Below are 115,343 nucleotides of genomic sequence, written 5' to 3'. Positions count from 1 at the left end.
TCGGAACAGGATTGGTCGTTCCGCTGCGTGCGGGGCTTGCGGTCTTCGCGCTCCTGCCCCTGCTGGTCGTGTCCATCAAGATGCCCCGGCTCGCGGTACCGATGGTTGCCTTGCTCATCTTCGCCCTCGGAGTCTATGTCTCGTCGTCGATCGATTTGGCGACCGGTGTGAAGGATGACCGCCGGATCGTCATCGATGAAGTGGCGGCCTTCCTGATCGGTGCCTCGCTGATCCGTCAGGCGGGCTGGCGGATGCTGGTGCCGTTTGCGGCTCTCTTCCTGTTCTTCGACAGATTGAAACCCTGGCCGATGGCCTATGTCGAGCAGGTCCCATCCGGCTGGGGCGTCATGCTGGATGACCTGGTCCCGGCGGTCGCGGTCGGCCTTGTCCTGGCGGTTGCCCAGCATTTCTGGAACCGCCAATCGCGTTGAAACCGACCACCGACCGACTTGCTGGCACAGGGCCGACGCGCGTGCGCATCACCCCTCACGGCGCCAGATAGATCGTCACGCGCTTTTCGGAACTCAAGCGACTGTCTCCGTCGGCAAGGTCCGCACCGATGACATCACTCGCGGCGACACCCTCGCTTCGCATCGCCGTGTAGAACAATGCGCTGCTCTCTACGGCGGCCTGCAGGCGCGAGACGTCGGATTGCCTTTTTTCGAGCTCCGGTGCCACGACGTCCATGCTGTCCTGCTTCAGCGCCACGAACCGGAACTGCGTGGCGCCGAAGACCATTTTGACCTCCTCAGCCGTGTCTCTCGCGCGCTGGACGGCACGCAACGCGTTTTCGGCCACGCGCTCACTGTCCGTTTCGCTGACCTCAATCTCGTAGCCGAAGAGTTCGGCAGGGTCATCGTTCCCAGGGTATGGTGCGGATTGTCCCAATGCCGGCGAGGCCGCGGCCCCGCAGGTGAGCATCGCCATCATCGCGAGCGTGCGTTTTAGTGTCATCTGTCACTCCTTTGATTTCATCACCTCTTTCGTCTTCGTACGCGGAGACGTGCGTTCGGCCCCTGGCATACTGTCTCCTGAAGCTGGCAGCGTCAGGCCTCAGAAAATCAGCATCAGGAGCAGAACGACGACCGCCAATCCGATGAGAAATATGACCCCGATGGTGCTACCTATAAACTTGAGCATGTGTATTCTCCTTAGCGATGTTCGTGAGTGAACGCGGTCGGGGCTTTTGCCCCGAATTCCACTTTAGGAAATCGTCTTGGTAGGCCGATGGTTCCCCTCCGTTCGAATACGCGGCCGTGCAGACTTTGACGAAATGCGTCCTCGGGGTCGTGAAGCTTCAAGAGTATTCGCGCGTTCGGAATTCCGAATTCCGATAGCTCGCATTCGGAATTCCGAACACACTTCGAGAAAGCTGACATCTAAAGCCCTGATTTTCAGGTGTTTTCAGACTGGCATGCCTCTTGCTGTCCGATAATGGACAACAAGAGGAACTCGCACCGTGAACTTTGAGTGGACCATACTGATCGCACTGGCCGGGGCCATCATTGCCAAACCGGCCTCGTCGCTGCTCGGGCGATACACCGGCTGGGTGGTAAGCCTCATACCTCTGTTCATCTTCGCCTCGCTTCTCACGCATCTCCCTCCAGTGGCGAACGGAGAGGCGTTGATCGCGCAGCTGGCCTGGGTGCCCTCGCTCGGCGTCGAACTCGCGTTCCGCCTGGACGGTTTCGCACTGCTGTTCGGCCTGCTGATCAGCGGCATCGGAACGCTGGTGGTGATCTATGCGGGGGCCTATTTCGCCGAAAAGCCGAGCGCCGAGATCGGTCGTTTCCTCAGCCTCATCATGCTGTTCATGACCGCCATGCTGGGAACCGTCCTGTCGGACAATCTCATTGTCATGTTCGTCTTCTGGGAACTGACAAGCCTCGCCTCCTTCCTGCTGATCGGCTTCGACGGTCACAAGGAAGCGGCACGCAAGTCGGCGCTGCAGTCCCTGATCGTCACTGGCGGCGGCGGTCTCGCGCTGTTTGCCGGCATCCTTCTCATCGGCATGACGCTCGGCACCTTCTCGTTCACGGAAGTCCTCGCACGCTCGAACGAACTGGTCGCAAGCAGCTGGGCTATCCCGATCGCAGTCCTGATCATGATCGGCGCCTTCACCAAGAGCGCGCAGTTCCCGTTCCACTTCTGGCTGCCCAATGCCATGGCCGCGCCGACACCCGCCTCCGCCTACCTGCATTCGGCGACCATGGTGAAGCTCGGCGTCTTCCTGCTCGCCCGCTTCGACGGTGTGTTTGCCGGCATGCCGGGCTTCGGACATACGCTGGTGGTCTTCGGCTCCTTGACCATGATCGTTGCTGCCTTGCAAGCACTTCGCGCCGAAGGCTTCAAGGCGGTCCTCGCCCAGTCCACCGTCGCCTCGCTTGGCATTCTGGTGATGCTGATCGGCCTGACAGGCGAAGTCGCAGCTGTCGCCACGGTCGGCTTTATCCTCAGCCATGCGCTCTACAAGGCGGCCCTGTTCTTCTGCGCGGGCACCGCCATCCATGCAACCGGCGAAACCCGATTGGACAAGCTTGCCGGCCTCGCGCGCTTCCTGCCGGTCACCGCCGTTGCTGCCGTCCTTGCCAGCCTGTCGATGGCGGGACTGCCCCCCTTTGTCGGCTTCATCTCGAAGGAATATCTGTTCGAAGCGCAGCTTGCCAATGACTGGAACATCCTGCCGATCGCGGCTGCGGTTCTCGTCAATGCCGTCATGGTCGGCGTGGCCGGCGTCGTATCGATCCGTCCGTTCTACTTCAAGTCCGAGGCTGAACGTGAGATCCATCATGGCGAGACATCAGGCCTTCTGGCAGGCCCCTTACTGCTCGCAGCCGGCGGCATTCTGATCGGCCTTATCCCCGCGCCGGCTGGACAGTGGCTCATTGGTCCGGCTGCCTCGGCACTCCTCGGTCAGCCGGTCGACGTTTCGTTCAAGCTCTGGCACGGCCTGACGCCCATGCTGGTCCTGTCAATGCTCGTCGTCGCCATCGGCGCTGTCATCGTCATCCAGTGGACCCGGATCCACAACGCGCTCCGTCGTTACGACACGCTGTATGCCTTCCTCGGCGATCGCTTCTACCACAAGGCCCTGAACGGCGTACTGGCGACGGCACGCCTGTCAACGAGAGTGCTCCAGAACGGCGACCAGCATCGCTACACCACACTTGTCGTCCTGGCGGTCACCCTGGGTCTGGCCATCGCCTTCCTGGCGGCCCCGTCGGCCGACTTCCTCGCCTCTGAGGGCAGCATCCGCGTCTCGGTTGCACTTGTCCTGATGCTGACCGTCGTCGGTGCCTTGGCGACGATCATCGTCCGCTCGCTGATTGCCGGGCTCGTCTCTGTCGGCATCGTCGGCTTCGGTTCGGCTGTGATCTTCATGTTGAACGGCGCTCCGGACCTCGCTCTGACACAGATGGCCGTTGAAACGCTGATCGTGATCCTGATGACGGCCGTACTCATCAAACTGCCGTCGCGACGCCGGCACTCGCGCACGCTTTCCGAGCGCCGGCGCGACGGCGTGATCGCTTCAGGCTTTGCCGTGATGATGTTCATCGCGCTCGCCTCCATCGGCGTCACGCCGATCGACCTGCGTCTTTCCGACTACTTCGGCGAAACGAGCTACCTCGAAGCCTATGGCCGCAATGTCGTGAACGTCATTCTCGTCGATTACCGCGCCATCGATACGCTTGGCGAGATCGTCGTCGTCGCGATTGCCACCATTGCCGCCTGGGGACTGCTGCGCGGCTCCCTCAAACCCGCCCGCAACAAGGAGTGACCGACCATGTCCGTCATCTTTTCCACCATGTCCCGCCTGTTCTTCGTGCTTCTGCTGGGCGCGGCTGTCTTCATGCTGTTTCGCGGCCATAACGAGCCAGGCGGCGGCTTCATCGGCGGGCTGTTCGCAGCTCTCGCCTTTGCCCTGCTTGCTCTCTCCGACAGCGTGGCGAAGGCCCGCAAGGCGCTGATCGTCCACCCGGTCGTGCTGATCGGCATGGGTCTCGTGCTGGCCTTCGCCAGCGGCATACCCGGCCTGATCTCGGATGGATCGTTCCTGACCCATTGGTGGTTCAAGCTCGGCTCCACGCATCTCGGCACCGCAACCGCCTTCGATATCGGCGTCTTCATGGTCGTTATCGGCGGCGTGCTTTCCCTGGTTTTCCGTTTTTATGAAGGAGTAGAACAGTGAGCCTGATCTACGCGTTTGCCGTTGCCGCCCAGATGGGTGCCGGCATCTACCTCCTCCTGTCGCGCCATGTGATGCGCATCCTGTTCGGGGTTGTGCTGCTGTCCACCGCAGCGAACCTTCTGATCTTCATTGCAGGCGGCCTGCAGTTCACAGCGCCCCCCGTCATCGAACCGGGATCACAGACGCTGGGCGAAGGGGCTGCAAATCCCCTGCCCCAGGCGCTCATCCTGACCGCGATCGTCATTGGCTTTGCACTCGTCTCGTTCGCCGCAGCCCTCGTGCTCAAGGCCTACTACACGCTCGGCTCGGTCTTTACCGACGAGCATAACGATGCCGAAGCTCTTGGCTCGCCTTTCGAAAAGGAGGCCATCCGCAATGGCTGACACGCTTCTCCTGTGGCCCGTCGTCCTACCGCTCATCGGGGCGGCGCTGGCTGCCGCCTTTCACTCGCGGCCGGAGGTGCAGCGCATCATCGCGCTCACCGTGATGATCCTGACATTCGGCGCTTCCCTCGTGCTCGCCAATGCAGTGATTGCAGGCGGCATCCTGACCAAGACCTTCGGAAGCTGGATGCCACCCTTCGGCGTCGTGTTCGTTGCGGACCGCTTCAGCGTCGCGATGGTGGTGATCTCCAGCCTTCTGGCGCTCTGCGCCCTGATCTTCTCCGTCGCTGACCTTCGCCAGCGCCAGGTTCGTTCCGGCTTCTACCCCCTGTTTCTGGGTTTGATGATCGGGGTCAATGGTGCCTTTCTGACTGGCGACATTTTCAATCTGTATGTCTGGTTCGAAGTGATGCTGATCGCAACACTCGGCCTGATCACGCTGGACCGGACCCGCGCCCAGATCGACGGGGCGATCAAATATGCCGTTCTCAACCTCCTTTCGACCATCCTCTTCCTGATGGCGATCGGGTTGCTCTACGGCGCGACCGGCACCTTGAACATGGCAGACCTGGCCATGGTCCTGCCGCAGACGGAATCGTCGGCTGCGCTTACCCTGTCGGCGATGATGTTCCTGCTCGCCTTCGGCATCAAGGCCGGCTTCTTCCCGATGTTCTTCTGGCTTCCGGCCTCCTACCACACGGCATCGATCATCGTGTCGGCGGTGTTCGCAGGGCTCCTCACCAAGGTCGGGGTCTACGCCCTCTTCCGCGTCTTCACGCTGCTGTTCGAAGTCGACAACGGGACCCTGAAGCCACTGATCGGCGTGTTTGCCGCAGGCACAATGCTGTTCGGCGTTTTCGGGGCGGCCGTGCAATGGGATGTGCGCCGTATCCTGTCGTTCCACATCATCAGCCAGATCGGCTACATCATGCTGGGCCTTGCGATCGCGACGCCGCTCGCCATGGCCGGCGCGGTCTTCTACATCATCCACCACATCGTCGTGAAGGCGAACCTGTTCTTCATCGCAGGCGCCATCCACCGGGCGACCGGGTCATTTGATCTGCGCAAGTCTGGCGGATTGATGAAGTCCTCGCCGTGGCTGGCCGTGCTCTTCGCCATACCTGCCCTGTCTCTGGCCGGCATTCCGCCGCTTTCCGGCTTCTGGGCAAAGCTGATGGTGGTCGACGCGTCCTTCCAGGGGGATGAGGCATGGCTGGCAGGCATCGCGCTCTTCGTCAGCCTCCTGACGATCTTCTCGATGAGCAAGATCTGGATCGAGGCTTTCTGGAAAGAGCCCGTGCGCAAGACCCGGGTGCGCCATGTGCCGGCTGCCATGATGGCGCCCATCGTGGTGCTTGGAGCCATCACGTTGGCCATCGGCATCAATCCGGAACCTCTGGTCGCATTCTCAAACCTCGCCGCCGACAGCATCGGCAACCGTACCGAGCTGATTGGCGCCATCATCGACCAAAGCACCACAGCAGGAGTGACGCCATGACCCTCGTCAAGCGTATCGGCAGGTCCATGACACTTGGACTGGTCTTCATCAACGAACTCGTCCGTTCGTCGATTGCCGTCGCCCGTCAGGTGCTTGGCGACAGCTCGCAGCTCAAGCCGGCGATCCTCGCCGTGCCGCTTGATCTGCGCAGCAGAGCGGGCGTTACGGCGCTTGCGAACTGCGTGAGCCTGACCCCCGGCACGACCTCGCTGCATGTCAGCGAGGATCTGAGCACCCTCTATGTTCACGTTCTGGATGCGCCACAGCCCGATGCGGTGGTGGACAGCATCAAGAACACGTTCGAGACACGCATAAAGGAGATCGAAGGATGATTGCGCTTCTGGATGGGTTTCTATCAACATTTGCCGCCATCATGATCGCCGTCCTGATGGTACCGCTGCTTCTTGCGGCCGTCCGCATGGTGACGGGCCCCGGCTATGCCGACCGCTTCATTGCGCTGGACATGCTGACCGGCATTGCCGTCGCGATCGCCGCCTTGACGATGATCGTCACCGGCCGGCGCGAATTCCTCGACGTCGCCTTCGGGATCGCGTTGATCGGGTTCCTTGCGACGTGTTCGCTGTCTGCTCTTCTCGAGAAGAAAAAGGAGGATGCGTGATGCTCGCAATCCTGTCCATTCTGTTCAAGCTTGTCGGTGTCGTGTTCCTCTGCATCGCCGCCTACGGCGTCATCAAACTTGCCGATCCGTTCCAGCGCATGCACGCCGCCACCAAAGCCGGCACCTTGGGTGCAGGCCTGGTGATCATCGGCAGCGTCATCGCCCATGGAGCGCTGGACGCGACGGTAATGGGTATCCTGACCGTGGTCTTCCTGCTGCTTACCGTTCCGGTCGCTGGCCATCTCCTGGGTCGCGCCGCCTATGTCTCGGGTGCGCAGCTGACGCTCTCGGGCGATGACGCCCTTGACGGCGTGCTGACGCGGGCCGACCAGTCGCTCGGCAGGCGAAGCGGCTGGGATCCCGTCACTCCGATAACACTAACGGTCGACGAGCGAGCCAGATCGCCCGTACCGAAACCGGCGCCACGAAACGACATGCCGGTGTTGCCGGCACTGGAGGCGGTCCGGTTCGCCGTCATCGACGGACAGGTTGCTCACGTTGCGGAACGTGCTTGTGCCATTGCCAAGCAAACAGGGGCGAGCCTCTCGGCATTCACCATCATCGATACGCATGCGATCCATGCCGCAGCCGATCAGGCGCGCGTGCGGCGGTTGATCCGCGAGCGGGCGAGCGACGCCATCAGCGATCTCAAATCCGTGACGGCGGCGACGGACGTGGCTTCGATCCTGCACTACGATGAAGGCGATCCCGAAGCCATTCTCCGCTGCGAGACACAGCCGGGCCAGACCGTCCTTGTCCTGCCGTGCCAGGGCTGGTTCCATCACCAGGTCGAGGCCCGGATGGACCGCACCACCTGGGATCCGGATGGCCTTTTGCGTCTGCCGAGCTGCCACAGCGGCCCGGTGCTATTCGTAGGCAAGACGCCTTTGCCTGACACGGCACGGACGCTGGTGGTTCGTGATTGTGGCGAAGATCATCTGGCCCCGCTCGTCGAATGGTCCCTTCTCAACAATCTCTGGGAGGTGACGCAGATCGTGCATGTTGCGGACAAGCAGTTGAAGGATACCGGATTTGCCGAGATCGCAGACCGTTTCGGTTGCAGCTATACCCGCCATGCGGCGCCGGACAGTGTCTGCGCCATACCGGCCGGGATCGTCGGTGTACGTGCGGTGGTGCTGGGCCGTACACCACGGCCACTGCGGACGAACTGGTTTGGCGCGCCCTGGCTCGACCGCATCGCACCCGACATGGCAGGTGACGTCCTGATCATGGAACGGTGAGGGCTCGGGCTGGAATAATGTGCTGGCAGGTCAAGCGCGAGTTGGTCTAATCAATCTGCATGTCCTCACTTTCGCGTCCCAAACTGCCTCTCTCCGTCGCACTGCCACTCTTCGTGGCAGTCGCGATGTTCCTGGTGGCAGTCGGCACGACCCAGATCGGCATCATGGCTCTGCGGTCGAGCAACGAGACGGGCCTGCGCGATCAGGCGCTGGTCTTCCTCGATGCCGTCGCCGGCAATATTGCTGCCGAGATCAGAGAGGCCGATGCCCGGCAATCCGTGCAGCGGACCCTGGCGGCGTCGCTTGAGTTTCGCACCGCGCTTCTCGAAGAAAGCATCGCGGCACGCTGGACCGACACGTCGGGCGAAACGATCACGGTGGCGCTGGCCGAGAGCGATGGAGATCTGCTCGATCAGGCTTTGAACGAGGCGCAAGCCAACAGCCCTGGCGACGTCAGTCCGCGACTGGTTCCAGACAGATCCGTTCTTCTGGTTGCACGCAGCTACGGAATGGCCGAGGGGCGCCTCTATCTCGCCGCGACCTTTGACACGCAGCCGCTTGAGGCGGCCACGGATGCCGCGTCCAATGCGGCAATCGGGATCGACATCCTGGTGGCCATCATCGCTGCGGCTGCGGCTTATGTCGTAACACGGCGTTCGCTCAAGCCACTCGATCAGTTTATCGACCGGCTGGCCGATCCGGAGGGTTCCTCGACAAACGGGGCCGACTGGCGGCGCGGCAACGAATTGCGCCAGCTGGAAGCGGCTCTGGCGATGCGCGAGCAATCGGAAGCCCAGAGGGTCACCATCCTCGAACAAATGGCGCAGCAGGAACGCGACGGTCTTCTCGCGCGCATGGCAGCCAGCATCGCGCACGAGGTGCGCAATCCGCTGGCCGGGCTGAAGAACGGCATCTCCACGCTGAAGCGCTTTGGCGACCGCGAGGATGTGCGGAAGGAAACGCTGGCATTTCTGGAGAACGGGCTCGACAGCATCGGCCGGGTGGTCGACGTCACGCTCTCCACCTATCGCCGGCGCTCCGGATCCAGAATGATCACCGCTCAGGATATTCGCGACCTCGAGATCTTGATCGCTCCGGAAGCGGGACGAGCCGGCGTCGGGCTTGCCTGGATGTTCGAGGAGCCGACTGAGTTCCGGGTGGATGTCGATGCGCTCCGGCAAATCCTGATCAATCTGATGCTGAATGCCGTTAGGGCCTCACCGCCAGGATCCACCGTCACCGTTTCTCTCACCCGCAAGGATGCCCAGACGGTTGTGCTCAGCGTCGCCGACGAGGGACCGGGGATGCCACCCGAGATCGTGGCCGCCATGATCTCGGGCCGTGTCAACGACATCCCCGTGGAGCGCAGCATCGGGATCTGGATCGTCGCCTCCCTGGTGGAGCGGATTGGAGCTGATTTGTCGATCCGCAGCGACAACACGGGAACGAATGTCCAGCTGACGCTGGCGACGGCGCTGCAGGGCGGAGCGGAGACATGACATGGTGACGGCAGGTCGCATTCTGGTGGTCGAGGACGACGCGACGCTTGGCCAGTCGCTGCAACAAAGACTTACCCTGGAAGGCTTCACCGTCAGATGGGCGCGTTCGGCGGCAGAAGCCAATGCAGCGCTCAAGGCTGGGGCACCCGACATCATTCTCTCGGATATCCGGCTGCCGGATGGCGACGGCGAGACCATCATGCGCCGGCATTTCGAACGCTTCGGATTGGTCCCGGTCATCTTCATGACGGCCTATGGCGACATAGATCAGGCCGTTCGCCTGGTGCGGGACGGCGCGGTCGATTACGTCAGCAAACCTTTCGATCTCGATCAGCTTGTCGAGACCTTGCAGGGTATCAGCCGCCGCAAGAGCAGCGGGCCACAGGTTGGGGCGGCATTTTCCGGCAGCAGCGCGATGCGCAAGATCGGCGCGACACTTTTGCGGGCAGCCGAAATCGATCTGCCGGTCCTCGTCCTCGGCGAGACGGGAACCGGCAAGGAGGTCGCGGCCCGCTATGTCCATGAGGCCGGCCCGCGCAAGAACCTGCCGTTTGTCCCGGTCAACTGCGGCGCATTGCCTGCAGAGCTTGCGGACTCGCTGCTCTTCGGCCATGAGCGCGGTTCCTTTACCGGCGCTTCGGGCATGCATCGCGGCTTTTTCGAGGAGGCAGACGAAGGCACGCTGTTTCTGGACGAGATCGGCGATCTGTCGCCCGTGCTGCAGGTGAAGTTGCTGCGCGTTCTGGAAACGCGGGAATTCCGACGGCTGGGGGGAAGCGAGACACGCAAATTCGGAGCACGTCTCGTCTGCGCCACCAACAAGGATCTCGGCGCCATGGTGGCCGAGGGCCAGTTCCGCGAGGATCTCTGGTTTCGCATCAATGTCATCGCCTGCAAGCTGCCGCCGCTCAGAGAAAGACATGAAGAGCTGTCGTCACTGCTTGAGAGCTTCGCATCTGCCGCAGCATCAAGGCTTGGGCACGGCAGCATCGTCGTTGACGCGGCAGCACATGAAGCGACCAAGCGCCACCGCTGGCCCGGAAACATCCGCGAACTGATCAACCGCGTCGACCGCGCCGTTGCCATGGGTGACGGCCGTGTCCTGTCCGAGGCTGAACTTTTCCCCGAGGGACTAGCCCTGACGGATACCAAGTCAGGCGTCGTTCAAGACACGAATGCCACACTCGCCGACGTACGCGACGCCGCCGAGCGGGCTCACATCAAGGCGGCACTGGCTCGCGCCAATGGATCGCCCAAGGAGGCTGCCGAAGCGCTTGGGGTGTCGCGAACGACATTGTGGGAAAAGATGCGACGCCTGAACATCAGCCCCGACGACATCTGAGGCGTCTAGCCTTGGTCAGGCTCCCTGGCCGTCGGAGACACACTGCCGCTGCGTGGCAGCGGCAGTGTCCTATGCGCCGAGGGCGGCCTAAAACTCTGCAGAGGCGCCGACCCAGAGAGTGCGGCCGATGACCCAGGGATTGCCGTTGGATGACTTTGCGTTGCCAAGCTCGTTGAAGAGATTGACGACCTTGAAGTTCAGGGTCATTCCATGGTCGTCCACGGATGCGAACTTGTAAGAGCCGCTCAAATCGACGGTCAGCACGGCAGCGAAAGCCTTGTCATCCCAGATGTCATGCAGCACTCCATCAATGCTCTCGTTGTCGTCGGTGTCTTCGACGCCATCATATGCGAAGTTGTAGTTGGCAGCGAGACCAAGCGTCAGCCGCTCGTCGAAGAAACTGCCGGAGAGACCGACCTGGGCGCGCAGCGGAATGTCCATGTTGCCGGTGACGGCGTTGAATCCAGCCTGCGTGTAGGATGTCCCCTTGTATGAAATCCGTTTTTCCAGATCGTCTTCGTCGACGAAGTAGCTGTCGGCTGAGACATTTTTGTCTGCCCAGGTGATCGAGGCTGCAAGAAGCGAGTTGTCCGCCGGGTTCCACGTGGCTGTCGGCAGTTCCTTCGCATATTCGGCCGTCAAGGAGTCATACGAGCCTTTGGCATTGTTGGTCAGCACATAGGACGTATTTGTGGGCGTCCGCGAGGAATACTGATCACGAGAACTACGATGCAGATAGCGAAAGCGCCATTCACCCTCGGTGAAAGGATCGGTAAAGTTGATCGCGGCAGTGAACTCGTCCGTATAAGGCGTCTTCAGATCCGCAGCATCAAGGGTGTAATAGGTTTGCGTCGGCGTCGTTGTGAAATCCCCGACGACACCTGTGGAGCTCGGCTGCCTTGAGTAGGTCGTGACGCGTGGTTGCTGGTTCCGAATTGCGTAAGAAAGATTGGCAGCGTCGTAATACCGGTTGAAACCACCGGAAATGCTGAAATCCTCCATCGGCGTTACCGTCGCAACCAGGCGCGGAGATATGTTCAGGTTGCCCTGATAGTCGTCATAGTCGAAACGGATGCCGGGGCGGAGGTTCAGCCAGTCGAAGGTCTGGTCGAGCTCCAGATAGGCGTTTGCCTGCATGATCTGCGCATGGATATCGTACGCCTTGTGGACCGTCTTGCTATACGCAAACTGTTCGCCGTAGCACTCTTCCGTCGTGTTGCAGGTAAATGTCGAAATGTTCGCGGCCCTCAAGGCCGTATAGGCTTGAGCGACGTTGTAGGTGTAGCTGACATAGTCTTCTGCCCGCCAACGGTGAGCCTCAGTGTAGCCGAACTCGTAGCCGGTCCGGAAAGTACCATTCCCGATATCGCCGGCCAGAGCCTGGGACCAGGTGTAGCTTTCCTGCCCCTGACCGCGCTCCTTGCCCATTCCGCCTTCTCGGCAAGATGTGGTGGTGGTCGAGGTCGGATCGACGCGGCACCAGTCGAGCATGCTCGATTCGAAGACCTTGGTTCTTGTCCCCGAAATGGTGCGCCAGTAGGTCGAGATCCAGTTGCGGATCGTGTTATCGCCACCGAGGTTGAGCGCGTCGGATTTTGATGCCGTGATCTTGCTGGTCAGAGAAACGTTCGAAAGCGCTACGCCACCGAGCGAAAAATCCTCGAACTCGTACAAGTTCTCCAGCTTGCCTGCATAGGTCCGGGTCGCAGTATCAATCTCAAGGACCCGGTAATCGTCTGACTCGAAATCCTGATAGTAGTCAGTGTGAATGCCTTCTAGCTTGAACAGGCCGAGATCCGTCTCCGCATTGGCCTGGAACCGGTAGAACTCGTTCTTGGATTCGGACTGCACGAGCTCGTCGCCGTAGATGTAGTTCTTCGCCTTGTTGGTCCAGGCATCCGTCACGCTGTACTGTCCGATGACAGCGATATTGTCCGTGATCGGACCGGTGACCGAGAAGGCCTTCTTCTTCTTGTAGAATTCCGGCTCACCTATGGCATTCGGATTGAGACCATCCTCTGTCGCGAGATTGTATTTGACGAGGTCATCACTCTCGTATTCCACCGAGGCCAATGCTCTCAGCCTGTCGGTTGCTGGCTGCATCAGTTCGTACTCGACAACGCCGCCCTGGAAGGCGCCGTAACGGGCCGACGCATTGCTGTCGATGACCGTTGCGGATTCAACAAAATCCGTGGGCACGAACACGGTCTGCGAATGCAAGCCGTAGATGCGATCTGCATTGTAGGCCGTATCCTCGTCAGACAGTTCACCGCGGTTGCCGGTGTTGTAAGGCTCCTCGGTCCCCGTGATCGTATTGATGCCGATGCCGTTCAGGATGAAGTTGTTCTCATAGGTTCGCCCACCCGAGATCGAGACTTCCTGCGGCTTGGTGTTGAGGATTGCCTGGCTCTCGACGCCGGCATTCTCGTTGGTATCGTTCTGGTACTGCACATTGGGCAGACCGCGCAGGAAGCTGTTGGCATCCCCGCTGCTCGTGCGAATTCCGACCTGGGTTGAATCCATCACGGTGGTGCCGGTATCGCCTGCGCTCTCGGTTCCGAGTTTCACGCCGCCGCCGGAGGACGACACCGTTATTTCCTCAAGAACGGTCGTGCCGGCAACCGCGGCTTCGTCGATCGTGCCTTCGGCAACCAGCGATGCGGTGCGGGCACCTGTCACGCGGATCTCGATGCCGGCACCGGCGGTGAGGGCGCGCAGTGCAACCAGCGGATCGGTTTCGCCGGCGACGGCCGATGAGGTCCGGCCAGAGACGAGAGCTGCGGCATAGCCGACCTGCCAGCCCGTCTGACGGGTGAAGGCCCTGAGGGCTGCATCGAGCGGCTGCGCAGGGATGGAGATTGCCCGGGGACCGTTCGTCGTCGGACTTGTCCCGGCATCCTGCGCTCGAACCTCAAATACACCGGCCGAAGCCGAAACCAGTGCCGTGGACACCATGAACATGGCAAGCCTGCGCTTGCCGACCGATACTCTACGCTCTGCCATCTTGATCCCGGGCCGGAAGCCCTTGTCACCCTGTTGTCACCCCGCCGCCGCGCATCATGCGCGGCGGCTCTGATGGGGATGACGTGTCAGCCCGGCCGGTCTCACAAAAAAACTTGAGACTTTAGCGAATGAATAAGATTCCGCCCGGCAATCGCTCGATGCGCGCCCCTGCGGCGGTGGCCACGCTATCGAGTGCGGCATCTGCCTCGGCAATGCGGAAGCTGCCGCTGACGGGGGTTTCAAGGGCGGCGGCCGGCAGAGTGACGATGGTGAGATCCGTATGGCGTCCGATCTCGACGAGGGCGTCACGCAAGGGAATGGCGGAAAGCTGGATCCAGCCTTCGCGCCAGGCAAGCCGGCTTTCATCGTCTCCCTGAGGAAGGAATGCGATCCGTGTGCGATCGACGGCCGCCGTCTGGCCTGGCGTCATGGCAACCGGGCTCGATTGCTCGCCATCGCGGGTCAAGACGACGCGACCGCTTTCCAGATGCACGACGTCTTCTGCATCACCACGCGCCACATCAAAAGCCGTGCCCGTCACCGTCACGGTGCCATAGGCCCCTGTCACGCTGAACGGCCGGGCAGCGTCATGCGCCACCTCAAAATAGGCCTCACCCTCGAGAAGCCGCACGGCCCGCCTGCCATCTTCGAAATCGAGGCGGACTGCCGTCTGGCTGTTCATCTGCATGCGGGAGCCGTCGGGCAGATCGACCGCGACGATCTCGCCGGCAGCGGTCCGATAGTCGGCCTGCAAACCGAGGAGCCAGTCGCTTCCATGCAGCGGCACGACGATGGCGGCGGTGATCGAGGCTGCGAGCGCGAGCGACAGACGCGGAGAGCGCCGGGTGATAGCCGGCGAGTGTCTGATGGCCTCGACCGGCAGCAGCGATGCCGTCGCCGTCTGGGCGGAAGCCACGGTCAATGCGGGACATTCATAGAGCGCGAGCACCCGCGCCAAAGCTGCGCCCCTGTCCGCACCTTCGGCCAGCCAGGCATCGAGCGCATCCTGATCGACCTCCCCCGCCTGACGCTTCAACACCCATTCGAGCGCCTGGTCTATTATCGGGTCCGGATGCCGATAGCGCGCTTGATCCTCATTGTCAGTCACTGCGTGCATGACGGTCTTCCGCTGAAATGGTGCATGTTAATAGATGACGTTTCAAATCAGTTCTCCTCCCAAAAATTGCAGATTCGCGCCCGTGCACGCGGCTCATCGCTCCATCTTCTCCCGGATTTCCATGAGGACGGCCATGGCCATCTTCATGTCGTTGAACACGGTGTTTGGCGACACACCCAGCCTTCTGGCGATCTCGGGATAGGCAAGGCCTTCCAGCCGGTTGAGGCACCAGGCCGAACGGGCGCGCGGTGGAAGCGTCAGCAGCGCACGATTGAAGGCCTTGACCAGGTCGCGCTGGATGGCCTGATCTTCGATGCTCGGCTGGGGATCGGCGACAACGACGGTATCGGCCGCCTGGAATTCCCGCTCCTCATGCAGGGCCCGCACCTTGCGCCGGCGAAGATGATCGAGGGCGAGATTGCGAGCAGTCTGCCAGAGAAAGGCCTCGATATTGCCAGGCGTGCCCTGGTCGAGCGCCCGACGCGCTCTCAGATAGGCGTCGTGCGTCAACTCCTCGGCCTCGGCCGCATCGCGCACGATCCGCAGGATCGCCCGGTAGAGCGACTGCCGCATGCCGAGAAACGCGTCGTCCAGCCTCTGCGTATCGCCGGTCATGATGATCCCTTGCCGAAGGACACGAGCGACCACGCCAGCCTCAGCCAAGCGCGCAATGGCTCCGCCAGGGCCGGCATCTCCGTCATTCGACCTCGCGTTCCGGCCTGGCGACCGCGCCAAGCGGCAGTTTGGTCAGGACGGCGATATTTTCAGTGCGGAATATATGCTTCGCATGAGCGACAAGCCTTTGCGCCGTGACCCGCTCGCCAAGCCCTTGCATGCGCCGCAAATATCCGGCATCGCCATAGCGGCGATGGCTGAGAGCAAGGCGGCGCAGCCAGGTGTTGGGATCGGTCAGACGACTTCCTTCAGCAAAGGCGATGTCCGAGCGGATCTTCTCCACATCCGCCTGTCTGGCAATCTCCGGCATGCGATCGAGTACGGCAAATGCGGCTTGCGTCAGTTCCTCCGTGCGTTCCGGCGCGCAGTAAAAGGCGAGCGTGCCGAGAACACGGTCCTGGTCGGGATCGGCCTCCAGCTCGAATTCGAGGCTGTAGATGCCACCGAGAACATTGCGCAGTTCCTTCTTCAGGTTCTGCTGGGCAATCGGCGTCAGCGTTGAGATGACGAAGCTTGCCTCCGGCGTCCAGTCGAGCCCGGCGAAGAAGGAAATCTCGACACGTGCGCGATCGTCGGAGAAGACTTCGACCTGTGCCGCATGCCGCCCGGCCCTTTGCAGGGCAACCTGCGTCTTCATCGAGGCCGCACGCGGGACGGCGCCGATCACGGAGGCGAAGCTGTCGCGGATCTCAGAGCCGGGCTCGGGGCCGACGGCATACCAGGTCACCGTTTGTTGAAAGTGGGTGCGGGCGATGTGGCTCAACTCTTCCGCATCCACCTGCCTCAGGTCCTGCAACGTATCGACCGCACCTGCTTCGCCGTAAAGCAGTTTGGTGCGCTGTGCGGCAAGCTCATCCGGCCGTTGGTCGTTCATCTGCGCATGCAGGGCCTCGACGGCTTCCGGCCTTACGCCGCCGAAAGCAATATTTGCGGCATAGGCCTCAAGGCGGGCCGGGAGATCGGCCGGGGCCGCAGCGATGCCAGCGTCGAGATCGCCTTCCTTGAGCGCGATGCTCCACTGCTGCGTATGCTCCTTTGCCCAGAGATCGTGTTCGGACTGGCTCCAGAAGGTGAAGCCACTCTGATCAAAAAGCTGGACCGCCGCCTGGGAGGCCGAGCTTGGAAAAAGGCTGTTGAGGTATCCCGGGCGCGATTGGCCCGAGAGATAAACCTTGCCATCCGGCGTATCCCGCACCAGCCAGACCACCACGTCCCCGTTTGACAGCGTCCATTCGATGACATCGGGATTTCCGGAGCGGCGCTCGGCGGAGATGCGGCCCGATCTGGCTACCTGTCGATCGGCTGGCCATACGGGTGCGGCGGTCGCAATCTCAGGTTCTGGTGTCCGTGGCTGGCGTGGCGGAAGGTCAGCCATGGCCGCCCAGCGCGCGCGTTCCGCTTCCACGGTGGCAACCGTCGGCAGCGTCACCGAAACGCCGCCCGGCACCTGGTAGAACAGGACCTGATCCTCGGCTGCCAGCATCTCCCGCAGGCGCTTATTGAGACCCTCGAACGTGATGCGATCGAGGAGAGCGGCCGTGCGGGTCGTGCGGGTTGCGGGATCATCGACGACCGAGCCGGTCAGAACCGCAGAGGCGATCCGGTCCTCCCATTCCGCATAGGTTCGGTTCTCGGCTGCTTTTCTGTTGTTCTCGTTGATGGCGCGGGCGCGCATCATCAGGCTTTCAAACCCGTCGCGCGCCACACCGTCACGCCGCAGCCGTTCGAGTGTTTCCATCAGCACAGGTATAGCTGCTGCGTGGTTGTCGGTGCGGGCGTTGAACGCGAGGATCAGCCGCTCCTCGGTCGTTTCCTGCGCCGCAAAGCCAAGGCTGTCAGTGACCGTCGCATGATGCGGTGCCTCCGCCTGCACCGCGTCGCGGATCAACCGCGTCAGGAAATACTGCTGCAGATAGGCGATCTGTCCCGCATCCGTCAGCCGGTTCGGCATGGGCAGCCGCAGGGCATAGGTTACCTGCGAACTCGAGCCCTGCTCGTCCTGCACCAGGTTGACGTTGAGACCCTGCTTCAGGGGCAAAATACGGTAGTCGCGCTCCGGTGCGGGCAGCCTCGGTGCAGGACCGAAAGCCCTCTCAATGGCATCACGTGCTGCTTCCTTGTCAATGCGGCCGGAGACGATCAGCGTCATGTTGGAGGCGCGATAGAAGCTTTCATAAAAGCTGCGGATCTCCTCGATCGAGGTGCGCGATATGCCGGCATGGGTGCCGATTGTCGGCCGGTCTACGTAACGCGACCCCGTGCGCAGGGCGGCCTTCTTCAGGCGGCTCACCCGGTCGGCGACGCTTACCGTCTGGCGCAGTTCCTCAAGGATGACGAAGCGTTCCTTCTCCCAGTCTTCCACCTCCAGTGCCGGCTTCATCACCAGATCGGCCATGAACTGCAGCGATCCCGCAAGATCAAGCGCGTCATCAGGGCGTGTGCGCAGCATGAACTGTGTCTCCGCCTCCCGCGTCACCGCATTAATCTCGACGCCGGTTCGCCAGCCGAGCGCCTCGATCTCCTCGTGCATGGAGCGTCCACGAGCCTCGTTCCTCTGGAAAACCATATGTTCGAGGATATGGGCAATGCCGCTCGGCACCGGCTCGTCCACCGAACCGGCATGCACGATCAGGCGGATATTGAAGGGGTCCGCCTCCTTGCCGCTGTCATGGAGGAAGTAGCGCAGGCCGTTGTCGAGCGTCCCGGTCGCAATGCGCGGGTCCCAACCGGGGTCTTGTGCGGCCGAAGGGCCAGAAAGGCAAAACAGCGAGAGGACCGCAATGAAGATCAGGCGCATGTGAAGTTCCAAACAAGGGGGATCGGATCGTCGCAAGACGCGACCGCCTCCAAAAGATGAATGGAACTATCAACTATAACAATTGATCACAAGTGCTGTGTTCGGAGCTTCCCAAGGGGGCATTCGATGGAAACAGCGGAGCCCGCCCCCCTCCGCAAGGGTCAGGGTTGATCTTGCGGCGGATTGGCCGAAGGAACGGACGTATTGCCTTCGGTGCGGTCGCGGTGCAGCGCCGCTCTCGCCAGCAGGATGAGAGTGACCGGGGTCGTCAGCGTGACGAAGACACCGATGAGGATCTCGTGCAGGACGGCGCGCGAGCCGACGATCGAGAAATAGAGGATCGAGGCCAGCATGATCGCACCGGTGCCCCAACTCGTGCCGAGGGTTGGCGCGTGGATCCGCTGATAGAAGGTTGGCAGGCGCAAAAGCCCGATGGCACCGAGCAGCGTCAGGCCCGAGCCGAGCAGAAGCAGCACGGACACGCCGATGACGACCCAGAGCGGAAGATCGGCGACTGGCATGGTCATTCGATTACCTCACCGCGCATGAGGAACTTGGCCAGCGCCACGGTTGCCACGAAACCCAACAGGCTGATCACCAGTGCCGCCTCGAAATAGACCGTGCGGCCACTGCCGATCCCGAAGGTAACAAGCATCAGCATGGCGATCACATAACATGCATCGAGGGCGAGGATGCGGTCCTGGGCACGTGGGCCGATGAAGATGCGTACGGCCGCGATAATCAGGGCGAGCCCGAGCAGCACCTTGGCAATCGAGACGGCGGTGAAAAGAATGATGGCGCTCATTCGATAATCTCCAGCAACAGGCGTTCGTAGCGATGCTTGATGTTAGCGACCCACTGCTCCTCGTCGATCAGGTCGAGAACGTGGATCAGGACGGTCTTCCGGCGCTCGTCATAGGCGAGCCAGGCAGAGCCCGGCGTGCTGGTCAGGATGACGGCCATGATGGCAAGGGCGGTGGGGTGCTCGATTTCGAGCGGCACCGTGATGAAGCCCGATGTCTGTTTTCGGCGCTTGCCGCTGAGCATCAGCAGGGCGACGGCAGCATTCGAGCGGATGATGTCGACGAAGACGATCAGGAAGAGCTTGGGCAGCAGATACCACTTCTTTATCTTCGGCTTGTCGGGTCTGAGCGATGCCATGGCCCAACCGCCGAAGATCGCCACGACAGAACCAAGGACCAGATGTCCGAGGGTAAAGTCATTGAGCAGCAGCCACATTAGAAGCAGCGCCAGGCTGAGAAGTGGATGAGGGATCATGGCGCGCTCCCTCCCTCACCTGCTGTCGTGCCGGAAGAGCTTTGATCCTTCACCACATGGGCATTGCGCACAGCATCCACATAGGCGGACGGGTTGGAGAGTGTCCGGATCGTCGTGTCCATATAGGTCATCGCCGGTCCTGCCTTCACGGTCAGGCCGAGCGTGAGCGAGAGCATCACGGGAACGAGTTCCACCACGAGCACCCGCGGCACGGCCCCTTCGATCGATCCCCAGAAGGTGCGTATGCCCGCACGGGTCATGGAGATCAGGGCCGCGACTCCTGAGAGAATGACCAGCACGATCAGGGTCCAGACGGCAAGATCGGGCGTCGTCCCGATCGAGCCCGTGCCCATCATGGCGGACAGCATGGCGAACTTGGCGATGAAGCCCGACAGCGGCGGCAGGCCGGCAAGCAAAATGCCGCAGGCCGCAAAGCAGATGCCGAGGATAGCCATGGTCCCGGGCATGGTCGTGCCCTCGCCGTCCTCCATGTCCGCCTCCTCGCCGTCGCCATAGGCCTCCATGGTGACGGCAAGGACGTTGGCGCCCGCATCCTGTCCGCGCTCCACCAGTTCGATCAGCATGAAAAAGGCGCTGATCGTCAGGGTGGAACTCACGAGATAAAGCAGGGCACCGGAGGAGACGACACCGTCATTGATGCCGAGCACCATCAAAAGCGTGCCGGAGGAAACGAGGACCGAATAGCCGGCGAGACGCCCCAGAGCCTGGGATGCGAGAACGCCGATGGTTCCGAAGACGAGCGTCGCCATGCCGCCGAGCAGCAGGACCTCCGCCCCGAAGCCGGCCGATGGACCATCACCGAACAGCAGCATGGTCAGGCGCAGGATGACGTAGATGCCGACCTTGCTGAGGATGGCGAACATGCCCGCCACCGGGGCTGAAGCCGCGCTGTAAGCGGACGGCAGCCAGAAACAGAGCGGCCACATGCCGACCTTGATCAGGAAGGCGACGCCGAGCACAGCAGCGCCAGCCTCCATCAGGATCAGGCGATCCGGCTCCATGTCCGGCATGCGCAGGGCAAGGTCGGCCATGTTCAGCGTGCCGGCGGTTCCATAGACAAGGCTGACCCCGATCAGGAAGAAGAGCGCTGCGACAAGGTTGACGGCGATGTAGTGGAGCCCGGACTTGACGCGCAGCGTGCCCGTGCCGTGCAACAGCAACCCATAGGAGGCGGCCAGCATGACTTCGAAGAAGACGAAGAGATTGAAGAGGTCCCCGGTCAGCAGCGCGCCGTTGACGCCAACCAGCAGAAGCTGGAACAGGGTGTGGAAATGGGCTCCGACGGCGTGCCACCTGGCCATGGAGAAGACCAGTGCGGCGATGGCGAGGACAGCGGTCAACAACAGCATCATCGCCGAAAGCCCGTCAATGACGAGCACGACGCCGAAGGGGGCCGCCCAATTTCCGAGCAGATAGACGTTTTCGAAACTGTTCGGTCCGCTCTCGACAATGAAGAGAACGAGGGCGTTCGCGAGCAGCAGAACCGTCGCCGTCAGGCTGACCAGCGCCTTGGTCGTCCTGTTGCGTTCGTCGATGAACAGTAGGATCGCTGCCGTCATCATCGGCAAGAGGATCGGCGTGACGATGAGATGGTGGCTCCAGTCGATCACGGCTTCTCGTTCCTCCCGTCGACATGGTCGTTGCCGGTCAGTCCGCGAGCGGCGAGCAGCACGACAAGGAAGAGAGCCGTGGTGGCAAAGCCGATGACGATGGCGGTCAGCACCAGGGCCTGGGGCACGGGGTCGCTCAGCGTCGTCGACACCACGCCGTTCTCCAGGATAGGCGGCATGTTGCTCTTCACCCCGCCAACGCCGAAGATGAAGAGGTTCACTGCGTAGGACAGCAGCGACAGTCCAATGATCACCTGATAGGTCCGCGGACGCAGGATGAGCCAGACACCACAGGTGGTCATCAGTCCGATGGCGAGCGACAGGATGAGTTCCATCAGCGCTTCTCCCCCTTGGCTTCAAGTGCCCTCAGGCGGTTGATGCGGATCGACTGGTGGGCAAGCGCCGTCAGGATCAGCACGGTCGCGCCGACCACCAGCGAAAAGACCCCGAGATCAAAGAGAAGCGCGGAGGCCGCCGGCACCTGGCCGATCAGGGGGATTTCCAGATAGCGGAAATGCGAGGTAAGGAAGGGATAACCGAGGAGCCATGCCCCGATCCCCGTTGCCGATGCAGTGAGGATGCCGGCTCCCATCCAGCGCAACGGCAGGATGCGGATGCGATCTTCCGCCCAGCGCGTGCCGCCCGCCAGATATTGCAGCAGGAAGGCGATCGACAGGGTGAGGCCGGCCGAGAAGCCGCCGCCGGGCATGTCGTGACCGCGCATGAAGAGATAGACGGAAAGCGTGATAATGACCGGAAACAGCCACTGCATCAGCACCGAAGGCACGAGCAGATAGTCGCGCATCATGTCGCCCGGCGACCGTTCCGGCTGGTCTGCATCGAAGCGGTTTTGGCGTACCTGCTGTTCCGGCAGTTCCATGCTGTCATCAGCCGGACGGAAACGGCGCAGCAGGCCATAGACGGTCAGGCCGACGATGCCGAGGACGGCGATTTCACCGAAGGTGTCGAAGGCGCGGAAGTCAACGAGGATGACGTTGACGACATTGCGTCCGCCGCCTTCCGTATAGGCGTTCTCAAGGAAGTAGGTGGCAATCGCATCCGGCACCGGCATGGTCATCACCGTGAAGGCAACGACCGACATGCCAATGCCGCAGGCGATCGCCAGTGAAAGATCGCGGAAACGCCGGAACCGGCTTTTCAGGGTCATGACCTCGCCTCGGTCGGGGCTGCGCTTCGGCAACCAGCGCAAGCCGAGAAGGATCAGGACCGTTGTGACGATCTCCACCAGCAACTGGGTGATCGCAAGGTCAGGCGCGGATAGCCAGACGAAGGTCATGCAGACGATCAGCCCCACCCCGCCGAGCATGATGAGGGCTGCCAGACGATGGTACTTGGCAGAAACCGCGGCGCCGATGGCGAGCGCCATGCCGACCAGCCAGAGAAGGCCAAAAGCCGGATCGATGGCGGAAAAGACGATCGGCCTGCGTTCGAAACCCGAGAAATAGAGTGGCAGGGCTGCCGCGACGAAGCCGCTGACCACGATCCAGCGGAGCTGCGGCTGCAGATTGCGGGTGCCGAGCCGGCTTTCCGCGAGGCGCGCCCAGCGCCACGAGACGGTGACCAGGACCCGTTCGAAAAGGCGCTGGCCACGCAGACGACGGAGATAGGGCGGCCCATCCTCGCAACGTGACAGGTAGTCCCGCATCACCACATAGAGACCGATGCCGCCGAGAAGGGCGATCAGGCTCATGAGCAGCGGCACGTTGATGCCGTGCCAGACGCTGAGGCTGTATTCTCCGGGGTCTGGTCACCCAGCACACTCTCAACGGCCGTCTGCAGGAACGGGCCGATGGAAATCGCGGGCACGATGCCGACGATGAGGCAGACCACCACGAGGATCTCGATGGGAACGCGCATCCAGCGCGGCGGCTCATGCGGGGTCTTTATGGGCAAGTCCTTCGGCAGCGGGCCGAAGAAGACCGTGTGGATGAAGCGAAGCGAGTAGACGACGCTGAAGAGGCCAGCCAGCGTTGCGACATAGGGCAGGATCACATCGAGCCAGGAATCCGCGTGGGTCTCGACAGCTTCGGCAAAGAACATTTCCTTCGACAGGAAGCCATTGAGAAGGGGCACGCCGGCCATGGCGGCGCTGGCGACCATGGCGAGCGTGGCCGTTGCCGGCATGAAGCGATAGAGGCCGCTCAGCCGCTGCATGTCACGCGTGCCCGTCTCGTGATCGATGATCCCGGCCGCCATGAAGAGGGAGGCCTTGAAGGTTGCGTGGTTGAGCATGTGGAAGATCGCCGCCACCGTCGACAACGGACTTCCGAGGCTGAGGAGCGTCGTGATCAGGCCGAGATGGCTGATCGTCGAATAGGCGAGCAAACCCTTGAGATCACGCTGGAACATCGCCAGGAAGGCGCCGAGCAGCATGGTCGAGATGCCTGCAAGGCCGACGAGAATGAACCATTCATAGGTCCCTGACAGCACCGGCCAGAAGCGCACCAGCAGGAAGACACCCGCCTTCACCATGGTCGCGGAATGCAGGAAGGCGGAGACCGGCGTCGGGGCTGCCATCGCATTGGGCAGCCAGAAATGGAACGGGAACTGGGCGCTCTTGGTCAAGGCACCGAGCAGGATGAAGATCAGCGTCGGCAGATAGAGCGGATGTTCGCGCACCAGCTGGCCTGAAGCCAGGATCTTGTCGAGATCGTAGCTGCCGACGATCTTGCCGAGGAGGAGCATGCCGATCAGCAGGCAGAAACCGCCGATACCGGTGATCGTCAGTGCCATGCGCGCCCCGTCGCGGGCTGCGGCATTCGTGTGCCAGTAACTGATCAGCAGGAAGGAGAAGATGCTGGTCAGTTCCCAGAAGATCGAGAGCAGGATGACATTGCCCGAGACGATGATGCCGAGCATCGCCCCCATGAAGGCCAGCAGGAAGGAGAAGAAGCGCGGGATGGGGTCATCCTTGCCCATGTAGTAGCGGGCATAGAGGATGACGAGAAAGCCGATCGACGTGACCAGCATGGAGAAGATCCAGGCGAAGCCATCAAGCCGCAGGGAGAAATTTAGCCCGACTTGCGGCAGCCACTCGGCCGTGAACCGCAGAACGCCGTTCTGCATCACGAACGGGTAGGCCGAAGCCGTCAGGATCAGGGTCAGGAGCGTCGTTGCCCCTGCAACGAAGACCGGAAGATCACGGGACGTCGTGTTGAGGATGAAAGCCGAGCCAAGACTGCCGAGGAACGGAAGAACCAGCAGCAGAAGCAAAAGACTCGAAGCGTCCAGCGTTATCCCAAATCCATATCCCCCGAAGAAATCTGCTCGGGTGACACAAAGCGCAGACTGGAAAACCCGCTGCAGTCACCCTAAATGGTCAATATCCACTTATATGGTCAGTTATGAACATGGTTCAATCCGCTCAGGACACTGTTTTTTCACCTGCTCTCTGTCGTGCGGCCCGTGGGTATCTGGACTGGACGCAGGAGGAACTGGCGTTGCAGTCGCTTGTCTCCCGCAGCACCATCCGCGACTACGAAGGCCAGCGCCATGGTGCGCACCGATCGACCGAGGCGCAGCTCAAACTGGCCTTCGAGAAGGCAGGTCTGCGCTTCACCAACGACAATGGTTTTCCGGGCATCTTCTGCTCTTCTCCGCGGGAAGGCTAGTTGAGGCGGGCTCGAAACGTGCCCGCCTCGAGCTTTTATCACGCGGGCTGTTCCTGCAGCGGCTCCCGATTGCGGATCTTTCTGCGGTTTCGCCAGTCCCCGAGGAAGAGCAGGATCGGCGCGGCAATGAACACCGAAGACGACGCCGCGATAAAGATCCCGAAGACCATCGGCACGGCAAAGCTCTCGACCGCACTGCCACCCCAGACTGCCATAGGCAGCATGGCGAGGAAGGCTGTGGCGGAGGTGTAGAGGCTTCGGGCCAGCGTCTCGTTGATCGAAAGATTGATCAGGTCTCGGAACGGCATTGCCTTGTAGAGACGCATGTTCTCACGCATTCGGTCATAGACCACCACCTTGTCGTTGACGGAGTAGCCGACCAGCGTCAGCAATGCCGCGATCGCCGTCAGATTGAAGTCGAGCCCTGTGAGAGCGAAAAAGCCGATCGTCTTGGTCACGTCGAGGATCAGGGTCGCGATCGCACCGACGGCGAACGGCCAGTCGAAGCGCACCCAGATGTAGACGAGCATCGCCAGCGACGCGAGGATGACCGACGTCAGTCCTGCCGCTGCCAGTTCGCCGCTGACCTTGGGGCCAACCACCTCGGTCCGCTCGATCCTGGCCGAGGTGTCGATCGCCTGGATCGCCTCGCGGACCTTTGTGACCGCGTCGGTCTGGGCCTGCTCTCCCCCCGGCTGCCGCTCGAGGCGCAGCATGACGTGATTGCTGTCACCGAACTCCTGCAAGGCGACTTCCCCGAGGTTCAATCCCTCGATCCCGGAGCGGAGACGACCTAGATCGGCGGGCCCGGTTGTCGACAGTTCAAGTTGGATGCCGCCCTTGAAATCGACGCCGTAGTTGAGGCCGGGCGTGATGAACAGGATGATCGACGAGATCGACAGGAATGCCGAAACACCGATACCGAACAGGCGCGCCTTCATGAAGTCGATCCTGGTGCCGTCCTTGATCAGCTTGAACGGCAACAGCGGCTTGATCGTGATCGTCTTCAGTTTCCAGCGGCGAGCGATGGCAGTCATGGCAACACGGACGACGGAGACGGCGGTGAACATCGAGATTGCGATGCCGAGGCCCATGGTGACGGCAAAGCCCCGCACCGGACCCGAGCCGAACCAGAACAGGAGCACGGTTGCGATCAGGGCCGTGACATTGCTGTCGATGATCGTCGAATAGGCCTTGGCGAAGCCCTGGTCGATGGCCGCGAAGGCCCCTCGCCCCTTGGCCGCCTCCTCGCGGATGCGTTCGTTGATCAAGACGTTCGCGTCGACCGCAAGACCGATGCCGAGCACGATCCCGGCGATACCGGGCAAGGTGAGCGTCGCCCCCACGATAGTCAGCCCTGCAAAGGTGAGGATGACGTTCAGGGTCAGAGCGAGCACGGCCAGCAGGCCCCAGGCGCCGTAGAGCGCGACGATGAAGGCAACGACCAGGCCGAAACCGGCAAGACCCGATACGATGCCCATTTCGATCGCGTCGCCACCGAGGTCGGCGCCGACGGTGCGTTCTTCGATAACGGTGAGCTTGGCGGGGAGCGCACCGGCGCGCAAGAGTGCCGCGAGCGTATTGGCCTCATCGACCGAAAAGTCCCCGGAGATCTGTCCCGCTCCACCTGTGATCGGCTCAAGGATGACCGGCGCGCTCAGGACCTTGTCGTCGAGCACGATGGCGAAGGGACGGCCGACATTGTCGCTCGTGATGCGGGCAAAGCGTTCCGCGCCGACGCCATCGAAGCGGAATGACACCACCGGCTGGCCGCCCTGCTGGTCGAACTGGACGCGCGCATCGGTAAGCCTGTCACCGGCCAGCAGCACCGTTGCCTGCACCGGATAGCTGCGACCTTCGTCATCCCTCAGCGTCTCGACGCCGGCGGCACCCGGCTCGCCGAGCAGATGAAAGCTCATCTTCGCGGTCGTGCCGAGAAGCGCCCGCAGCCGTGACGGATCCTGCTCTCCCGGAAGCTGGACGAGAACACGGTCGCCACCGACACGCTGGATGGTGGGTTCGGCCACGCCGACCTGATCGACACGCTGGCGGATGACTTCGAGGCTCTGGTCGACGGCATGGCCGAGGCGCGCCGTGATACCCTGTTCGGTTGGCGCCATGCGCACCGTGTCGCCGCCGGTTGTGAAGACATCAAGCTCCGGCAGGCCGGTTCCGGTCACTGTGATGGCAGGGTTGTTGAGCACCGAAAGCGCCTGTCTTGCCGCAGCAAGCTGGGCGGGGTCGGCCAGCGTGGCAGCAAGGGCATCGCCGTCACGGCGGATGCCGCGCGTCTGGATCCGGGCTTCGAGCAAGGCGGTACGCGCTTCCTGGGTGAGGCTCTGAAGCCATTCATCGACCATGGCAGGACGATCCACCTCCAGAACGAGATGGGATCCGCCGCGCAGATCGAGGCCGAGAGAGACGCGCTCATGGGGCATGAAGGAAGGAAAGCGGGACAGAGTTGCGTCGGAGAGCACGTTTGGCAGAGCCACGAGCAGGCCGAGCACGATGACGAGCATATAGCCCATCACCTTGGCGATAGAGTTCTTCATCTGATAATCCAGCATTCTGCGACCGCTGCTTGACGAGCAGTGGCGCAAGCGGTTCGAGCCATCACGGAGATGGCGGCAAAACGGTCAGGCGAGGGGCTGGATCGTCGGGGGTGCGCGCGACCGATAGGCCAGCGGCGAATGAAAGAGAGCGCGGTCGGAAAGGATCCGTTGGGCCAGATCACCGTGCCGGCGTGTCCAGACGGCGTGGATCTCCGGGGCAACAAAGCCATCACCCGCTTCGCCCGGCCTCAGCTTCGGTCGCGAGGACCGTTCGGATGCGCTGAGATAGCGGGTGTCACTGGTGGCGCCGGCAACCAGTTGTCCGGCATCCGAGCTGGTCAGGACGCTTGCGCTGGAAGATCAGTGGTGAAGACGACCAAAAGCATCGCCGCCGAACACCAGGAGCAGCGAGGCAAACAGACTTGCAATGACGGCTTTCAGGTGCGCGCGCTGCCGAAGCGGCGTGTGATGCCTCAAGTCTTGATCGTCCATGACCATCCTTCCGAGGACGGATGTGGCACATCCGAAAGCACTTTTCCAACCAGCAAGCTCGAGCCTCCTCTATTGTCGGACCGCTCGCCACCAGCCGGCGTTCGGGTCGATGGACCGCGCTTTTACGTGCATGTGATCGAAATGCAGGTCATCTGGCCTTTGCGAAAGTGGTGGCGAGCGATCGAGAAGGCGAGCCTTGTGCCGCGCAGATCCCTCTCCGCCCACGTTTTCAATAGCATCCGATCGCGATCTTTGATTGTACACAGCTCCGGACAACCGACTGTCACAATTTCGTTGCAGGTTCATATGTTTTCGTTTTGAATGCGGGACGCTTCAAACGAAGCGCGCTCACGCAGATCTGGGAGGATCTGACGTAGGGCAAGTCTTGGCCAGCCTGTCGCTTGGCCAAGTGGAACATCAGGGAGGCACCATGTCCACGAAACGTTTCGCTGCATCCGCGGCGACCCTCGCCCTTTCGCTTTCTTTCGGCTCTTCTGCCTTTGCTGCCACGGAACTGCAGTGGTGGCATGCCATGACCGGCGCCAATAACGAAGTTGTCGACCAACTGGCCAAGGAATTCAACGAGAGCCAGAGCGATTACAAGATCATGCCCGTCTTCAAGGGCACCTATCCGGAAACGCTGAATGCCGGCATCGCCGCATTCCGCTCCAAGCAGCCACCGGCTATCATTCAGGTCTTCGACGCTGGCTCGGGCGTCATGATGGGCGCTGAAGGCGCTGTCGTTCCGGTTGCTGAAGTGCTGCAGAAGGGTGGCTTCGAGTTCAACAAGTCCGACTATCTGGCCGGCATCGTTGCCTACTATTCGAAGCCTGACGGCACCATGCTGTCCTTCCCCTACAATTCGTCCTCGCCAGTTCTCTACTACAACAAGGATACCTTCACGAAGGCCGGCCTTGACGCAGAAAACCCGCCGAAGACCTGGCCGGAAGTCTTCGAAGCCGCACGCAAGATCAAGGACAGCGGCGCGGCTCCATGCGGCATGACGTCGACCTGGCTGACCTGGATCCAGACCGAGAACTTCGCCGCCTGGAACAACGTGTCCTACGGCACCAATGAAAACGGTCTTGCCGGCGGCACCGTCGAACTGAAGGTCAATTCTGATCTCTACGTCCAGCACTTCCAGTCGATCGCCGATCTGGCCAAGGATGGCGCGTTCCGCTACGGCGGCCGCACCTCGGAGGCCAAGCAGCTGTTCCTTTCCGGCGAATGCGCGATCATGACCGAGTCCTCCGGCGGCCTTGGCGACATCGTCAAGTCGGGCATGAACTACGGTATCGGCCAGCTTCCCTACTACGAAGGCAATGGCCCGCAGAACACCATTCCGGGCGGCGCCAGCCTCTGGGTCTTCGGCGGCAAGAGCGATGAAGAATACAAGGGCATCGCCCAGTTCTTCAACTTCCTGTCGCAGACGGAAATCCAGGCACGCCTGCACCAGGTTTCCGGCTATCTTCCGGTGACCAATGCGGCTTATGAAGCGACCAAGTCCTCGGGCTTCTACGAGAAGAACCCGGCGCGCGAAACGCCGATCCTGCAGATGACCGGCAAGGCTCCGACCGAAAACTCCAAGGGCGTGCGTCTGCCGAACCTGCCGCAGGTTCGCGACATCATGAACGAAGAGTTCGAAGCCATGCTGGCCGGCTCGCAGGATGCCAAGACGACGCTCGACAAGATCGTCGAGCGTGGCAATGCAGCCATCGCTTCCGTTTCCAGCAACTGATCTGACCGAATGACGACACTGCCCGCATCGCAAGGTGCGGGCAGTGCTTTTTCCATGGCCGGCTGAGGAGCATCGCCTTGCACACGGTTCACTTCCCGAACAAAATCCTGCCCTATCTGCTGTTGGCGCCCCAGATCATCCTGACGCTGGTCTTCTTCTTCTGGCCCGCAAGCCAGGCGATCTACCAGTCCATGCTGAGGGAAGATCCGTTCGGGCTCAAAAGCACCTTCGTGGGCTTCGCCAATTTCTCCAACATTCTGTCGGATCCGAATTACCTGCACGCGTTTCAGGTGACGATCGTGTTCAGCGCGCTGACGGCTCTCGTCTCGATGGCGGTCGCGCTGCTTCTGGCCACGGCGGCCGACAAGGTGGTCCGTGGTCAGACCTTCTACCGCACGCTGCTGATCTGGCCCTATGCCGTCGCCCCTGCCGTTGCCGGCATGCTGTGGCTCTTCATGTTCAACCCGGCCATGGGAACGCTTGCCTATCTCTTGCGCTCCACAGGCTTTGATTGGGATCCGCTTCTGAAGGGCGACCAGGCCATGGCGCTCATCGTCTTCGCCGCCGCCTGGAAGCAGATCAGCTACAATTTCCTCTTCTTCGTTGCAGGCCTTCAGGCGATCCCGAAGTCGCTGATCGAAGCGGCCGCCATCGACGGGGCCCGTGGCAGCCGACGGTTCTGGACCATCATCTTCCCGCTTCTGGCGCCGACGACCTTCTTCCTGCTGGTGGTCAACACCGTCTACGCCTTCTTCGACACCTTCGGCATCATCCATGCCGTCACCGGTGGCGGCCCGGCCAAGGCGACAGAAACGCTGGTTTACAAGGTTTACAACGACGGCTTCGTCAACCTGAACCTCGGCTCATCCGCAGCGCAGTCCGTCATCCTGATGATCATCGTGATCGGCCTGACTGCCTTCCAGTTCCGCTTCGTCGAGAAGCGGGTTCATTATGGCTGAGGACCGGACATGATTGAAAAACGCCCCATCGCCAATCTGATTGGCCACCTGATCCTCGTCATCGGCATCATCGTCGTTGCCTTTCCGATCTACTACACCTTCATCGCGTCCTCGATGAGCTCGCAGGATATCATCCGGCCGCCCATGTCGCTTTTGCCGGGCGACCATCTGGTCGAAAACTACACGGAAGCCATGTCCGGCGGCGTGGAGCGCGTCGTCGGCGTGAGCCTCGAACGGCTGTTGTTCAATTCCTTCGTCGTCGCGATCGCGATCGCCGTCGGCAAGATCATCATCTCGTTCCTCTCGGCCTTCGCGATTGTCTTCTTCCGCTTCCGGTTCCGGATGTTCTTCTTCTGGATGATCTTCATCACCCTGATGCTACCGGTCGAGGTGCGCATTCTGCCCACCTACAAGGTGATCGTGGATCTCGGGCTGATCGACACCTATGCTGGGCTCACACTCCCGCTGATGGCGTCAGCCACGGCAACCTTCCTGTTCAGACAGTTCTTCCTGACCATACCGGGCGAACTGGTTGAAGCTGCGCGCATCGACAATGCCGGGCCGTTCCGCTTCATGAAGGACATCCTGCTGCCGCTGTCGACCACCAACATCGCAGCACTCTTCGTGATCCTCTTCATCTATGGCTGGACCCAGTATCTCTGGCCGCTTCTGGTCACGAACGATGCGAAGATGAATACCATCATCATCGGCCTTCGCCGCATGGTCGATTTCACCGACGCCTCCACGCCCTGGAATTACGTCATGGTTACGGCGATCCTCGCCATCATCCCTCCCATCATCGTTGTCGTTCTGATGCAGCGATGGTTCGTCAAAGGTCTTGTGGAGACAGAAAAGTAATGGCCCAGATTGTTTTGAACGATGTCCGCAAGATGTATGGCAATGTCGAAGCCATCAAAGGCGTGTCTCTGGAAATCGCCGATGGAGAACTGGTAGTTCTCGTCGGGCCATCCGGCTGCGGCAAGTCCACGCTGTTGCGCATGATTGCCGGCCTTGAGAGCATCTCAGGCGGCGAGATCGCGATCGGCGACCGGGTCGTCAACCAGCTGGAACCATCCGAGCGCGACATTGCCATGGTGTTCCAGAACTACGCGCTCTACCCGCACATGACCGTCCGCCAGAACCTGGCTTACGGTCTGAAGAACCGCAACACGCCGAAGGACGAGATCGACCGCCGCATCGAGCAGGCGGCCAAGGCACTGGAGATCGAGCAGTTCCTGGAGCGCAAGCCCCGCCAGCTTTCCGGCGGCCAGCGTCAGCGCGTTGCCATGGGTCGCGCCATCGTCCGCGAGCCGGCGGCCTATCTCTTCGACGAACCGCTGTCGAACCTTGATGCGAAGCTGCGCGTGCAGATGCGCGTCGAGATCAAGCGGCTGCAGCGGTCGCTCGCCACAACCAGCGTCTACGTGACCCACGACCAGATGGAAGCGATGACGCTCGCCGACAGGCTCGTTGTACTGAATGCCGGGCGTATCGAACAGGTCGGCACGCCGATCGAGCTTTACGAGCGCCCGGCGACGACCTTCGTGGCAACCTTCATCGGGTCACCCTCGATGAACCTGCTGCAGATGGCGAAGAAGACCGACAGCTGGTCGATGACGTCAGATGCGTCGGTCCCGTCGGGCACCGCCACCCTCGGCATTCGCCCGGAAGACCTCCACCTGATCACGGACGTGCCGGGGGACGAGATCTTCACGGCGAGCGTCAAGGTCGCGGCAGTCGAACTGGTCGGGGCCGAAAGCTACGTGCACGGTACGCTTACCGATGGCAGCGACATCGTCTTCCGTGTGGCGGGTCGCTCGCGGATCGAGATGGACGACATGGTTCAGATCGGCGCGAAGCCATCGGACCTGCACTACTTCGATGCAAACGGCGCGCGTCTCAACTGATACCATCGGTTCGATACATCAGCGGGGCCTTCCGGCCCCGCTTCGATGGCTGCCTGGCACGGTCCGAGACCTCAATCTGCCCGTTGGACACTCGACAGGTGGTTCAGGAGAAACCGGTGTGTGCCGGGATTGGCGACGATCAGCAAACCGGATTTTTCGAAGAACTCCGGTCCCCGGCCCCACCAGTCGGTCACCACCCCACCGGCTTCTTCCACCAGAAGAATCCCGGCTGCCGTATCGACGAAACCGGTCTGCTCGAAGTAGCCGGTAAAGCGACCGCAGGCGACATAGGCGCAACAATTGGCGGCACTGCCGAGAACGCGGACGGCGCCGATCGGTGCGCGGATCGCATCCAGCCGTGCATAGGCGCCGGCATGCATGGAGAGGTTGGGCGTGGGAAGGCCGGTTCCGACCACCATCTGGCTGACATCGGCGCTGTCGCGCATTTCGAGCCGCTTGCCGTTGAGGTAAGCACCCTGCCCTTTGACGGCCGTGAACATCTCGTCCGTCACCGGATTGTAGACGAGGCCGCAGATCGTCTCTCCGGCACGCCGCAATGCAATCGTGATCGTATAGTCGAGACCCCAGAGGAAATTGGTGGTTCCGTCGATCGGGTCAACGAGAAAGCGATAGGTGTCATCCACACCCTTGACCGGCGGAAACTCTTCTCCGCTGAGGCTCCAGTCGGGATAGCGCGTCAGCAGGTGATCGCGGATGAGGGTTTCGGACTGCTCGTCGGCAATACTGACGAAATCGCCGGGTCCCTTCACGCCGATTTCGAGTGTCTCCCTGCGATGAAAATGCTCGAGCGTCAGCGCGCCGGCGCGCCGCGCGGCCTCGATCATGTCGGCCAGGACGATTGCGGGATCGACGAACATCAAGCGGCTCCTTCGGCCAAGGCAAACAGGAGACCTTCGGGGTCATCCGTGGTGATCTGGTCGACCCGCAAGTCGAGGAGACGGCGGATCTTTGCAAGTGTGGCCGAATTGATTGACCGGATCGTCCAGGCATCGACACGCCGGTTGTCGTCGTGCACGGCGCGGATGAGATCGACGCCGGCAGCATCGGCCGCCAGAATGAGCTCGTAGTCGAGATAGATCATCGCCGCTTCCGGTGCCGTCTTCAGTGCAGCTGCAATAAAGCGCGAGAAGTCCTCCCGGGATTGCAAGTCATCGAGTACGCCGACATAGGTCGGGTCGTATCCGGTTCTGAGCCCAGGCGTGGCGGCAGCCAGAGACAAGACGGCAGCGCTATCGCCACCCGAAAGGATCATCGCATGCGCCACCTTGGAAACGGCCGCCGCAAAACTGGCAATGACGGCCGGCGACAGGCGCGACAGGTCTTCCTTGTAGTCGAGCTGCAGAAGGGCATCGGGATGGGCAGGGTTAGCAGCCAATAGGCCACAGAGGTCCTCGAGCAACATGACCCGGTCAGCGATCGGCTCCCCGTCGTTTCCGCGCAGGAAAAGCTGGCGCAGGGTTTCGGCTGATGTCTCGCAGACCAGGCCGGATCCGGTGGTGCCGTGATCGAGTTCGAGATCGTGCAGGATCGCAAAACCCTTGTCGGCATGCACCACGAGATCCACCTCGACACTCGCGCCGAGACGCATGGCATCGAGAATGCGGGTCGGCGTGAATTCGGCGTCAGAGGCTTTTCTCCGCGCCCGGTGCCACTTGATAAGGGTCCTGTGACCCTGGTGGTCGAGGAATATGGGGTCAGGCTGCATCAGAGGACCGGTAGAGTTTGACGTTGTCGCGGAAGGCGGCAAAGGCGCGGGGACGCAGATCCACGGCGTGGCCGGAACTGAAGGGTTCGGGGCTGCGCACCATGGATTTGAGCCGCGTACCATCGGAGAGATGGAGATCGACCAGACCATGGGTTCCGAAATCGGTCACGCGGTGGACAACTGCCGCGCCATCTTCCGTGCTGACCAGATCGAGCGCTTCAGGCCTGACGGCCAGTGTGACCGGGCCATCCGAGACGGGCATGTCCACAGACAGGTCGGGATGTACGAAACGGCCGTTTTCGACCTTGCCTTCGACGAAGTTCATCGTGCCGATGAAGCCAGCGACAAAGGGCGTTTGCGGATCGCGGTAGATGATCTCCGGCCGATCGGCCTGCTCGGTCCTGCCATTTTGCATGACCACGATGCGGTCCGCCATGGAGAGGGCCTCGTCCTGCCCGTGGGTCACGAACAGCGTCGTGATCTTCAGGCGAAGCTGGATATCGCGCACCTCCTCGCGCAAGCGCTCCCGAAGATGCTGGTCGAGGCTTGCGAAGGGCTCGTCCAGAAGCAGGATCTTCGGCTCGAGGATGAGAGAGCGGGCGAGTGCCACGCGCTGCTGCTGGCCTCCCGAGAGCTCGTTGGTCATGCGTCGATCGTAGCCCTTCAGGCCGACCAGCTCGAGCACGCCCTCGACCCTGTCACGGATTTCGGCAGCGGGCCGCTTGCGCAGCTTCAGCCCGAAGGCGAGGTTGTTGAAGACATTCATGTGCGACCAGAGCGCATGGCTCTGAAAGACCATGCCCGTCGGACGTTGCTCCGGCGGCAGACGCGTCACGTCCTGATCGTCGATCGCGATGGTACCCGCTGACGGCTGTTCGAAACCACCCACCATGCGCAGCAAGGTCGACTTGCCGGAGCCGGAAGGCCCGAGCAGGCAGACCAGCTCGCCATCCGCGACATCGAGCGAGACGCTGTCGACGGCGGTGGTTCCTGCCCCAAAGATCTTGGAGACCGCGCGTATGCTCAGTTTGGACATCTTGGCATTCCTGTAAGGCTGTTGTTCATCCCCCAAAGCCCTTGGCAAAGGCGTTGCCACCGATCACCCGGCGGGCGAACATCAGGGCGATGAAGGAGGGGACCCAGAGCATGACGGACAGGACCGCGCCGAACTGGATGACCATCTGGTTGTTGATGAAGCTGATCATCAGCACGGGCATGGTGCGGATGCCCGGCGCGCCGATCAGCCAGGCGCCTTCCGTCTCATAAAAGGTGCCGACGAATGTCAGGAGAAGGGCCGCCGCGATGGTGGGCGCGGCCTGGGGCAAGGTAATCGACCAGAAGACACGGAACGGGCCTGCACCCACGTCGCGGGCAGCCTCTTCCATGCGGCGATCGACGGCCTGGAATGCGGCAACCGGGATCCAGATCATGAACATCAGCGTGTTGACGAGCTGGATAAGCGCCACACCCCAGAAGGTGCCGATCAGGTCTAGCTGCAGAAAGATCGCGGCGATGGCGACGAGGAGACCGAACTTCGGGAAGGCATGGCCTGCAAGAAACGAGAAGAACAACAGGTCACGGCCTGGAAACCGCATCCGCGCAAAGGCATAAGCTGCCGGCAGGCAGATGATTGCGGAGGCAAGCGTCACCACGGCCGAGAGCGTCAGGCTGAGCCATAGCGCGCTCCACACATCCGAACGGTTGAGCGTCTGCTCCCAGAACCGCAGACCGAACTGCTGTGGCAGGACGTTGGGATAGCGCCAGACCTCGGTGAAGGCCCAGATGCCGACGACGAGCAGAGGCAGGACGACGACGATCGAAAGCACGAGTGCGAGCAGCATGCCGGTGCCATCGATCCGGCGCGGCGGGGTTATGGATTCAGTCATTTGCCTCATCTCCCCTGGTTGCGGGCGACGGAGCGCACATAGAACAGGCCAAAGACAATGCAGAAGCCGAAGGTGATGACAGCCTGGGTAATCGCTCCGACAGGATCGTTCAGGTCCCGGAACGTGCGCTGCATGAAGGGACCCATCATCTCGGGCGACGCGGGGCCAAGTAGATAGGGCAGCGTAAAGGCGGAGAAGATGCCGAGTACGGCGAAGGAGAGTGCCACCAGGATGGAGTTGGTGATCTGCGGCAGAATGATGTGCCGGAGAACCCGAAGCCGGCTTGCACCGACATCCCGCGCCGCCTCGATCGCCATGTTGCTCACCGAGCCGAGACCCGAGAGCAGGATCAGCACCGTCAGCGGAATATTGTCCCACACCAGTCCGATCACAGGCCCCCAGGGCGTGAGATAGGGCGTTCTCAATTTCGGCAGGCCGGCGAAGTTCAAGAGCAGGTCGACCATGCCATTCGGCCCGAGCACGCGGATGAGAGCATAGGCGAGAATGATCGATGGAACGAACATCGGCAGGATGGCAAGCGCCTGCACATAGGAGGCGATACCGCCCTTGGCAAAGCGCAGGTAAAGCGCGATCGGAAGCGACACGACCAGGAGCAGCAGGGCACAGACCGCTGTGGTCCAGAGCGTCAGGCTGAGATTGTTGAGACTGTAGGCGTCGGAAAAGAAGAAGATGTAGCTCGACAGGTCGAAATCTGCCTCACCATCGGGCGACGTCCGCCACACGGTGCGCAGGACGGCACTGATGATTGGCCAGATGACCAGCCATCCGACGAGCGAAACCGGTAAGGCGACGAGCAGGAGGCCAATAAGCCCCCTGCCCGACATGGTTCTGGATACGGCAGACGCACTCACGCCTGAACTCACGACTTCCGGTCGATGGTCGGTGCCACATTGCGGTACCAGCCGTCATTGACGGCGACTTCCCAGGCGCCCGACGGGAAGGTCGGAATGCTGTTCGGGATGATAGCGGCAAACTTTTCGCGCAGATCGGCGGAGACATGTTCCCAGCTGACGCCGGGGAAACCGCCGAGCTCGGAGAGGATGGCACCCTGGATCTCTTCGGTCAGGACGAAGTCGGCCAGCTTCAGGGCTGCGTCGCGGTTCTTGCCATTGCTCAGCACCACGGCGCGCGAGAAGTTGCCGCAAAGAGCCAGATCCTGAAGCTGCACAATGCCGGTCGTTTCCGGCAGGACGCCCTGGGCGATCGCCTGGAGAACCTGGTCGGACCAGACCGGGGTCATGGTCACAACGCCTTGGGCGAGCAATTGGATCGACTGGGTGTTGCCGGAGGAGTAAGCGCCGTTGTCGTAGAGCGACGGGGCGATGTCCTTGAGCAGTTCCCAGGCCTTGCCGAGAGCCTCATTGCCGAAGGCTTCGGTGTAGTTGTCGACCGTGAATGCCTTAGGGTCGAGGCCGTTTGCCTGATGGATGGCACGACGCACGAAGTTTCCGCCCGAACCACCCTTGTCAGGGCGGTTGTAGACGAACTGGCCGGGGTTTGCCTTGATCCAGGCGACGAGCGCATCCCAGGTCTTCGGCGCATCGGCCGTCGACAGCTTGGTGGTGTCATAGGCGAGAAGCACCTGGCTTCCGCGATAGGGAAGCGAGAAGTCGCTATCGATAGCGAGCGGGTTGACCTTCGCATAGTTCGACAGGCCAGCTTCCTTCATGTTGACGTAGAGGCCGGCTTCGATGGCGCCCTTTGGCAGACGCGGATCGGTATGCTCGAAGTAATCGGCCTGCGGGTCGGTGTTCGTCTGCATTGCCGCGATGGCGCGCTCGGCGATCGACTGGATGCCTGCATTGTCACCGGCATCGACGAGATTGAGCTTCACGCCCGCATGCGCCGCTTCGAAAGCCGGCTTGACCGTGTTGGTCCAGAAATCGAGCACATTGGCATCCGAGCCGGTATACCAGTCGATCTGGCCTTCGGCTGCAAAAGACAGCTTCGGCAGGATCATCATTCCGGCAACGGTGCCGGCCGTGGAAATCAGGAATGCGCGACGCTTCATCGTCTTCTCCCTTGGCTGCCGCGCCACTCGGCGTCGGCTTACAATCAAACCCCGAGACACCGCGACATTGACCCAGACGGGCCTGCAGCCTGCATCTCTCGAAATGCTTCGCCCGGGCACGCCTGCAGAGGGACCGCCGCCTCGGCCCCTCTGCAGGTCTGCACCATGCGCTTGCACATGCGTGCAACGCGCTTGAACGGGCATTTCCGTCCTACAGGGATTAGACGAAGGTTTGATGACACCAGCGCAATGCACACGCGTGCATTAGGTCGTCCCAGGTTGGGGACGAACGGAGCGGCGCCAGACGGCAACCGGCTCGAAGACCGCTCCGTCCCCCTGCGGAGCCCCTGTCAGGTCTTGCACTTCCGTCAGGAGACTGACGACATGCGCCGCTATCCGATCGAGTGGCTGCTCGAAGGTTGTCAGGCGATAGGCTTCCCAAGAAGCCTGTTCGATATTGTCGAAGCCGATGACGCAGAGATCTTCCGGGATCCTCAGGCCGAATTCGAGGCGTGCCCCATCCATGAAGCCGATCGCCAGCAGATCGGTGACCGAGAACACGCCGTCCGGAGGTTCCGACCGGGCATAGACGCGTTTGGCGGCCTCGAAACCGGCGCGATAGCTGGTAGCGTCCGCCTCGAAGACGGTCACCCTGATCGCTTCAGCGGCTGCCGCCTCTAGGAAGCGCGCTTCTCTCTCCACCAGGCTCGGGGTTCGAGCAGCCGAGGTTAAGATCCCGAGGCGTTGGCACCCGGCCCGTTTCAGGAGGAAAAGCGCCTCTCTTGCGGCCGTCGCATTGTCCAGCCCGACATTATCGCAGCCTTCCAGACCGTCGTCGCGGTTGATCAGGATAACCTGTTGGCCGTTGGCAAGCGCCGTTTTCACCAGTCCCGTCGATGGCGTTCCCGACAGGACCACCGTCGCATCAGCGCGGTAGTGCAAGGTGAGCTTCAAGGCGTGATTGACGCTTGCCTCGTCACTCTCGGTATTGAGAACCACGGTGATCTTGCCGGCTGCCTGAAGCTTGCGGGTCAAGCGGTCGACCATCGCCGCCCTGACGGGCGTGGTCAGATCAGAGACGATCAGACAGACGATGTTGCTGCGCTCGCGCAGTTGGCGGGCCAGATGGTTGACGTGATAGCCGAGCGCCTCGGCCGCTTCGACGACCTTTCGACGCGTTTCCTCAGACACGCTCGCGCCATCGGTAAAGGTACGCGACACGGCCGAACGGGACACGCCGGCGCGCTCGGCAACCATTCTGGCGCTGACAAAAAGCGGCGAGCCATTCTTACGCATGCAGCAAAACCAATAGAGAGTTAGGGGCTCGTTCCGACAAGCCCAGTTGCGGGCCTGACAGAACGGGACAGAGGGCGCATTACGCGTCTAGTGTGACACAAATTCGTGAGAAGGGTGAAGCAGACGGTTGAGGCACCGGGCCGAAATTGGTTGCAATTCGTACCGATTAGGGGTTTTCGCCATGGTGGACGAGGCCGATTTCTGAAGAACGGACAGCTAAGCCTCAGCCTTCATTTCGCCCGCTTCTTAAGAACTTGATAAGAATTCATTCCTGTCGGAGGTCTCCATGGCGCTTGGCGCATCGCATCGTTTGCAGGATGGCGTCCTTGCCGTCGAAACCATGACCCGCTTTGCGCTCGCCGTTCTGGCCCTTGCGTCCGGTGTCTACACCTATCTGGGGGTTCGCAGCCTTCTCGATGGCTCACCGACCGCGGTCTTCTTTGCCGCCATCATCTATTCGGCCTCGGTCTCGGTCGCGATTTATGCCTTCTGGTCCTACATGGCGCGCTTCTACCCCCATGTAACCGGCGCTGCGGCGCGCGGCGCCATGATCGGCGTGATGGCACTCGGCTGCGCGATGATCATTGCCATGTCGAGCTGGCTGAATGCGGCGGCGCTTGCAGGCTCTGCGGCGCTCGAACAGCATCTCGCAGAGACGGTGCAGGACTACACGGCGGATCTCGATCAGGCGCATCAGAATGCGCTCGCCGCCCAAAGCCTGTTGCCAGACATCCAGCGGACATCGGAGCGCTTTTCGCGGCTCGCCGAAGATGAACGGCAGAATGGCGCGCTCACCGGCACCACTGGTGCGGGCAGCGTCGTTCAGCTTCTGACGCAGATGTCTTCGCAGCTGAGCGAACTCGAGGCCGGCATTGTCGCATCGCGCGAGCGGGTCACGACGCTGTTTGACCAGGGACGCGCTCATCTGGCGACCATGCGAACGCTGGTTTCGGCGCCCGGGGCAATCGCTCCCCGCAGCGATGAATTCTCTGCCGAGGTAGTCGCCCTTTCCGGCGTCATCACATCGCTGGAACAGACCTCGATTGCCCCCTCCGTCAAGCGGGCCGCCGATGACCTTTCACTCGGCTTCATCGCGCCTGTTGCCGATGGCCGGGCAGCCGATCTCGCGGAGCGTCAGGATCAGGTCATGCAGACGATCCGGACCTCGGTGTCCGCCCAGTCTCAAGTTCTGTCTGAGGCTGCCGACGAAATTCTCGCGCGCGAGCCGGTCGCGGAGCGGCGCTTCGTACCACTGTCCTCGGCAGAGGCCGTTCTGCGTTACGCCGCGGATTTCATTCCGGCCTGGGCGGGGGCGATTTCGATCGATCTTCTTCCCGCCGTCCTGGTCTTCATCCTGACCGTGGTGCACGGAGCGATCCGGCGACAGGAGGAGCGTATGCCCTTCGCACAGCGCATTACCGCAGCCGAATTGCTTGAGGCGCTTGAGGTGCAACGTGCACTCAATCGACAGGGGATCGATGTCGAGCAGGCGCTCCAGTCCGCCGAGGCGGAGGACGAGCGTGGGCGGATCGATTCCAACATCACCAGCCTCGACATGTCCGCCAAGGCGCCACGCAAGGGACCACCGGCGTGAAACCAGCTTCGCTCGCCCTGCGCCTGAAAACAGCCATTGTACATGCCGATGACGGTTTGCTGATGCGCAGCGCCTTCTTCGGGCTGCTGGCGGCTGCAGGCGCCTTCCTGTTCACGGACCTCAGGGAGATGAGCCTCGCGCATGCTAAGCTTCCCGGCCATGATCCGATGACCACGGATGCCCCCGTGCTTCCGCCGGCGCTGACGGACGGCACTCCCCAGTTGCCCCCGGTGGAGCCCGGCAGTTCTCCGGAAACCCTGCGCCAACCGATGCGGTTCGAACTGCTCACCGGTGGCTTGCTCAAAGCGGAAGGTTCGATCGATCTTGGTGCTGCAGAACGATTTGCCGAGGAGATCGCTGCTCGCGGCGAATATGTTCAGGCGGTATCGCTGAATTCGCCGGGAGGCTCCGTCAATGATGCCCTGGCCATGTCGAAGCTGATCAGGGAGAAAGGCATCAACACCAAGGTGGCGAGCAAGGCGCTCTGCGCCTCTTCCTGTCCTTTGGTCTTCGCCGGCGGCGTGGCGCGCGAGGCAGAAGAGGATGCCATTCTCGGCGTCCACCAGGTCTTCAATGCCGGGCAAGACCGCCCCTCGCCCGAGCAGGCGATGTCCGGTGCACAGAGCACCACGGCGCGCATTGCCCGCCATCTCGAGGAAATGGGCATCGGCAACGGGCTCTGGATCAACGCGCTCGAAACGCCTCCGGACCGGCTCTACTACCTGACGCCGGAGGAGATGGCGGAGTTCAAGCTGGTCACGCCCCCTGTGGCAACCGCGAAGCAGGCAGACTGATCTGCGTCGGCGGGGCCCGGTTTCCAGACAGGTGCGCGACGGCACGCCTCTCTGCAATACGCGTCAGGCATAATCCCGGAGCATGGACGAGAGCGGCATCCGGACGCGCAGCTTCATGCTGAGAAGCGCAAGCCCAGTGATCTTGCGTTGCAGGAACATTTTGTCCGGAGCCGGCAGCGCCCATAGCGCGCGAGCGGCAAAGATCGGTACCGCGCGCTCACGAATTTCCACGAGCGGGCCACGGTCGCTGAAATCAACCAGCCCCTCCGGCGCCTTCAGGACATGGTCGAGGACGACGCGTGTCATTTCATCCAGCGTCCGTCCGTAGCGCTCCGTTTGCGCCCGGGAAAGATAGCGCATCTCCATCAGCGCATGGCGCACCGCCGTCACGCTATCACCGAGGGTCGCCTGCAGGAGGAGATGGTAGTCTCTGGCGCTTTGCGGGGAGACCGGTCGTACCGCGCCGAAATCGAGCAGGGCCACCCGTCCGTCCTTAGGCCTCCAGAGATAGTTGGCGAAGTTCGGATCCGTCTGCATGTGACCGAAGACGAAAAGCTCGCGCAGTGCGAGCTCGGAGATCGCCTGCATGGCCGCATCCCTTTGCGTCTGGGGTGCATGGGCGAGGGTTTCGAGCGGAGCCCCCTCGATGAAATCCATCGGCAGGACCGTCGGCCGCAGGAGTTCCTCCACGGGGGCCGGCACCACGAAGCGGTCGTCATCGGCGAGCAGGCGGCCGAAGCGACGCATTTCCTCCGCCTCGCGCAGATAGTCGGCCTCTTCCCGCAACTGCCGCTTGGCTTCGGCCAGATGTGGCGCAATGTCGAGGCCTGCGGGAAGAAGGCCCGACAGCCGCAAGAAGGTCGCGACATTGTCGATGTCGGAATCGATGCTCTGGAGCACACCGGGATATTGAACCTTGACGGCAACCGGACGGCCTGATGACAGAACGCCGCGATGCACCTGTCCAATCGATGCGGCCGCGATCGGTGTCGTCTCGAACTGGATGAAATGGCGTCGCCAGTCCGGACCCCAGGCGCTGGACAATGAGGCTGCAAGCTGGTTCGGCGGCATGAAATGCGCTGAGGACCGGAGCTGCGCAAAGATCGACTGGAGTTCGGGCGGCAGGAATTCGCCCGGTTCCAACGAGATCATCTGGCCGAGCTTCATGGCCGCGCCGCGCATGCGCGACAGCTGATCCGCCGCCTTCAGTGCGTTCGACGGCGTCAGCAGCAGGTCTCTCAGGTGCGGACGCTCACCCTTCGCCAGGCGGCTCAAGCCCTCAGCGACCATGCCAGAGGCGACGCCACCGGCAATCTGGCCAAGTGCCGCCAGCCGGCTCAGACGCCCCTGAGGGACGGGCCTGTATCGATCACGATCACTCATGATTATCCTTCCGAGCATTGGAGCGCATGTCAGCGGTGCCCCGCCTGCAGAAGGGCTGGAATCTTCTCCTTCAGCCCGAAGAAGCCCTTCCGGCAATGTGGCCAGGCCATCCGATCCCACTCGCGGAGATATTCCGTGAAGGCGATGCCGAGCCTGTCGAACTCGCCTCGCACAGGGGCAATGGAAGACGCGACGGGGCCAACGGGCAGGAAAGCGGTTGCGACCTGTGTGCAGCCTGACGATTTTGCTGCGGCAGGAAGCTCACCAGGGGCGAGAGCCCCGTAGACTTCCGCATCCGGCCACACCTGTGCGGTACGTGCAAGAGCATCGGCGAGAGCAGTTTCGTCCCACGAGTTGCGACCTTCAAGATAAGCGATGGACTTCACCGGCAGCGCACGTATCGCGCCAACCTGCTCGACCGACAGATCCTCTGTGGTCAGCAGCAACAGAGTGGCTGCGGATGGATCCGGCGAAGAGGTCAGCCGAATGGGTGAAGGTGAAGGGGTCCGTACACTGTCTGTGGGAATGCGGGCCGTACGTGCCAGGCCGGCAGGCGAAAAGCGGCCATCGGTCATCGAGCGGATGCGTTCGGCATCGGCGAGATAGGCCTTGCCGGCCGTGTGCAGCCCCGCCACCCAACGCCAGGACAGGGTGTTCGATGCCGGATCGGCGTCGATCAGACGGTCAAACATCGAGGCGGCGCCGAGTTCCCAGGGCAGCCCGAGCGTGAAGATCCAGATCGAGGCAAACTGCATGCGCGCCCAGTTGTGCAGATAGCCCGTCTCATTCAGTTCCTTGGTCCAGGCGTCGAAACAGTCGATGCCGGTCGATCCATCGATCGTCGAGGCATGGCGTTTGCGCAGTCCCGAGACTGCATCCAGCTGCTCCAGCGCTCGTTCGACGGCTGCGCCATAATCCTCCCAAACGGTCGGGCGCTGCTCGAGCCAGCCCTTCCAGTAGGTGCGCCAGAACACTTCACTGACGAATTTTTCGGCCGCCGCCAGTCCGTGCCGTGCCAGGACCGCATCGACAACCTCCTGCTCGGAGATCAGCCGTCTGCGCAGCGCGGCAGACAATCGCGATACATGCACATGCTCTCCCTGCCCCTGTTCCTTGTTGCGCAAGCGTGCATAGGCAGCACCCGTATGCGGCAGAAAATTGTCCAGGCGTTGAAGGGCGTCGCTGCGGGTCAGCGGGAAGTCAAAGTCTGCCATCGTTACTCCAGATGCGTTCAATCCGGCTGGCACTGACTGATGCCTGCCGAACAACACTACGGCTCTGCGTCGAAGGCGGACCTGCGCTCCTTCGTCACGATCTGAGCCCTGGCGCAGAACAGCCACGCCCACAGGCACAGTTCAAAAATATGATTTATCAAGTCATCTTTATTGACCCAGCGCCTGCATCCGGCCAATAGTGCGCCGCGCCATGACGCATGTGCAGGTCACCGAAACCGGGTGAGAGGCCAGTGGTTTGACATATCTCCATTCGATGCAGTCCGAAATCGAGGGCATTCGCGCCCTCATGCCGCCCAGATGGCGTTCCCTCGACGGCGTCGTCGGTGTCCACTGGGAAGCGGAAGGCCATGCAGGGGCAAACGGCTATTATCTCTCGCCGGATCCACGGATCGTCTTCTTCTTCAACGATGTCAGCAGCCAGATCCGGGTGGCGGACCGGGCGGAAGAACTGGACCGGGGCGAGCGGGGCATGGCACGCGCCATCTATGTGCCGGCCGGCATGCCGATGTGGACGAAGTTCAGCAGCCGCCATCGCTTTTCACACCTCGACCTGCATCTGCACCAGGAACGGCTGATGCGGTATCTCACGCCGGCTGTCGGCTCATCGGCGGCGCGGGCCATCATCAGGCAGCCGGTTGAACTGCAGGATCCCGGTCCCCTGGCCAGCCTTGCGACGCTTGTGGTGGACGAGCTGTCGACGGATGGCAGGCATCCAGCCTTTGCAGAGAACCTGGTGGGCAGCATCATCACCGGACTTCTCGACCTGCGGGTAAGCGAAGGTCGAAGCGCTGCGCATGCCGGGCATCTCACCAAGGCGCAACTGAACCGGCTTTCCGGCTATTTCGCCAATTGCGGCGGGCGTCGGTTGAGCGTGCGAGAAATGGCCGATGTCGTTGGCCTGTCGGAGAGCTGGTTCGCCACGGTGTTTCGTCAGACTACCGACATGACGCCGCTCCAATGGCAATTGTCACGCCGGATCGACATGGCGCGGCAGATGCTTTCGGAAACGGAGATGAGCATCGCTGGCATCAGTGCGCAGCTCGGCTTTTCCGACCAGGCGCATCTGACCAAGGTGTTCCGCAGCATCACCGGGGAGACCCCGGCCGTCTGGCGACGCAAACAACAGCATTCGATCTAGATGGCCGAGGGCGCGTCGCACTCTGCGCGGCGAGCCCTCGCTGTTTTTCACCAGGTCTGGCGAAGGGTCGCGTAGATGGCGCGTCCGGGATTGTAGTAGAGGGCACCGCCGTCGTTGTTGGCGATGTGCTTTTCGTCGAACAGGTTGCTGACGTTCAGCTGGAAGCTCGTGTTCTCCTTGATCGCATAGGTGAAGGAGGCATCGAAGACCACCGCGCCATCGGATTTGCGGGTGTTGGCATTGTCGAAATAGTAGGAGCCGATGAAGCGCGCCCCTGCCCCGAACGTCATGTCGCCGCGATCACCGTTGCCTGGGAGCGTGTAGGTACCCCAGAGCGAGGCCATGTGCTCGGGAACCTGAGACATGCGCTTGCCGTTCACCGAGCTCGAAGCGGTGCTCGTATCCTCGATCTTCGAGTCGATGTAGCTGTATCCCGCGATCAGCCCGAAGCTCGGCGTGACCTCCAGCTTTGCTTCGAGATCCAGACCGCGATGGCGCACTTTTTCGACCGTGGTCGCAAGGTAGAACGGTCCCTCGGATGTGGTGATGTTTTCGAGCGTCAGGTCGTAGATCGAGGCGGTGATCAGACCGGGGAAGGCGTCGGGACGATACTTGACGCCCACTTCGTACTGGGAGCCATAGAGAGGCTCGTTGCCCGTGCTTGGCGGTGCGACGGACTCGGCGTAGCTGACATAGGCCGCCAGTTCCTCGGTGACCTTGTAGCTCAGACCGACGCGCTTGCTGAACTCGCTGTAGTCGCGCGACTTGGACACCCGGGTCCCCAGATCGGTCTCTTCGAGATCGAGCCAGTCGTTGCGCAGGCCGACACTGGCCGTGACGCGGTCCGAGAAGATCAGATCCTGCTGCAGATAGATGGCCCGCGTGCTTCGGTCGTTGCTCTTTCGGGTCGAGAGCGGGATCGCCGACGGCAGACCTGCGTAGACGGGATTTTGCCAATCGATCGAAGGTGTACCTGCGCCCCAGAGATAGCCGGACTCGTTGGTGGATTCGATGCTGTTGTAATCGACACCCGCGAGGGTGCGGCTCTCCACCTGATCGAAGCTTGTCTCGTACAGCAGATGGGCATCGACAATGAACTGCTCGCTTGATCCGGAGCCGAGAGAGTAGATGCGGTTTGCCCTGGTGTCCGACAGGTCGGATGCACCGCTGGAATCATAGATATAGGCAAAGCCGGTGTCGCGGTTGGAATTGCTGTAGCGCGCACTGGAATTGAAACTCAGGCCGTTGCCGAAATCGTGGTCGAACAGCATCGTATAGGTATTGCGGTTCGTCGAATCGTAGTTGAAATCGGGCTCCCCGAAGAACCGGTCCCGATCGAAATCCGTGTGGAGCGGATGGCCACCACCGCTCGGGGTCACATTGCGGTCGAGGTGATCGAAGACGAATGTCAGATTGGTCATGTCGGTGGGACGCCAGGTCAAACCGCCCATGATGAAGTTCTCGTCGTTCTCCGAGAAATCATACTCACCGTCGGCCCGCTGGAACTTTCCGGTCAGGCGATAGGACAGGGTGTCGTCTTCCGTCAGATTGTCGCCGAAGTCGAAGCCCGTCTCCTTGTGGGCGAAGGATCCGACCGTGCCATAGACCTCGCCGAACCGCTCGCTGCGCGGGGTCTTCGTCACATAATTGATGGCGCCGCCCGGATCGGAAACGCCGAAGCCGGTCGAATTGGCGCCCTTCAGGATCTCAAGCCTCTCAAAGGCATAGGGTTCCTCCTTCACGCCCAGCCAGGTGCGGCCGATGGCGAGACCGTCGCGATAGGTGTAGGGCGAAAAGCCACGAATGGTGACGTAGTCGAAACGGTCGTCCGATCCGTAGAAATCGGTGGTCACGCCGGCCGTGTACTGCACCACCTTCTCGATGCTGTCGGCACCGCGCTGCTCGATTTCCCTGGACGTAACGACGGAAACGGTCGCAGGCGTTGTCAGGATCTCGCCGGGCATCTTGCCGACAGCGCTCGATTGGGTCGCGACGATCGACTTGGAATCCGCGTCGGCCTTGCCGGCCCCGTCGACGGTGATCGTCTGTAGAACGGTCGTGTCGCCATCGGTATCGGCGTCCTGAGCGACGGCGAATACCGGCACCAGGGCCACGAATGCCGTGCAGCCCAGAAGAATGCTGATGCGATGGCGAAGGGAGACGCGCGTGGCGCCCCGGGCGGAAATGGCTCTGATCATGTTGCTTCCAGAATTTGACGTTCCGACATTCCCACACGATGAACATTGAGGATCATCGTCGGGCGCCGACCGACACCGGATCCAGCTCTGCAGTCTCCTGTGGCCCTATCCCTGAGCCCCGGCCGCTGCAGTCCGAGATCGGATCGGTCTGCACGCCTTTAACTGGATAATTTTCATCCAGTATTGTAGATTTCTCTCTTTTGTAAAATCCCCCGGAAAATCAAGAGCCGATGTCGTCAGCTCGATCCAAATTGCTTGACCCCAGGAATTGAAGCTGAGAGTGACAGTCAACTTAACCAAGGGATGATTGGGACCCATGCGGATCAATTTGCATCACCTGGCGCCTCTTGCGGCCATCTTGCTGTCCCTCTCCGGCTCGACGGTCGTTGCTGCCGAGGAGGCTGGCTTTCCCCTCGAGATCAGCCATGCGCTCGGGCAGACGACCGTTCCCGAAAAACCGCATCGCGTGGCAACTGTGGCTTGGGCCAACCACGAAGTCCCGCTTGCCCTCGGCATCGTTCCGGTCGGCATGGCGGCTGCGAATTTCGGTGATGATGATGGCGACGGGCTGCTGCCCTGGGTTTCGGAGCGTCTTAAGTCCCTTGGGGCCGACGCGCCCGTCCTGTTCGACGAGGGGGATGGCATCGACTTCGAGGCGGTTGCCGGGACGGCACCGGATGTCATCCTTGCCGCCTATTCGGGCTTAAGCCAATCCGACTACGACACCTTGAGCCAGATCGCCCCCGTTATCGCCTATCCGCAGGCCCCGTGGTCGACGGACTGGCGTGAAACGATCCGCTTCGACAGCGCCGGCATGGGCATGGCGCCTGATGGTGAAGCGCTGATTGCCGATATCGAGCAGAAGATCGCAGCCGAGGTCGCCAAGTATCCTGAACTCAACGGCAAGCGGGCGATGTTCGTCACCCATCTCGACGCGACCGACCTCAGCATCGTCAATTTCTATACGACCCAGGACACCCGCGTTCGGTTCTTCGCCGATCTCGGGCTTTCGATGCCGAAAAGCGTGATGCAGGCATCGACGACCGGCAGCTTCGCCGGCTCGATCAGCGCCGAGCAGATCGATCTCTTCGATGACGTCGACATTCTCGTGACCTATGGCGACCAGGCGTTGATCGAGGCCATGAAGGCCAATCCTCTCCTGTCCCATATGCCGGCCGTGAAGCATGACGCCATCGTCACGCTTGGCCGCGATCCCTTGGGGACTGCGGCCAATCCCACGCCGCTGTCGATCACCTGGGTGTTGCCCGCCTATGTAGAAAAGCTCGCGGACGCGGCGCGAAAGACGGAATGATTTCTGCTCGCTTCCTTTCCTCCACCCATCGGCCGTCTCTTGCGAAGACGGCCAAGGGCAGCGTCGTTTGGCTGGCTGCGGCGATCGCGGTCTGCATCGGCGTCGCCTTGCTGTCCCTCACCATCGGCACCCGCGATGTACCGCTGTCGGAGGTGCTGGCGGCCCTGTCCGGGGACGTCTCGACGCTTGACCGCGCCGCGGTTGCGACCCGTGTGCCGCGCACCGTTCTGGCACTGCTCGCCGGTGCGGCCCTTGGCCTTGCCGGCGCCGTCATGCAGGGCGTGACGCGCAATCCGCTCGCCGATCCCGGCATCCTCGGCGTCAATGTCGGCGCATCGCTTGCCGTTGTGGTGGGGGTGGCGTGGTTCGGCATCAGCTCGGCTGATGCCTTCATCTGGATTGCCATCGCGGGCGCCGCTGCCACAGCCGTCTTCGTCTATGTCATCGGTTCGATGGGACGCGGTGGCGCAACGCCGCTGAAGCTCGCCCTTGCCTGTACGGCAACCACGATCGCCTTTTCATCGCTGGTGATTGCCGTCGTCTTGCCGCGTGCAGACATTGCCGGCGGCATCCGCTCCTGGCAGATCGGCGGCGTCGGCGGCGCCACCTTCGAGCGGATGGAGCACATCTATCCGTTTCTTCTGGTCGGGTTTCTGCTGTGCCTGCTTTCAGCGCGACGCCTCAATGCTCTGGCGCTCGGTGACGAACTTGCCGCGGGGCTTGGCGAGCGCGTGGCAGTGGCACGAGGTATGGCAACGCTCGGTGCCGTTGTGCTATGTGGCGCGACGACAGCCGTCTGCGGCCCAATCGGTTTCGTCGGCCTCGTTGTCCCGCATGCCTGCCGGCTGCTGGTTGGCGTGGATCATCGCTGGCTTCTGCCATTCTCGGCCATAGGCGGGGCCATCCTGCTGACGGCGAGTGATATTCTCGGTCGCCTTGCGGCACGCCCGTCCGAACTCGAGGTCGGCGTCGTGACCGCCCTTATCGGCGCGCCGGTCTTCATCTTCATCGTTCGTCGGCAGAAGGTGAGAGATCTGTGACCCTTCTTCGATCCGATGCTTCCCTGACAGCAATGGTCGCGACAAACCGCAAGCATCGAACGCGCCGACGGCTGGTCATGCTGGTCCTTATTTTGACCCTCATTCTTGCCGGCTTCACGCTGACGCTCATGGCCGGTCGCACCTTCACGCCGTTTGGAGACGTCATCCGCGTCCTCAGCGGCGAACAGGTTGCCGGGGCGGATTTCACGGTGGGGCAGCTGCGCCTGCCGCGCGCTGTGCTCGCCATTGCGGCCGGCATGAGTTTCGGCCTCGGGGGAGCGGCCTTCCAGACGCTGTTGCGCAATCCTCTCGCCAGCCCCGACATCATCGGCATCACCTCGGGCGCGAGTGCGGCGGCGGTGTTTGCGATCGTGGTCCTCTCGATCAGCGGGCCTGTCGTCTCTCTTCTGGCCGTAGGAGCGGGCCTTGCGATCGCGCTTCTGGTGCATGGCCTCGCCTCGAAAAACGGCGTTGCCGGCCCGAGGCTGATCCTTGTCGGGATCGGCGTCTCTGCCATGCTCGAAAGCATGATTGCCTATATCCTGTCGCGCGCTCCCGCCTTCAGCCTGCAGGAAGCGATGCGCTGGCTGACCGGCAGCCTCAACGGCGCCAAGCTGGATCAGTCCCTTCCCCTGATCGTCGCACTGATTGCGCTGGGCAGCCTGCTTCTGGCTAAGGCGCGCGATCTCGATGTCATGCGGGCCGGCGACGATACGGCAACTGCGCTCGGTGTAAACGTTGCCTCGACCAAACTCCTGGTCATCGTCTGCGCCGTCGGGCTGATCGCCACCGCGACTGCGGTCACGGGCCCTATCGCCTTCGTCGCCTTTCTTGCCGGGCCGATCGCAAGCGGTGTCTTCGGGCGGCGCAGTTCGATCCTTCTACCAGCCACCGTGGTCGGCGCCTTGCTGGTCCTCGCGGCAGATTTCGTCGGCCAGTTTCTCTTGCCGAGCCGTTACCCGGTCGGCGTGGTGACCGGGGCGCTCGGGGCACCCTACCTCATCACCCTGATCATCAGGAGCAACCGTCGGGGAGCTGCGACATGACCGATCACCGCCTCGAAGCGAAGACCCTTTCAGCAGGTTACGGTGAAAGCCTCGTCCTTCGGGACCTCGACCTCAGCCTTCCATCCGGCCAGATCACCGCCATCGTCGGCGCCAATGCCTGCGGCAAATCCACCTTGCTCAAGGCCATGTCCCGACTGATTGAGCCCAAGGCCGGCGAGGTGATGCTCGACGGCAAGGCGATCCACAAGCTTCCGACCCGCGAACTCGCGCGCCGGCTGGGGCTTCTGCCACAATCCCCGATCGCGCCTGATGGCATCACGGTCGTGGATCTGGTGAGCCGTGGTCGCCATCCGCATCACGGCCTGTTTCAATCCTGGACCAGGGACGACGACCAGGCGGTCGCCGATGCCCTGGCGGCCACGCAGACGGCGGACCTTGCAGACAGGCCGGTGGACGAGCTGTCGGGTGGCCAGCGGCAACGGGTCTGGATCGCGATGGCACTCGCCCAGGAGACCGAGTTCCTGCTGCTCGACGAGCCGACGACCTTTCTCGACATCAGCCACCAGATCGACGTGCTGGATCTCCTGACCGATCTCAACCGCAGCCGCGGCACGACCGTCGTGATGGTGTTGCACGACCTGAACCTTGCGGCTCGCTATGGAGATCATCTCGTCGCCATGCTGGATGGAAGCCCCTTCCAATGCGGCAGCCCGGACACGGTCTTGACCGAAGACATGGTGCGCCGGGTGTTCAATCTCGAGGCCCGGATCCTCACCGATCCGACCTCCGGCAGACCGATGATGCTCCCGATCGGGCGTCACCACATGCAACCCTCATCCTCCCTCACTCGACTGGCGCTTTCATGACCGATCTTCAGCCCACCAAACTTTCAGGCATCGCCCGTCCCGCCGATGTCGGCGCCATGCTCGCCGAAATCTGCGAACACTTCGTCGAGCACTCGGACGTCGTTCACGCTGATGGCGTTGCCACGTTGAAATCGGAGGACTGGACGATCGACATCGTGACGGCCGAAGACGGGCTGCAGATCGAGATCAGCACCTTGGGTGAAGAGGCGCTCGCCGTCACCCGCACGATGTTTGCCGAACATCTCTTCTATTTCGCCGGAGATGAACCCTTCTCGCTCGAGTGGTCGAAGCCGGCCGCGAAGGTGAAACCACCCGGTTTCCAAAAGGCGACCGTCGTCGGCGTCAAGGATGTTACGCCACGGATGCGGCGGGTGACGCTCTCCGTCGCCGACGTCACGCCCTTTCTCGATCGCAACATGCATGTGCGGCTGCTCGTGCCGCCGAAAGATCAGACACCTGTCTGGCCTCACCTTCAGGAGAACGGACGCATCGGCTGGCCCGACGAGTTGCTCGTGCGGATCTACACGATCCGTTACGTCGACGCGGAAGCACGCCAGATCAGCCTGGATATCCTTCAGCATCCGGCCGAAGGTGTCGCCACACCGGGCGCGGATTTCGCGCGAGACGCTGAGATCGGCCAGCAGGTGGCGATCATGGGACCCGGCGGCGGCGGTTTGCCCGATGCGCAGGACATCTTCTTTGCCGGCGACGAAAGTGCGCTGCCAGCGATTGCCCGGATGGTCGAGGAAGCGCCATCAAGCGTGACGATGCGGGCAATCATCGAAGTCGAAGATGCCGGTGAAGAACAGCCATTGCGAGGGTTGTCTCCGGTCCATGTCGAATGGCTGCACCGATCATCCTATTCGGTCGGCGATGCCTATGTTCTGGTCGATCGGGTCAAGACGGCGCTCAAGGACGTGGAGGACGAGACCTTCGTCTGGTTCGCGGGCGAAAAGGCGGATGTGCGGACGATCAAGCGTCATCTTGCCGAGAAGGCGCGCGACCGACGACGCCAATACGTCGCCTGGTATTGGGAGAAAGAGAGCTGAGAGCCCGATCTTTTCAGCCCCCGGCGCCAAAGGGGCCATTCCTCGCCATTTCAGGATACTGAACGGTTTCGTCGCTGCCGGTGTCGACAGACTGGGAAGCCGGGACGGACAGACGCACGCCAAAGCCGCCTGCAGCGCTTGTCACCCGTTCATCGATGAAGGTGACGCCCGCTTGTTCCAGAGCGGCGCTTATCTGAGCGCGCGCGCTTGCTTCATCCTCGGCGCCCTCGTCAGCGTTCTCCAGTCGCTCGAGCGTTGAGACAGAAAGGCCAACTCGGTCGGCGAGCTGCGCCTGCGTCATGCCGAGCAGCATTCTGGCTGCTGAAACCTGTTTTCCTGTGGTCACGGACGTCCTTTCGGGTTTGCTTGACGCAAGCGTCGAAACCACTCGCCGTAAGGCTAACTAGAAGCGCGTGGCTGCTGATCAAGCTTTCGTCACCCCGTTGAGCGGAACACGTCGAGGCCGCCAGCGCAATTTTCAAGGGTCCGCCCGAGCGAGATACGCCAGGATTCGCGAATATTCCGTCGAATAAACAGGCATTTGATAAAACCGGCACAGCAAATTCAGAAGAATCTTAAGGAACGCGTGCTGAATTAGGACCTCAAAGGAGACCTACCATGCGCTTCATCGTTTCAACCGTCCTCTGTCTTTTCCTGACTTGCCTTGCCGGTGCGGCATCGGCCGCGGGCGAGGTATGGATGGCGGCTAAGGCGACGGCACAGGTCGCCTACACCGTCGACAAGAAAACCTGGGTTCCGCTCAAGAGAGGCATGCAGGTTCCCAACAAGGCCTGGATCTCGACCGGGCCGCGGGGGCGGTTGCAGCTGGTGCGCGGTACGGAGAACATTGCCTTTCAGCCGAATACACTGGCGGCGATCATTACCCGGGGCCAGGATATCAGCCGCAAGACCGAGGTGGTTCAGCAGGTGGGCGAGATCAGCCTCGAAATCGAGAAACGGCAGCGTCCGCATACGACGGTGCAGACCCCGTTCCTGGCGGCAGTGGTCAAGGGCACGCAATTCACCGTCAAGGTCGGCAAGGCCAATGCTGCGGTCGCTGTCGAACGGGGCCTAGTTCAAGTGACCAGCTTTAGCAGTGGTGAGCGTAGCGACTTGGGGGCCGGCCAGGGTGCGCAGGTGGATGCATCCGGCATGACCGTCGCCGGGCTTTCGGAAAAGCCGCAGATCACGCGTGTGGCGCCCTCGAATGCCAAGGTCCCGGCCGCTGGCAGCGTCGTCAAGGCGACGTCGACGATGGATGAAGCCAAGGGCGCTATGGACGCAGGCAAATCCAAAAGCAGTGTTGCTGGCAACAGCAATGCTGGTGGCAACGGCGGTGGCAACGGCAACGGCAACGGCGGCGGAAACGGCAACGGTGGCGGAAACGGCAACGGCGGCGGAAACGGCAACGACGGCGGGAACGGCAACGGTGGCGGAAACGGCAATGCCGGCGGAAATGGCAACGGCAATGCCCGCGGAAATGGCAACGGCAAAAGCGACCGCTGATGATGATGGCTTTCGTCACACAACCGCCAGGATACGCGCATGACGGATAGCATTCGCCCTGCACGTGGCTTCCTCGCAAGGCTGGTTTCGTTTCGGGTCGCCATGATCGCCGTGATCATGGCGCTGCCGCTCATCTTGCCATCAATCTCGGTAGTACAGCATCTCAACAACGATCTGAGCTCCTTTCGCGCCGCTGCGGCCCCCCGTGCTGCCAGCGGCGACTTCGTATTCGTCGCGATCGACAAGAAAAGCCTGATCGGGGTTGGCACCTGGCCCTGGCCGCGCGCCGTACATGCCGAGCTGATCGACAGACTCGTGGCGTCTGGCGCTCAGGACATCTTCCTGGATATCGACTTCAGCACGCCCTCCCAGCCGGAAAATGATGTCCGGCTTGCAAAAGCTCTCGAAGAGGCCGGTGGCGGTGTCATCCTGCCGATTTTCCGTCAGCAGTTCGGTGCCCGGTCATCGGATCCGCTGACTGTGACTGCGCCGCTGCCGATCTTTGCTGAGCATTCCTGGCCGGCTTTGGTGGATGTTGCGCTGGATGACGATGGCTTGATGCGGTCCTTCCCGGTGACGGAACTCATCGACGGTATTCCGACGCAGTCGGCGCCCGCAGTCCTTGCCGGCTACAGTGATGCACGGACCAGCCGGCTCGAGATCGACTTCTCCATTCGGCCAGAAACAGTTCCCACCTATTCGGTCACCGATATCCTCTCCGGCGCTGTCGGACGCGATGCCATCGATGGCAAGTCGGTGGTGGTCGGCGCCTATGCCACGGAACTGAAGGACCTCTTTGCGGTGCCCGTCTACGGCATCCTCAGCGGGCCGATGCTGCATGTGCTGGCAACAGAGACACTGGTCCAGGAGCGAATTCTCCGGCCACTGCGCACCGAGCCGATCGGCCTGCTGCTCGCGGCCTTGATCATCGCCTATACGCTGACATTCCATCGCCAGTCGCTGGGCGTGCCGCTCGCAGCGTCCGCAGCCTTGCTGACGATTGCCGAGGCGGTCTCCTTCCTCCTCTACAAGCACGAGGCCCTGGTCTTCCACACCGCCAGCCTGTGGCTGATGTTCGCCTTCGGCTTTTTCATGCTGATGGCCGAAAAAGTGGGGCTCAGCGGATGGCTGGCGGAGCTCGCGGTAACGGAGAATCGCGACATTCGCCGTGTCCTGAAGCGCATCATCAATGACAGCATCGACCCGGTCATCGTGCTCGATCAGAAGCGTAACCTGCTCGATGCAAGCCACACCCTGAGCGGCGTGCTCGAACGCGACGAAGCGGTTGTGCGCGGTAGCAATCTGAGTGTGTTTGCGCCCCCTGCCCTCACCGAGGCTCTGCTCGCGCTCGAAGCGATCCACATCACAGAGCCCCAGCAGATTCACAGCCAGACCGTTGCACTCGACATTCCGGGCCGAAAGGGCCGGCGCCATCTCGAAGCCGCCATTACGATCTCGCCCTTCGAAAGCCGTGGCGGCCAGGGGCTGTCACCGGTCGGCTCACATGTGACCTGCATCAGCCTGCGGGACGTGACGGCCCGCCGCCTCTACGAAACCAAGCTCGAAGAGATGGCACGGGTCGACGACCTGACCGGGCTCCTGACCCGACGCGGCCTGATCGACGCGATGGCAGCCACCGGACGCGGCTTCTCCGTCTTTGCCATCGACCTGCATCGCTTCGGTCATCTGAATGAAATGCTCGGCCGGGAAAAAGGCGACAGCGTCCTTCAGGCCGTCGCCGCCCGACTTCGGCGCCATGCGGGGATAGACGGCCTGACGGCCCGGCTTGCTGGCGACGTTCTCTGCTTGGCGACCGCCGGCATCGAGAGCGAGGATGCACTCGCTGAAAGTGCCGCGCAGTTGCTCGCACTCTTCGACACTCCCTTTGGCATCGAAGGGATCAAGATCGAACTCAACGCTCGCATCGGCGCCTGCAGTGGCTCGGAAAACCTCGGCAGCCCGGGGAAATGGATCGAAGCAGCCGAACTGGCGCTCATCGATGCCAAACGGGTCGGAGGAAGTGGCTGGCGGGCGTATGACCCCGCCTCGACGCTGCGCAGGGCCCGCTCAAGGCTGCTCGAAGCAGAGCTGCGCACCGGGCTCGATCAGGGACAGTTTTTCCTGCTCTTTCAGCCCCAGGTCGCCCTCACCTCCGGGCGGCTCGTGGGCGCCGAGGCGCTTTTGCGGTGGCAGCATCCGACGCTCGGCATGATTTCGCCGGCGGAATTCATCAGCATCTCGGAAGCCAATGGCTTCATCTGCGATCTCGGCCAGTTCATGTTCCGGGAGGCCTGCAAGGCCGCCACGAACTGGCCCTCGCATGTCAGCGTCGCGGTCAACATTTCCCCGGTCCAGTTTCTGCGCGGCGATCTGCTTTCCGACATCCGTGCGGCGCTCGACGCCAGCGGTCTTCAGCCACATCGGCTGCATGTCGAGATCACCGAATCCATCTTCGTCGAACGCTCCGAGGAGCTTCTCACCAAACTGGATGCGCTGCGTGATCTCGGCGTGACCATTGCCCTCGACGACTTCGGGACAGGTTATTCATCGCTCAGCTACATCTCCAGCCTGCCGCTCGACAAGCTGAAGATCGATCAGTCCTTCGTCCGTGACATGGTCAGCGATCCCGCAGCCCAGAGTATCGTTCAGGCGGTCATGACGCTCGCCCACGGCCTCGGCCTCAAGGTGGTCGGCGAGGGTATCGAAAATGCGCTGCAGGCGGAAATGCTCACGGCCATGGGCTGCGAAGAAGGGCAAGGCTATCTCTTCGGCCGGCCGCAGTCGGCCCGCCAGATCCAGGCCCTGTCGGCCGCCCACTCGCTGCTTTCCGGCGGCCATGAAGCCTCTGTCAGCGCCCTGGCGCAGGCCGGGTGAGGACAAAGGCTGCACAGGCGACGAGGATGACGCCGATCAGCAGCTTCAGCCAAAGCTGCGGCGGCCCGAAGAAGACAACAATGCCGTAGCTCAGCGTCATCAACGACACCGATGCAATCTTGGCCCTTTGCGAAATCGCGCCTTCACGACGCCAGTCGATCAGCGGCTGTCCATAGCGGGGGTGGTCGAGCAACCATTGCTCGAAACGCGGCGAAGACCGGGCGAAGAGCGCGGCTGCGACGATCATGAAAGGCGTGGTGGGCAGAACCGGCAAGAAGATTCCGATGACCCCGATCCCGACCATCAGCCAGGCGCAGCCAAGAATGAGCAGGCGCATCAAATCCCCTTCGCTGGCTGCCGTCGCTTCGACTGGAGATATGGCATGATTCGGGAACGACAAGGATTTTGAGGATTGCGGCAAATGCGGCGATTTTTCGTTTGCGCCGCAACAGGCTGAAATGCATCCTTGCCCGGCAATCCCACCTTCAGGAATTCAACTGACATGTCCAAGGTTACCCTCGTGCTCGGCGCCGGCATTATCGGCGTTTCCACAGCCATCCATCTCGCCCGCCGCGGGCGCTCGGTGGTGCTGGTGGACCGCCGCGGCGCCGGTGAGGAAACCTCTTTCGGCAATGCGGGCCTCATCCAGCGCGAGGGCGTCGTGCCCTACGGCTTCCCGCAGGACTTGAGCCTGCTGATCCGCTACGGCTTCAACAACCGGATCGACGCGCATTATCATGCAAGCGCCATCCTGAAGCTCGTGCCGTTTCTGTCGCGCTACTGGTGGCATTCGAACAAAAGCCGGCATGAGGTGATTGCACGCGCCTATGCGCCACTCATCGAAAACTCGATCACCGAGCATCAGGACCTGATCCAGGCGGCCAAAGCCGACCATCTGATCCGCAAGGACGGCTGGATGGAGATCTTCCGGACGACGGCCAAGCGCGACACGGAGCTTGCCGAAGCGGCTCGCCTCGCCCGCGAATACGGCGTCAGCTATCGGGCGCTCAGCCGCGAGGACCTGGCCAAGGAAGAGCCGCATATTCGCGGCGATTTCGTCGGCGGTCTGAAGTGGAACGACCCCTGGTCTGTCACCAATCCGCATGGCCTCACAATGGCCTATCTCGGCTATTTCCAGTCGCTCGGCGGACGCTTCGTCAAGGGTGATGCCATGTCGCTGGAGACTGGCGCCTCGGGCAAGGGCTGGCGCGTGAAGACCGATGACGGGATGGTCGATGGCGACGATGTGGTGCTGGCACTTGGCCCCTGGTCGGAGGAAGTCACCCGAAAGTTCGGCTACCGCTTCCTGCTCGGCGTCAAGCGCGGCTACCACATGCATTACGCTCCCGAGGGCAATGCTGTCCTCAACAACTGGACCATGGATGCCGAGCGCGGCTATTTCCTTGCACCAATGGAAAAGGGCATCCGCCTGACGACGGGCGCGGAATTTGCCAATCGCGATGCGCCGAAGTCGCCGGTGCAACTGGCGCGGGCGGAAAAGGTGGCACGCGAGATCTTCCCGCTGGCCGACCGGCTCGACGCCGAACCCTGGATGGGCGCCCGCCCCTGCACGCCCGACATGATGCCGGTCATCGGCAAGGCGCCGCGCCACGAGGGCATGTGGTTCGCCTTCGGCCATGCGCATCACGGCCTGACGCTCGGTCCTGTTACGGGCCGTCTGATCGGGGAAATGATGGATGGGGAAAAGACATTCATCGACGCAAAGGCCTGGAGCCCTGAGCGTTTTCGCCCCTGAAAAACAAAGCGTTTCTAGCCCCCTTCTCAGGGGGCTAGCCTTTTTGGCGCCGAGGTGGTAGTCATTCCGCATAATTTGATCAAATTGTTTCCCGGTGGAAACAGGCCGGAACGAAGCTCGCGTCGCAAGAACGCCGCCGGTCGAGGGGATCAGGAAGAGACGGACAGTGGCATGCGCCGGTGTTTGATCCATAACGCGAAAAGCGTCTATCGTTAGCGGACCAGCATCCGTTCGCGCACTATCGCGCGTTTCGAACCCGATCGACATCAGCCACACGGTGATCCATGGACATGGCCGAAGAGGCACGCGAATTCTTCGCGGCAAATCCCGATATTGAAGTACTTGAAGCCTTCGTCATCGACGTGAACGGCGTGCCACGCGGCAAGTGGATCCCGCGGGAACGCGCGATCGACGTGTTGACCAAGGGCATGGCGATGCCGCGCTCGGTCTACGCGCTCGATGTCTGGGGCCGCGACGTCAACGCTGCCGGGCTTGCCGAGGGAACCGGCGATCCTGATGGCATCTGCTTTCCGGTTCCGGGAACGCTGTCACGCGTGACCTGGCTGTCGCGCCCGACGGCGCAGGTGCTCTTGCAGATGTACACCCCGGAAGGCGAGAGCTTCTACGCCGATCCGCGCCAGGTGCTCGGCAACGTGATGAAGCGCTTCACGGCAGCGAAACTGACGCCGGTCGTCGCGACCGAACTCGAATTCTACCTGATCGACCCGGTTCGCTCGGCGCTCGACCCGGTGCGTCCGCCGAACACGCGCGACGGTCGCTGGCATACCGGCCAGACGCAGGTTCTGTCGATCTCCGAACTGCAGGACTTCGAAGAGGTCTTCCACGGCATTTCGACGGCCGCCCGCGCCCAGAACGTGCCGGCCGATACGACGTTGCGCGAAAACGGTCCCGGTCAGTACGAGATCAACCTCAACCACGTGCCGGATGCGCTGGCGGCTGCGGACTACGCGGTATTGCTCAAGCGCATCGTCAAGGGCGTGGCGCGCGCCAGCGATCTCGACGCCACCTTCATGGCCAAGCCCTATGGCACCCAGGCCGGCAGCGGCATGCATGTGCATTTCTCGATCCTGAACGAGAAGGGCGAGAACATCTATGTCGGCGAGGATGGACCCTCGGACGCCCTTTTCCATTCGGTCGGCGGGCTTCTCGAAAGCATGGGCGAGAGCATGGCGATCTTTGCACCGCACCAGAACTCCTATCGCCGCCTGCGCCCATCCGAACATGCGCCGACCTATGCGTCCTGGGGCTTCGATAACCGGTCTGCTGCCGTTCGCGTCATCACCGCATCGAAGCCTGCGACTCGCATCGAGCATCGCGTCGCCGGATCCGACACCAATCCCTATCTGGTTCTCGCCATGATCCTGTCGGCGGCGCTCGCCGGCATGAAGGAGAAGCTTTCGCCCGGTGGGGCGATCTCTGGCGACGACCATGCCGTCAACCACGAGCCGCTGCCGACCAACTGGGACTATGCGCTTCAGCGCTTTGGCAAGTCGAGCTTTGCCTATGCGGCGCTCGGGCCGAAATATCGCAGCCTTTATACCGCCTGCAAGCAGCAGGAACTCTCGGAGTTCTCGCTGCGTGTGACCGACGTCGAATACGACGCCTATATCCGGACCGTGTGAGGTGAAGCCATGACGAAGTCGATCGGACCCAATCCCGGCCATGCGGCCACCTATTACGCAGCCTCTGCCCGCGACAAGCGCGTGCGCCCGAAGCTTGACGGCCAGCACACGGCCGACATCTGCATCATCGGCGCCGGCTTTACTGGCATTTCGGCAGCCCTTGAGCTTTCGGAAAAGGGCTATGCCGTGATCGTGCTCGAAGGCGATCGGATCGGCTTCGGCGCCTCGGGTCGCAATGGCGGTCAGATCGTCAACGGCTATAGCCGTGATCTTGAAACGATTGCAAAACGCTACGGGCAGGAAAAGGCGGATCGGCTCGGCGAGATGTCGCTCGAGGGTGGTCGGATCATCCGCGAGCGCGTGGCGAAATACGGGATCGAATGCGATCTCGTCGACGGCGGGTTCTTCGCAGCCTTCACCGACAAGCAGGTGAAGGAGATGGCGGACGTCCGGGCCCACTGGATGAAGCATGGGCATGACGGGCTGGAGATGGTCTCCAAGGCCGAGGTCGCCAAGTATGCGAAGACCGACCGCTATGTCGGCGGCATGATCGACCGTCATGGCGGCCATATCCAGCCGCTCGACCTTGTGCTCGGCGAGGCGGCAGCGGCCGAAAGCCTCGGCGCCAAGATCTTTGAAAACTCCAAGGTCGTGCATCTCGACACCGGCCCGCAGCCCTTCGTCTGCACCGAGGGCGGCATTGTCAGGGCCAAGCACATTGTCGTCTGCGGCAATGCCTATATGGCCGGCATCGCGCCGAAGGTGACCGAGAAGATGATGCCGGTTTCCAGCCAGGTGATGGCGACGGAGCCGCTGGATGCCAAGCTGATCGAGGAACTGCTGCCCTCCAATTACTGCGTCGAAGATGCAAACTACGTACTCGACTACTACCGCCGCACCGCCGACAACCGCCTGCTTTATGGTGGCGGCATCGGCTATGGCGGCCAGGACCCGAAGAACCTGACGGGCGTCATCCGGCCGAACATGCTGAAAACCTTCCCGCAGCTGAAGGACGTGAAGATCGACTATGCCTGGAGTGGCAATTTTGCCCTCACGCTGACCCGCATCCCGCATATGGGCAAGCTCTCCGACACCGTCTACTTCTCGCATGGCGACAGCGGCCACGGCGTGACGACCACGCATCTGCTCGGCAAGATCCTCGGCGAGGCCGTGCATGGCCAGATGAGCCGCTTCGATGTCTGGTCGTCGTTGCAGGCCTATCCGTTCCCGGGCGGGCGCATGTTCCGCGTGCCGTTCACGGCACTCGGTGCCTGGTATTACGGCATGCGTGATCGGCTCGGCGTTTGAGGAAAGAAGAGATGACCCGCACCGTCACCGTCGCCGCCACCCAGATGGCCTGCACATGGGATCTGCCCGGCAATATCGTACGGGCCGAAAAGCTCGTGCGCGAGGCTGCCGCAAAGGGCGCACAAATCGTCCTGATCCAGGAGCTGTTCGAGGCACCTTATTTCTGCCAGGACCAGATCGCCGAGTTCTTCGATCTCGCCAAGCCTGCCCATGACAACGCCCTGATCGATCACTTCGCAGCGCTTGCCGAAGAGCTCAACGTCGTCATTCCCGTCAGCTTCTTCGAAAAGGCCGGGCAGACGTTCTTCAACAGCGTGGCCATCGTCGACGCGACCGGGGACGTGCTTGGCATCTATCGCAAGAGCCATATTCCTGATGGTCCTGGATATACCGAGAAGTTCTACTTCTCGCCCGGCGATACCGGTTTCGAAGTCTGGGAGACGCGGCATGCGGCGATCGGCGTCGGCATCTGCTGGGACCAGTGGTTCCCGGAGGCGGCCCGTGCCATGGCGCTGCAGGGCGCCGAACTTCTGTTCTATCCGACCGCGATCGGCTCGGAGCCGCAGGATGCGAGCCTCGACAGCTCCGGCCATTGGCAGCGGGTGATGCAGGGGCATGCAGCGGCCAATCTCATGCCGGTCATCGCGTCGAATCGGATCGGCAAGGAAGATGGTCGCAAGGGCACCTCGCTTACCTTCTACGGCTCGTCCTTCATCTGCGACCAGACCGGTTCAATGGTGGCAACTGCCGACCGGGAGACTGAGACGGTGTTGACCGCGACCTTCGACCTCGATGGAATCGCAAGGCAGCGCGCCAGCTGGGGCCTGTTCCGAGACCGCCGGCCGGAGCTTTACGGCCCGCTCCTGGGTTACGAGGGCTGAAGCTCAGGTTTCCGCTTTCAGACCGTCGAGCGCGTCGGCGACGACGCCCTCGACGGTCTGATCGATCGAGACGGTGACAACGCCCGGCTCGCCGGTCGGGACTTCCAGGGTGGCGAGCTGGCTATCGAGCAGACCAAGCGGCATGAAATGCCCAGTGCGGGCGCCCATGCGGCGGCCGAGCAGTTCCCGTGAACCATCGAGATAGACGAAGGCGAGGCGACCACCGGTCGCGGCACGCAAGTGTTCGCGGTAGATCTTCTTCAGCGCCGAGCAGGACACGATGATCCCCTCCCCGCGCGCCAAGGCGTCCGCCATGCGCTCGCCGATCACGGTCAGCCAGGGCCAGCGATCCTCGTCGGTTAGCGGCGTACCGGCGGCCATCTTCGCGACGTTGCTTTCGGGGTGCAGGACATCCCCCTCGATGAAGGGAAGCCCGAGACGGGCCGCGAGCGCCTCGCCGACCGAGGACTTTCCGCAGCCGCTGACTCCCATGACGATCACCGCCTGCGGGGCGGCCAGCTTGTTGTCCTGCGGCATGCTCTTCCTCTTCCTCAGCCCTCATCCAGGGGCCGCGACAATAGGAAGGTTCAGGCGAAATGCAATCCGCTCTCACTGTTTGCGCTTCTGCCGGTGGCCCGTTCCCTGGCTGCTCTCGCCTCTGCCCGGATGGATGCGGCGATCTTTTCCGCCATCATGATGACGGGGGCGTTGGTGTTGCCGCCAATCAGACGCGGCATGACTGAGGCGTCAACGACACGCAGCCCCACTATGCCCTTCAGCCTGAGATCGGGATCGACCACCGCATCGCCATCGGAGCCCATGCGGCAGGTGCCGACGGGGTGATAGATCGTATCGGCGCGGGTACGGATCGCCGCGTCGAGTTCCGCATCCGACGTTCCGGCCGGATAGAGTTCAGGTCCGCGATAGCGATTGAATGCGGGGGCTGCCATGATCTCGGCCATCATGCGGGCACCCTTGCGCAGGATTTCCAAGTCGCGCGGATCCGAGAGAAATGCGGGATCGATGAGCGGCGAAGCGGACGGATCGGTGCTCGCGAGCCGGACCGTGCCACGCGAATGCGGGCGCAAGACGCAGACATGGCAGGAATAGCCGTGGCCCCAATGCATCTTGCGCACGTGGTCGTCGACCATCGCAACGAGGAAATGCAGCTGGATGTCAGGACGATCGAGCGACGGATCGGTCTTCAGAAAAGCACCCGATTCCGCGCAGGTCGATCGCAGGTGACCCATACGCTCCGTGCGCCACTCGTTTGCGGCGCGCATCAGATCGCGCGTCGCCATGATACCCAAGCCGAACATGTCGGTATCCGGTGAGCGGAAGATCATGGTGTAGTCGAGATGATCCTGGAGGTTGGAGCCGACTTCCGTTCGGTCCAGCACGACGGGAATGCCGAGAGAGGTCAGATGGTCTGCAGGGCCAATGCCCGAGAGCATCAGGATCTGCGGTGATTGCAGCGCCCCTGCCGACAAGAGCACCTCGCGATCGGCGCGGACGATCCGCTGCTCGTCCTTGCCGAAGCGATAGGCGACGCCGACTGCCCTGCCCTGTTCGACCAGGATGCGCGATACATGCGCTTCGGTGATGACGGTGAGATTGCGCCGCGTCATCACGTCGTGGAGATAGGCGGCAGCTGCCGAGCAGCGTTCGCCGCGCTTTGGGCCGTTCCAGAACTGGGTGGCCTGATAGACGCCGGCCCCCTCCTGCATCGGCCCGTTGAAATCGTCGTTCTGACGGTGACCGCGCTGTTCGCAGGCCTTCAGGAAGGCCTGGTTGATCGGGCGCGCCCAGTTCTGATCGCAGACCTGAAGCGGGCCACCGCGGCCATGCAAATCGTCCGCCCCACGGATGTTGTCCTCGGCCTTCTTGAACCAGGGAAGGACGTCCTTCCACGACCAGCCTTCACAGCCGAGAGACGCCCACTCATCGTAATCGCCGGTATGCCCGCGGACATAGAGCATGGCATTGATCAGGCTCGATCCGCCAAGGCCGCGACCGCGCGGCTGGTAACCCCGACGTCCGTTGAGGCCCTCCTGCGGCACCGTCGAAAAACGCCAGTTTCCGCTCTTCACATGACCCGGCACAACAGCCGCTGACGCCATCGGCACGCGGGCGAAGATGCCGTCACCCCGACCGCCGGCTTCCAGCAGGCAGACGGTAACCGACGGGTCCTCGCTCAGCCGCGCCGCAAGGACCGAGCCGGCCGATCCGCCACCGATGATGACATAGTCGTACATGCTCCCCCCAGAGACCTGCACCAGCGACCCGTTTCAAGCCGCCCCAACCGGCAGATCTTAACTGCCGTGAACGTAAACGTAGCAGAGTGCCGGAAGGAAGCAAGGCGGGCGTACAGGCACTGCCCTGCAACGAAAAAACCCGCCTTTCGGCGGGTTTGATCAAGTGAATATTCGACGATTTTCAGGCGGCCGGTGCGGCAGCTGGAGCGGCGGCCACACGGCGCGGCTGCAGGTCGTCGATGCCGAGCAGGAAGTTGATCTGCGGGCGTGCCTTGACGAGGTCGTCGATCGTGTATTCAGAAAGCACGTCGAAGAAGGCGTTCAGCGCCTTGCGCAGCGCAGAGTTCAGGCCACAGCTGTCGATCAGCGGGCATTCGACGTCACCGTCGTCCTCGAAGCATTCCGCCATGGCGAAGCTGTCTTCCGTGACCTTCACGACATCGAACAGCGTGATCTTTTCGGCCGGACGGCCGAGGCGCACGCCACCGTTACGACCGCGGACGGTCTCGACCAAACCGGCCTTGTTCAGCGGCTGCAGAATCTTGAACAGGAAGAGCTCCGACACGCCATAGGCCTTGGCGATCTCCGGGATCCGGCTCAACTGGTCGCTGTTGGCTGCGCAATACATCAGCATGCGCACGGCGTAATTTGTCTGTTTTGTCAAACGCATGCACGATTCCTCTGTTTTCTTGCGGCTTATATAGCGCCTTTTGCAGTTTTGAACAATTCCAAAATACTCAAGTTCTAGACTCACGTGTTGGTGATTAAACTGGACTACAATTGACAGCTTATCCCATTTCATGAATATGCGCCTCAACAATCCGCAAAGAGGGAGGCCTACCATGACATCCATCCGTACCATCGCACTCGGTGCAGTTTCCGTTCTGGCCCTTTCGGCCGGCTCGGCACTGGCAGACGGCGAAGTCAACATCTATTCCTATCGTCAGCCGGAACTGATCCAGCCGCTGATGGACGCCTTCACCAAGGAAACGGGCATCAAGACCAATGTGCTTTTCCTCGACAAGGGCCTCGTCGAGCGCATCACGGCAGAAGGTGCAAACTCGCCGGCCGACGTCATTCTGACGGTCGACATCGCGCGCCTCACGGAAGCCAAGGATGGCGGCGTGACCCAGCCGCTCGTCGACGAGAACATCACCAGCCAGATCCCGGCGCAGTATCGTGATCCGGAAGGCAATTGGTTCGGCCTGACCACCCGTGGCCGCGTTCTCTATGCTTCCAAGGACCGCGTCTCCGAAGATGCGATCACCTATGAGGAACTCGCCGATCCCAAGTGGAAGGGCCGCATTTGCATGCGCGACGGTCAGCACGCCTACAATGTCGGCCTGTTCGCCTCGATGGTCGCCCACCATGGCGCCGAATACACGGAAACATGGCTCGCAGGCCTGAAGCAGAACCTGGTCAAGAAGCCTGACGGCAACGACCGCGCCCAGGCGAAGGCAATCCATGCCGGCGAATGCGATCTCGGCCTTGCCAACACCTACTACCTCGGTCTGATGAAGACCAACGAGAAGGATCCGGAAGAAAAGGACTGGGCCGCTTCGGTCAAGGTTCTCTTCCCGAACGCCGCTGACCGTGGCACGCATGTCAACATTTCCGGCATGGCGCTGACAAAGAACGCACCGAACAAGGACAATGCCGTCAAGCTGATGGAATTCCTGGCTTCCGACGAAGCGCAGACCATCTATGCCGAGCAGGTCTTCGAATATCCTGTCGGCCCCAATGCCAAGGTTTCCGAGATGGTTGCCAGCTTCGGCGCGATCAAGGCTGATCCGCTGCCGCTCGCCGACATCGCTGCCAACCGCAAGACCGCTTCCGAACTGGTCGACAAGGTCGGCCTGAACGACGGCGCAACGCAGTAATCTTCCGCGTATACTTGAAAGCAGAAGGGGCGGTCTCAGACCGCCCCTTCTTGCATTTCGGCATGTGCCATAGTCCGCCTCCCGCCTGGCCTCCCCCTCAGATGCCACCAGCTTCGACAGTTTTCGCGTGATCGTCGATTGCCTCCCGCCGCTCACTGGTGCCCGGATGGGTGGACAGGAAGGAGGAGTCTCCATCGAGACCGAGTTTTTCTTCCAACCGAGCGAAGAAGCGGCCGATGGCGCGCGGATCACGGCCGGCCTTGGCCATCAGCTCCACCGAGATACGGTCGGCCTCGTTTTCCGCGTCACGCGAATGGGAGAGTGACATCAGGGCAGCGCCATTGGTCAGAATGTCCTCGCCGGCCGCACCGACATCGCCTGCGATCAGCATGATTAGACCGGCCATGCCGGCTGCGCGATAGAGCTGGCGGAGCGAGTGCTCCTCCTCGACATGGCCGATTTCGTGGGCAAGGACCCCGATGATCATGTCCATGTCGCCATCAGCAAGATCGATCAGTTCGTCGGTGATGACAAGCGTTCCATCGGGAAGGGCAAACGCGTTCGGGCCAATCGGGCCACCCTGACGGAAATTGAGATTGTAGCCGGCAACACCCCGGGACGAGAGGACTGCGACCTGATTGAAGGCCTTCAGGATCTCCGTCTGACGGGCTTCGGGCAGTCGGCTTTCGCTGAACACCGCCTGGTCGAGCGACAGAAGCGTACCGCTTGCCATCCACTCGGTGACCGCCGGCGGTGTCACCAGAACGGCCACTTCGACCAGCGCCGGAACTGCATAGCGGTAGATCAGGCCCGCAAGCACGACAACAGCGAAGAAGAAGGCGACCAGACGTGGGTGAAACCGCTCCAGTTCGTGAACGACGCCCTTCTTGCCATGCTTGCTCAGCCACAGGTCGACGGCGTCGTTGTCATCGGTCTCGAAGAGCGAGCTATCGGCGAAGGTGACCCGGCGGGGAATGCGACCGACGCGGGCCGATATCTCCGTCCGTGCCAGGTCTCCCAGAGACACCGGATCGCCTCCGGCGTCTAGCCGGACAAAAAGGGTCTTGCCCTCCGCCAGAAGGACCGCCGGCGCCGACCGGCTCGAGCCGGGAGGATGCCAGCGACCGGAGGCGATGCGCTTGTCGTCAGAAGCCAAAGTCGAACCCTTCAAGATCGAGATATTCCGCCGTCACGGCGGAGCCGGACGCCTGCATCGAGGATACCACATCACCGAGTTCACCATCGACCACGATGCCGGAATGCTCGATCACATAGCGGTGCTCGCGGACCGCTGCCCAGGGGCGCATCAGGCTGAGGGTGAGGATGGTGACGACCAGATTTGAGACGACGATCCAGAAATAACGCAGGCGGCCCAGATCCGAAAAAAGGGAATGACGGGTATCGAAGCGGGCTGAATTCATCACCACGTTGCGAACGCCGATGCGATAGAAAATCGCCGCGACGCCCCAAAGCAACAAGACCGGGATCACCGTTCCATAGATGCCGAGAACGAGCAGGGCCTCGCCATCCATGCCCGAGTCGGCGCTGGCCACCGCACCATAATAGATCAGGACAAAGAGAGCCCCTCCGACTGCCGCACCGACAAGCATCAGCAGGAAGGCTGGCAGCCAGACGCGGTAGAGCGCACCGATCTTCGGATCTGTCTCGAAGGCCCGGTCGCCGTAACGCAGGTTGTTGAAGATGTAGCGATAGAGCCAGCGGCTGGCGAAAGGCGCGAGGATGCCAAGCGAGAAGAAGGCGATGAGGCCGCCGAAGATGATCGCGACGAAGGCGCCCCAGGTCTTTCCGACGAAGTCGAAACGGATGTTGCGATAGCTCGTGACGCGGGCGTTGAAGCGAAGGCTGCGCATGACGATCCAGGGAAGCAGCACGAACATCAGCAACGCCAGGATACCGCCCGCGATCGGGCTGAAGGTCAGGAGAATGTTGTAGCCAATGATGTAGCCGAAAACGATGGCACGACCGATGAAGATCTGTAGCCCCTTGGCGTGGTAGTCGAAGGAGTGACCGTCAATGAATGAGTTTCCGTAGAAATAGCGGTTGCGCCGAACCTTGGCCCAGGCGGAGTAGATGCCGACCGTGACGATCGTCAGGAGAATGTTGACGATCCAGATACCGAAATACTCACCGGCGCTGCCGCGAAACTCGCCGCGGCGCAAAGCGTCGGCGCGGCCGAAGACTGCCTCTTGCATGAAATGTCCCTCATGAAATCAAAACCGGCACGTCGCTATCCCCCGCAACGCGCGCCTGAACATTGACCATGAGAGCACCACGCACTCAAGTGCGCTCGGACACTTCGGACGCCCGTTGCACCGTTCAGGTCTCGCAAATCTCGATGCACCACCATTTCGGTCGGCCACCCTTGTAGGAATGATAAGCGGGCCTGAGATCGGCGGCGCTGGTGCGATCGAAGGCTCCGAGCAGGAGCGCCACCGTCGGCTGATCGTCGATGGCGCCGATCGAAGAGCCACAGGTGTCGCAGAATGCACGTGACGAAAAGTCGGAGGAGCGCCATGTGGCGGGGATGCCTGCAGGGCCAACCCAGCGCACGGCCTCGCGCGGAAATTCGACCCAGGTGGCGGTGAGACTGCCCGTATGGCGCTGGCACATCTTGCAGGAACAGGTGTGTGGCTTGGCGGCCGGCGCATCGGCCTCGAAGCGCACTGCCCCGCAAAGACAGCCGCCGGTATGGTTCTTCTTTTTCGGCATGATCCGCCCTCCCGCCGGAGAAGCTATCAGCCGATTTCATGCTGGCAAGAGAACGCCACCCTGCCTTTCGACGGGGTGGCGCAATTGTGAACGACGTTGCTTCTCTTACTTCATCGTCGGCATGACGAACTCGGCACCGTCCTTGATGCCCGACGGCCAGCGGCTTGTGACCGTCTTGGTGCGGGTCCAGAACTTGATGGAGTCCGTGCCGTGCTGGTTGAGATCGCCGAAAGACGAGGACTTCCAGCCACCGAAGGAGTGGTAGGCGAGCGGAACCGGGATCGGCACGTTGATGCCGACCATGCCGATGTTGATGCGGCTGGCGAAGTCACGAGCAGCGTCGCCGTCGCGGGTGTAGATCGCAACGCCATTGCCGTATTCGTGCTTCATCGGCAGGTCGAGGGCTTCTTCATAGGTCTTGGCGCGCACGACCGAGAGGACAGGGCCGAAGATCTCGGTCTTGTAGATGTCCATATCCGGCGTGACGTGATCGAAGAGGCAGCCGCCGACGAAATAGCCGTTTTCATAGCCCTGGAGCTTGAAATCGCGGCCATCGACGACGAGCTTGGCACCGGCTTCGACGCCAGAGTCGATCAGGCCCTTGATGCGCGCCTGGGCTTCCTTGGTGACGACGGGGCCGAGATCGGCCTTGTCATCGGTGTAGGGGCCGATGCGCAGGCTTTCCACCATCGGGGTCAGCTTTTCGATCAGGCGGTTGGCGGTTTCTTCACCGACTGGAACAGCGACCGAGATTGCCATGCAGCGTTCGCCGGCAGAGCCGTAGCCGGCACCCATCAGCGCCTGAGCGGCCTGGTCGAGGTCGGCATCCGGCATGATGATCATGTGGTTCTTGGCGCCGCCGAAGCACTGAGCGCGCTTGCCGTTCATCGCAGCCGTTCCATAGACGTAACGGGCAATCGGGGTCGAGCCGACGAAGGAGACGGCCGAGATGTCCGGATGCGTCAAGATGCCGTCGACGGCGGACTTGTCACCATTGACGACGTTGAGGATGCCGGCGGGAAGCCCTGCCTCGATCATCAGTTCAGCCAGGCGGATCGGAACGGACGGGTCACGCTCGGACGGCTTCAGGATGAAGGCGTTGCCGCAGGCAATCGCAGGCGCGAACATCCACATCGGGATCATGGCCGGGAAGTTGAACGGCGTGATGCCGGCGCCGATGCCGACCGCTTGCCGAATCGAATACATGTCGATGTTCGGGCCAGCGCCTTCGGTGAACTCGCTCTTCGACAGATGCGGGATGCCGATGACGAATTCGCAGACTTCCAGGCCACGGACGATGTCGCCCTTGGCGTCTTCGATGGTCTTGCCGTGTTCGCGCGAGAGAGTCTCGGCGAGTGAATCCATATTGTCGTTCAGGAGCTGAACGAACTTCATGAAGACGCGGGCGCGGCGCTGCGGATTGGTGGCGGCCCACTTGGCCTGGGCCGACTTGGCGTTCTCGACCGCCGCGTTCAGCTCTTCAGCGCTTGCGAGCGAGACCTCGCCCTGCACTTCACCGGTTGCCGGATTGTAGATCGGCTGCTTGCGGCCCGACGTGCCGGCGACATGCTTGCCACCGATGAAATGACCAACCTGATACATGGGTGTCCTCCTGGATTGTTGTGGAGGCAGTATGCGCTTTGATTTGCACAAATCAACGCGATCATTTACGCATCTGTTGTGCGAAAATTAATGTTAGGTGACATCGTTGATCGGTCTTTCGTGTGCCACCCCCCTCTGCCCTGCCAGGCATCTCCCCCACACGGGCAGGGCTATCGCATATGAATACCCGCCTCTGTCACTGCGTGACATCTCCCACGCAAGGGGGGGGGAGAACGTGGCGCCGCGTTTGCTGCTCGGTTCAGCAAGCTCCAAAGGCGGGCGACCGGCCGGCAGCTCATCAGTTCTTGCCCCATGTGGGGAGATGGCCGGCAGGCCAGAGGGGGGGGTAACCCGCATTCCGGGAGCAGAGGGGGCCACCGATGAACTGGGATGACGTTCGCATCTTTCTGGCCGTGGCGCGCACGGGCCAGATCCTCGCCGCCTCCAGACGTCTGGGCCTGAACCACGCCACGCTTTCGCGTCGGCTGACGGCGCTGGAGACGGCGCTCAAGACACGGCTCTTCATCCGCCGCACCAATGGCTGCGAACTGACCGCCGAGGGCGAGGCCTTTCTCGGCTCTGCCGAGCGGATGGAAACGGAGATGCTGGAGGTGCAGGCGCGGCTTGGTCGGACGGACACCCAGGTGGCGGGTACTGTACGGATCGGCGCGCCGGACGGCTTTGGCGTCTTCTTTCTCGCCTCCCGGCTCGGCACGCTGATCGAGCGCCATCCCGAACTGAAGATCCAGCTCGTGCCGGTGCCGCGCTCGTTTTCGCTGTCGCAGCGCGAAGCGGATATCGCTGTCACCCTGGAGCGGCCGGATCAGGGGCGGCTCGTCTCGTCGAAGCTTGTCGACTACACGCTCGGGCTCTATGCATCGAAGGGTTATGCCGAAACGAACGGTCTCCCGACGACCGCCGAAGGTCTCAAGGCCCATCGCCGGATCGGCTATGTGGAGGACCTGATCTTCACGCCGTCGCTGAATTTCACCGGCGAGGTGATGCGCGACTGGAATGCCGGCTTCGAGATCTCCTCGGCGATCGGCCAGACGGAGGCGGTTCTGGCGGGTGCGGGCATCGGTATCCTGCACAGCTATATCGCCCGGCAGCATGACCACCTCGTTCGCGTGCTGCCCGAGGTCACGATCCGCCGAGCCTATTGGACGACCTTCCACGAAAGTGCGCGGGAACTCGTGCGCGTTCGGGCGGTGGTGCAATTCCTGCAGGATGCGGTGGACGAAGATCGCGCGATCTTCAGCTGACGCGGTTGGCCGATGACCGGAGTGCGTTTTGAGGACGCTTTTCCGTCATGAGCGACGCAGATAGACTGCGACGATCTGATCACCCATGGATACTGACATGCGCCAGCCCTTGCTTCATCTCGGCCTTCCGGCCTTTCTGTTTGCACTCCTCTTTGCACTTCCCGCCCATGCGCATGTGATGGACGGACCGCTCGGCGGGTTCGGCTCGGGCTTCGGCCATCCGCTGGCTGGCTTAGACCATCTGCTTGCCATGCTCGCTGTCGGGCTCTGGGGCGCGCAGATGGGTGGCCGATCGGTCTGGACGCTGCCCGCGACTTTCCCGATGATCATGTGCGTGGGCGGGATCATCGGCATGACCGGCCTTCTGCCCGACCAGCCGATCGAATACGGGATTGCCGTTTCTGTCATCGTTCTCGGCGGTGCGATTGCGGCCGCGTGGCGGGCGCCGGAATGGGCGGCGCTGGTGCTGATTGCAGCCTTTGCGCTCATGCATGGCTATCCGCATGGTGTGCTCGCGCCGCGCGCCAGCGACCCCGCAGCCTTTACCGTGGGCTTCGTGGTCTCCACTGGCGTGATCCATGTGATCGGGATCGCAATCGGTGCTGCCCTGAAGCCGATCGGCGGCGGCCGGCTGGTGCAGGCGCTGGGGGCGGTCATCTCGCTCGCCGGCTTCTGGTTCCTGTTCAGGCTCGCGATGGGCTAAGCCGGCTCTCGGCCCTGCAGACCAAGCGTTTTGCTGCATCGCGATAGCATGGTTTCTGTTGACAAACCGCGATCAAACCGCACAAACGACGGCACCGGTCGCGACCGTCTCCATCGGCGCGGCCAGCGCAACCGTGAACAGCTCAGACACAGGCTCTCCATGACCACGAATACCGCACTCCTCGACTTCCAGATCGTTCCGAATGCCTCGCCCATGCCGGAAGCCGAGCGGCTCGCGGCTTTCGAAAACCTGGGCTTCGGAACGCTGTTCACCGATCATATGGCGGTGGTACATTGGCACGTCGACAAGGGCTGGCACAGCCCGGAAGTCTCGGCGCGCAAACCCTTCCAGATCGATCCGGCGGCAAGCGTGTTGCACTATGCGCAGGAGATCTTCGAGGGCATGAAGGCCTACAAGGCTGCCGATGGCCGCATCACGCTCTTCCGCCCGGAAGAAAATGCCCGCCGCTTCAACAGGTCGGCCGAGCGCATGGCAATGCCTGATGTGCCGGAAGAGCTTTTCCTCAAGGCCGTCGAGGAACTGGTGAAGATCGACGCCAAGTGGGTTCCGGAAGGCGAAGGCAGCCTCTATCTGCGTCCCTTCATGTTTGCCAGCGAAGCCTTCCTCGGCGTACGCCCCTCGCGTGAATACGTGTTCTGCGTCATCGCTTCGCCTGTCGGCCCCTATTTCAAGGGCGGCAGCAAGCCGGTCACGCTCTGGGTCAGCGAACATTACACGCGTGCGGCTCCTGGCGGCACTGGTGCAGCCAAGTGCGGCGGCAACTATGCGGCGAGCCTTCTCGCCCAGAAGGAAGCGGCAAGCCGCGGCTGCGACCAGGTCGTCTTCCTGGATGCCGCCGAGCACAAATGGATCGAAGAATTGGGCGGCATGAACGTCTTCTTCGTCATGGACGACAACACTGTCGTCACGCCGCCGCTCTCGGGCACGATCCTGCCGGGCATCACCCGCAACTCGATCATCAAGCTTGCCGGAGACAACGGCCTTGATGTCATCGAGCGCCCCTATTCCTTCGATGAATGGATGGCGGACGCCAAGAGCGGCAAGCTGCGCGAGGCCTTCGCCTGCGGCACGGCTGCCGTTGTTGCAGCGATCGGCACGGTGCGCCATCCCGGCGGCGAATTCGTCATCGGCAATGCCGGCACGGGCATGGAAACGGAAAAGCTGCGCAACCAGCTGACCGGCATCCAGCGCGGATCCGTGGCGGATACACATGGCTGGGTGAAGGAAGTGACGCGCGCCTGACGACAGGCACAGTCACACGCTTTGAACCCCCGTCATGGCAACATGGCGGGGTATTTCGTTTGGGCGGACGCCTTGGACACCGGAACGGACCGGCGCAAGCAATGAAGGTCCGAAACAAAAGAGACGGCGGCACATCTGCGGCCCGGAACAGATGCAGGAAGACGACATGACGAACGGTCGGTCCGCCTCGGACTTCGTGCTGCCGCGACGGATGGCCATGGCGACGATTCACGGAAAGGAGCGCGCTCTCTCCGCGTCGTTCGCAGCCATCGGTATCGACCTGGTGCTGCCATCGGCCCTCGATACCGATCAATTCGGGACCTTCACCCGGGATCGGCCGCGATCCGGGACGATGCTGGAGGCGGCACGGGCCAAGGCACAAGCCGCCATGCAGGAAACTGGTCTGCAGGCAGCGCTTGCCAGCGAGGGCGCCTATGGCCCCCATCCGACCATTCCATTGCTCGCGGTCGGTCGCGAGCTGCTGCTCTACGTGGACGCGGCACAGGGCTTCGAAATCGCGGAAATGAGGATCGACGAGCGGCCAACATTCGGTCACTGCCCTGCCGTTTCGGTCGGGGATGCAGACGCCTTTCTCGAGCGGATCGGCTTCCCGGAGCAGGGCCTCGTCGTTGCGCCCGTAGGTCGGTTGAACGCACCGGTGGCCAAGGGCATTCGCACTGTTGCGGATCTGGAAATCGCGATCGGGACCGCGGCCGGGCTTTCCCCGACCGGACGTGCGCATATCGAGACCGACATGCGGGCATTCATGAATCCCCGGCGAATGGTGGTGATTGGCGAGGTTGGACGGCATATGGCAGCGCGTCTGTCGACACCGTGCACGCATTGCCGCCATCCAGGCTGGGGCAAGGTCAGAACCGAATACGGTCTGCCCTGCAGCCTCTGTGGCTTTCCGACATCGCTGCCGCGGCATGATGTGTTCGGGTGTGTTTCCTGTGGCGTGGAGGAGCGCCATGAGCAAGCCTTCGGCGCCGTTGCGGACCCGACCTACTGCGCGCTCTGCAATCCGTGACGACAACGACGCGGCAGCCTGAAGACCGCAATCATCAGATCCTCGATGGCTGCAGGAGGTAGGGCCGGATCCGGCTGCTGACCGCCGCCGTCTTCCAGTTGCGTATCCGCGCTCCGATCTTCTCGTCCTGCTTCCAGATGATCTCGGCATGCAGAACACCGAACAGATCGCAATAAAGGACAAGCGGCTCATGATCCGCGAGTTCTACGCCTTCGGAGAGCACCAGACCCAGCCCCTTGGGGCTGCAGTCGGAAATCCATCCCCGGACATGGCAGCCGAACATCAGGACCAGCGAATCCAGTTCGCAGCGCTGTCTTATCTCGTTGCGACGTTCCATCGGACCTCCGCTCGTCTGGTTCAAATGAGAGCACCAAAAGGTCGAGGTTCAAAGCCGGAACTGTCCGAAGCCTTGTTTTCAGGTTAATGCAAACGATCGCATTTTAGGCATTGAAGAGCATGCGGACAAACACACGGGCCGCGCCAAGCGGGCGTTCCAGATTGCTTCAGTATCAACCAGGGAGAAAATGGTACGGTTGGGGGGTCTCGAACCTCCGACCTCAGGTGCCACAAACCTGCGCTCTAACCAACTGAGCTACAACCGCACATGACCGCGTCGCTGACGCCGTCGAGGGGTCACATACGAGCAGATGGATTTTTTTTCAAGCCCTTTCTGCGCATCAGGCGAAAAGGCTTGGGGTTATGAAAAAGGCCGGGCGCTATGCCCGGCCCAAGATCCTTGGGAGGATTTTTCAGTAATCGCAGTCGATCAGGCGACCTTGAGCGAGGACATGACCTTTTCGGCAGCTTCCTTGCCAGGCTTGGTCATCGTTTCGGCAACCTTCTTGGCGGTTTCCTGGATCGCCTTGGCCTGTTCGATCGTCACTTCAGCCTGCTTGCGGATGAAGGCGGTCTGGAGTTCGACCAGTTCAGCCATCGACTTGACGCCGAGCAGCGCTTCCATGTGCGAGAGCGAGAGATCGGCATTGGTGCGCATGGCGTCGATCGCCTTGAGGCCGAGTTCGACGGTGCCGGCCTGGGCCGTCTGGACGGTCGCTTCCACGGTCTTCGTGGCTTCTTCCGTGGCGGACTTCATCTTGGCATAGGCTTCCTTCGACTGGACTGCGCCCTTTTCGGCGAAGTCACGGAAGCTTTCCTGCATCTTCGAAGGGTCGAAGGAGGAGAAAGAGAAGATATCATTGGTGTTCATGGTGCATTTCCTCTTGTCGGGGGATCTCGGCGACCCCTCATGTTTCATTCATGAACCCTATATAGCACCTGATATTGTGCATTGCAATATTATTGTGCGATGCACAATTAGATTTTCTGCATGTTGAAAACCGGGGCGGATTAACCTTACCAATCGAAAGGGTCCCGACTTTCTGGACCCAAAGGCACTGCCTAGCTATTAAAAATCTGTTAATTTACTCGCAGGCCATGAAGCGACAGGTCCGAAAATGCCCGCTCAATACCCATTCATCGACGTCGCCGTGCACGACCTCATCCGACCGCGTCTGGCGCGGGGCGAGGCGCTCGTGCTGTTCGCGCCGGGGCTGGGGCGGGTACTCTGGTGCAACGGGGCCGGCGCCCGCTTCTTCGGCGCCAACTCGATCTACGACTTTCTCGAGGAAGGCCCTAACCGCGGAGACATCACCTTTCGGCAGCTCGAAACGGTTGCCCGCCAACTGTCTGCGCCGGGCGACAGCCGCAACCTGATGCTGCGCATCACCTCGGGCTTCCAGAAGCTGCCGATCACGGCATCCGCCGACTGCATCGAGATCCGCAAGGGGGAGCCGGTGATCCTGCTCTCGCTGCCGGCCCTCAAGCGCGCGACCGGGGATAAGCAGCTCGCCCAGGAACTGATGAGCGGCTTCGACGATCCGGACACGCATATGGCCGTGCTCGATGGCGAGGGCGGCCTCGTCGCGAGCTCCGACGGCTTCCCGGGCCTCGGCATCACGCCGCAGACGGCGCGCATGCTGATCAATCTGGTCGAGGCGGATGCAGACAGGCTCGTCAAGCGGCCGATCCCGACAGGCCGGGGATATCTCCCCGCCGCCATCGGCAAGATTTCTGACGCGCCGGCACTCCATCTTCTGTTCGCGGTCGAGACGATCCTCGGCCAGATGGACCCGAGCGACGACTTTGCGGAAGAGGAAGATCTGCCGACCGCAATCGCCGAGCCTGTCCGGGCCGACGATACGGTCGAAGACGAGAGCGAGACCGAGACCGAGACCGAGACCGAGACCGAGACCGAGACCGAAGACTTCGCAATCTCCGCGGATGAGGCAATGGCAGAATCGGCCGAGCTCCCCTCGCCTGCTGCGCCCTTTGAGAGCGTGATTGCTGCCCTCGGAGACATTGAAGAAATCGAGCCGGACACCGACGCTTTCCACGCGCAGGACGAAACGACCGATGCAGACGTTGATGTGCTGGTGGACGAGACGGCTGAGGCAGAGGTCGAAGCGATCCCGGACGAGACTGACGACACGTTTGCCAACGAGCCGGATGAGCCCTTGTCGTCGGAAGTGGCCGATCATTTCGACGAACCGCCTGTTGTCACGGAAGCGGACGTGCCCGCTACCAATCAGATCGTGGAGACCGTTGAGACCGCCGCTGCAGCGACCGTCGCGCCGACAACCAGGCTCGCGGACCATGGCCCCGACACCGGAGGTTTCACGTTTCATCAGGATCGGCGCGCCACACGCTTTGTCTGGAAGATCGATGCCGAGGGCCGGTTCAGCGAGGTTTCGGCGGAGTTTGCCCAGGCCGTCGGCCCGCGTGCGGCCGATATCGAGGGCGTTGCCTTCTCCGATCTCGCGGCCCTTTTCAATCTCGATCCGGACGGCAAGATCAGCGAACTCCTGAAGAAACGCGACACCTGGTCCGGCAAGACGATCTACTGGCCCGTCGAAGGAACACGGCTGGTCGTGCCCGTCGATCTGGCGGCCCTGCCAACCTATACGCGTAACCGCGAATTCGACGGCTTCCGCGGTTTCGGGATCGTCAGGGTCGCGGACGCACAGGACGATCCAGACGCGATCGGCATGACCTTTGTTGAGCAGCGGCCCTCCGTTGAGGCGCCGGACGAACTGCCGACCGGTATGCACAGCGACCGGGACGAGGAACTCGCGGAGTTCTTGAGCGAACTCAGCGAAGGCGAGAGCCATCCGCCGGAAGATTATCTCGAAGAGCAGATCTCCGAGGCAGGCGAACAGGTTCTCGACACCCTCATCGAGGCGGATGACGACAACGACGCGGTTGACGCCGCTGAGCCGAGCGTGGAAGCCGAAAGCGCCAACGATCTTGCGCCGTCGCGCCCGGTCGACTTCGAGCCACCGGTGCTGCGGATCATGGAGCCGCGCAAACCGAGCCTGCCAGACAAGGTCGTGCAGCTGCAAGATCATCGTGTGCGCCAGCGCGACAGCCTGACACCCGGCGAACAGGCCGCATTCCAGGAGATCGCACGCAAGCTCGATCCGCTCAGCCTCAGGGCAAAGGTCGAGCAGTCGCTGGCGTCGTCGGAGCCACCCGTGCTGCGAAACGAGCCGGCCGCGCCGTCACCGAAGACGCCGGAAGCGCCCCAGACGCCGCCCGCCAGCGCGATCACGCCGACCGAGCCCGTCGCCGAGCGTTCGGCCGAAGCCAATTTGCCCAGCCCATCGGCGGATCGGCCGGCCGGAAGACGCGAGCGCAGCCTGACCGCCGATATCATCGACCTGATGCCGGTCGCGCTCCTGGTGCATGTCGGCGACCGGCTGATCCACGCCAATCCGGAATTCTTCGCGCTCACGGGATACAAGACGCTGGGTGAACTTGACGACGTCGGTGGTCTCGACACGCTGATACAGCGTCGTGATCTGGAAGAGCCCGGCGATGAGGCGGGCCAGGTCGTGGCGCTCTGCGCCGACGATCGCCTGCTACCGGTCACGGCACGGCTACAATCCGTGCGCTTCGAGGAAACCACCGCCCTGATGCTGGCACTGATTGCCCAGCCCGAGGAACAGGTCAGGCCGGAAATGTCGGCCGAGCCCGAGACGGTGACGGTTGCATCGGCCGCGACACCGGCGCAGGCGGGGGAACTCGCGCGCATGAAGGTCGAAGTGGACGAGCTGCGTTCGATCCTGGAAACCGCGACCGACGGCGTGGTGATCCTCGATTCCGACGGTGACATCCGTTCGATGAACCGGGCGGCAAGCGCGCTCTTCAACTTCGACGACATGGAGACGCGCGGGAAACCCTTTGTCATGCTGTTTGCGCATGAGAGCCAGAAGTCGATCCTCGACTATCTGAGCGGACTTGCCGGTCATGGCGTCGCTAGCGTCCTGAACGACGGTCGCGAAGTGATCGGTCGCGAGGCCTCCGGCGGCTTCCTGCCGCTGTTCATGACCATCGGCAGGCTCAACTCCTCCAACGGCTATTGCGCAGTCATCCGCGACATCACGCAATGGAAGCGGACCGAGGAAGAGCTGCGCAACGCAAAGCGCGCGGCGGAAACGGCCAACGCCCACAAGACCGACTTCCTTGCCCGCGTCAGCCATGAGATCCGGACACCGCTCAACGCGATCATCGGCTTTGCCGACATGATGGCCAACGAGCATTTCGGCCCGGTCGGTCATCCGCGCTACGGCGAATACGCGCACGACATCGTGCGCTCTGGCCGTCATGTGCTCGACATCGTCAACGACCTCCTCGACATTTCCAAGATCGAGGCGGGCGAGATGGAGCTCGATTTCTCCTCCGTCGGGCTGAACGAAATGGTGCAGGCAGCCGTATCGATCGTGCAGCCGCAGGCGAATGGCCAGCGGGTGATCATCCGCACCGCGCTGTCGCAGGCCGTGCCGAATGTTGTGGCCGACGGGCGCTCGATCAAGCAGATCGTGCTGAACATCCTGGCGAATGCAATCCGCTTCACGCCGTCTGGCGGACAGATCATCGTGTCGACGGCTTATGAAGCGAATGGCAGCGTGGCGCTCCGGATCCGGGATACCGGCATTGGAATGTCGCGCAGCGAACTCGAGCAGGCGATGAAACCCTTCCGCCAGGTTTCGACCGGCACGCCACGCAATCGCGGCGACGGCACCGGTCTCGGCCTTCCGCTGACCAAGGCCATGGTTGACGCGAACCGGGCCCAGTTTGCGATCTCGTCGACGCCGAACGAAGGCACGCTGGTCGAGGTGACCTTTCCTTCGCCGAGGGTATTGGCGGACTGACATCTCGGAATGATCGCGAGGACGGGGAGAACGGCATGACGGCATTCAGCATTCTCCTCGGCATTGCTGTCGCCATCGCGGTCGGTGCCATGAGCCCCGGGCCGAGCTTCGTACTTGTTTCGCGGATTTCGGTTGCCAATACGCGATTGCATGGACTTGCAGCAGCGATCGGGATGGGGCTTGGTGGGGCACTGTTTGCGGTTCTGGCGCTCGCTGGTCTTATTGCCCTGCTCGAACGGGTTGAGTGGCTCTACCTGGTTTTGAAGGTCGCGGGCGGGCTCTATCTCGTCTATCTCGGTGTGATGATCTGGCGCGGCGCAGCTGCGCCGATCTCGGTCGGATCGGAAGAGGGGCGGACCATGCACTCGCTGCCGCGTTGCCTGGCGCTCGGCTTCGTCACGCAGATCAGCAATCCGAAGACTGCCGTGGTCTATGCCAGCATCTTTGCGGCCCTGATGCCGCAAAACCCGCCACTCATGGTGGTTATTGCACTGCCGCCGGTGATCTTTCTGATCGAGGCCGGGTGGTATGCCATCGTTGCGATCGCCTTCTCGGTGCCGCGCTCGCAACGCGCCTATCTCAGCGCGAAACTTTGGGTCGACCGGCTCGCCGGCGTTGTCATCGGTGCACTTGGGTTGCGATTGATCGGCGAAAGTCTCGCACATCTGCGGCGCTGACCACGCCGCGACAGTCGGGCCGGTTTTCATCGCCCTCGCTTTCCGCTAGAGGAAAACCATTCCCGCATTCGCAAGGGCCGACCGTTTGTCCACATTGCCGCGCACGGGCACAGCCCACTCCGTTTCGCCCAAGGGCACGCATGCCAGCAGACGCATGGGATCGGCAACGTTTGCTGCTCTGATTGCCGCGGCGGTCGTTTTCATGCCGATCGTGGCGATCTTCGTCATCGGCTTCTCTGCCGAGCCCGACAACTGGCAGCATATGATGACGAATGTCATCCCGCGCGCCGGCGTCAGGACCTTCTGGCTGCTGCTCTTCACCGGCCTTGTGACTGCGGTCGTCGGGGTCGGCACGGCATGGCTGGTCACGGCATGCGAGTTTCCGCTGCGGCGCCTCCTCTCTCCAGCCCTTGTTCTGCCGCTCGCCATTCCCTCATATCTGGCTGCCTATGCCTTCGGGGAGTTTCTCGATTTCACGGGACCGGTGCAGACGACCTACAGGGCAATCTTCGGCTTCACGTCGTCGCGCGAATACAGTTTCTTCGATGTGAAATCGCTGTCGGGCGCCGTGCTGGTCATGTCGGCGGTGCTCTATCCTTACGTCTACCTCGCCTGCCGATCGATGTTCCTGATGCAGGGGCGCGCAGCAGCCGATGTCGCCCGCACACTCGGTTCCAGCCCATTCAGGGTCTTTGCCCGCATCCAGGTCCCGATGGCGCGCCCGGCGATCATGATCGGTCTGACGCTTGTGATGATGGAGACTCTGAACGACATCGGGGCCGTGGAGTATCTGGGCGTGCAAACGCTGACCTTCTCCGTCTATGACACCTGGCTCAATCGCGGCAGTCTGGCGGGTGCAGCGCAGATCGCCTGCGTGATGCTGGTGATCGTTGCCGGCCTTCTGGTCATCGAGCGCATCGCTCGCAGACAGCAGCGCTTCTCGAGCCACAAGACGACGGCCATCGTGCCCGATGCCATCCGGCTCAGGCTGAAGGGCCCGAAGGCATGGCTTGCGGCGATCTTCTGCCTTCTGCCGATCCTTGTCGGTTTCGTCGTGCCTGTCTTCGTGCTGGGCGGGTTCGCATTGCGTCGTCTCGAAGATTTCCTCGAGCCGCGCCTGCTTGATGCCCTCTGGAACTCGACGCTCGTGTCCTCGGCCGCCGCCCTGATCACGGTCTTCCTGGCCTTTGTGCTCTCCTATGCCGCGCGGACAGACCGTTCGCGTCTGGCGAAGGCCGCCGGACGGCTTGCCGCACTCGGTTATGGGATTCCCGGTACGGTGCTGGGGATTGGCGTTCTGATCCCGCTTGCGAGCTTCGACAACGCCCTGGACGGTTGGCTGCGTGCCAACCTGGGCATTTCGACCGGCCTTCTTCTGTCGGGCACAGGTTTTGCCATCGTCTATGCCTATACCGTCCGCTTCCTGACCATGGCGGAAGGCACGATCGATGCCGGTTTCCAGAAGCTATCCCCGCATCTCGACATGGCGGCTAGGACACTCGGCCGCTCGGGTCTGCAGACATTGCGCCAGGTGCTGCTTCCCAACCTGCGTCCTGCCGTACTGACGGCGGCTCTGCTCGTCTTCATCGAGACGCTGAAGGAACTCTCGGCCACGATCCTGCTGAGACCATTCAACTTCAATACGCTGGCGACGCTGGTCTATGAGGATGCCTCGCGGGGCATGGCACAGGATGCCTCGGTGGCGGCGATCATCATCATTGCTGCCGGCCTGATCCCCGTGATCCTGGTTTCCCGATCGCTCGACGAGAGGCGTTGAACCGGCATCGCACCGCAAAAAAAGGGCGGCCGAAGCCGCCCTTGAGTCAATGCTGTCGAACCGGAGTACTCGAGCGATCGACATTTTGTCGGAGGCTTAAATCGAGGCCTCACTGCGTCTGATCGCGCATCTCCAAGTTGCCCTCAGTCTTGCCGAATGCCAGTTAAGAGATCCTTACCCGTCGGCGCCGCCAGCTACCCAACATTTGAGGTATTGCCCTGATATTGCTGTGTTTCGGGACACATTTTCGTCAGGAGCGCAGCTGTGGCAGATCGGCGAAGAGGGCGAGCGCTTCCGGATTGGCGAGCGCTTCCTCGTTCTTGACCGGGCGACCATGCACCACCTCGCGCACGGCAAGCTCGACGATCTTGCCGGACTTGGTGCGGGGAATGTCGTCCACCTGAATGATCTTGGCCGGGACGTGACGCGGCGAGGCGCCGGTGCGGATCTGCGTCTTGATCTTTTTGTCGAGTTCCTCGGTGAGAGACAGGCCCGGCGCAAGGCGCACGAATAGGATAACGCGGACATCGTCATCCCAGTCCTGACCGATGCAGATCGCCTCGACCACTTCGTCGAGCTTTTCGACCTGGTTGTAGATCTCGGCCGTCCCGATCCGGACACCGCCGGGGTTCAGGGTCGCGTCTGACCGCCCGTGGATGACGATCCCGTCATGCTCGGTCCATTCGGCGAAGTCGCCATGGCACCAGGTGTTGTCGAAGCGTTCGAAGTAAGCGGCGCGATACTTGGCGCCGTCGGGATCGTTCCAGAACATCACCGGCATGGACGGGAAGGCCTTGGCACAGATCAGTTCGCCCTTCTCGCCGCGGACCGGTTTGCCGTCGTCATCCCAGACCTCAACCGCAAGCCCGAGGCCCGGCCCCTGGATTTCGCCACGCCAGACTGGCTTCAACGGATTGCCGAGCACGAAGCAGGACACGATGTCGGTGCCGCCGGAAATGGAGGCAAGCTGGATATCTTCCTTGATCCCCTCATAGACGAAGGAGAAGCCTTCCGGCGACAGCGGCGAGCCCGTCGACGTCATCAGCCTCAGGCTCGATAGATCATGCGAGCTCTTCGGCACGAGGCCGCCCTTTCGGACGGCGTCGATGTATTTGGCCGATGTGCCGAAGATGGCGAACTTCTCGGTCGCGGCATAGTCGAAGAGGACATTGCCGTCGGGATAGAAGGGCGAACCATCGTAGAGGCAGAGGGTGGCGCCACAGGCAAGGCCCGAGACGAGCCAGTTCCACATCATCCAGCCGCAGGTGGTGAAGTAGAAAAGCCGCTCTCCGGCCTCAAGCCCGCAATGGAAACGATGCTCCTTCAGATGCTGCAACAGCGTGCCGCCGGCCGAATGGACGATGCATTTCGGCACGCCGGTCGTGCCGGAGGAGAAGAGGATGTAGATCGGATGGGAGAACGGCAGACGGCGATACTCGATGTCCTTGACCGAGAAATCGGTGATGAACTGTTCGAAGCTGCGGCCATCCGGCAAGCGCTCGATCAGCGCCGCCGTGTCTCCTGCGTAGGGAACGACGAGCACCGGGACATCGAGCTTGGCGGCGACGGCGACAATCTTGTCGGAGACGTCCTGCCGCTTGCCGTTATACCAATAGCCGTCACAGGCAACGAAAAGCTTCGGCTCGATCTGGCCGAAACGGTCGAGCACGCCCTGATCGCCGAAATCAGGCGAGCAGGAGGACCAGATCGCGCCGAGCGAGGTAACGGCCAGCATCAGCGCCACCGTCTCCGGCATGTTCGGCATCATGGCCGCCACACGGTCACCTTCACCGATGCCCATGGCTGAAAGCGCCTGCTGCAGGCGGGATACCGTCGCAGTCAGTCGAGACCAGGACCACCGATCGGCGACCTTGTTTTCGCCCCGGAAGATCAGCGCATCGCCCTCGCCTGCATGGGCGAGCAGATTCTCGGCGAAATTCAGTCGCGCTTCGGGGAAGAAGCGCGCCTTGAGCATGTCATCGCCGTCAGACAGCGCCAAACCGCCCTTTTCGCCGATCACCTCGCAATAGTCCCAGACAGCAGACCAGAATGCAGCGCGGTCCTCGACCGACCAGCGATGAAAATCATCATAATCCGCAAAGCTCCGGCCAAGGCGATCGGCGCACCACTGCATGAACAGGGTAAGCGGCTGTTTCGTCTTGAAATCTTCAGACGGTGTCCAAAGGGCTTTTTGTCCGGTCATGCTGATCCTCCTCAAGCGCATGGTCTTTCTATAGCATGCGGCAATGCAATATACAGACGCGTGCGGCTTGGAATATGGTCTGACATTTGCACCAGAGGGCAAATTCCTATATCCGCGCAGAAGTTCACGAAACCTCAGGACCTTCATCAGGGCATGCGCAATCCAGGACGTGGCGATCATACTTCACGCCCCTCCTCCCGCTGGCCGCGTGGCCGCCGCAGGGGCATGATCAAGCTCGCCTTGCTGATCGCCGCTGTCATCGTGGCCGTATCGGTCGTCCTGCGGCTCAGCGCTCCTTATCTGGTGTCGAGTTCCGTGGTGCGATCTGCCATCGCCTCGTCGATTGCGGCCTGGGTCGGACACGAGGTGACGATCGACGACGTTGCCGATATCGGCTTCTGGCCGCAGCCGCAGATCACGTTGACCGGCATCAAGGTGACGCGCATCTCCAATGGCGAACTGGAGACGCTTGGGGAGGTTGATCGGCTGTCTGCGCGGTTCGGCCTGATCTCGGCGCTTGCCGGCCGGCCGGACTTCAGTGCGTTTCGCCTGGAGCGCCCGCGGATCCAGGTCTGGCGCGGTATCGATGGTGGGCTCGACTGGAGCGATCAAGGCGTCTTGAGCGATGCGGTCCGCGCGGCAGTAGCCGCCACGCCTGATGTTCAGACAAACGGTGCCGCCGACAATGCGGAAATCGGATCGGTCGAGATCATCGATGGCGAGGTCACGCTGACCGATGTCGCCAGCGGCGCGTCTTTCGTTGCAAGCGGCGTCAATGCAAATATCGATTGGCCAGGTCTTGCAGCGCCCCTGTCCGGCCAGGGACGTTTTCGGCTGGGCGACACTCCGGTTTCGGTCAAACTCCAGACGCCGACGCCGTTGGTCCTGATCGGCGGAGCAGCGAGCCGGGTTGATGCATCCGCCTCGATTGCGGATTTGAGCGCAGAAGTTCGCGGAACCGTTAGCCTGCGTCAGGCGAGCGCCGAAGACACCGATATCAATATTCGCATCTCCGATGTTCCCAAGACGGCTGCGGCCCTCGGCCTTCGCCTTGCCGGAACCGAACGCTGGCGAACCGCCGCCATCCAGGCGCGGGTGACGAATGCCGAGGACGAATGGCGCTTCGAGGATCTCGACTTCGAGATCAACGATAGCCGCGGTGACGGCATCCTGGCGCTCAAAAATCGTCCCGGCGAGCGCCCCCTCCTGAGCAGCACGCTTGCAATCGACCATCTTCAACTGGACGATATGCTTCAGGCCCTGTCCATCAATGTCGGTGACCGGGCGAATGTTCGCCTGCCCGGCCTGACCCGTTGGCTCGACATCGACCTGCGCCTTTCGGCGGCCACGGCCGCTTTCGGCGGCTTTCCCATGAGTGACCTCGGGGCAAGCCTTATCGGTCGGGGTGATGCGCTCAACCTGGTGATTGCCGACACGCGCTTCCTCGGTGGGACGATTGCTGCCCGGCTGAGCGGCACGGGAGAAGGTTTCGACAAAGGCGCGGACGTCGCGGTGACAATGACACGCGTCGATCTCGGAGATCTGATGTCGCGCCTCTCACTTGATGGTGGCCCTTCGCTCAAGGGGACCGGATCAGTCGGCTTCAATGCGAAACTGGTCGGGACCGGCTGGCAGCAGAACATCGAGGCCATGTCCGGCAAATTGACGATTGCGTCGGACAATGGGCAGGTCACCGGCTTCAGCCCGGACGGCTTGCGGCGGCTCGCAGCCGACCGGGCTTACTTCCAGCTGAGCGCCACCGGAAACGACGGCTTGGATTACAGCACGCTGGATATCGCCGTCAGTTTTTCGGAGGGGTCGGCGGAAGTCGAACGAGCTGACATCATCGGTAAGCGACAGAAGCTCGACCTGGCGGGGATCATTCCCTACAGCCGCCAGGCACTGGCGCTGACAGGTGCACTGTCAGCGGCCAGCAACGGCGACCAGACACAGCTTCCGCTCAGCTTCTTCATTGGCGGCGCGTGGAGCGATCCCGTCATCTCGCCTATCCCCGCTCGGCCGGTCCCTGGACAATAAAGGTCCGAAGCGTCGCTGCCTGACAGTTCCATTCGAAAACTCAAATACTAGAATGGACGAATCACAGGTTGGGGGACGGCTGGTGCAAACAATGCTGTCGGGTTTTCTGAAACTGGCTCTGGCATCGTTGCTGGCCGGCAGCCTGTTGTCCATCTTCGGCATCACGCCCAGATCGGTCATGGACTTCCTGGGTGTGACGGCCGAGGAGTTGCACAATGGCATGATCTCGGCCTTCGCCTGGGCGGCACCGCGCATGGTGATGGGGGCCGTGGTCATCCTGCCGATCTGGCTGGTCACCTATATCCTGATGCCGCCGAGGGGCTGACACACCCCGTTTTGCATGTTCAGGCCAGTGTGCCTCGCGCGGCGACATGTTCGTCTCGCTGCCGCTGAAGCTCCCGCTGCTTGGTACCGATCGAGGCGATGATGACGCCGAGGGTCACGATCCCGATGAGGATGGTGCAGATGGCGTTGATCTCGGGCGTTACCCCTAAGCGCACCTGCGAGTAGATCTTGATCGGTAGCGTCGTGGCACCTGGACCGGTGGTGAAGCTTGCGATGACGAGATCGTCCAGCGAGAGCGTGAAGGCGAGCATCCAGCCGGAGATGACGGCGGGCAGGATCAGCGGCAGGGTCACCTTGAAGAAGGTCTTGACCGGCGGGCACCCCAGGTCCTGCGCTGCCTCTTCCAGGCTCGTATCGAAGGTGAGGAGACGCGACTGCACAACGATCGCCACGTAACACATGGTGAAGGTCGTGTGGGCGATCACGACGGTCATCAGGCCGCGATCGACGCCGATGGCGACGAAGAGCAAGAGCAGCGACAGACCGGTGATGACTTCAGGCATGACCAGTGGGGCATAGACCATGCCGGAAAACAGCAGGCGTCCCTTGAAGCGTGTGTAGCGAACGAGTGTGAGAGCGGCGAGCGTGCCCAGCACCGTGCCGAGCGTGGCGCTCAAAAGACCGACCTGGAGCGTGACCCAGGCCGCGCTCATCAGGCCGGCATTGCGCCACATCTCGCCGTACCACTTGAGCGAAAAGCCACCCCAGACCGTCACCAGCTTCGACTCGTTGAAGGAATAGATCACCAGGATCAGGATCGGGATGTAGAGAAAGGCGAAGCTGAGCGTCAGGATAGTGGCGTCGAATTTTCCGGGTTTCATCGTCGCGCCCTCACACTTTCTGCTGCTGGTTCTGGAAGATCGCGATAGGCACGACCAGAATGAGCAAAAGCAGGACGGCGACGGCGGAAGCCAGCGGCCAGTCGCGGTTGCCGAAGAATTCGGTCCACAGCGTCTTGCCGATCATCAGCGTGTCAGCACCGCCCAGCAGATCGGGGATGACAAATTCGCCGGTGATCGGGATGAAGCAGATCATCGAGCCGGCGATCACGCCCGGGATCGACAGCGGGAAGGTGATCTTCCAGAAGGCCTTCCACGGCGGGCAGCCGAGGTCGCTTGCGGCTTCCAGCAGGGTGCCGTCCATCTTCTCCAGAGCCGAATAGAGCGGCAGCACCATGAAGGGCAGATAGGAATAGACGATGCCGATGAAGACGGCGATCTCAGTGCGGAAGATCTGGACCTGGCTGCCTTCGTCCATCAGGCCGAGCGATTGCAGAAGTACGGTCAGCAGCCCCTCCGGCTTCAGGATGCCGATCCAGGCATAGACGCGGATCAGGAACGAGGTCCAGAAGGGCAGGATGACCAGCATAACAAGCGTCGGGCGAATGCTGACGGAAGCACGCGCCATGGCAAGCGCCATGGGATAACCGATCAGAAGCAGCAGAAAGGTCGAGATTAGCGCGATGCGGAGCGACGAAACATAGGCGTTGAAATAGAGAGAGTCTTCCGTAAGGAAGACGTAGTTCTCGAAATCCAGCTGGCTGATGAAATCCCCGATCGCTGCGAAACCTTCCAACACCGGCGTGTAGGGCGGCATGGCGATCGCCGTGTCGGACAGCGAAATCTTCACGATGATCAGGAAGGGCGTCAGGAAGAAGAGCACCATCCACAGATAGGGAATGATGACGACCAGCCATTTGGCCAATCCTGGCTTCGAGGGAGCGACGGTTTCGGCCATTCTTGCCCCCTCAGCGTGTCAAAACAAGGCCGGCATCGGCCGACCAGGACAGCCAGACCATGTCGCCGAAGGTTATCGGGCGATCGACGAGACGCGAGACATTGGCCTGGGCGGCGCGGAACATGCGGCCATCGTCAAGGCGGACGATGAAGACCGAGAAGTCGCCGAGATAGCCGATGTCCCAGACCTCGCCATGCAGAGCGTTTGCAGTCTCGCCTTCCGGCTGGGTGGTGGAGATGCGCACCTTTTCGGGTCGGATTGCAAATGCGACTGTGTCACCGCTGTGGGCCTCGCAGGCCTGTTCGACCACGATCTTCACACCATCGCTGTCGATGCGAACAAGGTCGTCGGCCCCATGGCTTTCCTTGGATTCGAGCTTGGCTTCGAGAATGTTGATGTCACCGATAAAGTCTGCGACGTAACGCGAGTTGGGCGCCTCGTAGATTTCCGCCGGCGTCGCCACCTGGACGAGGATGCCCTTGTCCATGACCGCGATGCGATCCGAGACGGTCATCGCCTCTTCCTGGTCATGGGTGACGATCAGAAAGGTCAGACCGAGCTTGGTCTGAATGTCCATCAACTCGAACTGTGTTTCTTCGCGAAGCTTGCGATCCAGAGCGCCGAGCGGCTCGTCGAGCAGCAGCACCTTGGGACGCTTGGCCAGCGAGCGAGCGAGTGCCACGCGCTGGCGCTGACCACCGGAGAGTTGGTTGGGCTTGCGCTTGGCGAACTGATCGAGCTTGACCAGCTTCAGCATTTCCTGGACGCGCGCGTCGATCTCGGCCTTCGGCAGATTGTCCTGCTCCAGACCAAAGGCGATGTTCTTCTCGACCGTCATATGCGGGAAGAGCGCGTAGGACTGGAACATCATGTTGGTCGGGCGCTTGTAGGGCGGCACGCCGGAGAGATCCTGGCCCTGCAGCAGAATTCGACCGGAGGTCGGCTGCTCGAAGCCGGCCAGCATGCGCATCAGCGTGGTCTTGCCGCAGCCCGAGGGGCCAAGCAGCGAGAAGAATTCCCGCTCGTAGATATCGAGGCTCAGATTGTCGACAGCGACGAAATCACCGAAGCGCTTCGTGACGTTTTCGAAGCGGATGAATGGAACGGCATCCGGATCGGTCCAAGGAGAAAATTTACGCTTAACAGGCCCCAGTGTCTTCGCCATTACCCGATCCCAGCCGTTCTTCTTGTTGCCCCTACACCTAAAGCAATTCGCCGGGCGTTTGTGGCGCCCGGCGATTTCAGTGTTTGATCAGTTGCCGGTCTTGATCGTTGTCCAGACCCGGTTCAACACGCGTTGTTCACGCGGGCCATAAGGGGAAATGGTGAAGAGCTTGGCCATGACATCTTCCGGCGGATAAACGGCCGGATTGTCCTTAACCTCGGGGGCGAGCATCTCCTTCGACGCCAGGTTGCCGTTGGCATACTGGACGTAGTTGGACGCCTTGGCGATCACGTCAGGGCGCATCAGGAAGTTGATGAACTCATGCGCTTCGGCGACGTTCTTGGCATCCGCGGGGATCGCCATGTTGTCGAACCACATGTAGGTGCCTTCCTTCGGGATCACGTAGTTGATCTCGACGCCGTTATTGGCCTCCTCGGCTCGTGCCTTCGCCTGGAGGATATCGCCCGACCAACCGATCGTCATGCAGACGTCACCGTTCGCGAGATCGTCGATATAGGCGGAGGAATTGAAGGTGCGCACCGAGGGGCGGATCTTCATATAGACTTCGCCACCGGCTTCCAGATCAGCCGATTCCTTGCTGTCCGGGTCTTTGCCGATATAGTTCATCGCGATCGCGAAGGTCTCGTCCGAAGCGTCGAGGATGTTGATGCCACAGGACTTCAGCTTCTCGGCATTTTCAGGCTTGAAAATCGCATCCCAGCTGTCGACAGTGAAATCGGCACCCAGTGCTTCCTTGACCTTGGCAACGTTGTAACCGATTCCGGTCGTGCCCCACATGTAATTGACGGCATATTCGTTGCCGGGGTCATATTTCGCGAGGCGCTCTGACACCATCGGCCAGAGGTTCGGCAGGTTGGTGAGCTTGGATTTGTCGAGTTTCTGGAAGACGCCTGCCTGGATCTGGCGCGCCAGGAAGGGTGCCGTCGGCACGACAACATCGTAGCCCGATCCGCCAGCCAGCAGCTTGGTTTCGAGCAATTCGTTGGAATCAAAGACGTCGTAGACGACCTTGATGCCGGTTTCCTTGGTGAAATCCTCAAGGACGGATTCGTCGATATAGTCCGACCAGTTGTAGACGTTGACGACGCGTTCCTGCGCCTGGACAGCCGATGCGATGAAGATCGTCGCCAGGGCTACCGACGCCGTACGGATGAAATGAGCCTTCATTTTTTTCTCCTGTTCCAGCCTTGGGGAGCGGAGAGCCCCCGATGCCATTCCCGTTATTTTTTAAGAGACTAGAAAGGAATTGGACGGGCGACAAGCGAAATTCTTCGCAGTCGCGAATGCTTTATCGGGTGTATCTGCTTCATTGGAAATCGAACGCCGAAAGGCCCGTGACCATCTCGTCGAGGCCGAGCGGGCGGGTGAGCGGCGGCTCGGCGCGCGCCAGACAGCCAGATCTTTCGCACAGCCGGCAGGCGGGGCCGATGGCGATTGCCGGCTGCGATCGATCGGGCAAAGCGGCGGCATAGGCCACCTCTTCGCGGCTCACGGCGTCGCAGCCGACCAGAAGGGCCGTGCGCCTGATACGCTCGCCGAAACCGGCCTGCGGACCTTCGAGGGTCCGCGAGATCGTCACGAAGCCGCTGCCATCCGGCATCTCAACCTGCTCGACCAGCACCTGACCCGGCTGGGCAAACGCTGCGTGGACATTGAGCTTGGGACAGCCGCCACCGAACTTCGAATGTGGGAAACCGGTGGCGCCCGCCCGGCGGAAGCGGTTTCCGGCATTGTCGATCTCCATCATGAAGAAGGGCACGCCCGTAGCACCCGGGCGCTGCATCATGGTCAGACGGTTGGCGGCCTGTTCGAAGGAAACATTGAAACGGGCACGCAACACGTCGATGTCGTAGCGGGCGCGGATCGCAGCCGAGAGAAAGGCGCCGTAGGGCATCATCAGGGCATGGGCTGTGTAACGGGCGAGCTCGAAGCGGGCGATGCGGCGCGCCTCGCCGGACGACAGCCCCAACGCATCCAGTTCGGCCTGGACATGTTCGCCGAGCGCCAGAAGCACCACCTCCATGGCCACCTCGCGCAACTGATCGAAGGGCGACAAGCGCTCGGAAAGGAACAGGCGCATGGAATGGCGGTCGTATCGGCGGCGCAGCGACGGCATGGTCTGCACCGGCAAGGCGCGAACAACAATGCCATGGGTGGAGCGCAGCCATGCCTTGAGCGCGACGGCGAGATCATCACCGGGCGCGAGGCTCAAGCCCGCATGAAATGTCTCGGCTGCCTCGTCGAGCCGGGCGAAATAATTCGGTCGACGCTCGAAGACTTCGCGGACCTCATCGATCGGCAGACGGGCGCCTGACAGAGAGGTTTCGTGCCCCTCGCGGGCCAGGAGATCGGCGAGATCGGAGAGCCGGGCCGCCTGCTCGCGGTAGGCCCTGTAGAGCTTTACGATGCCACTCGCGGCATTGGGGGCGGCTTCCGCCACCTCGATCAGCTCCTGATCGCCTGGCAGCTCGCCTAAAAGCAGGGGATCTGCGAAGACCTCACGCAGCTGGCTCGTCGATCCACCGGCCTCCCCCTGCAGCTCATCGAGATCGACCTTGTAAACGGAGGCAAGCTTCAAGAGCAGCTGGACCGTGAGCGGCCGCTGATTGCGCTCAATGAGATTAAGATAGGACGGCGAGATTTCGAGCGCCTCGGCCATGGCCGTCTGGGTGAGGCCGAGGCCGTTTCTGATGCGGCGGACGCGGGGGCCCGCGAAAATCTTGCGCTCTGCCAATTTACAGCTCCTTTACAAGATTAGACCGGCACGATCGGCCCTTGCGTTGTGACTGTTTTTACAAATTTACACGGGACTTCTGTCAAAGGCAAGACAGCCTAACCTCTTTCATCCCTTTGTTTTATCGAATTTTCTGGTCGTCTTTTGCAGTGCGGTGTAAATCTAGTCACATCAGAAGCGGCCAAACAGCTCCAAGAACTCCGGCTGATCCCGCTTCCTGCAGTGAACAGGGAGACCCGATATGACTGAATTTTACAATCTCGTTCCGAATGCCCCCAAGGGCCGCTATGACGGCATCGATCGTCCCTACACTGCAGCAGACGTACAGCGCCTGCGCGGCTCGGTCGAGATCAAGTATACGCTCGCCGAAATGGGCGCCAATCGCCTGTGGAAGCTGATCAACGAAGAGTCCTTCGTCAACGCGCTCGGCGCGCTCTCCGGCAACCAGGCCATGCAGATGGTCCGCGCCGGCCTCAAGGCCATCTACCTCTCCGGCTGGCAGGTCGCAGCTGACGCCAACACGGCCTCCGCCATGTATCCCGACCAGTCGCTCTATCCGGCCAATGCCGCACCGGAGCTTGCCAAGCGCATCAATCGCACACTTCAGCGTGCCGACCAGATCGAAACCCAGGAAGGCAAGGGCCTTTCGGTCGATACCTGGTTCGCCCCGATCGTTGCAGACGCTGAAGCCGGTTTCGGCGGACCGCTCAACGCGTTTGAGATCATGAAGGCCTTCATCGAGGCGGGTGCTGCAGGCGTGCACTTCGAGGACCAGCTGGCGTCTGAAAAGAAGTGCGGCCATCTCGGCGGCAAGGTTCTGATCCCGACGGCCGCCCATATCCGCAACCTGACGGCTGCCCGTCTGGCTGCCGACATCATGGGTGTCCCCACGCTGATCGTCGCCCGTACTGATGCCGAAGCCGCAAAGCTTCTAACCTCCGACATCGACGAGCGCGACCAGCCCTTCGTCGACTATGACGCGGGTCGCACTGCGGAAGGCTTCTACCAGGTCAAGAACGGCATCGAGCCCTGCATTGCACGCGCAATCGCCTACGCTCCTTACTGCGACATGATCTGGATGGAGACCGGCAAGCCGGATCTCGAACAGGCTCGCAAGTTCGCCGAAGCCGTGCACAAGGTCCATCCGGGCAAGAAGCTCGCCTACAACTGCTCGCCTTCCTTCAACTGGAAGAAGCACCTCGACGACGCGACGATTGCCAAGTTCCAGCGCGAACTGGGTGCGATGGGCTACAAGTTCCAGTTCATCACGCTCGCCGGCTTCCACCAGCTGAACTACGGCATGTTCGAACTGGCTCGCGGCTACAAGGATCGCCAGATGGCGGCCTATTCGGAGCTGCAGGAGGCGGAATTCGCCGCCGAGGTCAATGGTTACACCGCGACCAAGCACCAGCGCGAAGTCGGCACCGGTTACTTCGACGCCGTCTCGCTCGCCATCACCGCCGGCCAGTCTTCGACGACCGCGATGAAGGAATCGACCGAAACCGAGCAGTTCAAGCCGGCAGCTGAATAAACCTGGGCGACTGCCCCTCACCCTACCCTCTCCCCGCAAGCGGGGAGAGGAAGACGAGATCCACCATTCAAGAACCCCCAACACCAAGAGGAGAAATGCCATGACACCCCAGACCCGAGTCAAGGAACGCGCCGAAGAACAGTCCTCGGCCATGAGCACCGATCAGCAAGCGATGATCCGCATGCTGGCCAATGACCTGCACCGTCTCAACCATTCGATCATGAAGGCCGTAGATGCCGGCGTCTCGGTCGAGCTCGTCCGCTCCGCCCGCCATCATGGTGGCGACGGCAACTGGGGTGATCTCTTGATCCCCGTCATCGTGACCCAGGGCAATCACCAGGCCGCCTGAGCCACATCACTATCCCCCGTCACTATCCCCCGTCCGGCACCTGACCTCCGGATCGGTTCCCGCACGATGATCGCCTCTGAGGAGGAGTGCCGGTCGTCGTGCGGGTTTTTCATTTTCGGCTTGACGTCAGCTGCTCGTGCTGGGGCGCTTGCCCGCCAGAACATCCCGATGCGACTTCAACAGATTTGCAACCCGATCGGCCACCATGCGGATATCGCTTCGATGACGATCGTCATTGTTGATGACGATCCACTGGCGATGGCGCAGTTCCGGGATTTCCTCGCCGACCCGCTCGAGTGTCGGATCGAGATCCCCAACGAAGCAGGGAAGCACGCCGACACCGGCTCCCGCCCTGACGAGATCCCTCAGCGACCTCGGGCGATTGACCGTCGCGACGATCTGCTCCGCCGACTGCTGGCGCGGCCAGCGCAGATAGGCGGAGACGGCATTCTCGTCATCAACCGCGACCCAGGGCTCCGGGCCCATCCATTCCCTGTTGCGGGCTCTGTAGGCCGCATAGGCCACTTCGCCTGCTGCGATCGCCGCGAGGTTCAGCTCTTCTGGTTCAAAGGCGCGGATGCCGATGTCACTCTCCCGATGCGCAAGCCTGGCACGTTGCTCGGCGACGTGCAGGTCGATGCGGAAGGCGTCGCGGGGGGTGCGGATCGTCGACATGTTCTGGCAGAGCAGCCAGGCGATCCAGGTACCAAGGCTGATGCGCACCAGGGACTGACCCGCCTTGCCACGTCGCCATTCCTCCACCCTCCTGCTTCCGGCTTCCAATTCAACCAGATGCTCCAGCAACTGGCTGCCGTCGCGGGTGAGGCGATAACCGGTCTGGCTGCGCAGGAAGAGCTCGCGGCCCAGCACCTGCTCAAGTTCGACCATGCGTCGGCCAAGGGTGGCGGCACTGAGACCGGTGGTCTCAGCGGCAGCCGACAGGCCGCCTTGCCGCGCAACGGCGAGGAAGAGTTGATAGGCGTCCCACGATATGTCTTTCATAGATGAAATGCATAGCACGATCATGAGCGTACCTGCATCCAAAAATGATGGATAAAAGGGAAGACGGCTTCAACAGCAGGAGATCCGTCATGCACGAAGTTTATGCAGCCCTCGCCATTGCCGCGCTAAACCAAGAACAAGAGCAGAAGGCCCGACTGTCCGAAGAGGAATTCTACGCACAGTATAGCGAAGTGCCCTGGGCCCGTCTGCGGCGCTTCATCCGCACCATGCGCGAAAGACAGGTTCGCAGACGAGATGCGGAGGTCGATTGCGAGACCGATCCGGGCAGATCTTGTCGTCTGGCTGAGGCTTGATACAAAAAAGCCCGGTGCGATGACCGGGCTTTTCCGTTTGGCGAAGGTGGAACCTCAGGCGGCGCGATCGACAGACCGCGAACGACCGGCCTCGATGCGGAACTGCTGGAGCAGATCCCGCAGGGCATCGGTCTGGGCCGAGAGATCCTGTGTGGCGGCGGTCGCTTCCTCAACCATCGCAGCATTCTGCTGGGTCATCTGGTCCATGCGACCGACGGCACCATTGACCTCCTGCAGCGCGCCGGACTGCTCGCTGCTCGTCTCGGCAATCTTCTCGATATGCTCGCTGATCATCGCGATCTGGCCGCCGATGCGCGAGAGCACGGTTCCCGTCTGCTGAACGTGGGTGGAGCCGTTCGCCACCTCTTCGGCAGAACGGTTGATGAGCGCCTTGATTTCCTTTGCGGCACCGGCCGAGCGCTGGGCCAGTTCACGCACTTCCTGGGCAACGACGGCGAAGCCCTTGCCGGCCTCCCCGGCGCGGGCGGCTTCGACGCCAGCGTTCAGAGCGAGCAGGTTGGTCTGGAAGGCGATCTCGTCGATGACGCCGATGATGTTGGAGATCTGACGCGAGGCTTCCTCGATGCGGCCCATGGCCGAAATCGCGCTGCCGACGACGACAGCGGATTCGTCGGCGTTCTGTTTCGCCTCGCGGACGACGCCATTCACCATCTCGGCGCGCTCCGAGGACGAGCGGACGGCTGCGGTGATCTCATCGACCGCGGCAGCGGTCTCCTCAAGCGAGGCTGCCTGCTGCTCGGTGCGGCGGGCGAGATCGAGTGCAGACTGCGCCATCTGGCGGCCATTGTTCTGGATCTGGTCGACGTTGCCGGAGATCTGATGCATCGTGTCGCGCAGACGCGACAGCGACAGGTTGAAGTCGTTGCGGAGCTGTTCCAGGCGTCCGTGGAAGCGGCCTTCGATCTCGAAGGAAATATCGCCATTGGCAAGACGCTCCAGCGCCTGGGCGAGCTTGCCGACGGCATGTTCGATCTCCCGGTCGAGCGCCTGCTTTTCCTCGTCGTTGCGGCGACGCTCGGCTTCCGCTTCCATCTGCTCGCGCTGCCGCTCGGATTCGATCTCGAGCTTGGTGCGGGCGTTCGTCTTGAAGACGGCGAGTGCGCGGGCCATGGCGCCGATCTCGTCACCGCGCTTGTCGCCGGCAATGCCGGCTTCGAGGTCACCTTCAGCAAGGCGCTGCATGCTTGTGGTGATGCGGGTGATCGGCCGCTGCAGGGTCAGGACCAGCGCGATACCGCCGATGACGGCGAGGAGGACACCGGCGATCATTGTGCCGATCGACAGGCGGTTTGCTTCCTGGCGCTCCGTGCCGGCGACATCCTTCTGCAGATCGGCAAAGGAGGTCAGCGAGGCCCAGATGGCATCCATCGTGCGGCTCGCCTGATCGAAGCTCGCGATGCGTTCGGCGCTGGTCTTCACGAGGGCTTCGGTATCGATCGTCAGCGAGACCAGCAGCGGTGTGATGGCTGCCGTCAGGCTGTCGTAGAAGGCCTTGTCGGCGATACTGCCGCCGAGAACCGCAAGGTTGTCGCCGATCAGCTTGATCTGGCGAAGGATCGGCTCGCGGGTCTTGTCATCCTTTACGTTCAGGAAAGTGGCGGTCATGATGCGCAGATCATAGACATCGGCGATCAGGGTGCGGCTGCCGACGAGAACATCGGCCGCCTGTACGGCGCCGGTCTCGACAGCGGCGAACTTCTGCACGGACTCGGCATATTTGACGGCGGCACCGGCGCTGAGCGTCGCTTCGAAGCCGCGGAAACGCGAGATGATCGAGCCAACGGCACGGGCGTTCTCAAGGCTCATGTCGCCGGTCGCGACCTTCGCCTTGATCTCGTTGATCGCAGCCAGGAGGGCCTTGCCCATGTCCCTGCTTTCAGCCGGCAGGGCATTGGCAATCTTGCGCTGGGTCTTGACCAGTTCAGGCAATTGTTTCTGCAGGTAGGGGAATTGCTCTTCAGGGGTTCCTGCGGAGAAGAAGCCCTGGAAGACTTCCGAGAGGTGCTTGGCACCGGAAGACAGGCGCTCGGCTTCCTTCAAGGCACCCTTCGCATCATTTTCACCACCGACGACGGCGCGCTGCAGTTTCTGCGCCTCATCCGACACGCGGATCTGCTGCGCCATCAGGCCCGTCAGATGGTTCTGGATGGAAGTGGCCAGCTTCACCTCCGCCTCGTGCAACTGCCAGAGCGCATCGATCTTCTCGTTGACGGCACCCGTGCCGGCAATCGCCTCATCGAGGAAGTTGCGCCCCATGCCGTCGGCGCCGATTTCCGAGATGTTCTGCGTGAGCGTCGACTGCTGGGACGCAAGCTGGTTCAAGACGGCGCTGCGCGTTTCTTCCGAGGTCTGATCGAGGAAGTGGGTCATGGCGGCGTTGACGTTCCGGAAGCCGTTCAGCGAACGCATCGTGCCGTTGGAAATTTCCATGCGCTGCTGCAGGAGGCCGGATGCGTAGAGGCCCATGAGACCGACTGCGGTGATCGACAGGACGAAGGGCAGCACAAAGGCAATGACCTTGGTCGATATCGAAAAGCGCGACAGTATTTGATCGATCAACATTGTTCCTCCAAACGAAAACGGCATCAAAGCTGCGCCGCAACCTTAAAAAAGTGGCGGCTCTGACTGTCGTCTTCGCCGTCTTTGCTCCTACCAGCCAAAATAGTTGCAGTAAAAGTCTCAAGACGGAGTTAAGGCCAAAGGCTGACATCCCGAAGCGGGACAGAGATCGTTGATCGAGGAAAAGCTAGCACCGCCAAAGGGTCGGGGTGTCAAAGAGTGGCTGTCGTCAAACCGCTGAAAAGCGACTTGCTGCCACTGACAGGGAGGACCGTCGAGACGCCCTAGCCGAGGAGACCAAAGGCAAGTGCAGCGACAGCGCTTGCGGCATAAAAGCAGACGATACTCACATGACGCAACCGGTCGCGCTCTGCGTCACGGGTGCGGGTGGCGGCAATGGCGATGGCACGGGGCTTGCGGGTCTCATGGTTCATGGGGCGCGGTCCTTGATGCAGCCAGGGAAGGTCATGCCCTTGCGGGGCCTTAAGCCGGCCAAACCTCATGTCGCGATATCAGACGATATCGCACCGGCATTCGGGCAGGATGACCGACGCATGTTAATAAGCCCTGAATTACAGATATAAGCTTGTCCGGAGCGTGAGACTTTGCTCAGACGGACTCGCCAACCGCATGGCCGGAGGCCCAGGCCCACTGGAAATTATAGCCCCCGAGCCAGCCTGTCACATCGACACACTCTCCGATGAAGAAGAGGCCCGGCACGGTTTTCGCCTGCATGGTACGGCTGTCGAGCGCGCCGGTATCGACGCCGCCGAGCGTTACTTCCGCCGTGCGGTAGCCTTCCGACCCCGCCGGTTTGATCGGCCAGCGACGAATGCGGTCGGCAAGCGATGACAAGGCCTTGTCGGGGAGATCAGCGAGAGGACGTTCCAGCTTGGCGGTCTCCGCCAGATATTGCGAAAGGCGCTTGGGCAAATGTTGGGCGAGCACCGTCTGCACCTGCTGGCGCCCGTTTTCGCGCTTTGCCGCCTTCAGGAGCTCCGCAAAATCCGTCTCGGGCTGCAGAGAAAGCAGAATCTCGTCCCCTTCCCGCCAATAGCTTGAGATCTGCAGGATGGACGGACCGGACAGTCCGCGATGGGTGAAGAGAAGCGCCTCGTGGAAGCGGGTCTTGCCGCAGGAGACGTCCGCATCGACGGCAACACCCGAGAGCTCCGACAATTCGCCGAGCAGATTGGGTTCGAGCGTGAGTGGCACGAGAGCGGGTCGTGTTTCGGTGACGGGCAGTCCAAACTGCTCGGCGATGCGATAGGCAAAGCCGGTCGCACCCATCTTGGGGATCGACTTGCCGCCGCAGGCAACCACCAGACTGTCCGCGGCAATCGGGCCTTCGCTGGTGGTGAGGCGGAAACCGTCCGGTCCCTTCTCCAGTTCGGAGATCTCGCAGGAGAGTTTCAGGTCGACATGTACCGCGCGCATCTCCTCTAGAAGCATGCGAATGATGTCTTTCGCGCTGTCATCGCAAAAGAGCTGGCCGAGGGTCTTTTCGTGCCATGCGATCTTGTGGCGGTCGACCATGGCGATGAAGTCTGATGGTGTGTAGCGGGCGAGCGCCGATTTGGCGAAATGCGGGTTCTCAGAGATGTAGTTCTTCGGCGTGGCATGAATGTTGGTGAAGTTGCATCGCCCGCCGCCTGAGATGCGGATCTTCTCACCCGGGGCCTTGGCGTGGTCGAGGACGATGACGGATTTGCCACGCCGGCCGGCGGTAAAGGCCGCCATCATGCCGGCGGCACCGGCTCCGATGATCGCGACGTCGTACTTCCTGGCCATGCTGCTGCTCCCGGGGATCTGCCGCCTGTCTCGACAAACTTATGATCAAAGTCAACGCGTCCGGCTGGCCAAAGGCCAAAGTCTGGCTATGATGACCTGCATTAACAACCAACCGGTGAGACATGCCCGCGAAGAAATCCATGATGAGATCCCACAACGCTCCCTCCAAGAAGGCGGTGATCCCGCCGGATCCAGGATCCAAGCGCGGCGTCTCGAACTGGAAGGAAGCGGCCACCTGGCTCCGGGCGCGCGGCATCGAGGATATCGAGTGCATTACGCCTGACCTCGCCGGCGTGCCGCGCGGCAAGATGATGCCGTCGTCGAAGTTCACGTCCAACACGTCGTTGGCGCTTCCCTCGGCACTCTACCGCCACACGATCTCGGGCGAATATCCTGACGAGACGGAGAATTTCCGCTACGAGCCGCGCGACAGCGATCTGAAGCTCTTGCCGGATCTTTCGACGCTTTCGGTCGTGCCGTGGGAGACCGATCCGACCGCACAGGTGATCTGCGACATCGTCAATGTGGACGGGGAGAACGTCTCCTACACGCCGCGCAATGTGTTGAAGAACGTGCTGCGCCTTTATGACGAAAAGGGCTGGAAGCCGGTGGTCGCGCCGGAAATCGAGTTCTATCTCGTCGCCATGAACGACGACCCGGACTATCCGCTGCATCCGCCGAAGGGCCGCTCCGGTCGCTCGATCATCGGCGGCCAGGGCTATTCGATCGCGGCCATCAACGAGTTCGACGAGCTGATCGACGACATCTACCATTTCTCGGAAAAGCAGGGGCTGGAGATCGACACCCTGATCCACGAGGAGGGGCCGGCCCAGCTCGAAATCAACCTGCGCCACGGCAATCCGATCGAACTTGCCGACCAGGTCTTCATGTTCAAGCGCACGATCCGCGAAGCGGCGCTGAAGCACGGGATCTATGCGACCTTCATGGCCAAGCCGATGCAGGGGCAGCCGGGATCCGCGATGCACATCCACCAGTCGGTCGTCGATGCCAAAACAGGCAAGAATATCTTCTCCAATCCAGACGGCTCTGCCTCGCCGGAATTCTTCCACTTCATCGGCGGCATGCAGAAATATGTACCAAGCTCGCTGGTGATGCTGGCGCCTTACGTGAATTCCTACCGTCGCCTGACGCCGGACATGGCCGCACCCGTCAACAATGCCTGGGGTTACGACAACCGCACGACGGCCTTCCGCGTGCCGGTCTCGGATTCCGCCGCACGGCGCGTCGAAAACCGCCTGCCGAGTTCGGATGCCAATCCTTATCTTGCGCTCGCGGCTTCGCTCGCCTGTGGTTATCTCGGCATCGTCAAGGAAATCGAACCGACGGCAGCGGCGGAAGGGTCGGCGAACGAGGGATCCGTCGATCTGCCACGCGGCCTGCTGGAAGCCGTTGCCCTGCTCGAGGGTGAAACCGACTTCCACGAGGTCTTCGGTTCGGAATTCGTCGGCCTCTATGCCGGCGTGAAGCGCGGCGAGTTCGAGACCTTCATGCAGGTGATCAGCCCGTGGGAACGCGAATTCCTCCTGCTCAACGTGTGAGGGAGGCGCCCCCATGACATGGCAAAGCCCGATCGCGCCGGGGATTTCGTGGTATCAGGCGAGTGTTGGCGAGCGGCCGGAATACCCGGCCCTCGACGGTTCCACCTCTGCAGACGTCGCCATCATCGGCGGCGGCTTTACAGGCCTGCAGGCCGCATTCAACCTTGCCCGCCTCGGCGTCTCGGTCGTGCTGATCGAGGGGGGCCGCTTCGGTGACGGCGCCTCGGGTCGCAATGGCGGCCAACTCGGCACCGGCCAGCGCGCATCTCCGGCAGAACTGGAGACCGAACTCGGCTTCGAGCGGTCAAAGGCGCTGTTCGAGATGGCGGAGAACGCCAAGCATTACCTGCTGGACTTCGCCGAACAGCACGGCATCGATATTGAATATCTTCCGGGGCAGATGAATGTCTCGCACAAGCGCGGTGGGGAAGAGGAATATCGGCACGAGGCCGAGATCATGGCCGTTCGCTATGGCTATCCGCATATTTCCTTCATGGACCGGGAAGAAACCCATGAGCGTGTCGGCTCGACGCGTTATCACTACGGCGTGCGCGATACCGGCACGGGGCACATCCATCCGCTGAAGCTGCTGGTTGGTCTGGCAAGGGTCGCGGCGGCGACCGGCGCTCGCATCCACGAGATGACGCCCGCGAACGCCATTCGTCAGGAAGGCGGCAAGACCTTAATCGACACGCCGCGTGGCACGATCACTGCCGACCGTCTGCTGATCGCGACCAATGCCTATATCGGCAATCTGGAGCCGGTGACGGCGGCCCATGTGATGCCGATCCGCTCCTTCATCGGGGCGACGGAACCGCTGGACATGTTCCCGCAGGTGCTCAAGGGCTCGGAGGCCGTTGCCGACAGCCGGTTCGTGGTGCGCTACTTTCGCAAGAGTCGCGATGGGCGGCTTCTGTTCGGCGGGCGCGAGGCCTATACCGCCGATAGCCCCCGCGATATCTCGACCCATATCCGCCGGCAAATCGCCGAGATCTATCCCGATCTCAAGACCATCGAGATCACCCATGGCTGGGGCGGATCGGTTGGCATTACCCTGCCGCGCAAGCCTTTTGCCCGGGATGTGATGCCCGGCGTAACCTCACTTGCGGGTTATTCGGGACACGGCGTGATGCTCTCCAACTATTGCGGCAAGATGTATGCCGACATGGTGGCCGGCAATGCCCGAGAGCTGGACGTGCTCAAGGACCTGAAGATCCCGCCCTTCCCAGGAGGTGCCAGCCTGCGCAAGCCGCTGCTGTTCCTCGCGCTCACCTGGTATGCGCTCCGGGACCGTTTCTGATACGTGAGTGCCACCTGCCGGCGCCGGTCACACTGGGCTCTGGCAGGTGTGTTTGATTGTCGCAGAACACACTTTGTTCATCCTTCCAGCGCCATCCAAAGACAATTTCCACCCGGTCGGGGTGGCTTTTTTAAATCGATTAGATTAGAACCTGTCCAACGAATTTGCCGAACGAGAGATGCGCATGAGCAGCCAGATCATCCCCGTTGAACCCTTTGACTACGTCGTCTTCGGCGGCACCGGCGACTTGGCCGAGCGCAAGCTACTGCCGGCTCTGTTCCACCGCCAGCTCGCGGGTCAGTTGACGGAGCCGACCCGTATCATCGGTGCTTCACGCACAGCGATGACGCATGAAGAGTATCGCAAGTTCACGCTCGACGCGCTTCATGAGCACCTGAAGGCCGAGGAGCTGGAAGAGAGCGAAGTCGCTAAGTTTCTCGATCGCGTCCATTACGTCTCTGTCGATGCCAAGTCGGACCAGGGTTGGGAAGATCTGAAGAAGCTGCTCGACCAGGGCAAGGATATCGTTCGGGCCTTCTATCTCGCCGTGTCCCCGTCGATCTTTGGCGACATTGCCGACAAGATCCGCGACCACAAGCTGATCACCAAGTCGACCCGCATCGTCGTCGAAAAGCCGATCGGCCGTGATCTCGCCTCGGCGCAGATCCTGAACGACACGATCGGCAAGGTGTTCAAGGAAGAGCAGATCTTCCGCATCGACCACTATCTCGGCAAGGAGACGGTGCAGAACCTGATGGCGTTGCGCTTCGCCAACGCGCTCTACGAGCCGCTGTGGAATTCGGCCCATATCGACCATGTGCAGATCACGGTGGCGGAATCCGTCGGCCTCGAGGGCCGCGTCACCTATTACGACAAGGCCGGCGCGCTGCGTGACATGGTGCAGAACCATATCCTGCAGCTGCTTTGCCTTGTGGCCATGGAAGCGCCCTCCTCGCTCGACGCCGAGGCCGTGCGCGACGAGAAGCTCAAAGTGCTGCGCTCGCTGAAGCCGATCACGCCGGCCAATGTCGAGAAGCAGACGGTTCGCGGCCAATATCGCGCTGGCGCTTCCGCCGGTGGTGCCGTCAATGGTTACCAGGAAGAGCTGGGCTCCGTGTCCGACACGGAAACCTTCGTCGCGATCAAGGCGGAGATCAACAACTGGCGCTGGGCGGGCGTGCCCTTCTACCTGCGAACCGGCAAGCGTCTGGCAACCCGCATGTCGGAGATCGTCATCGCCTTCAAGCCGATCCCGCATTCGATCTTCGGCGATGCAGCCGGCCGCATCGAGGCCAACAAGCTGGTCATCCGCCTGCAGCCGGACGAAGGCGTCAAGCAGTGGCTGATGATCAAGGATCCGGGTCCGGGCGGCATGCGCCTGCGCCACGTGTCGCTCGACATGAGCTTCGCCCAGGCCTTCGACGTGCGCAATCCGGATGCCTATGAACGCCTGCTGATGGACGTCATCCGCTCGAACCAGACGCTGTTCATGCGCCGCGACGAAGTGGAAGCCGCATGGAACTGGTGCGATCCGATCCTCAAATCCTGGGAGGAAATCGGCCAGAAGGCGCAGGGCTATACGTCCGGCACCTGGGGCCCGAGCCAGGCCATTGCGCTGATCGAGCGTGACGGCCGCACCTGGCACGAAATCGACTGAGGCCCGGACCAATGGCGCATCAGATGAAGATTTTCGAGAACGGAGCCGCTCTTGCGGCTGGTCTCGCCGATACCGTGGCTTCGGCCTTGTCGGCTGCGATTGCCGAGCGCGGCGAAGCCACGCTTGCCGTCTCCGGTGGCTCGACACCCAAGGCTTTCTTCGAGGCGCTGTCGACACGCATCCTCGACTGGACCAAAGTGAAAGTCACCTTGGTCGACGAACGTTTCGTGCCCGAAGACAATCCGCGTTCGAACCATCTGCTGGTCAAGACGCATCTTCTGAAGAATGAAGCGGTGGCGGCGGAATTCGTGCCGCTCTACCGTCCTGAGGCAACGATCGAGGATGCTGCGAAGACAGCGTCCGGGATCGTGCCGGGCATGAGCCAACCTTTCGACGTGGCGATCCTCGGCATGGGGACGGATGGGCATACCGCCTCCTTCTTCCCCGGCGGCGATCACCTTGCTGCAGCACTTGATCTTTCGCTGCCGCGCCGCGTCATGACCATGGAAGCGCCGGGGGCGGGCGAGGCTCGCCTCACCCTCTCCTTCTCGGCGCTTCACGATGCCGGCCTTCTCGTGGTTCACATCGAGGGCGCCGAAAAGAAGGCCGTGCTGGAGAAGGCGCTTGCCGGCACGGACGAGGCAGAGATGCCGATCCGGGCCGTTCTTGAACGGGCCCATACCGCAACCGACATCTACTGGGCGCCCTGAGGGAGAGCCCTTGCCTGTCGGAGCGTTCCGGCAGGTGATGCGCATAAGACGAGTTTCACGGCCGAGGAGGCCTTTGCGCGATGTGCGCCTTGAGCGCCCGCGCCAGATGAGGAGCAATATCTCATGAGTGCAGACAGCCGCATCGAAGCCATCACCAAGCGGATCGTCGAGCGTTCCAAACCGACCCGCGAAGCCTATCTCGACCGCACACGTCGGGCAATCTCCAAGGGCGTGCATCGTTCGACGCTGTCATGCGGCAACCTCGCCCATGGCTTCGCCGTCTGTTCCCCCAAGGACAAGGAAGCCCTGGCCGGCGACGTGGTGCCGAACCTCGGCATCATCACGGCCTATAACGACATGCTCTCGGCCCACCAGCCCTTTGAGACCTATCCGGCGCTGATCCGCCAGGCAGCATCCGAAGCCGGCGGCGTGGCACAGGTCGCGGGTGGTGTTCCCGCAATGTGCGACGGCGTAACCCAGGGCCAGCCGGGCATGGAGCTCTCGCTCTTCTCGCGCGATGCGATCGCGATGTCGGCGGCCATCGGCCTGTCGCACAACATGTTCGACAGCTCCGTTTATCTCGGCGTCTGCGACAAGATCGTGCCCGGTCTGATGATCGCTGCCCTCACCTTCGGCCACCTGCCCGCCGTATTCGTTCCTGCCGGACCGATGACGACCGGTCTCCCGAACGACGAGAAGTCGCGCATTCGCCAGCTCTATGCCGAGGGCAAGGTCGGGCGTGCGGAACTGCTCGAAGCGGAATCCAAGTCCTATCATGGGCCGGGCACCTGTACCTTCTACGGTACGGCCAACTCCAACCAGATGCTGATGGAGATCATGGGCTTCCACCTGCCCGGCGCCTCATTCATCAATCCGGGCACGCCGCTGCGCGATGCCATGACCAAGGAAGCGACAAAGCGGGCGCTCGCCATCACCGCCCTTGGCAACGAGTTCACGCCCGCCGGCGAGATGATCGACGAGCGTTCGATCGTCAACGGCGTTGTTGGCCTGCACGCAACCGGCGGCTCGACCAACCACACGATCCACCTGATCGCCATGGCGCGTGCCGGCGGCATCCAGCTCACCTGGCAGGATATATCGGAACTCTCCGACATCGTGCCGCTGCTCGCCCGTGTCTATCCGAACGGGCTTGCCGACGTGAACCATTTCCACGCGGCCGGCGGCATGGGCTTCCTGATCAAGCAGCTGCTCAAGGCCGGCTATGTGCATGACGATGTGCGCACGGTCTTCGGCCAGGGTCTGGCTGCCTATACGATCGATCCGAAGCTCGGCGATGACGGTAACGTCCACCGAGAGCCGGCAGCGGAGGTCAGCGCCGATCCGAAGGTGCTGACAACGATAGACAAGCCTTTCCAGGCCAATGGCGGATTGAAGATGCTGACGGGAAATCTCGGCAAGGCGGTCATCAAGATTTCGGCCGTCAAGCCGGAGCGCCATGTCGTCGAAGCCCCCGCGATCGTCTTCAACGATCAGCAGGAACTGCAGGATGCTTTCAAGGCCGGCAAGCTGGAAAAGGACTTCATCGCCGTCGTTCGCTTCCAGGGTCCCAAGGCCAACGGCATGCCGGAGCTGCACCGTCTGACACCACCGCTCGGCGTTCTTCAGGATCGCGGCTTCAAGGTGGCACTCGTTACCGACGGGCGCATGTCCGGCGCCTCGGGCAAGATCCCGGCAGCGATCCACCTGACGCCGGAAGCCGTCGATGGCGGCGCAATTGCCAAGATCAAGGACGGAGACATTGTCCGGCTGGACGCTATCGCCGGCACGCTCGAAGTTATGGTCGATGCCGCCGAATTCGATGCCCGGCCGCTGGCGACGACCAATCTGGATGACAATGAATTCGGTATGGGACGCGAGTTGTTTGCGAGCTTCCGCAGGATCGCCGGGCCTGCCGACCAAGGCGCAAGCGTCTTGTTCTGAATCCGTCTTTTGCGCACATGTTTGACTAGAGGCCGCGAGCGATCGCGGCCTTTTTTGTCTGTTCCGACTGACAGTGTTCGTCCGGCAGTGTGCTCGCAAACGCGTCCTTTAATAAATTCGACACTTCTAATTTTATATAATTTGAAACAGAAACAAACGCGATATCAATAGGTTATACAAAACGACGATTCTGCTGCTGCACCTTCGCCCTTTGTCTACCTTTTGAATGTGCGGTCCGGTTTCTGAAGCAGGAAATTGGCCAAAGGACCAAGGCAACATGTTTGGAATGTCCAGCAACACCCACTCGCAGCTTGAATCGCTTGAGGTCATTACCGCGAACATCATGATCGCCGACGACAAACTCAACATCCGCTACATGAACACCGCTACGAAGGCGATGTTGAAGGAAGCGGAGAGTGACCTGAAAAAGGAATTGCCGCGCTTCGACTTCGACAGGCTGATCGGCAGCAATATCGACATCTTCCACAAAGATCCCGGGCATCAGCGCAACATGCTGTCGAGCCTGAAGAATCAGCACAAGGCAACCATCTGGGTCGGCCACCGGGCTTTCGACCTGATCGTCACGCCGTTGAAGAATGGCGCCAAAACCACCGGCTTCGTCGTGGAATGGGCCAACGCCAAGGAACGGTTGCAGAACCTCGACTTCCAGAACCAGATGGAGGCCATCAGCCGCGTCCAGGCCATCATCGAATTCACACCGCAAGGGGAAGTGGTCTCGGCCAATCAGAACTTTCTTGATGCCCTCGGCTACCGAATGGACGAGATCAAGGGCAAGCAGCACAGTCTGTTTGTCGACCCCGAATATGCGCGCACGCCTGACTATCAGGAGTTCTGGACGCAGTTGCGAGCCGGCAAGTTCCAGGCCGCCGAGTTCACCCGCTACGGCAAGGGCGGCAAGAAGGTCGTGATCAACGCCTCCTACAATCCGATCATGGACGATCGCGGCCGTGTGACCAAGGTGGTGAAATTTGCCACCGATGTGACCGAGCGCGTGCATGCCGTGGACACGATCGGCGATGCGCTTGGACGCATGGCCAAGGGCGATGTCAGCTTCACGATCGACAGACCCTTCGCTCGGGATTTCGAAGCTCTCAGAACCAACCTCAATGACGCCGTGACGCAGCTTGCAACCACGCTCGGCGCCGTGGCGCAATCGACCGACCAGATCGACAGCGGCAGCCGCGAGATCAGCTCGAGCGCCGAAGACCTGTCGAAACGCACCGAACAGCAGGCGGCTTCGCTCGAGGAGACGGCAGCGGCCCTCGACCAGATCACCGTCAACGTCAACAACGCCTCGAAGCGCGCCGAGGAAGCCCGACACGCCACCCTCGCTGCCGATACGAGCGCGACGCGCTCCGGCCAGATCGTTGCCGAGGCTGTAGGCGCCATGGCACGCATCGAGCAGTCCTCGAACCAGATTTCCAATATCATCGGAGTGATCGACGAAATTGCCTTCCAGACTAACCTGCTGGCGCTGAATGCCGGCGTCGAAGCGGCTCGCGCCGGCGAAGCGGGCAAGGGTTTTGCTGTTGTTGCGCAGGAAGTCCGCGAGCTCGCGCAGCGGTCCGCCGGTGCTGCGAAGGAGATCAAGGAGCTGATCCGCAACTCCTCCGAAGAAGTCAAGAACGGCGTCAAGCTGGTCAGCGAGACCGGTGAGGCCTTGAAGACGATCCAGGACAATATCGTGGCGGTCAATGACCACATGCAGGCGATTGCCAGCTCAGCACGCGAACAGGCAACCGGCCTCTCCGAGGTCAACTCGGCGGTCAATCAGATGGACCAGGTCACCCAGCAAAACGCTGCCATGGTGGAAGAGTCCAACGCTGCGAGCGCCACGCTGGCAACGGAGACACAGCGGCTTCGCCAGTTCATCTCCCGCTTCACCCTCGGCAGACACTATACCGGTCAGCAGGGGACGACGTCAGCATCCCATGGTGCGGCACGCGCTCACACGCCATCCAGCCCTGCGGCAGCACCCCGGCGCGCACCGGCACGCCCGGCGCAGACGCATGGAAATGCCGCTCTCAAGCAGGACGAGTGGCAGGAGTTCTGAGCCTGACAAGGGTCGCGCCTGCACGTTGGGCGCGACGCCACACTCATGGGCGCGGCATCTTTGCAAAGCCCTTGCCCAGGATCGGGCCTGTCGGCTTGCCCGTCGGTGATCCACCCAAAGGCTCCACCGTGATCTCGTAGAGCTGCTCCTCGATTGGGCCGGGAAGATCCGGCCCTTCGACCGTTGCCGTCCGCCAGCCGTCGAGAACGCCGAGCGATACCGGTCCGGTATCGCTCGACGGCAGCGTCCAGAGCTGCAGCGACTGGTCTGCCGCCACGGACACGTCGGAAAGCGGGATCACCTTGGCCGTGTCATTGCCGAAATCCTCGATCATCACGACCGGCTCGCCCTGTTCATTCATCAGAACGGCGATGACCTGTGGCTCCGCGCTGCGGAGAAGGGTGTAAGACAAGGCGCCGACAAGCAGGAGTGAGGCGGCCGCAGCCGCCAGACCGAAGCCTCGCCACCAGGAGAGGCCATTGTCGTTGACAGCCATCGGAGGAACGGCGGCGCTCTTCGGTCGCTCCTGCGGACCGAGCTGTCGTTCAATCCTTGCCCAGAGATCAGGAGATACGCTCGCGGTCGGACCGACGAGGTCGAGCTCCAGGAACTTATCACGCGACACGGCAACGGCACGGGCGAGGCTCTCGTCGCGTTCCATCTCGATTTCGGTTGAACGATGCTCGTCCTCGTCCATCAGTCCGAGAACATAGGCATCGGCGCGTTCGGCTAAAGTGTGCCATGTGCTCATGCCATGCACTCCCTCAGCGCCACCAGCGAGCGCCGGATCCAGGCCTTGGCGGTCCCAAGCGGCAATTTCAATCGACCGGCGATCTCACCGTGGCTGTAGCCGGAGACGTAAGCCATCATGACCGTCTTGCGACGTAGGCCATCGAGCCGTCCAAGACAGGCGCGCAGGCGGCTTGTTGTATCGAGCTGATCGAACAGATCGTGGTAGAGGGCATCCGCGCCCTCATCCTGCAGTCGCTCGAGGCTGTCCGTTTCGGTCAGATCTTCCCGCCCACCATCCCGGAGTGCATTCAGCGAGCGTGACCGAACAATTGCAAAGATCCATCCGCGCGCGGAGCCGCGCGACGGATCGTACTGCCAGGCCTTGTTCCAGATCTGCAAGAAGGCTTCCTGGACGATTTCCTCCGCCAGGTCGTGACGACGCAAGATTCGCTCAGCCACCGTGACCATGCGAGCCGCCTCGCTTTCGTAGATCAAGGCCAGGCCGTTGCGATCCCCTGCGGCACAGGCTTTCAGTGCCGCACCGAGCTTATCTTGCTCATTCTCCATCCAGCTTCCTTCCAAGAACCTGCGCGGAAAGTAGCTCACCCGTCTGATTTGGCAACCTGCACCACATGCACCCGCCGAAGAACTGCCGCTCGTCATCGCCACGTCCATGAGTTTCTCCTTCATTTCGGAGACACGCGACGAGCGTCTCTGGATGCAGAAGAAAAAAACTTCCGACGCCTGCATCCAATCGGCATCTGCCGCGTGTCTTTGGTTCAGGAGGCACCAGATCGGTGTCGCCACCATCCAAACGGGAGAGTTTTCCATGACCAGCATCCGTATCCTCAGCCTTGCCGCAGCCACCGCCCTTGCGGCCTTCGGCGCCCAGGCCGCTCAGGTCGTCGGTCTCGCAGGCGACAAGACGCTCGTGATGTTCGACACTGAAAAGCCTGAAGTCTCGAAGTCGATGGACGTCACCGGCGTCGATCGCCTCGTCGGCATCGACTACCGTCCGGCCAATCAGACCATCGTTGGCGTGACGGCGGACAATGTGATCGTCACCATCGATCCGGAAACCGGCGCGGCAACGGAACTCGCCAAGATGGACAAGCCGCTGACGATCGGCGATGCGCCTGTGGTCGTGAACTTCAACCCGGCGGCTGACCGGCTGCGCTACATGACCGGCACCACCAATCATCGCGTCCATCCCGACACGGGTGCCGTGACCGTGGACGGCAGCCTCGTCTTCGAGGAAGGCGACATGCACAAGGGCGAAACCCCGAATACCGTCGCTGCCGCCTATACGAATTCTGTCGGCAAGCCGGAAAAGACCGCGATGTACAACATCGACGCGACGATCGGCGCGCTCATCCAGCAGACCATGCCGAATGACGGAACGCTGAAGGCGATCGGCAAGCTGGGCATCGAGGGCATGCCGAAGACCTATGCCTTCGACATCGAAGCGGGAGCCGACGGCAAGAATACCGCCTGGCTGGTTGCCGATAGCGCACTCTACACGGTCAGCCTTGAAACGGGTGCAGCAACGAAGACCGGTGACATCACCGGTGCGCCGGCGGCGATCAAGTCGATCACGGTGATCCCGGCGATGTAAGCCAGAGCTTACAAGGGGCCTGTATCCGCAGGCTCCGCCAACCAAAGCGAAAAGGCCTCCGCGAGATCATCGCGGAGGCCTTTTCATCAGAGCATCGCCATATATTTTGGCAGTTCCCGCATGCTGGGCACGACGATCAACGTATGGACGTGTCCCCGCTTATAGGCATTGAGGAACTTATTGTAGTCTTCGAAGACGACACAGCCTGAGCTGTCACCACGACGGCGCAGCAGGTAAGTGTGGGTCAGGAAGCCGTCGCGGTTATACATCTTGGCATCGCCGACGGGGTTCATGCGAATGGCCTCGATGCCATGGAACCGGGCTTCGCGCATGCGCAGCTTGTAAACGTTGGGTGGCGTCGGCCCCATGTTCTTTACATGCACGTATTTCGGATTATCGCGCATGTGGCCACGACCGGAATGGGCGCGCAGCTTTTCGCCATTGGGCATGTGTACGACGGAATCCTCGATCACATAGACCGCAATGCGGCTGCCCGGACCGGGCAGGCTGTTTTTGCGGTTGAAGATGCCCCCTGCCCCGTCATCCGTGGTGATCGGATTTTCCGGCTTGGCGTAGGCCAGCATGCCGAACAGCGTCTTTTTATTCGGCTTTTCAGTCGTGGTGACTGCAACAGGCGCTTCCGGAGCCGGCACGCGCTCGACACGCGGTTTGGCCTGCGGCTTGGCACCCGGAACCGGGCCGTCATCCGGCAGAGCACCGTGATCTTCTGTATGGGGTGCCGAGAGCAATTCCTCGAAGGGCTCTTCGCGCGGATCGGCTGCGGCCATCGTTTCGGATGCGCTTGGCGTTGCAGCATAGCCGAGGGCAACAGGTGCTGCCTCGGCCGTGTTCCTCGCGATGGAGGCGGTGACGACGGGATCAACGTCGTCCCTGTCGCTGCGGCGTTCATGGGCGGCAGTCGCAAGGGCGGCCTGCTGACGCCCCGCTTCCGCTTGAGCCAGCGCTTCGCGCAACACCGCAATCTCCTGTGCGCCGACAACGCTTTCCACGCGGGCGAGGAGCAGGCGGTCGGACTTGTCGACCTCTGCAAGCTGCATGGCCGCAGGCAGCATCAGCAGACCCAGATGGTCGGTGGCAGCGATCGCCTCGGCAAAGCGGTTGCGCATCTCGTCAAGGGCTGCGAAATCTGACGATGGTGCCGGCACGGTTCGGGGCGGAAGCGGCTTCGACAGGGCGAGATCCGGCTTCGGCAGGCTGTGGCCCACCACGCTCGGTGCCTGGATTGTGGAGGATGACAGTCCCTTGATTACGGCGAGGCTTGCTGTGCCCCAGAAGAGGCAGGCCAGTGCGATGCCCAAGACCGTCGGCAGGCTGGAGCCGCGCTTATTTCTGCGCGACTTTGTCTTCTGAACGGCGGCGCGATCGCCACCGATGACCTGAGGGGTCAAGGACGCCATGATACCTGAACTCGCTTACCAAAACTCGGAGAACCGGTCGCCTAGCAGCGGAAACCGGCTTTACTGGGACAGGATGCCCGATGGTCGTCCTGTCGGCTGTCCTAAAGAATGAAGAAGTTTGGTAACCAAGAGGTTTACGCCCGGAGCTCCTTTGTGACATTTCCGAGCGCGGCGTCGAGATAGTTTCAAACGTGACGGGTCAGCCCGCCATCAACCTTAAGGTTCTGACCCGTGATGTAAGCCGCACCATCCGAGGCGAGGAAGGCGATCGTGGCTGCGATTTCCTCGCTCGTACCGTAGCGTTTCATCGGCACACCATCACGCCGCTCCTCGGTCGAAGGCAGGCTGTCGATCCAGCCGGGAAGGACATTGTTCATCCGGATATTCTCGCCCGCATAGGTATCGGCGAAGAGCTTGGTAAAGGACGCGAGGCCTGCGCGGAAGACGGCCGAGGTCGGGAACATCGAAGATGGTTCAAAGGCCCAGGCTGTCGAGATGTTGATGATGGCCCCGGATTTCTGGCGCTGCATGATCGGCGTGACGAGGCGTGTCGGACGGATAACATTGAGAAGATAGACATCCATGCCTTTGGCCCATTGCTCATCGGTGATCTCGAGGATCGGGGCCCGCGGGCCGTGGCCTGCACTGTTCACCAGGACATCGACGCGACCATAGTGCTCCACCGTGCCGTCCACGAGGCGTGCAAGGTCTTCTGGAGACTGGTTCGACCCGGTGATCCCGAAGCCACCAAGTTCGGCGGCGAGTGCCTCCCCCTTGCCGGAGGACGAGAGGATGGCGACCCTGAAACCGTCGGCGGCAAGGCGCCTTGCGGCAGCCGCCCCCATACCGCTTCCCCCTGCCGTGACGATGGCGACCTTCTGACTGGACATGTCTGTATCTCCCTTTGATGGGAGCGAAGATCAAAGGTCAGCTCGGCGATGTCCAGTCAGAAATGCTGAAGGCCGGTGCAGCGTTTGCTGCACCGGCCTTGATGGATTTCGTGGAAGCGCAGTTACCAGCTGCGAACGTCGAGAACGCGGTCCTTGTGCGCCGGATGGGTGGA

Annotated in this window: 97 protein-coding genes, 1 tRNA gene and 1 pseudogene (2 of these 99 cut by a window edge); 49 read left to right on the top strand and 50 right to left on the bottom strand. The window is 61.8% G+C overall.

The window, feature by feature from the left end; all coding sequences use genetic code 11:
* Positions 1-431, top strand: the 3' portion of a protein-coding gene (locus tag GH983_RS02095; protein ID WP_153761480.1) for a phosphatidylglycerophosphatase A. It extends 76 nt beyond the left edge of the window; 431 of the gene's 507 nt are visible here — the last part of the coding sequence; the start codon falls outside the window, past its left edge; its stop codon occupies positions 429-431.
* Between the two features lie 55 nt (positions 432-486).
* On the opposite strand, the gene GH983_RS02090 is transcribed toward GH983_RS02095, so the two are convergent.
* Positions 487-954: a hypothetical protein gene (locus GH983_RS02090; protein ID WP_069042184.1), complete on the bottom strand. Its 468-nt coding sequence runs from the start codon at positions 952-954 to the stop codon at positions 487-489.
* A gap of 505 nt (positions 955-1,459) precedes the next feature.
* On the opposite strand from GH983_RS02090, the gene mbhE reads away from it, so the two are divergent.
* The 9 genes from mbhE to GH983_RS02045 are packed head-to-tail and all read left to right on the top strand — an operon-like array spanning position 1,460 to position 10,771.
* Positions 1,460-3,778 (top strand): hydrogen gas-evolving membrane-bound hydrogenase subunit E, encoded by a 2,319-nt coding sequence (gene mbhE / locus GH983_RS02085; protein ID WP_153761479.1) that lies wholly within the window; start codon positions 1,460-1,462, stop codon positions 3,776-3,778.
* Positions 3,779-3,784: 6 nt separating this feature from the next.
* On the top strand, positions 3,785-4,189 hold the full coding sequence (locus tag GH983_RS02080; RefSeq protein WP_069042186.1) for an MnhB domain-containing protein: 405 nt from the start codon (positions 3,785-3,787) through the stop codon (positions 4,187-4,189).
* On the top strand, positions 4,186-4,572 hold the full coding sequence (locus tag GH983_RS02075) for an NADH-quinone oxidoreductase subunit K (protein ID WP_054150738.1): 387 nt from the start codon (positions 4,186-4,188) through the stop codon (positions 4,570-4,572). The genes GH983_RS02080 and GH983_RS02075 overlap by 4 nt, the downstream gene beginning before the upstream one ends.
* Positions 4,565-6,070 carry a Na+/H+ antiporter subunit D gene (locus tag GH983_RS02070; RefSeq protein WP_054150739.1) on the top strand — a complete coding sequence of 502 codons (1,506 nt, stop codon included), beginning with the start codon at positions 4,565-4,567 and terminating at the stop codon, positions 6,068-6,070. The genes GH983_RS02075 and GH983_RS02070 overlap by 8 nt, the downstream gene beginning before the upstream one ends.
* A complete protein-coding gene (locus GH983_RS02065) occupies positions 6,067-6,402 on the top strand; it encodes a Na+/H+ antiporter subunit E (RefSeq protein ID WP_153761478.1) in 336 nt (111 codons plus the stop codon). The genes GH983_RS02070 and GH983_RS02065 overlap by 4 nt, the downstream gene beginning before the upstream one ends.
* Complete coding sequence (locus GH983_RS02060; RefSeq protein ID WP_054150741.1) at positions 6,399-6,689, top strand: monovalent cation/H+ antiporter complex subunit F; 291 nt, start codon at positions 6,399-6,401, stop codon at positions 6,687-6,689. Before GH983_RS02065 ends, GH983_RS02060 begins: the two co-directional genes overlap by 4 nt.
* On the top strand, positions 6,689-7,930 hold the full coding sequence (locus GH983_RS02055; protein WP_153763526.1) for a monovalent cation/H(+) antiporter subunit G: 1,242 nt from the start codon (positions 6,689-6,691) through the stop codon (positions 7,928-7,930). Before GH983_RS02060 ends, GH983_RS02055 begins: the two co-directional genes overlap by 1 nt.
* Positions 7,931-7,989: 59 nt before the next feature.
* On the top strand, positions 7,990-9,429 hold the full coding sequence (locus GH983_RS02050; protein WP_153761477.1) for a sensor histidine kinase: 1,440 nt from the start codon (positions 7,990-7,992) through the stop codon (positions 9,427-9,429).
* 1 nt (position 9,430) lies between these two features.
* Positions 9,431-10,771 (top strand): sigma-54 dependent transcriptional regulator, encoded by a 1,341-nt coding sequence (locus tag GH983_RS02045; RefSeq protein WP_153761476.1) that lies wholly within the window; start codon positions 9,431-9,433, stop codon positions 10,769-10,771.
* 87 nt (positions 10,772-10,858) lie between these two features.
* Here the strand turns inward: GH983_RS02045 and GH983_RS02040 are convergent, their stop codons facing one another.
* The 10 genes and pseudogenes from GH983_RS02040 to GH983_RS01995 form a co-directional block, all read right to left on the bottom strand.
* Positions 10,859-13,774, bottom strand: coding sequence for a TonB-dependent receptor (locus GH983_RS02040; protein ID WP_153761475.1), 2,916 nt, complete (start codon positions 13,772-13,774; stop codon positions 10,859-10,861).
* A 121-nt stretch (positions 13,775-13,895) separates the two neighbouring features.
* Positions 13,896-14,891, bottom strand: a complete 996-nt coding sequence (locus GH983_RS02035; protein ID WP_153761474.1) for a FecR domain-containing protein — start codon at positions 14,889-14,891, stop codon at positions 13,896-13,898.
* Positions 14,892-14,984: 93 nt separating this feature from the next.
* The gene (locus tag GH983_RS02030) at positions 14,985-15,506 is read right to left on the bottom strand and encodes an RNA polymerase sigma factor (RefSeq protein WP_153761473.1); all 522 of its coding nucleotides are present in this window, start codon (positions 15,504-15,506) and stop codon (positions 14,985-14,987) included.
* An 82-nt stretch (positions 15,507-15,588) separates the two neighbouring features.
* Complete coding sequence (locus GH983_RS02025; protein ID WP_153761472.1) at positions 15,589-18,363, bottom strand: M16 family metallopeptidase; 2,775 nt, start codon at positions 18,361-18,363, stop codon at positions 15,589-15,591.
* 161 nt (positions 18,364-18,524) lie between these two features.
* Positions 18,525-18,890, bottom strand: coding sequence for a monovalent cation/H(+) antiporter subunit G (mnhG, locus tag GH983_RS02020; protein WP_153761471.1), 366 nt, complete (start codon positions 18,888-18,890; stop codon positions 18,525-18,527).
* Complete coding sequence (locus GH983_RS02015) at positions 18,887-19,168, bottom strand: K+/H+ antiporter subunit F (RefSeq protein ID WP_054150750.1); 282 nt, start codon at positions 19,166-19,168, stop codon at positions 18,887-18,889. Before GH983_RS02015 ends, mnhG begins: the two co-directional genes overlap by 4 nt.
* On the bottom strand, positions 19,165-19,641 hold the full coding sequence (locus tag GH983_RS02010; RefSeq protein WP_054150751.1) for a Na+/H+ antiporter subunit E: 477 nt from the start codon (positions 19,639-19,641) through the stop codon (positions 19,165-19,167). The genes GH983_RS02015 and GH983_RS02010 overlap by 4 nt, the downstream gene beginning before the upstream one ends.
* Positions 19,638-21,272 (bottom strand): monovalent cation/H+ antiporter subunit D, encoded by a 1,635-nt coding sequence (locus GH983_RS02005; protein ID WP_153761470.1) that lies wholly within the window; start codon positions 21,270-21,272, stop codon positions 19,638-19,640. The genes GH983_RS02010 and GH983_RS02005 overlap by 4 nt, the downstream gene beginning before the upstream one ends.
* Positions 21,269-21,607 carry a Na+/H+ antiporter subunit C gene (locus GH983_RS02000; protein ID WP_054150753.1) on the bottom strand — a complete coding sequence of 113 codons (339 nt, stop codon included), beginning with the start codon at positions 21,605-21,607 and terminating at the stop codon, positions 21,269-21,271. Before GH983_RS02000 ends, GH983_RS02005 begins: the two co-directional genes overlap by 4 nt.
* Positions 21,607-24,530 (bottom strand): annotated as a pseudogene (locus GH983_RS01995) (monovalent cation/H+ antiporter subunit A). Before GH983_RS01995 ends, GH983_RS02000 begins: the two are co-directional and overlap by 1 nt.
* Before the next feature lie 203 nt (positions 24,531-24,733).
* Between GH983_RS01995 and GH983_RS01990 the strand changes: the two are divergent.
* On the top strand, positions 24,734-24,904 hold the full coding sequence (locus GH983_RS01990; RefSeq protein WP_371418405.1) for a hypothetical protein: 171 nt from the start codon (positions 24,734-24,736) through the stop codon (positions 24,902-24,904).
* A gap of 38 nt (positions 24,905-24,942) precedes the next feature.
* Here GH983_RS01990 and secD read toward each other — a convergent pair whose 3' ends face one another.
* Positions 24,943-27,456, bottom strand: coding sequence for a protein translocase subunit SecD (gene secD, locus GH983_RS01985; RefSeq protein WP_153761469.1), 2,514 nt, complete (start codon positions 27,454-27,456; stop codon positions 24,943-24,945).
* 360 nt (positions 27,457-27,816) lie between these two features.
* Positions 27,817-27,948 carry a hypothetical protein gene (locus GH983_RS24440; protein WP_256367277.1) on the bottom strand — a complete coding sequence of 44 codons (132 nt, stop codon included), beginning with the start codon at positions 27,946-27,948 and terminating at the stop codon, positions 27,817-27,819.
* Between the two features lie 430 nt (positions 27,949-28,378).
* Between GH983_RS24440 and ugpB the strand changes: the two genes are divergently transcribed.
* The 4 genes from ugpB to GH983_RS01965 all read left to right on the top strand — a co-directional run bounded on the left by ugpB (position 28,379) and on the right by GH983_RS01965 (position 32,552).
* Entirely contained in the window at positions 28,379-29,686 is a 1,308-nt protein-coding gene (ugpB, locus tag GH983_RS01980; protein WP_054150921.1) for a sn-glycerol-3-phosphate ABC transporter substrate-binding protein UgpB, read from the top strand.
* A 77-nt stretch (positions 29,687-29,763) separates the two neighbouring features.
* Positions 29,764-30,645, top strand: coding sequence for a sn-glycerol-3-phosphate ABC transporter permease UgpA (gene ugpA / locus GH983_RS01975; protein WP_006726481.1), 882 nt, complete (start codon positions 29,764-29,766; stop codon positions 30,643-30,645).
* Positions 30,646-30,654: 9 nt separating this feature from the next.
* Positions 30,655-31,503 carry a sn-glycerol-3-phosphate ABC transporter permease UgpE gene (gene ugpE, locus GH983_RS01970; protein WP_153761468.1) on the top strand — a complete coding sequence of 283 codons (849 nt, stop codon included), beginning with the start codon at positions 30,655-30,657 and terminating at the stop codon, positions 31,501-31,503.
* Entirely contained in the window at positions 31,503-32,552 is a 1,050-nt protein-coding gene (locus GH983_RS01965) for a sn-glycerol-3-phosphate import ATP-binding protein UgpC (RefSeq protein ID WP_054150757.1), read from the top strand. Before ugpE ends, GH983_RS01965 begins: the two co-directional genes overlap by 1 nt.
* 71 nt (positions 32,553-32,623) lie before the next feature.
* Here GH983_RS01965 and GH983_RS01960 read toward each other — a convergent pair whose 3' ends face one another.
* The 7 genes from GH983_RS01960 to GH983_RS01930 all read right to left on the bottom strand — a co-directional run bounded on the left by GH983_RS01960 (position 32,624) and on the right by GH983_RS01930 (position 39,492).
* A complete protein-coding gene (locus tag GH983_RS01960; RefSeq protein ID WP_153761467.1) occupies positions 32,624-33,430 on the bottom strand; it encodes an inositol monophosphatase family protein in 807 nt (268 codons plus the stop codon).
* Entirely contained in the window at positions 33,430-34,278 is an 849-nt protein-coding gene (locus tag GH983_RS01955) for a glycerophosphodiester phosphodiesterase family protein (RefSeq protein WP_153761466.1), read from the bottom strand. The genes GH983_RS01960 and GH983_RS01955 overlap by 1 nt, the downstream gene beginning before the upstream one ends.
* A complete protein-coding gene (locus tag GH983_RS01950) occupies positions 34,268-35,314 on the bottom strand; it encodes an ABC transporter ATP-binding protein (RefSeq protein WP_054150760.1) in 1,047 nt (348 codons plus the stop codon). The genes GH983_RS01955 and GH983_RS01950 overlap by 11 nt, the downstream gene beginning before the upstream one ends.
* A gap of 25 nt (positions 35,315-35,339) precedes the next feature.
* Positions 35,340-36,164, bottom strand: coding sequence for an ABC transporter permease (locus GH983_RS01945; protein WP_153761465.1), 825 nt, complete (start codon positions 36,162-36,164; stop codon positions 35,340-35,342).
* Between the two features lie 5 nt (positions 36,165-36,169).
* Positions 36,170-37,009 (bottom strand): ABC transporter permease, encoded by an 840-nt coding sequence (locus GH983_RS01940; protein ID WP_054150762.1) that lies wholly within the window; start codon positions 37,007-37,009, stop codon positions 36,170-36,172.
* Positions 37,010-37,044: 35 nt separating this feature from the next.
* Positions 37,045-38,196: an extracellular solute-binding protein gene (locus GH983_RS01935; protein WP_153761464.1), complete on the bottom strand. Its 1,152-nt coding sequence runs from the start codon at positions 38,194-38,196 to the stop codon at positions 37,045-37,047.
* A gap of 264 nt (positions 38,197-38,460) precedes the next feature.
* The gene (locus GH983_RS01930) at positions 38,461-39,492 is read right to left on the bottom strand and encodes a substrate-binding domain-containing protein (RefSeq protein ID WP_054150764.1); all 1,032 of its coding nucleotides are present in this window, start codon (positions 39,490-39,492) and stop codon (positions 38,461-38,463) included.
* 286 nt (positions 39,493-39,778) lie between these two features.
* Between GH983_RS01930 and GH983_RS01925 the strand changes: the two genes are divergently transcribed.
* Positions 39,779-41,086 (top strand): hypothetical protein, encoded by a 1,308-nt coding sequence (locus tag GH983_RS01925; RefSeq protein WP_069042207.1) that lies wholly within the window; start codon positions 39,779-39,781, stop codon positions 41,084-41,086.
* 62 nt (positions 41,087-41,148) lie between these two features.
* Positions 41,149-41,880: a hypothetical protein gene (locus GH983_RS01920; protein ID WP_153763524.1), complete on the top strand. Its 732-nt coding sequence runs from the start codon at positions 41,149-41,151 to the stop codon at positions 41,878-41,880.
* A 63-nt stretch (positions 41,881-41,943) separates the two neighbouring features.
* Here GH983_RS01920 and GH983_RS01915 read toward each other — a convergent pair whose 3' ends face one another.
* Positions 41,944-43,263: an AarF/ABC1/UbiB kinase family protein gene (locus tag GH983_RS01915; protein WP_153761463.1), complete on the bottom strand. Its 1,320-nt coding sequence runs from the start codon at positions 43,261-43,263 to the stop codon at positions 41,944-41,946.
* A gap of 29 nt (positions 43,264-43,292) precedes the next feature.
* Positions 43,293-44,477 carry an FAD-binding domain-containing protein gene (locus GH983_RS01910; protein ID WP_153761462.1) on the bottom strand — a complete coding sequence of 395 codons (1,185 nt, stop codon included), beginning with the start codon at positions 44,475-44,477 and terminating at the stop codon, positions 43,293-43,295.
* Between the two features lie 256 nt (positions 44,478-44,733).
* Between GH983_RS01910 and GH983_RS01905 the strand changes: the two genes are divergently transcribed.
* Positions 44,734-45,636 (top strand): AraC family transcriptional regulator, encoded by a 903-nt coding sequence (locus GH983_RS01905; RefSeq protein WP_153761461.1) that lies wholly within the window; start codon positions 44,734-44,736, stop codon positions 45,634-45,636.
* Between the two features lie 47 nt (positions 45,637-45,683).
* Here the strand turns inward: GH983_RS01905 and GH983_RS01900 are convergent, their stop codons facing one another.
* On the bottom strand, positions 45,684-47,834 hold the full coding sequence (locus GH983_RS01900) for a TonB-dependent siderophore receptor (protein ID WP_153761460.1): 2,151 nt from the start codon (positions 47,832-47,834) through the stop codon (positions 45,684-45,686).
* Positions 47,835-48,150: 316 nt separating this feature from the next.
* Between GH983_RS01900 and GH983_RS01895 the strand changes: the two genes are divergently transcribed.
* The 5 genes from GH983_RS01895 to GH983_RS01875 are packed head-to-tail and all read left to right on the top strand — an operon-like array spanning position 48,151 to position 53,108.
* Positions 48,151-49,146: an iron-siderophore ABC transporter substrate-binding protein gene (locus GH983_RS01895; RefSeq protein WP_069042212.1), complete on the top strand. Its 996-nt coding sequence runs from the start codon at positions 48,151-48,153 to the stop codon at positions 49,144-49,146.
* On the top strand, positions 49,143-50,186 hold the full coding sequence (locus GH983_RS01890; RefSeq protein WP_194842769.1) for an iron ABC transporter permease: 1,044 nt from the start codon (positions 49,143-49,145) through the stop codon (positions 50,184-50,186). Before GH983_RS01895 ends, GH983_RS01890 begins: the two co-directional genes overlap by 4 nt.
* 32 nt (positions 50,187-50,218) lie before the next feature.
* A complete protein-coding gene (locus GH983_RS01885) occupies positions 50,219-51,232 on the top strand; it encodes an iron chelate uptake ABC transporter family permease subunit (RefSeq protein WP_153763522.1) in 1,014 nt (337 codons plus the stop codon).
* Entirely contained in the window at positions 51,229-52,059 is an 831-nt protein-coding gene (locus tag GH983_RS01880; protein ID WP_153761459.1) for an ABC transporter ATP-binding protein, read from the top strand. The genes GH983_RS01885 and GH983_RS01880 overlap by 4 nt, the downstream gene beginning before the upstream one ends.
* Positions 52,056-53,108 carry a siderophore-interacting protein gene (locus GH983_RS01875; protein WP_153761458.1) on the top strand — a complete coding sequence of 351 codons (1,053 nt, stop codon included), beginning with the start codon at positions 52,056-52,058 and terminating at the stop codon, positions 53,106-53,108. Before GH983_RS01880 ends, GH983_RS01875 begins: the two co-directional genes overlap by 4 nt.
* 13 nt (positions 53,109-53,121) lie before the next feature.
* Here GH983_RS01875 and GH983_RS01870 read toward each other — a convergent pair whose 3' ends face one another.
* Positions 53,122-53,421 carry a helix-turn-helix domain-containing protein gene (locus GH983_RS01870; RefSeq protein ID WP_153761457.1) on the bottom strand — a complete coding sequence of 100 codons (300 nt, stop codon included), beginning with the start codon at positions 53,419-53,421 and terminating at the stop codon, positions 53,122-53,124.
* A 305-nt stretch (positions 53,422-53,726) separates the two neighbouring features.
* On the opposite strand from GH983_RS01870, the gene GH983_RS01865 reads away from it, so the two are divergent.
* Together GH983_RS01865 and GH983_RS01860 are read left to right on the top strand one after the other, a co-directional pair.
* The gene (locus GH983_RS01865) at positions 53,727-54,614 is read left to right on the top strand and encodes a FecR domain-containing protein (RefSeq protein WP_153761456.1); all 888 of its coding nucleotides are present in this window, start codon (positions 53,727-53,729) and stop codon (positions 54,612-54,614) included.
* A 39-nt stretch (positions 54,615-54,653) separates the two neighbouring features.
* Positions 54,654-57,488, top strand: coding sequence for an EAL domain-containing protein (locus GH983_RS01860; protein ID WP_153761455.1), 2,835 nt, complete (start codon positions 54,654-54,656; stop codon positions 57,486-57,488).
* Here the strand turns inward: GH983_RS01860 and GH983_RS01855 are convergent.
* Positions 57,463-57,825 (bottom strand): YbaN family protein, encoded by a 363-nt coding sequence (locus GH983_RS01855; RefSeq protein ID WP_153761454.1) that lies wholly within the window; start codon positions 57,823-57,825, stop codon positions 57,463-57,465. The genes GH983_RS01860 and GH983_RS01855 overlap by 26 nt on opposite strands.
* A gap of 165 nt (positions 57,826-57,990) precedes the next feature.
* On the opposite strand from GH983_RS01855, the gene GH983_RS01850 reads away from it, so the two are divergent.
* The 4 genes from GH983_RS01850 (at position 57,991) to aguB (ending at position 63,076) form a co-directional block, all read left to right on the top strand.
* On the top strand, positions 57,991-59,244 hold the full coding sequence (locus GH983_RS01850) for an FAD-binding oxidoreductase (protein ID WP_153761453.1): 1,254 nt from the start codon (positions 57,991-57,993) through the stop codon (positions 59,242-59,244).
* A gap of 284 nt (positions 59,245-59,528) precedes the next feature.
* Complete coding sequence (locus GH983_RS01845; RefSeq protein WP_153761452.1) at positions 59,529-60,887, top strand: glutamine synthetase family protein; 1,359 nt, start codon at positions 59,529-59,531, stop codon at positions 60,885-60,887.
* A 9-nt stretch (positions 60,888-60,896) separates the two neighbouring features.
* The gene (locus GH983_RS01840) at positions 60,897-62,195 is read left to right on the top strand and encodes an FAD-binding oxidoreductase (RefSeq protein WP_153761451.1); all 1,299 of its coding nucleotides are present in this window, start codon (positions 60,897-60,899) and stop codon (positions 62,193-62,195) included.
* An 11-nt stretch (positions 62,196-62,206) separates the two neighbouring features.
* Entirely contained in the window at positions 62,207-63,076 is an 870-nt protein-coding gene (gene aguB, locus GH983_RS01835; RefSeq protein ID WP_153761450.1) for an N-carbamoylputrescine amidase, read from the top strand.
* A 3-nt stretch (positions 63,077-63,079) separates the two neighbouring features.
* On the opposite strand, the gene GH983_RS01830 is transcribed toward aguB, so the two are convergent.
* From GH983_RS01830 to rirA, 3 genes are all read right to left on the bottom strand, one after another.
* The gene (locus GH983_RS01830) at positions 63,080-63,613 is read right to left on the bottom strand and encodes a gluconokinase (RefSeq protein ID WP_153761449.1); all 534 of its coding nucleotides are present in this window, start codon (positions 63,611-63,613) and stop codon (positions 63,080-63,082) included.
* A 50-nt stretch (positions 63,614-63,663) separates the two neighbouring features.
* On the bottom strand, positions 63,664-65,331 hold the full coding sequence (locus GH983_RS01825; protein WP_153761448.1) for a GMC family oxidoreductase: 1,668 nt from the start codon (positions 65,329-65,331) through the stop codon (positions 63,664-63,666).
* A 181-nt stretch (positions 65,332-65,512) separates the two neighbouring features.
* Positions 65,513-66,001, bottom strand: coding sequence for an iron-responsive transcriptional regulator RirA (gene rirA, locus GH983_RS01820; protein WP_054150784.1), 489 nt, complete (start codon positions 65,999-66,001; stop codon positions 65,513-65,515).
* Between the two features lie 172 nt (positions 66,002-66,173).
* On the opposite strand from rirA, the gene GH983_RS01815 reads away from it, so the two are divergent.
* Positions 66,174-67,211: a Fe(3+) ABC transporter substrate-binding protein gene (locus GH983_RS01815; RefSeq protein ID WP_069042222.1), complete on the top strand. Its 1,038-nt coding sequence runs from the start codon at positions 66,174-66,176 to the stop codon at positions 67,209-67,211.
* Positions 67,212-67,308: 97 nt separating this feature from the next.
* Here the strand turns inward: GH983_RS01815 and GH983_RS01810 are convergent, their stop codons facing one another.
* From GH983_RS01810 to GH983_RS01795, 4 genes are all read right to left on the bottom strand, one after another.
* Positions 67,309-68,367 (bottom strand): M48 family metallopeptidase, encoded by a 1,059-nt coding sequence (locus tag GH983_RS01810; RefSeq protein WP_153761447.1) that lies wholly within the window; start codon positions 68,365-68,367, stop codon positions 67,309-67,311.
* Positions 68,357-69,424, bottom strand: a complete 1,068-nt coding sequence (locus GH983_RS01805; RefSeq protein ID WP_069042224.1) for a YjgN family protein — start codon at positions 69,422-69,424, stop codon at positions 68,357-68,359. The genes GH983_RS01810 and GH983_RS01805 overlap by 11 nt, the downstream gene beginning before the upstream one ends.
* A 124-nt stretch (positions 69,425-69,548) precedes the next feature.
* Entirely contained in the window at positions 69,549-69,941 is a 393-nt protein-coding gene (locus GH983_RS01800; RefSeq protein ID WP_054150788.1) for a GFA family protein, read from the bottom strand.
* 105 nt (positions 69,942-70,046) lie between these two features.
* Positions 70,047-71,543, bottom strand: coding sequence for a CoA-acylating methylmalonate-semialdehyde dehydrogenase (locus GH983_RS01795; protein ID WP_153761446.1), 1,497 nt, complete (start codon positions 71,541-71,543; stop codon positions 70,047-70,049).
* Between the two features lie 380 nt (positions 71,544-71,923).
* Between GH983_RS01795 and GH983_RS01790 the strand changes: the two genes are divergently transcribed.
* The 4 genes from GH983_RS01790 (at position 71,924) to GH983_RS01775 (ending at position 75,801) form a co-directional block, all read left to right on the top strand.
* On the top strand, positions 71,924-72,805 hold the full coding sequence (locus GH983_RS01790; protein ID WP_153761445.1) for a LysR family transcriptional regulator: 882 nt from the start codon (positions 71,924-71,926) through the stop codon (positions 72,803-72,805).
* 97 nt (positions 72,806-72,902) lie between these two features.
* Positions 72,903-73,508: a HupE/UreJ family protein gene (locus tag GH983_RS01785; RefSeq protein ID WP_153761444.1), complete on the top strand. Its 606-nt coding sequence runs from the start codon at positions 72,903-72,905 to the stop codon at positions 73,506-73,508.
* 159 nt (positions 73,509-73,667) lie between these two features.
* Positions 73,668-74,771 carry a branched-chain amino acid aminotransferase gene (locus GH983_RS01780; RefSeq protein WP_153761443.1) on the top strand — a complete coding sequence of 368 codons (1,104 nt, stop codon included), beginning with the start codon at positions 73,668-73,670 and terminating at the stop codon, positions 74,769-74,771.
* Between the two features lie 166 nt (positions 74,772-74,937).
* Positions 74,938-75,801: a DUF6671 family protein gene (locus GH983_RS01775; protein WP_153761442.1), complete on the top strand. Its 864-nt coding sequence runs from the start codon at positions 74,938-74,940 to the stop codon at positions 75,799-75,801.
* Between the two features lie 34 nt (positions 75,802-75,835).
* On the opposite strand, the gene GH983_RS01770 is transcribed toward GH983_RS01775, so the two are convergent.
* From GH983_RS01770 to GH983_RS01760, 3 genes are all read right to left on the bottom strand, one after another.
* Complete coding sequence (locus GH983_RS01770; RefSeq protein WP_153761441.1) at positions 75,836-76,138, bottom strand: PilZ domain-containing protein; 303 nt, start codon at positions 76,136-76,138, stop codon at positions 75,836-75,838.
* 188 nt (positions 76,139-76,326) lie between these two features.
* Positions 76,327-76,403 (bottom strand) — tRNA-His (locus tag GH983_RS01765).
* A gap of 164 nt (positions 76,404-76,567) precedes the next feature.
* Positions 76,568-77,008, bottom strand: a complete 441-nt coding sequence (locus GH983_RS01760) for a phasin (protein ID WP_054150794.1) — start codon at positions 77,006-77,008, stop codon at positions 76,568-76,570.
* A gap of 247 nt (positions 77,009-77,255) precedes the next feature.
* Between GH983_RS01760 and GH983_RS01755 the strand changes: the two genes are divergently transcribed.
* The 3 genes from GH983_RS01755 (at position 77,256) to GH983_RS01745 (ending at position 83,465) form a co-directional block, all read left to right on the top strand.
* Positions 77,256-81,011, top strand: a complete 3,756-nt coding sequence (locus GH983_RS01755; protein WP_153761440.1) for an ATP-binding protein — start codon at positions 77,256-77,258, stop codon at positions 81,009-81,011.
* Between the two features lie 35 nt (positions 81,012-81,046).
* A complete protein-coding gene (locus GH983_RS01750) occupies positions 81,047-81,688 on the top strand; it encodes a LysE family translocator (RefSeq protein WP_153761439.1) in 642 nt (213 codons plus the stop codon).
* 154 nt (positions 81,689-81,842) lie between these two features.
* Complete coding sequence (locus GH983_RS01745; RefSeq protein ID WP_153761438.1) at positions 81,843-83,465, top strand: iron ABC transporter permease; 1,623 nt, start codon at positions 81,843-81,845, stop codon at positions 83,463-83,465.
* A 250-nt stretch (positions 83,466-83,715) separates the two neighbouring features.
* Here the strand turns inward: GH983_RS01745 and GH983_RS01740 are convergent, their stop codons facing one another.
* On the bottom strand, positions 83,716-85,599 hold the full coding sequence (locus GH983_RS01740; RefSeq protein WP_371418508.1) for an acetoacetate--CoA ligase: 1,884 nt from the start codon (positions 85,597-85,599) through the stop codon (positions 83,716-83,718).
* Between the two features lie 222 nt (positions 85,600-85,821).
* On the opposite strand from GH983_RS01740, the gene GH983_RS01735 reads away from it, so the two are divergent.
* Both GH983_RS01735 and GH983_RS01730 read left to right on the top strand, forming a co-directional pair.
* Positions 85,822-87,705 carry an AsmA-like C-terminal region-containing protein gene (locus tag GH983_RS01735; protein WP_153761436.1) on the top strand — a complete coding sequence of 628 codons (1,884 nt, stop codon included), beginning with the start codon at positions 85,822-85,824 and terminating at the stop codon, positions 87,703-87,705.
* 91 nt (positions 87,706-87,796) lie between these two features.
* Positions 87,797-88,030, top strand: a complete 234-nt coding sequence (locus GH983_RS01730; RefSeq protein ID WP_153763521.1) for a DUF6460 domain-containing protein — start codon at positions 87,797-87,799, stop codon at positions 88,028-88,030.
* 19 nt (positions 88,031-88,049) lie between these two features.
* On the opposite strand, the gene GH983_RS01725 is transcribed toward GH983_RS01730, so the two are convergent.
* From GH983_RS01725 to GH983_RS01705, 5 genes are all read right to left on the bottom strand, one after another.
* Entirely contained in the window at positions 88,050-88,871 is an 822-nt protein-coding gene (locus GH983_RS01725) for an ABC transporter permease (protein WP_054150801.1), read from the bottom strand.
* A 10-nt stretch (positions 88,872-88,881) separates the two neighbouring features.
* Complete coding sequence (locus GH983_RS01720; protein ID WP_054150802.1) at positions 88,882-89,787, bottom strand: ABC transporter permease subunit; 906 nt, start codon at positions 89,785-89,787, stop codon at positions 88,882-88,884.
* A gap of 10 nt (positions 89,788-89,797) precedes the next feature.
* A complete protein-coding gene (locus GH983_RS01715; protein ID WP_153761435.1) occupies positions 89,798-90,952 on the bottom strand; it encodes an ABC transporter ATP-binding protein in 1,155 nt (384 codons plus the stop codon).
* A gap of 87 nt (positions 90,953-91,039) precedes the next feature.
* Positions 91,040-92,140 carry a polyamine ABC transporter substrate-binding protein gene (locus GH983_RS01710; RefSeq protein ID WP_054150804.1) on the bottom strand — a complete coding sequence of 367 codons (1,101 nt, stop codon included), beginning with the start codon at positions 92,138-92,140 and terminating at the stop codon, positions 91,040-91,042.
* Positions 92,141-92,279: 139 nt separating this feature from the next.
* Positions 92,280-93,707 (bottom strand): short-chain fatty acyl-CoA regulator family protein, encoded by a 1,428-nt coding sequence (locus tag GH983_RS01705; RefSeq protein ID WP_069042235.1) that lies wholly within the window; start codon positions 93,705-93,707, stop codon positions 92,280-92,282.
* A gap of 241 nt (positions 93,708-93,948) precedes the next feature.
* Between GH983_RS01705 and aceA the strand changes: the two genes are divergently transcribed.
* Both aceA and GH983_RS01695 read left to right on the top strand, forming a co-directional pair.
* Entirely contained in the window at positions 93,949-95,238 is a 1,290-nt protein-coding gene (gene aceA / locus GH983_RS01700) for an isocitrate lyase (protein WP_069042236.1), read from the top strand.
* 100 nt (positions 95,239-95,338) lie between these two features.
* Positions 95,339-95,587 (top strand): hypothetical protein, encoded by a 249-nt coding sequence (locus tag GH983_RS01695; RefSeq protein WP_054150807.1) that lies wholly within the window; start codon positions 95,339-95,341, stop codon positions 95,585-95,587.
* Positions 95,588-95,713: 126 nt separating this feature from the next.
* Here the strand turns inward: GH983_RS01695 and GH983_RS01690 are convergent, their stop codons facing one another.
* A complete protein-coding gene (locus GH983_RS01690; RefSeq protein WP_153761434.1) occupies positions 95,714-96,589 on the bottom strand; it encodes a LysR family transcriptional regulator in 876 nt (291 codons plus the stop codon).
* Between the two features lie 89 nt (positions 96,590-96,678).
* Between GH983_RS01690 and GH983_RS01685 the strand changes: the two genes are divergently transcribed.
* Entirely contained in the window at positions 96,679-96,903 is a 225-nt protein-coding gene (locus tag GH983_RS01685) for a hypothetical protein (protein WP_153761433.1), read from the top strand.
* A 54-nt stretch (positions 96,904-96,957) separates the two neighbouring features.
* On the opposite strand, the gene GH983_RS01680 is transcribed toward GH983_RS01685, so the two are convergent.
* The 3 genes from GH983_RS01680 to GH983_RS01670 all read right to left on the bottom strand — a co-directional run bounded on the left by GH983_RS01680 (position 96,958) and on the right by GH983_RS01670 (position 101,274).
* On the bottom strand, positions 96,958-99,486 hold the full coding sequence (locus tag GH983_RS01680; protein ID WP_153761432.1) for a methyl-accepting chemotaxis protein: 2,529 nt from the start codon (positions 99,484-99,486) through the stop codon (positions 96,958-96,960).
* Between the two features lie 281 nt (positions 99,487-99,767).
* Positions 99,768-99,917, bottom strand: coding sequence for a hypothetical protein (locus tag GH983_RS01675; protein ID WP_153761431.1), 150 nt, complete (start codon positions 99,915-99,917; stop codon positions 99,768-99,770).
* A 175-nt stretch (positions 99,918-100,092) separates the two neighbouring features.
* Positions 100,093-101,274 carry an NAD(P)/FAD-dependent oxidoreductase gene (locus GH983_RS01670; protein ID WP_153761430.1) on the bottom strand — a complete coding sequence of 394 codons (1,182 nt, stop codon included), beginning with the start codon at positions 101,272-101,274 and terminating at the stop codon, positions 100,093-100,095.
* Between the two features lie 143 nt (positions 101,275-101,417).
* On the opposite strand from GH983_RS01670, the gene GH983_RS01665 reads away from it, so the two are divergent.
* The 6 genes from GH983_RS01665 to GH983_RS01640 all read left to right on the top strand — a co-directional run bounded on the left by GH983_RS01665 (position 101,418) and on the right by GH983_RS01640 (position 110,515).
* Complete coding sequence (locus GH983_RS01665) at positions 101,418-102,833, top strand: glutamine synthetase family protein (RefSeq protein ID WP_371418507.1); 1,416 nt, start codon at positions 101,418-101,420, stop codon at positions 102,831-102,833.
* A gap of 13 nt (positions 102,834-102,846) precedes the next feature.
* Positions 102,847-104,133: an FAD-binding oxidoreductase gene (locus tag GH983_RS01660; protein WP_153761429.1), complete on the top strand. Its 1,287-nt coding sequence runs from the start codon at positions 102,847-102,849 to the stop codon at positions 104,131-104,133.
* 184 nt (positions 104,134-104,317) lie between these two features.
* Positions 104,318-105,790 carry a glucose-6-phosphate dehydrogenase gene (gene zwf / locus GH983_RS01655; RefSeq protein WP_069042242.1) on the top strand — a complete coding sequence of 491 codons (1,473 nt, stop codon included), beginning with the start codon at positions 104,318-104,320 and terminating at the stop codon, positions 105,788-105,790.
* Positions 105,791-105,801: 11 nt separating this feature from the next.
* Positions 105,802-106,500, top strand: a complete 699-nt coding sequence (pgl, locus tag GH983_RS01650) for a 6-phosphogluconolactonase (RefSeq protein WP_054150814.1) — start codon at positions 105,802-105,804, stop codon at positions 106,498-106,500.
* 123 nt (positions 106,501-106,623) lie between these two features.
* The gene (edd, locus tag GH983_RS01645) at positions 106,624-108,441 is read left to right on the top strand and encodes a phosphogluconate dehydratase (protein ID WP_153761428.1); all 1,818 of its coding nucleotides are present in this window, start codon (positions 106,624-106,626) and stop codon (positions 108,439-108,441) included.
* A gap of 277 nt (positions 108,442-108,718) precedes the next feature.
* Positions 108,719-110,515 (top strand): methyl-accepting chemotaxis protein, encoded by a 1,797-nt coding sequence (locus GH983_RS01640; protein WP_153761427.1) that lies wholly within the window; start codon positions 108,719-108,721, stop codon positions 110,513-110,515.
* A 43-nt stretch (positions 110,516-110,558) separates the two neighbouring features.
* Here the strand turns inward: GH983_RS01640 and GH983_RS01635 are convergent, their stop codons facing one another.
* Complete coding sequence (locus tag GH983_RS01635; RefSeq protein ID WP_153761426.1) at positions 110,559-111,266, bottom strand: anti-sigma factor domain-containing protein; 708 nt, start codon at positions 111,264-111,266, stop codon at positions 110,559-110,561.
* The gene (locus GH983_RS01630; protein ID WP_371418402.1) at positions 111,263-112,087 is read right to left on the bottom strand and encodes a sigma-70 family RNA polymerase sigma factor; all 825 of its coding nucleotides are present in this window, start codon (positions 112,085-112,087) and stop codon (positions 111,263-111,265) included. The genes GH983_RS01635 and GH983_RS01630 overlap by 4 nt, the downstream gene beginning before the upstream one ends.
* Here GH983_RS01630 and GH983_RS01625 point away from each other — a divergent pair.
* Positions 112,077-112,862, top strand: coding sequence for a DUF4394 domain-containing protein (locus tag GH983_RS01625; RefSeq protein WP_153761425.1), 786 nt, complete (start codon positions 112,077-112,079; stop codon positions 112,860-112,862). The genes GH983_RS01630 and GH983_RS01625 overlap by 11 nt on opposite strands.
* Positions 112,863-112,948: 86 nt before the next feature.
* Here GH983_RS01625 and GH983_RS01620 read toward each other — a convergent pair whose 3' ends face one another.
* From GH983_RS01620 to GH983_RS01610, 3 genes are all read right to left on the bottom strand, one after another.
* Positions 112,949-114,280: a tlde1 domain-containing protein gene (locus tag GH983_RS01620; protein WP_153761424.1), complete on the bottom strand. Its 1,332-nt coding sequence runs from the start codon at positions 114,278-114,280 to the stop codon at positions 112,949-112,951.
* Between the two features lie 185 nt (positions 114,281-114,465).
* On the bottom strand, positions 114,466-115,170 hold the full coding sequence (locus tag GH983_RS01615; RefSeq protein WP_153761423.1) for an SDR family oxidoreductase: 705 nt from the start codon (positions 115,168-115,170) through the stop codon (positions 114,466-114,468).
* A 122-nt stretch (positions 115,171-115,292) separates the two neighbouring features.
* Positions 115,293-115,343, bottom strand: the end of a protein-coding gene (locus tag GH983_RS01610; RefSeq protein ID WP_054150821.1) for a hypothetical protein. The gene runs 357 nt beyond the window's last position; the window shows 51 of its 408 coding nt (coding positions 358-408); its start codon lies off the right edge, out of view; it ends in the stop codon at positions 115,293-115,295.

Origin of the sequence: Agrobacterium sp. MA01, assembly GCF_009650195.1 — a bacterium.
Classification (GTDB): Bacteria; Pseudomonadota; Alphaproteobacteria; order Rhizobiales; family Rhizobiaceae; genus Allorhizobium.
The sequence above is the reverse complement of the archived record's forward strand: the minus strand, read 5'-3'. Positions and strand labels throughout refer to the sequence as shown.

Bases quoted from the DNA above. Each gene is read 5' to 3' on its own strand.
- GH983_RS01680 (WP_153761432.1), bottom strand. From the start codon at position 99,486: ATGTTGATCGATCAAATACTGTCGCGCTTTTCGATATCGACCAAGGTC.
- GH983_RS02015 (WP_054150750.1), bottom strand. From the start codon at position 19,168: ATGAGCGCCATCATTCTTTTCACCGCCGTCTCGATTGCCAAGGTGCTG.
- GH983_RS02045 (WP_153761476.1), top strand. From the start codon at position 9,431: ATGGTGACGGCAGGTCGCATTCTGGTGGTCGAGGACGACGCGACGCTT.
- GH983_RS01795 (WP_153761446.1), bottom strand. From the start codon at position 71,543: ATGTATCAGGTTGGTCATTTCATCGGTGGCAAGCATGTCGCCGGCACG.
- GH983_RS01640 (WP_153761427.1), top strand. From the start codon at position 108,719: ATGTTTGGAATGTCCAGCAACACCCACTCGCAGCTTGAATCGCTTGAG.
- GH983_RS01850 (WP_153761453.1), top strand. From the start codon at position 57,991: ATGTCCAAGGTTACCCTCGTGCTCGGCGCCGGCATTATCGGCGTTTCC.
- GH983_RS02090 (WP_069042184.1), bottom strand. From the start codon at position 954: ATGACACTAAAACGCACGCTCGCGATGATGGCGATGCTCACCTGCGGG.
- GH983_RS01730 (WP_153763521.1), top strand. From the start codon at position 87,797: ATGCTGTCGGGTTTTCTGAAACTGGCTCTGGCATCGTTGCTGGCCGGC.
- GH983_RS01945 (WP_153761465.1), bottom strand. From the start codon at position 36,164: ATGACTGAATCCATAACCCCGCCGCGCCGGATCGATGGCACCGGCATG.
- GH983_RS01780 (WP_153761443.1), top strand. From the start codon at position 73,668: ATGACCACGAATACCGCACTCCTCGACTTCCAGATCGTTCCGAATGCC.
- GH983_RS01940 (WP_054150762.1), bottom strand. From the start codon at position 37,009: ATGTCGGGCAGGGGGCTTATTGGCCTCCTGCTCGTCGCCTTACCGGTT.
- GH983_RS02065 (WP_153761478.1), top strand. From the start codon at position 6,067: ATGACCCTCGTCAAGCGTATCGGCAGGTCCATGACACTTGGACTGGTC.
- GH983_RS02070 (WP_054150739.1), top strand. From the start codon at position 4,565: ATGGCTGACACGCTTCTCCTGTGGCCCGTCGTCCTACCGCTCATCGGG.
- GH983_RS01935 (WP_153761464.1), bottom strand. From the start codon at position 38,196: ATGAAGCGTCGCGCATTCCTGATTTCCACGGCCGGCACCGTTGCCGGA.
- GH983_RS01830 (WP_153761449.1), bottom strand. From the start codon at position 63,613: ATGCCGCAGGACAACAAGCTGGCCGCCCCGCAGGCGGTGATCGTCATG.
- GH983_RS01815 (WP_069042222.1), top strand. From the start codon at position 66,174: ATGACATCCATCCGTACCATCGCACTCGGTGCAGTTTCCGTTCTGGCC.
- GH983_RS01930 (WP_054150764.1), bottom strand. From the start codon at position 39,492: ATGCGTAAGAATGGCTCGCCGCTTTTTGTCAGCGCCAGAATGGTTGCC.
- edd (WP_153761428.1), top strand. From the start codon at position 106,624: ATGAGTGCAGACAGCCGCATCGAAGCCATCACCAAGCGGATCGTCGAG.
- ugpE (WP_153761468.1), top strand. From the start codon at position 30,655: ATGATTGAAAAACGCCCCATCGCCAATCTGATTGGCCACCTGATCCTC.
- GH983_RS01770 (WP_153761441.1), bottom strand. From the start codon at position 76,138: ATGGAACGTCGCAACGAGATAAGACAGCGCTGCGAACTGGATTCGCTG.
- pgl (WP_054150814.1), top strand. From the start codon at position 105,802: ATGGCGCATCAGATGAAGATTTTCGAGAACGGAGCCGCTCTTGCGGCT.
- GH983_RS01695 (WP_054150807.1), top strand. From the start codon at position 95,339: ATGACACCCCAGACCCGAGTCAAGGAACGCGCCGAAGAACAGTCCTCG.
- GH983_RS01900 (WP_153761460.1), bottom strand. From the start codon at position 47,834: ATGATCAGAGCCATTTCCGCCCGGGGCGCCACGCGCGTCTCCCTTCGC.
- GH983_RS01620 (WP_153761424.1), bottom strand. From the start codon at position 114,280: ATGGCGTCCTTGACCCCTCAGGTCATCGGTGGCGATCGCGCCGCCGTT.
- GH983_RS01845 (WP_153761452.1), top strand. From the start codon at position 59,529: ATGGACATGGCCGAAGAGGCACGCGAATTCTTCGCGGCAAATCCCGAT.
- GH983_RS01670 (WP_153761430.1), bottom strand. From the start codon at position 101,274: ATGGCCAGGAAGTACGACGTCGCGATCATCGGAGCCGGTGCCGCCGGC.
- GH983_RS01785 (WP_153761444.1), top strand. From the start codon at position 72,903: ATGCGCCAGCCCTTGCTTCATCTCGGCCTTCCGGCCTTTCTGTTTGCA.
- GH983_RS01895 (WP_069042212.1), top strand. From the start codon at position 48,151: ATGCGGATCAATTTGCATCACCTGGCGCCTCTTGCGGCCATCTTGCTG.
- GH983_RS01615 (WP_153761423.1), bottom strand. From the start codon at position 115,170: ATGTCCAGTCAGAAGGTCGCCATCGTCACGGCAGGGGGAAGCGGTATG.
- GH983_RS01855 (WP_153761454.1), bottom strand. From the start codon at position 57,825: ATGCGCCTGCTCATTCTTGGCTGCGCCTGGCTGATGGTCGGGATCGGG.
- GH983_RS02050 (WP_153761477.1), top strand. From the start codon at position 7,990: ATGTCCTCACTTTCGCGTCCCAAACTGCCTCTCTCCGTCGCACTGCCA.
- GH983_RS01910 (WP_153761462.1), bottom strand. From the start codon at position 44,477: ATGGCAGACTTTGACTTCCCGCTGACCCGCAGCGACGCCCTTCAACGC.
- GH983_RS01840 (WP_153761451.1), top strand. From the start codon at position 60,897: ATGACGAAGTCGATCGGACCCAATCCCGGCCATGCGGCCACCTATTAC.
- GH983_RS01955 (WP_153761466.1), bottom strand. From the start codon at position 34,278: ATGCAGCCTGACCCCATATTCCTCGACCACCAGGGTCACAGGACCCTT.
- GH983_RS01740 (WP_371418508.1), bottom strand. From the start codon at position 85,599: ATGCAGTGGTGCGCCGATCGCCTTGGCCGGAGCTTTGCGGATTATGAT.
- mnhG (WP_153761471.1), bottom strand. From the start codon at position 18,890: ATGACCATGCCAGTCGCCGATCTTCCGCTCTGGGTCGTCATCGGCGTG.
- GH983_RS02080 (WP_069042186.1), top strand. From the start codon at position 3,785: ATGTCCGTCATCTTTTCCACCATGTCCCGCCTGTTCTTCGTGCTTCTG.
- aguB (WP_153761450.1), top strand. From the start codon at position 62,207: ATGACCCGCACCGTCACCGTCGCCGCCACCCAGATGGCCTGCACATGG.
- aceA (WP_069042236.1), top strand. From the start codon at position 93,949: ATGACTGAATTTTACAATCTCGTTCCGAATGCCCCCAAGGGCCGCTAT.
- GH983_RS01735 (WP_153761436.1), top strand. From the start codon at position 85,822: ATGCGCAATCCAGGACGTGGCGATCATACTTCACGCCCCTCCTCCCGC.
- GH983_RS01710 (WP_054150804.1), bottom strand. From the start codon at position 92,140: ATGAAGGCTCATTTCATCCGTACGGCGTCGGTAGCCCTGGCGACGATC.
- GH983_RS01635 (WP_153761426.1), bottom strand. From the start codon at position 111,266: ATGAGCACATGGCACACTTTAGCCGAACGCGCCGATGCCTATGTTCTC.
- GH983_RS01675 (WP_153761431.1), bottom strand. From the start codon at position 99,917: ATGAACCATGAGACCCGCAAGCCCCGTGCCATCGCCATTGCCGCCACC.
- GH983_RS01920 (WP_153763524.1), top strand. From the start codon at position 41,149: ATGCGCAGCGCCTTCTTCGGGCTGCTGGCGGCTGCAGGCGCCTTCCTG.
- GH983_RS01725 (WP_054150801.1), bottom strand. From the start codon at position 88,871: ATGAAACCCGGAAAATTCGACGCCACTATCCTGACGCTCAGCTTCGCC.
- GH983_RS01865 (WP_153761456.1), top strand. From the start codon at position 53,727: ATGCGCTTCATCGTTTCAACCGTCCTCTGTCTTTTCCTGACTTGCCTT.
- GH983_RS01890 (WP_194842769.1), top strand. From the start codon at position 49,143: ATGATTTCTGCTCGCTTCCTTTCCTCCACCCATCGGCCGTCTCTTGCG.
- GH983_RS01875 (WP_153761458.1), top strand. From the start codon at position 52,056: ATGACCGATCTTCAGCCCACCAAACTTTCAGGCATCGCCCGTCCCGCC.
- secD (WP_153761469.1), bottom strand. From the start codon at position 27,456: ATGAAGAACTCTATCGCCAAGGTGATGGGCTATATGCTCGTCATCGTG.
- ugpB (WP_054150921.1), top strand. From the start codon at position 28,379: ATGTCCACGAAACGTTTCGCTGCATCCGCGGCGACCCTCGCCCTTTCG.
- GH983_RS01805 (WP_069042224.1), bottom strand. From the start codon at position 69,424: ATGCAAGAGGCAGTCTTCGGCCGCGCCGACGCTTTGCGCCGCGGCGAG.
- GH983_RS02000 (WP_054150753.1), bottom strand. From the start codon at position 21,607: ATGGAACTCATCCTGTCGCTCGCCATCGGACTGATGACCACCTGTGGT.
- GH983_RS01885 (WP_153763522.1), top strand. From the start codon at position 50,219: ATGGTCGCGACAAACCGCAAGCATCGAACGCGCCGACGGCTGGTCATG.
- GH983_RS01775 (WP_153761442.1), top strand. From the start codon at position 74,938: ATGACGAACGGTCGGTCCGCCTCGGACTTCGTGCTGCCGCGACGGATG.
- GH983_RS01685 (WP_153761433.1), top strand. From the start codon at position 96,679: ATGCACGAAGTTTATGCAGCCCTCGCCATTGCCGCGCTAAACCAAGAA.
- GH983_RS01715 (WP_153761435.1), bottom strand. From the start codon at position 90,952: ATGGCGAAGACACTGGGGCCTGTTAAGCGTAAATTTTCTCCTTGGACC.
- GH983_RS01720 (WP_054150802.1), bottom strand. From the start codon at position 89,787: ATGGCCGAAACCGTCGCTCCCTCGAAGCCAGGATTGGCCAAATGGCTG.
- GH983_RS02060 (WP_054150741.1), top strand. From the start codon at position 6,399: ATGATTGCGCTTCTGGATGGGTTTCTATCAACATTTGCCGCCATCATG.
- GH983_RS01790 (WP_153761445.1), top strand. From the start codon at position 71,924: ATGAACTGGGATGACGTTCGCATCTTTCTGGCCGTGGCGCGCACGGGC.
- GH983_RS01860 (WP_153761455.1), top strand. From the start codon at position 54,654: ATGACGGATAGCATTCGCCCTGCACGTGGCTTCCTCGCAAGGCTGGTT.
- GH983_RS02025 (WP_153761472.1), bottom strand. From the start codon at position 18,363: ATGCGCCTGATCTTCATTGCGGTCCTCTCGCTGTTTTGCCTTTCTGGC.
- GH983_RS01625 (WP_153761425.1), top strand. From the start codon at position 112,077: ATGACCAGCATCCGTATCCTCAGCCTTGCCGCAGCCACCGCCCTTGCG.
- GH983_RS02030 (WP_153761473.1), bottom strand. From the start codon at position 15,506: ATGACCGGCGATACGCAGAGGCTGGACGACGCGTTTCTCGGCATGCGG.
- GH983_RS02010 (WP_054150751.1), bottom strand. From the start codon at position 19,641: ATGATCCCTCATCCACTTCTCAGCCTGGCGCTGCTTCTAATGTGGCTG.
- GH983_RS01960 (WP_153761467.1), bottom strand. From the start codon at position 33,430: ATGTTCGTCGATCCCGCAATCGTCCTGGCCGACATGATCGAGGCCGCG.
- GH983_RS02035 (WP_153761474.1), bottom strand. From the start codon at position 14,891: ATGCACGCAGTGACTGACAATGAGGATCAAGCGCGCTATCGGCATCCG.
- GH983_RS01665 (WP_371418507.1), top strand. From the start codon at position 101,418: ATGAGATCCCACAACGCTCCCTCCAAGAAGGCGGTGATCCCGCCGGAT.
- GH983_RS01925 (WP_069042207.1), top strand. From the start codon at position 39,779: ATGGCGCTTGGCGCATCGCATCGTTTGCAGGATGGCGTCCTTGCCGTC.
- GH983_RS01630 (WP_371418402.1), bottom strand. From the start codon at position 112,087: ATGCTGGTCATGGAAAACTCTCCCGTTTGGATGGTGGCGACACCGATC.
- GH983_RS02040 (WP_153761475.1), bottom strand. From the start codon at position 13,774: ATGGCAGAGCGTAGAGTATCGGTCGGCAAGCGCAGGCTTGCCATGTTC.
- GH983_RS01825 (WP_153761448.1), bottom strand. From the start codon at position 65,331: ATGTACGACTATGTCATCATCGGTGGCGGATCGGCCGGCTCGGTCCTT.
- GH983_RS01800 (WP_054150788.1), bottom strand. From the start codon at position 69,941: ATGCCGAAAAAGAAGAACCATACCGGCGGCTGTCTTTGCGGGGCAGTG.
- GH983_RS01965 (WP_054150757.1), top strand. From the start codon at position 31,503: ATGGCCCAGATTGTTTTGAACGATGTCCGCAAGATGTATGGCAATGTC.
- GH983_RS01750 (WP_153761439.1), top strand. From the start codon at position 81,047: ATGACGGCATTCAGCATTCTCCTCGGCATTGCTGTCGCCATCGCGGTC.
- GH983_RS01660 (WP_153761429.1), top strand. From the start codon at position 102,847: ATGACATGGCAAAGCCCGATCGCGCCGGGGATTTCGTGGTATCAGGCG.
- GH983_RS01745 (WP_153761438.1), top strand. From the start codon at position 81,843: ATGGGATCGGCAACGTTTGCTGCTCTGATTGCCGCGGCGGTCGTTTTC.
- GH983_RS01950 (WP_054150760.1), bottom strand. From the start codon at position 35,314: ATGTCCAAACTGAGCATACGCGCGGTCTCCAAGATCTTTGGGGCAGGA.
- GH983_RS01760 (WP_054150794.1), bottom strand. From the start codon at position 77,008: ATGAACACCAATGATATCTTCTCTTTCTCCTCCTTCGACCCTTCGAAG.
- GH983_RS01880 (WP_153761459.1), top strand. From the start codon at position 51,229: ATGACCGATCACCGCCTCGAAGCGAAGACCCTTTCAGCAGGTTACGGT.
- zwf (WP_069042242.1), top strand. From the start codon at position 104,318: ATGAGCAGCCAGATCATCCCCGTTGAACCCTTTGACTACGTCGTCTTC.
- rirA (WP_054150784.1), bottom strand. From the start codon at position 66,001: ATGCGTTTGACAAAACAGACAAATTACGCCGTGCGCATGCTGATGTAT.
- GH983_RS24440 (WP_256367277.1), bottom strand. From the start codon at position 27,948: ATGGACGATCAAGACTTGAGGCATCACACGCCGCTTCGGCAGCGCGCG.
- GH983_RS01690 (WP_153761434.1), bottom strand. From the start codon at position 96,589: ATGAAAGACATATCGTGGGACGCCTATCAACTCTTCCTCGCCGTTGCG.
- GH983_RS02055 (WP_153763526.1), top strand. From the start codon at position 6,689: ATGCTCGCAATCCTGTCCATTCTGTTCAAGCTTGTCGGTGTCGTGTTC.
- GH983_RS01870 (WP_153761457.1), bottom strand. From the start codon at position 53,421: ATGCTGCTCGGCATGACGCAGGCGCAGCTCGCCGACCGAGTTGGCCTT.
- GH983_RS01915 (WP_153761463.1), bottom strand. From the start codon at position 43,263: ATGAGTGATCGTGATCGATACAGGCCCGTCCCTCAGGGGCGTCTGAGC.
- GH983_RS01755 (WP_153761440.1), top strand. From the start codon at position 77,256: ATGCCCGCTCAATACCCATTCATCGACGTCGCCGTGCACGACCTCATC.